The sequence below is a fragment of the Streptomyces sp. NPDC058052 genome, assembly GCF_042885515.1.
Taxonomy (GTDB): Bacteria; Actinomycetota; Actinomycetes; order Streptomycetales; family Streptomycetaceae; genus Streptomyces.
In genome coordinates this window covers 1-106,923 of record NZ_JBHVRX010000001.1, presented here as the reverse complement: position 1 = coordinate 106,923, position 106,923 = coordinate 1, and the positions used below count along the sequence as shown (strand labels likewise).

The window sequence follows — 106,923 nt, the reverse complement described above, 5'->3', positions numbered from 1 at the left end:
GCATCTTCTGGGAGACCAAGAAGGCTTAACCCGGCCTTCCTCCCTCTGCTGCTCCGCAGCAGGTCAGGGTGCAAATGAAGCGGCCCGCCCGGTCACCCCGAGGCGGGCCGCTCCTGATTTCAAGATCCATTGGGAGAGGTTTGGGAGATGAGGTAGGGAGGCGCTACCCCGACCGGCGGTGAGCCCAGTCGGCGCCGACTTCCTCGCCAGCCGTCTGCGACGCCAGCCACAGCTTCTGCAACCCCTTGGCGATCGCGAGTTCCATCTCTGCCGAGGTGTGCGAGTACGTCCCCTCCACACCCTTGAGCTTGTGCCCCATCCGCTCCTCGACCGCAACCCGCGGGTGCCCCTGCCCGTCGAGCCACACCTTGTGCCCGTGACGGGTGCCGTGCGGAACCATCTCCTCCAGCCCCTTCACGGCTGGCAGTGCCGTCTGCGCGGGCCGGCCGCGCCTCGACGGCTCCTCGTCCCGACCGTTGATCATCGGACCCCAGAAGCGCCCGTAGAACTGATCGTCCACCCGCAACGGCTTCCCTCGCTGCGAGGGGAACACCAGCACGTCGTGTGCCGTCGAGGCGAGCGTCTCCGCCAGCAGGTCGGCGAGGAACGGCGGCAGGATCAGGGTCCGGTAGCTGGAGTACTTCGGCGGAACGAGGGTGAACCCCTTCGGTAGCAGCAGCTTGCGGCCCACCCTGAGACGGGCTTCGATGGCCACGTCGTTCAGGTCAGCGATGTCCTTGGCGCGCTTCGGGTCGGCCAGTCTCAGCTCGGCGATCGACTCGCAGGACTCCCCCTTGGCTACCTCGTGCTTGGCGTGGGTCGACAGCCACTGCCCCTGCCACTGGACGCGCAGGTGCCGGCCGTACTCCAGGCCGAGGAGGCGGAGCTGGTCGCGGCGGAGGCCCGCCACCTCGCCCATCCGTAGGCCCGTGTAGGCCATCGTCAGGATCATGACGCGCCACTGGTCGCCCCGAAGGGACCGGGCGTTCTCCGCCGCGAGGAAGGCTTGCCGCGGGGTGGGCCAGACGTACGTGTCCTCGGCATCGACTGGCGCGTGCCGGCCTCGGCGCTTCTTGGCCTTGCTCGGCATGGGGTTGAAGGGGATGAGGCGCTCATCGACGGCGTCGTCAAGGAGCATGCGCATAACGCCTTCGATGCCGTTGACGTAGTTCTTGCTGTGCCGGTCGGCAAGCTTGTTGCGCCAGGACTTGTAGCCGATGGCCGTGATGTCGCCGAGGGGGGTGTCTTCCCATTGGGGAAGGATGACGGCGTTCAGGCGGCTGAGGTAGGTGCGGTTGCTGGTCTCGGCGACGTCCATCACCTTGGCCCATTCCTCGGCCCACGAGCCGAGGGTCTGCCGTCCGTCTTTGGGGTTGACGAAGACCTTCCGTTTGACGTCGGTCTCCTGTGCCCGGCCGTGGTCGAGTGCGTCTTGCTTCGTCTCGAAGCCGCTCTCGGAGTCGTATCGGCCGTCCGGTAGTTGGTACCGGACTCGCCAGGTGTTGCCGCGCTTCTCCGCGTATGCCACTGCTCCGCCCTCCCGATGCGGACGGTGGCCGACAGGCACCCCTGACTGTCGATCACCTCATCGTGGACTGCTTACGCGGCTGGGCGGAGCGGGCAGCTCGGATGCTGGCACGCGTTGCAGTCTCCTCCTTGACGCCGGATCAGCTCCCGCACCTGCCGCCTGATGGTCGGGTCGGTGCGGACCCTGGGCGTCGCTACGCACACGATTTTCTCGCCGACCTTGCCAGCCATGGCAATGAACCCGGGCCCAGGGTCGTACGCGATGAACTCGTGCATGGGCCTCCCTTCGGTGCGCGATGGAACCCCAGAAACCTGAGCATCACACGCATCGCGTTCGACCGAAAGGCATATGCCGCAAGACCAAATCGAACCCACCGTAACGATGCCGTTACGGCGAAAGGGTTGTACCCCTAGGGGGTTGATTCTTCGTCGCTCGCCGGGATGACGCCTCGCTCGCGGAGCATGTCCACGATCCGCTGCTCCAACTCGGCCGTCTTCCCTGCCGGCGTCTCCGGGGTTACCGCGATGACGGCATCTCGGATGGCCTTGCGGGCGGTCTCGTCGACATTGAGGGCTGGGGCGAACCTAGCCCCGCCGGTCACGTCGCCGGCGAGTGGCGCTTCCGTGGCGCCTTCGAGGATGGCGTGGCATGCGCCAGGCGCCCAGCGGAACGCCTTCTCGATGGCGGCGTACGTGACGTCGCGTACGGGCTGCGCGTTCTCGACGCGCATGTACGTGGTGTGCGTGAGACCTGCCGCCTTCGCGGCGTCCACCTTGTGCCAACCGAGCTCGCGCCGTCGGTGAGCCACCAGGGTGGCGAGTCTCTGCCTGTCGGCAAGGTCGGGGGTTGCCATGCCTCGAATGATCCCAGGAACTTCTAGGCACCGCCAGGAACGGCTTTCAGCCTCTACGACTTCGTAACACCACCTTGAAGCTCTCATAAGGAAGCCGAGCAGGGTTCTAGCAACTCCTGCTAGTTACTGCCTGGTACTGCTAGAAGCTGCTAGCAACTCCTGCTAGCTTCTTCTCATGCAGGCACCCCGACCCACTTTCGAGGTGGACGGGGCGGTTATCCGGAAGATCCGCATGTCACGCGGCATCCCGACAGCCGACCTCGCCCGTCGCATCGGCATCAGTCGCAGCTACCTCACGCGGCTGGAAATCGGCGTACGTCGCCACATGCGGCCGCACACCTACGCGGCACTCCGCCAGGCGCTCGAACTTCCCACCACAGACACCCAGCTCCTCGCCGAAAGCGAGACCACACACCCGAGGTGACTCTCATGGCGCTCACCGCCGTACCCACCATCGAGGACTTCACCGACGTCACCGAGACCGCCCGGCGGCTCGGCATCGGTGCCCGCCGGCTCCGTGACGGCGTGAACCACATGGGCTTCCCCGCCCACCGCATGGGCCGCCGGCTGATGTTCAGCCCGGAGGACCGGGCGGAGATCGCGGCCATGCACCGCATCCCGGCACAGCCGAAGCGGCGCCGCCGTCTCGCGGCCTGACCCCCAGAAACAGAAACGGGGCCGCCGGACCGGGCCTGGTCCCTGCGACCCCTGAACCCCACTACAGAGGAGTGGAATCCATGAACCCCAACCCTACCCCGACGATCGGCCAGCAGGCCGAGGCGCTGCGTCTGGTGGCGCTGCTTGCTGCCGAAAACCCGCTGCTGCCCGCGCCGTACGTCGTGTTCCACACGTACTGGGCGACGAGCGTCACGTTCCAGGTCGACCACTGGGAGTTCGAGGCGTGGCGTGAGGCCCTCGGGTTCGACGTCGAAGGCGTGGAGCTGAAGTCGAACGGTGACTCGTGGCTGTCCGTGCAGGGGCTGGTCGTGCGGTCGGTGGACGGTCGCGACGTGGCGGCGACGATCAAGTTGGCGGGGTGCGGTCTGCCCGCGCTGTCGGAGCGTCCGGCGGACGAGCTGCTGGAGCGTGCCGCGTGAGCGCCCGTGAGGAGCGGCTGGTTACGGCCGACAACCTGTGGAAGATCGACGCCTGGCTGGACGCCGTGGACGTGTACGCGAAGCCGCACTTCGACTACGTGAACAGCCAGCTGGTGAACACCGGCATCAAGTTCGGGAACGGTCCGACGCGGATGACGGCGTTCATCGGGGACACGATCGTGCGCCACGAGAACGGCTCGCACACGGTCCTCTCGGCGAAGGACGCGGCGGAGCTGGACAGGCTGCGGGCCCGGGTCGCCGAGCTGGAGCAGTCGTTGGAGCGGCGTACCTCGCTGCTGCGCGACGTACAGAAGATCGCCCGGAAGCGGACGAACGAGTCTCAGGGGCGGCGCGAGTACGGCGCCAAGCTGAAGGCAAGGAACGCCGAGCTGGAGGCCGCTGCCGCGCTGGTCGCCAAGTTCTGCGCCGACCGGGCCAGCTACATCACCAGCATCCTCAACTGCCACCCGGACAACGCGCACGACTACAACCGGTGGCAGGGCCACGCGGAGTCCCGCCGTCAGCTGTCGGAGGCCCTCGGCCTGCCGGTGGGCTGGCCCGCCGAGGACAAGCTGCCGCCGGTTCCGCAGCAGCGTCAGCAGGAGGACCCGCACGACGGTCCGCTCGCCAGCCGGTACGCCGTCCCCCACGACCTGCCGGCCATCCCCCACCAGACCACCGGCCGCTGCCCGGACTGCAAGGGCACGTTCGAGGACTGCACCTGCGGAGGTGCCGCGTGAGTGACGAACCGCAGTGCCCCGAGGCCCTGTTCAACCCGGTGACCGGCTCGCTCCGTCGGTGTGTCCTCGGAGCCCACGCGGGCTTCGACCTGACCGCCTTGCATCAGACCGAGAACGGCACCCAGTGGCGTGTCTGCACCGAGCCGAAGGAGGGACCCGAATGGGCACCCCCGTTCTGACCCCGCCGGAGATGCGGGACGGTGTGCCGGCTGAGGTGTACCACGCGGACCGTTCGTCGATCTCGTCGTCTGGTCTGCGTGCGCTTCTCGACCCGTCGTGCCCGGCGCAGTTCAAGTACGACCGGGACCAGCCGCCGGCGCCGAAGAAGATGTTCGATCTGGGGCACGCCGCGCACAAGCTGGTGCTCGGTGAGGGCCCGGACCTGGAGGTCGTCGAGGGCGCCCGCTGGGACACGAACGTGGCGAAGGCCAAGGTCCGTGAGATCCGTGCCCGCGGCGCGGTCCCGCTGAAGCAGGCGGAGTTCGATCAGGTCACCGGGATGGCGGAGGCGCTGCGGGCTCACCCCCACGCGGGCCCGCTGCTGAAGTCCGGTACCGGCTTGGCCGAGCAGTCCCTGTACTGGACGGACCCGGGCACCGGTGTGCGGTGCCGGGTCCGGCCGGACTGGATGAAGCAGCTGCCCGGCCTGATCCTCGCCGTCGACTACAAGTCGTGCGCCGACGCCTTGCCGGCGGCGGTGTCCCGGGCGATCCGCGACCGGGCGTACCACCAGCAGGACGCGTTCTACGTGGACGGCATCACCGCCGTCCTCGCCCCCGAGCAGGTCCGCTTCGTCTTCGTGTTCCAGTCGAAGACCGCCCCCTACCTGATCACCGTGCGGGAACTCCACCAGCAGGACCGCGACATCGGCCGCGCCCGCAACGAGAAGGCCCTGCGCATCTACGCCGAGTGCGAGTCCACCGGCTTCTGGCCCGACTGGACCGGGCCCACCACCGAAATCCCGCAGATCGGCATGCCCTCCTGGGACACCGTCCGCCAGGCCGAGGAGTACCTGAAGTGACCGAACTCGCCACCCGCGAGGCCGCGCCCGTCGCGGTCCCCGCCAACCAGACCGTCGACTCCTCGCTGGAGAAGTGGGCCCGCGAAGCGGCCGCCATCTCCGGCATCGCCCAGGCCATCGCCAGCACCACCCTCGCCGGCGCCTACCGCGGGAAGCGCGACGAGATCGTCGCCGTCATCCTCGCCGGGCACGAGCTCGGGTTGCAGCCGATGACGTCGCTGAAATCCATCGACGTCATCCAGGGGCAGCCCGCGCTCCGCGCTCACGCCATGCGCGGCATCGTTCAGGCCCAGGGGCACGAGGTCGAGCTGGTCGAGTCGACCGACACGTACTGCAAGATGCGCGGCCGCCGGCGAGGCGCCGAGGCGTGGCAGTACACGGAGTGGGACATCCCCCGCGCCCAGCGGCTGGGGCTCCTCGGCAAGGACCAGTGGAAGAAGCAGCCGAAGACGATGCTCGTGGCCCGCGCGACGGGCGAGCTGTGCCGGCTGATCGCCTCCGATGCGCTGCACGGCATGCCGTACGTCGCGGAGGAGCTGGAGGGCACCGTGCACGCGGAGGTCGTCCCGCCGCAGGCGCCGCTCAGCATCGCCGCGGTGACCGGTCCGGCCACGCTGCCGGTCGCCCCGGCGCCGGCGGAGGCCGAGTACGCGGTGACCCGCGAGGACACCGACGACACGGTGTGGGAGGACGTCGAGGGTTCGACGGACTGGCCCGAGACCGCGCAGCCCGGCGGCGGTGAGTGATGCGTCTCCCCTTCATCTCCCGCCGCGCCTTCAACGACCTCTGCCTGGCCCACTCCCTGCTCCGGGCCGACCTCGTCAAGGAGCAGTCCGCTCGGCGGGTAGCTGAGGCCAGGGCCGAGGCCCTCGACCGGCGCCTGTACGAGATGCAGCTGGCGACCGAGCTCCACGACCAGCAGCTGCACGCGAAGGGAGAGTCGTGACCGACCTCCAGCCGTGCGGAACGAACGCCGCCTACCACCGCCACCGCGCCTACAACGAGGTCCCCTGCAACGACTGCAAGGCGGCGCACGCTGCCGACCAGCTCGCCCGCAACCAGCGCCGTGCGGCCGATCCGGCGCTGGCCGACATCGCCGGTCACGGAAAGGCGTCGACCTACCAGAACTACTACTGCCGCTGCGAGCTGTGCCGACGTGCCGGGGCAGAGAAGAACCGCATCTTCCGGAACAGGAGGACCGCGCAGTGACCACCGAGTCTCCCGTGGCGGGGCTGACCACCCGCCCCGCCACGGGCACCACCACCGAAGGCCACGGGTCGCCCACCTGGGTCTTCACCAAGAAGTGCCGCTGTGAGATCTGCCGCGCCGCGAAGAACGCCTACCAGCGGCAGGTCTACCGGCTCCGCGGCTACGGCACCTGGCAGCCGTACATCGACGCAACCCCGACGTACCGGCACCTCAACGCGCTGCACGACGCCGGCATCTCCTACAGCCAGATCGCCGAGCAGTCGGGCCTGCACGACGGGCACGTCCGACAGATCGCGTCCGGCCAGTCGAAGCAGGTCCGCCGGGAAACGGAGGCTACTGTCCTCGCGCTCACGGTCGAGGGCATGCAGCGGAAGGTCCTGCCGGTCACGGGCAGCGCGCGTCGTCTCCAGGCGCTCGTCGCGATCGGATGGCCGTTCACGACCCTGGCCACGTACATCGGCCAGAACCCGCGGGGCATCTCCCGGATCAACTACCAGCCGTACATCTTCCGGTCGACGGCTGACGCGATCGTCGCCACCTATGCGCAGCTGAGGGACGAGACGCCCGAGGACCATGGGGTCTCGCTGGTGGGTGCGCAGAAGTCCCGGGCTCTGGCTCGGCGTCGCGGCTGGCCGGATCCGGTGTGGTGGGAGGACTACGGCCACATCGACGACCCGGAGTTCGACCCCGCGGCGGCCGAGCAGGGCCTGTCCCGCAACGAGCTGGGCGACCTGCGGCGGGAGGAGATCGCGCACCTCGGCTCGTACGGGCTGAGCGACGACGTGATCGGCGCCCGGGTCGGTCTGTCCGCCAAGCACGTCCGCGAGGTTCTCCGCGAGCTGCGGACCGGCGAGCGCCGGGACAGGGGGGCGGCCGCGTGATCCCTCTCCTGCCGCTGGAGATCGTCGACGGCGCCGTGTGCGCGCAGACCGACCCGGAGTCCTTCTTCCCGGAGAAGGGCGGCTCGACGAAGGCGTCGAAGAGCGTGTGCTTCGTGTGCCCGGTGCGGGTCGAGTGCCTGGCCTGGGCGTTGGAGCACGACGAGCGGCACGGCGTGTGGGGCGGCCTGTCCGAGCGTGAACGCCGCCGCCTCCGCAAGCCGGCCGCCGTCGAGGAGCCCGAGCCCGTCCCGCAGCCGAAGCCGAAGCCGGTGTCGCGTGGGCCGGTGGAGTGCGGGACGCGCCGTGGCTACCACCGGCACCGGTCGAAGGGCGAGCCCGCCTGTGACCCGTGCCGCCACGCGAACGCGGCCGCGGACCGCCGGCTCCGCACCACCGGCTCCACCCTCCCCGCCGCCTGACCACCCGCCCGGGGCCGTCGCGCCCCGGGCCCGAACCACCCACCCCGCACTCTAGGAAGAAGCCGCACATGCCGTGGGTCCGCCTCGACGACCGCTTCCCGTCGCACCGGAAGGTCGCGCTGCTGTCCGACCGGGCCTTCCGCCTGTACGTGTCCGCTCTCTGCTGGTCCTCCGAGAACCTGACCGAGGGCCGGATCCTGGAGAAGGAACTCCCCCTCATCACCCGGGTCCGCGGGATCAAGACGGTCGCTGCCGAGCTGGAGGCGGCCGGCCTGTGGGACCGGGCCGAGGTGGGGTGGGTGATCCACGACTACCTGGAGTACAACCCCGGCCGGGCGAAGGTGAAGGCCGAGCGGGAGGCGAACGCCGCCCGGCAGCAGGCGTGGCGGGACCGGAAGAAGGCGGAGCGCGAGGCGAAGCGTAACGGCAACCGTAACGGCGTTACGCCCCCCTCGGATTCCGCCCCGGATGACGCGACGGACGCACGACGGCGACACGACGGCGACACGAACGCGCAGCGAACCGACGCCGAGAATCAGTCATCGTCGCAGGTCAGCGGGATTCGTAACGGCGTTAGTAACGGCGCCCCGTCCCGTCCCGTCCTTCCTTCTCCTTCGGAGAAGGAGAAGGAAGACGTTAGTAAGACAGACGGCCCACCCCCCGGCGCCTCCATCGCACACATCGGAGACCGCCCGCGGATCCCCGCCAGCTGCGAACCCCTCGTCACCGCCCTCCAGGCCGCCAACCTCTTCGTCGGCTGGGAACTCACCAGCAGCGAATGGCTCCTCATCGAGGCCCTCATCCGCCGCTGCGGCCTGCCGGCGCTCGTCACCTCCGCCAACGCCAGCTGGCAAGGAGCCCGGACACCTCCCCGCTCCGGCCGCTACTTCCTTCCCGCCTGGCGCCAACTCCCCGACGCCGCACCCGCGGGCACCCCCGTCCCCTCGCTGGCACCCGTCCACCAGCTCAACGGCACCGACGCCAAGGCGGCCGGCTGGCTCGCCATCGACGCCAAGTACGCCAACGACCTCTAGGACCACACGTGAACGTCTCCGAAGCGGCCAGGCTCCTGGCCATCTGCTGCGGGTTCGACAACCGGCAGCCCTCCGAACTCGCCGCCCAGGCATGGGCCGCCGCACTCCACGACGTGCCCCTCGACCAGGACGCCAAGGACGCCGTCGTCCGCTACTACTCGACCACCCCGAAGAACCCCGAGACCCGGCTGTGGATCATGCCGCACCACGTCCGGGACCTCCGCGCGAAGATCCGGGCCGAGCGTCTGGAGAACTTCGCCTACGAGGGCGACCCCGACGAGACCCCGCTCGAGTACCTCGCCCGCTACCGCGGCCAGCTCGAGGCCGTCGCCTCCGGTGCCGTACCCGCCCCGTCGACCGCGCCGATGCTGGAGGGCGGTCCGCACCCCGTTCTCGCCGAACTCATCAGCGGCGCCGTGCCAGCCGTAAACGCCGACGGCGGCCCCGAGCCCCGCCCGACCGTCGAACGCCGCGCCACGGGCCCCCTGGGCGTCATCTGCCCCGACTGCGCCGCCGCCATCGGCCGCCCCTGCAAGTCGGCCTGGCGCCGCAAGCCCCGACAGCCGCACCCCGCCCGCAAGAGGGCCGCCGCCGGCGAACCCATCCGCCTCACCGACCAGGCCGAGATCGACGCCCGCCGCCACCTCTCCGCCAACCGCCTCGACCCCATCACCGAGGAGTCCTGATGCCCATCCGCCCGGAGAACCGCAACCGGTACCCCGCCAACTGGCCGGAGATCAGCCTCACGATCCGCACCGAGCGCGCCGCCGGACAGTGCGAGTGCCTCGGCGAGTGCGGGCGAGGCACCCACCCCGGCCGCTGCCCCAACCAGAACGGCGGCACGGCGTACGGCACCGGTTCCCGGGTCGTGCTCACCGTCGCCCACCTCGACCACACCCCGGAGAACTGCGACCCGGCCAACCTCCGCGCCATGTGCCAGGGCTGCCACCTCCACTACGACCGCGACCACCACCGGCAGACCGCCGCCGCTACCCGCCGCGCTGCCCGTGAGGCCGCCGGACAGATGGCCCTGGAGCAGCCGTGACCGACATCGACGTCCGCGACATCGCAGCCCTCCGCGCCCAAGGCAGCCTCGGCGAGTTCCTCCGCCACACCCGCGAGCAGGAGGCCATCGCCAACACCCAGCGGAAGCGCCTCGCCTACCGGCACCCCGACCTCGTCGACCAGCTCCGCCTCATCGGCCAGGACCCGTGGAACGGACGCATCCCCCCCGCCGAATGGGGCGGCGCCATCAACACCAGCCCCATCCGCGCCCAACTCCTCGCCATCGTGGTCGAGGCCGAGAAGCGCACCAGCCAGCAGCAGGCCGCCGCGTGACCCCGGCCCAGCGCCTCGCCGGCGCCCGCGCCCACCTCGACCAGGCACCCGCCACCCACGTCCCCGGCCAACTCCTCCTCGACGAAGCCATCCCCGACGGCACCTTCGGCGGCCCCCACAACCCCGCCCCGTCCCCGCGGCCACCCCTCCGCCCCTGGACCCCCCAGGAGCAGAACGAGCACCGCCGCGCCCTCCTCGAAGCCCTCGACGGCTGGGACTGGCACGACGACTACGCCGAAGCCCGCCGCACCCGCGAACGCGACCGCCGACGCAAGACCGCCTGACACGCACACGGTCCCGCTCGCAGGCAGCGCGAGCGGGACCGCCCCCAGCATCCCACCAACCACCAGGAGCAGCACATGCCCATCACGCCCACGTACCGCGTCCAGTGCGACGTCTGCTTCGGCCACATGGACGGCGAGTACGACACCCGCGAGGACGCCCAGGACGCCCGCAAGGACCTCGGCTGGGACGACCCCAACGGCGGCACCGCCTGCCCCGAGCACAACACCCGCCCCTCCGCCTGACCCTCTGTCGTCGGGCCGTCCTCCGGGACGACCCCCACCACCAGGAGCCCACCGTGACCTTCGAGATCCGCGACTACTACGGCGACCACCTCACCGCCCGCCCCACCGCCATCGCCCAGCAGGCAGGTGAGCCGCCCCTTCCCGCCGTCGGCATCCAGGTCGAGAACGGCATCACCCTGTACCTGCCCACCAGCCGCGTGGAGGAGGTGGTGGCCGGGATCCGGGACGCCGCCCGCACCGCCGCCCGCCAGACCACCCCGCACGCCTGCGACAACTGCGCCGGCATCGACCCGGCGTCCTGCCTCACCAACCCGGACCGCGCCGCCCGCCAGACCACCGGACAGGACGACACCGGGGCAGCGTTCACCACCGTGCCCCTGTCCGGGTTCCAGCCCGGCCGCATGACCATGACCGCCCCCGCTGTCGGGCAGCCGGCCGAAGCACACGACACCGAGCAGTTGGTGCCCGTCGGCTGGTGGTGCTGGCGCGGCAACGACCACGGCCACCTCGCCGACACGGCCTGCCGCAGCGACAACGTCCCCATCCACGTTCCCGCCGAATGGGCCGACGAGATGCGGGCCGTCATCCAGCACCTCACCGACGACCACGACCCCGGCGACGACTGCACGTGGGTCACCCCCGAGGAGCAGGACGCCGAGACCCTGGCCGCAGCCGACACCGTGGAGGACCAGCGATGACCCAGCCCACCCCCGCCCCACTCGGCACCCGCCGCACCACCTGGGCCACCGCCACCGAACTCCAGCAAGCCGCCGACACCCTCCGCACCGCTGCCCCCAGCCTCGAAGGGCCCCTCGCCGGCCTCGCTGACCCCGTCGCGAACTGGCTCGACGAAACCGCCAACGCCCTCGCCTGGCTCGCCCCCTTCCGCGAGCACGAGCCCGGCCACCGCATGTGGCAGACCGCCACCAACGTCGCCCGCGCCATCAACGGGAGCCAGCCGTGACCCAGCCCCACGCCGTCCGCCGACAGCGCGCCACCGACCGCGCCAACCGCCATACCACCCTCCGCACCCTCCTCGACCGCCTCGACCGCCTCACCCCCGCCGACGCCGACCGCCTCCGAGACTGCGTCCTCACCGACCTCGCCGAAGCCGAGGACCTGCGCCGCACCATCAGCGGACAGACCCGAACCGTGGAGGAGATGAACGGACGCATCGCCGCAGCCGACCAAGCGATCCGCGAAGTCGAGCAGGAACGGGACGCCGCACGCGCCGACCTCGACCAGGTGCGCGCCGACGCCCAACTGCTCCTCGACAACGGCGCCAAAGCCATCAACGAACAGAACTGGGCACGACACCACGCCGAGGAACGCGCCAAGAAGGCCGAGGCCGCCATCGCACGCGTCCGCGCCGAGTGCGACCGAATCGAGTCCGCCGTCAACGACAACCCCACCAACGGCGACCTCATCGGCGGATACCTCGCCTGCCTCCGCCACATCCGCGCCGCCCTCGACAGCACCACCTGACCCGGACACCCCCCCCAGGCCGCCCCACCACCCGGGGCGGCCCGCACCAAGGAGCACCGTGACCACCACCCGCGCAGCCCTCCACCTCCTCGGCCTCCGCTGGGACGACCTCACCGACAGCCTCGGCGCCCCCACCAGCCGCACCTGGTACGGCACCGGCATCCGCAACCACCTCGCCGACACCCGCGACCCCGACACCACCACCACACCCACCCCCATCCGACAGGCCGGCGACAAACCCGTCGGCCCCCGCCCCATCCCCATCCGCCTCGACATCCACGAGACGATGCTGGCCATCACCCACGACATGAGGGACTGCGCCGACCTCATCGCCTCCCGCATCCAGATCGCCCCCCTAATCGCCAACCCCCACGGACTCGTCCTCTCCCCACGCAAAGCCGCCCGCCGAAAGGACCGAGCCGCGCACGACGCCGCCGACCCCCGCCGCTGGCCCATCGGCGCCGCCCTCCCCCTCGAATCCGCCCTCAACTGGCTCACCGCCCGCGTCAACGCCCTCCCCGGACCCTTCCGACTCCTCGCCGACACCGACCACCACGACATCCGCGCCAGCGTCCGCACAGCCCTCTGGCGCGCTGAACAAGCCCTCGACCGAGGGGAACACACCGCCCTCCCCCTCGCCCGCCCCTGCCCCCACTGCGGCGGCCAGGTCACCCTCCGCGGCCCCCGCGCCTCATGCGCCGGCTGCCACACCCAGTGGACCGACCGACCCGCCATCGCCGCCTGACCTGCGCGCTTCGGAGCGCCCCGAAGCGTCCGGGCACGCAGAAGCCCCCGCCGAACATCCGGACGGGGGCTTCGTGCTACTCGGAGGCCGGTGGGTCTGTGTCCTCGGCGAGGATCTGCCGAACGCGCCCGAAGCTGATGTCCAGCTCCTTCGCAATCTGCCGGTACGTCATGCCCCCGTCGTGCATCTCCCGCACGGCCTGCTGCCGCTCACGCCGGACCCGCTCCTGCACGGAGTTGAGCATCTCCGTGAGCCGTCTCGCCCGAACCGCCGGCGGCTGCCCCGCGGCGATGGCGTCGATCGCGTCGAGCACGCGCTGCACCTCCTCTGCCTCGTCCTCCATGCCGTCCCTCCGGTGTGTCGGGAGGCGGATCTACGTAGCCGTCTTGTGTAGTGAGCCTACACGCGTGTAGCGTGACTACACAACGGCCCGGAGCCCACCTCCAGCCGTACGCAAACGGCCCCGACCGGAGTTCGCAGCTCCACAGGCCGGGGCCAGCTATCCCACCTGACCAACCAGGAGAGACAGCTATGGCACACCGTACCCACCCCACCCAGCCCGATGAAGCCCTGCGCCAGGTCCACGCCCAGGCCCTCCACAACGTGGTCGGCTCGATCGCCGTCCTCATCGCCGACTACCTCACCGAGATCCGGCCGACGGACCGCATCGTCGAGGCGTCCCGACGGCACCTCGCCGCCTCCTACGCCGCCGACCGCGCCGGCCACGACCCCGAGCACGCCACCGAGGTTGTCGGGGCGCTCCTGCGGCTGCTCCCCTCCCCGCGGCTCACGGAGACGAGGGGCGAGTACGCCCTCCGGCTCCGCGCGATCGTCGGAAGGACGCACGTCTGATGGACACCCCCCGCTACGAGCCGGCGCCCGAGCCCGACCGCACCCCGCGGCCGAACCCCATCGTCGACGCCCCGGCCACCCACGCCGCATGCGCCCGCGACTACGACCAGGCCGCAGCCGTCCGCGACACCATGAGCAAGCAGGAGCACACCCGATGAGCCCCCGCACCCGCACCCGTACCGACTGGGTCCTCCGCGGCGCACTCGCCTGCACCCTCATCGGCACCGCCCACGCCGAGTACACCCTCGCCGTCGCCACCGGAGTGCACCCCTGGGTCGCCGCCTGCGTACCCGGCGCACTCGACCTCTACGTCATCCGCGCACTCCAGGTCCGCCGAGACGTCTTCCTCGCCGTACTCGTCATGTGCGCCGTCAACGTCGCCAGCCACCTCGTCACCGCCGGCGTACTCGCCGTCGACTGGGCCCTCATCTCCGCCGTAGGTGCACTCGCACCCCTCGTCCTGTGGCGAGTGCACGCCCTCTGGCACACCCGCACCCGCAAGGAACTCCTCTGGGACGTTCCCGCGGGCACCAGGGACCTGATCGAGGCCGGGCAGAACGCACCCGCACCCGCCGAGGTGCACCCGGCGCCTGTCGACCCCCCGCCGCCCGCACCTGAGGTCGAGAAGTGCACCCACGGCTGGCCCGTCGACTGGCACTGCACCGAGTGCACCCCCGAGCCCCCCGCCGAAGTCGCACCCGTACCCGCCCCGCCCACCACGAGTGCACTCGCACCCGAGACCGAGCCCGCACCCGAGACCACACCCGCGGACACCGAGGACGACGACTCAGACGCCGAGTTCATGGACGCCGCCCGCACCCACTGGGACGACGTCACCGCCAAGACCGGTGCACCCCCGAGTGCGCGCTCCATCAAGGCCGCACTCGCCATCGGCCAGACCCGAGCCGGACGCATCCGCACCCGCCTCCTCAACGAGAACAAGAAGGTGCACCCGTGATCTGGGCAACCCGTGGCGCCATCGTCGTCGGTCTCGCCGTCCTCGCCTGGTACCTCATCAAGCGCTGGTGGCCCGGCCTCAAGCCCCTCCAGGCCAACCCCGTCCAGCACGCCGGCCGCCTCCTCCCCTTCCTCGCCGGATGGGCCTACGGCGCCCTCGGAGTCCTCGCCGTCGGCGGACTCATCGGCTGGGCCTTCGACGGCATGCTGTGGATCACCAACTGGCTCGGCGACATCGCCCTCGTCCTCGGCGTCGACGGCGAAGCCGGCATCTCCTCCCGCGGCACCTACCTGCCCCTCACCGCCGACGGCGCCGGACTCATGGTCATCCTCACCGTCGCGTTCATCGCCGCCATCAAGGCCACCAAGAGCGGACCCGACCTCAAACTGGGCACCTGGTGCGGCCTGTCCCTCGGCACCTCGTCCAGCATCGCGGGACTCGCCGCCGTCCCCCTCGCCCAGGCCACCAACGCCTCCGGGCAGGTCCTGTTCGGGTGGATCGGATGACCGCGGCCCCTGAGCCCGTCGAGCAGCCCGCGGGGGAGCCGTCCGGCGCCTCCCGGGCCGCCGGCGGCTGCGTGGTCGCCCTCGGCATCGGTGCGGCCCTCGGCGTCGTCTACGCCTACCCGGACGTCGGCGTGTACACCGCGGGGCTCGTCACCGCCGCCGGAGTCCGCAAGGCGCGCGGCTGGGTCGCCAAGCGCCGCCGGGACGCCCCCGACGACGTCGAGCCCGAGCTGGAGCCAGTCGACATCGTGGCCGTTCTCCAGGCCCTCGGTGAGGGCGGGAACGGTGTCCTCCTCACCGCCCTCCGCGAGGCCGCGGAACTCCCCGACACCAAGACCGTTCGCCACCTCCTCGACGAGGCCGGCATCCGGGTTCGCGCGGGAGTCCGCACCCCCGCCGGCAACGGACCCGGCGTACACGCGGACGACATCCCGCCCCCCTCCCCCACCACTTCCAGCCCCTCTCAGGACCGTTGTTCTTGCAGCTCAGGGGCCGCCAACGCCAACACCAACAACGACCGTGTGGACATCGTCCAGGACCCCGACAACCCCCACCACTGGCTCGTAAAGGAGCGCGTCTGATGGCACTACGCAAGCCCAAGGTCGAGCCGTCCGACCCGCGACTGAAGGGCCACGAGACGACCTACAGCAGCAGCCGCGGAGGCTGGGTCAAGCCCCCGCAGAAGCCCACGCCCGGCACGCCGAAGGAGCGATGATGGAGCGCATGGACGACCTCGTGCAGTTCCTCCTCGCCCGCCTCGACGAAGACGAACGGGACGCCAAGGCCCGGCGCGGCATCTTCCCCTCACCGAGCGTGCAGGACGACGGCTACGTCTGGCTGCACATCCGCCCGGGCGGCAACGCCGTGATCACGCGGTACCCCCGGCCCGTCGAGGGCTACGACGACATGGCGAAGCTGCGGAACTGGGCCGACACCGAACACGGGTGGACCCAGGAGCGGGTGCTGGCCGAGGTCGAAGCCAAACGGCAGATCCTGGAGCTGCACACCGAAGGCTCCAGTCTCTTCTGCGCACACTGCGAGCACGAACCACCGTGTCCGACGCTGCGCCTCCTCGCCCTGCCGTACGCCGACCACCCGAACTACCGCGACACGTGGCGGCCATGACACCCCGTTGCCAGTCCCCGGTCGTACCGTAGGACCATCAGTGCACGCTGCTGCTCGAAGAGAAGCCCCGCCGACGTGGAACCCCGGCGGGGCTTCTTCGCGCCCACGTTGCATAGACGAGACGTCTCGTCTACAGTCACAGGCAGTTCCGGCATGCCCGGAAGCTGGCAGAGGGTGCATGGGGCAGTGCGCGAGTGGCCCCGGTCGATCCCCCCGACGACCGGGGCCACAACCACGTCACAGAACGAACACAGCCCCCACACACAGACGCCAAGCCCGGCAGGCTGACCCGATGCGCATCAAGCCCATCACCATCACCGCCGTAACCCTCCTCACCCTCACCGCATGCGGCAACGACAAACCCGCGACCCCGGCGCCGGCCAGCCCGACCGTCAGCAAGACCAGCGTGAGCCCCGAGCCCACCCCCAGCACCCCGAGCTCCACCCCGACCGACACGACCTACACGATCGGCGAGACCGCCAAGGTCACCATCGAGGACGTCAAGTTCACCGTCGCCGCCCTCAGCTACACCCAGCCGGTCAAGGGTCCCCAGCCGCCCGACCCCGCCACCCAGGGTGGCAACGTGTGGGCCACCGTCGAGGCGAAGGTGTGCAGCGAGGCCGGCAGGACCCTGACCGTCACCCAGTTCCCCTGGTCCCTCGCTTACGCCGACGGCACCGTCGTCAAGGTCACTGGCAGCAGCGGCGGCGACATGCCGAAGCCGGAGTTCCCTATGGACCAGCCCGTGAAGAACGGCCGGTGTGTCAAGGGCAAGATCTCGTTCCCGGTCATGAACGACCAGCGGCCGGCCTACGTCGTCTACGCCCCCGAGACACTGGCCGCAACCCCCATCGAGTGGGCAATCCCGAAGTAGCACTGGAGGCGCCCGTGGCCAGCAACCCCCGCAACGGGCGCCCCTACCGCCGCCTCGTAGCCGCCCAGAAAGCCAAGGGCTTCCCCTGCGCACGCTGCGGCGGCTACATCAACCCGGCGCTCGACCCGCGGTCGCCCTGGTCATTCACCCTCGACCACATCGTCCCCCTCAGCCGCGGCGGCAGCCTCCTCGACCCCGCCAACGCCCGCTCGATGCACCGCCGGTGCAACAGCGCCAGGGGCAACCGCACGGCCACCACAGCGCCACTCAGAGCCTCACGGAGGTGGTGAGCGTGGCTTTCCTCACCCGTCGGCTGACCGGCCGCTGCGAGACTCACGACAGGCCGTCACAACCCCGCATCCGCGACCTGGAACAGCAGTTCGACATCGAGCCCAGCGCCACCCCGGACAACTTCGTGGAGGCGTACAGCAACCCGGACCTCATCGACTGCGGCCACCACTGGTGCCAGCAACGGAGGTGACGTGGCCACCACGGACGCACACCTCGCCGTTGCCCTCTGGCTCATCACAGCAGCAGCCGGCATCAGCCTCGCGCTCGGTAACGGGACCGCGATCAACGGAGTGGTGGGCGCCGGCATCCCCGCCCTCGCCGCCTCAGCCGCAGCGATCCAGAGCCACCGCCAACGGAGGTGACGCCGTGCTGTACGTCGTCACCGGCCCACCAGCCGCAGGGAAGAGCAGCTGGATCCAGGCCCACGCCACCGCACGTGACATCGTCATTGACCTCGACCTCATCACCCGCGCACTCACCGGCCCCGGCGCACCAGCCTGGAACCACGAACCCATCGCCCAACGCGTCGCCCAGCGCGCCCGGTACGCAGCCATCGACGAGGCATGCCAGCACCTGGACAAGGTGGACGTCTACCTCATCCACACACTCCCCAGCGCCAAGTGGATGGCCCGCTACCGCCGCCTGGAGGCACAGGTAGTAGCAGTCGACCCAGGCGAACAGATCGTCATGCAGCGGATCGAAGCAATGCGGTCACCAGAGATGAAGGCCGTCGCGACCAAGTGGTACCGGCAGCGAGCCCGCCTCCCCCGGCCAGCCATGCCCCAGGCATCCCGCGACTGGTAACCCAACGCCACCATCACCCCACCCCCAGACACCTCACCCGTAGTCACATAGCGCCACGAACCAGGGCATCCAAGCCCCGATCAGGCAGCGCCGATACGGGCCGACCCGGGGAGGTGGGTCAAAAATCCAGCCCAGGGGCGGGCGACCCAAAAGCTCTCGTCGCCCGGTTTTTTACACGGGGCCTATCGCTAATCACCCCGGTCCTACCTTCCGGGTAAATAGCGACTCTCTGTAACCGTCACTTTGAGTCACACCCGGGGGTGATCATGACGACCAACGTCGAAGCGACCCAAGCCGAGATCGATCAACTCCGCGTCGGCGACTTGGCCCCTGGCCTGGCGCGACTCGCTCTCTCGCTTGCTGCGGCGGTTGACAACCCGGGCAACGTGACCGCTCAGTCGAACGCCGCGCGGGAGCTACGCACCGTACTGGAGGGGCTGCGAAAGCTGGCCCCGGTCGCCGAGTCGAAGGACTGGGTCGACGAGCTGGCTGCGAGGAAGCAGCAGCAGAGGGAGGGCGGCCTTGTCCGTGCTCGCCGAGCCTGAGCTGCGGGGCGTCCAGACGCCTCGCCTGCACGTCGCACCGCCCGTCTTCGCGTCGTCGGCGGCCCAGGAGGCCGTAGAGCTGGCGGCAGAAGCGGGCCTGGAGCTGTTCCCGTGGCAGCAGCACGTCCTCGACGTCGGCATGCGCGAGCGCGCCGACGGTCAGTGGGCGGCGTTCGAGGTCGCGGTGAACGTCCCTCGCCAGAACGGCAAGGGCGGGGTGATCGAAGCCAGGGAGCTGGCCGGGCTGTTCCTGCTGGGCGAGCGGCTGATTATCCACTCGGCGCACGAGTTCAAGACGTCCCGGGTCGCGTTCGAACGGATCCGCTCTCTCATCCTTGGGCACCCTGACCTGCGGAAACGTGTCAAGCGGGTGTTGAGCAACACGACCGAGACGTCCATCGAGCTGGTCACTGGGCAGAAGCTGGCGTTCCTGGCCCGCTCCGGCGGCAGTGGCCGCGGCTTTACCGGGGACTGCAACATCCTCGACGAAGACATGATCCTCGGCGACGACGCCATGGGCGCGCTCATGCCGACCATGTCGGCGGTCCCGAACCCTCAGCTCTGGTACCTGGGCAGCGCCGGCATCGGTGCCCCGTCCGTTCAGCTGGGCCGCCTCAGACGCCGCGCGCTGGCCGCCAGAGAGGCCGGCGTGCCGGACCCCAGCTTGGCGTACTTCGAGTGGTCGGTGGACCCGCACGCGGACGAGTGCCGGCCTGACTGTACGGAGCACGACAGCCCTGATGACCCCGCGGCGTGGGCGAAGGCGAACCCTTCCCTGGGCTACCTGATCAGCGGCGAGTTCGTCCGCAACGAGCGGGCGTCGCTCGGCACCTCCGGGATCTTCGAGCGGGAGCGGCTCGGCGTGGGTGACTACCCGAGCGACGAGGCGGACACCTGGCAGGTCATCGGCGAGGACGCGTGGCGGTCCCTGGCAGACCCGAAGTCGCAGCCTGAGGGCGAACTGTCCATGGCGATCGACGCGACCCCTGAGCGGGACCAGGCAGCCATTGCCGTAGCGGGCTCGTGGCGGGGCGGTACGCACGTCGAGGTCATCGCGCACCAGCCCGGTATGGGCTGGGTCGTGGAGAAGGCCAGGAGCCTGCACGAGCGGCACAAGCCGCGGTGCTGGGTGGTGGACGCAGGCGGCCCGGCCGGGTCTCTGATCCAGGATCTGGCCGACGAACTGGGCGTGGAGATCGTGCAGCCCAAGCCGCGGCAGATCGCTGACGCTACCGGGCAGTTCTACGACGCGGTCATCGAGCAGGGCGTGAGCCACCTGGACCAGCCGCCGCTCGCTGTGGCCCTGGCAGGGGCGCAGAAGCGGCCTCTGGGGGATGCGTGGGCTTGGGCTCGCCGCGGGGTGGGTGTGGACATCTCTCCGCTGGTGGCGGTGACGCTGGCCCGTTGGGGGCTCGGGGCTGAGGTCGAGGACGAGAGGGCGCCGATCCTGTGGTGAGACTGCTGTGGGCCGTCGAGGTCCTGTTTGTGCTGGTGGCCCTGGTGGGGGTCGCCATGGTGCATGTGCCGGCCGCGCTGATGCTGGCTGGGGTGCTCGGTGTGGTGGCCGTCGAACGGGCGCAGAACGAGCGGGAGAAGGGCGGTGATGGCGGGTGAGTCTCTTCGGTCTCTTCCGTCAGCAGCGGTCCCTGGAGAACCCGACGGTGCCGCTGACGGACTCGTCGCTGCTGGAGTGGATGGGTGGTCAGCCGACTCAGGCCGGGGTGTCGGTGTCGGAGACGTCAGCACTGCACATGCCGGCGGTGTGGCGGTCGGTGGCGGTGATTGCTGGTGTGTCGGCGGCGCTGCCGCTGCATACGTACCGGACGGGCACGAAGGACAAGGTCGACTCGGCCCTGTTGGCGGATCCGCATCCGGAGCTGACGCCGCTGGAGCTGTGGCGGTTGACGTATGTACACCGCGTGCTGTGGGGCAACGGGTACGTGCAGAAGCTGCGGGCGCCGTCTGGTCAGGTGAAGGAGCTGTGGGCGGTCTCTCCGGACCGGGTGCAGGTGGGCCGAGAGAAGCCGTCTGAGGGGAACCCATCGGGCAAGTGGTTCTGGGTGACGGACGACTGGGGCAAGGTCTGGCGGCTGAGCCCCCGGGACATCATGCACATCCCCGGGCTCGGCTACGACGGCCTGACGGGCTGCTCGCCGGTCCGGGCCGCGGCCCAGGGCATCGGCCTGGCGCAGGCGGCGGAGACGGGCGCTGCGCGGCTCTTCGGGGCTGGGAACCTGGTGTCGGGCGTGCTGCAGACCGAGCAGCGGCTGACGCAGGAGCAGGCACAGGCGCTGAAGTCGCGCTGGCAGGCGAAGATGTCCGGGATCCAGAACAGCCACAACGTGGCCGTGCTGGACGCCGGCGCCTCGTTCCAGCCGGTGACGATGCCGCTGAAGGACTCCCAGTTCCTGGAGTCCCGCGAGTTCCAGGTCGCCGAGGTGGCCAGGATGTTCGGTGTCCCCCTCTTCCTGCTGATGGAGTCGAGCAAGTCCACATCGTGGGGAACCGGCCTGGAGCAGCAGGCGCAGGGCTGGGTCACGTTCGACCTGGGCCCGACCTGGATCTCGCCGACCGAGCAGCGGATCACGAAGGAGCTGCTGCCCACCGGGGAGTACGCGCACTACGCCCTGCAGGGCCTGATGCGCGGCGACAGCGCGGCCAGGGCCACGTTCTACCGGGCGATGCGGGACATCGGCGCTTTCAACGCGAACGACATCCGGGCGCTCGAAGACCTGCCGCCGATTGGGCCCGAGGGCGACATCTACCTGCAGCCGACGTACATGGCCCCGCTCGGGGTCAACCCGCTGGCCGACGACGGTGGCGCTCCTGCTGCTGCTCGTGCTGCGGCTCTCATGGCTGAGGCGCAGCGGCTGCTGGCTGAGGCTGCCGATCAGGAAGGGAGGGGCGAGGATGCCCACGAAGACCATGGTCGGGGCTGAGCGGCGACGCCTGTCCCTGACCGATGCCGGCCTCACTGTCCGCGCTGACGACGACGGGGGCGGCGCCCGGTTCGCCGGGTACGCCTCCGTCTTCAACTCGCGGACGGCGATCGGGAACCCGCTGCGGTGGGGCTTCTACGAGGAGATCGCCCCGGGCGCCTTCTCGAAGACCCTGTCCGAGGGTGACGCGCGGATGCTGATCGACCACGACTCGTACTACGTGGTGTCGCGGTCGTCAGCCGGAACGCTGTCCCTGTCGGAGGACGAGCGCGGCCTCGCGGTCGACTCGGCCCTCGACACGGAACTGTCGTACGTGCGGGACCTGAAGGCGAACCTGCGGAACGGCAACGTCACCGGCATGTCGTTCGGGTTCTACGTCATCAAGGACGAGTGGAACTCCGAGACCATCGAGGTCGAAGGCGCCGACCCGGTCGACGTGGACGTCCGGGTGATCCGCGAGGTCCGCCTCATCGAGGTGTCCGCCGTCACCTTCCCCGCCTACCCCGAGACCGAGGCCGAGCTGAAGGCCGTAGCCCGCGCCCTCGACCACCGCGGCGACCCCGCCGCCGTCGAGGCCCGCGCCCGCTTCCGGCCCGAGCTGCTCGACCTCGTGCACATCGACCGCGAGCCGGGGGAACCCACTCGCGCCCAGGCGGACCCTGCTGAGCCGGCCGTGTCCACTCAGCGCCCTGGTCTGCCGATCTCGATGCGCATGAACGCGCTGGCCGCCCGCTACGGGCTCCCGCGCTAGCAACACCTACCAATCCCTGTCAGCCCCTACGCGGGGCTGTCTGGCGTGCCGTGAAAGGACACACCGCCATGAGCACTCTGCTCACCCGCGCGCTGGAGCAGCGCGCTAACACCTGGTCCCAGATGCAGGAGATCCGGGCCACCGCCGAGCGCGAGAACCGCGACCTGACCGCCGAGGAGCGGCAGGCGTGGGACCGCGCCGAGGCCGACCTCACCGCGGCGTCCGAGGACGTCGAGCGCATGGAGCGCATGGCCCGCCTCGACACCGTCCAGCGCGACCAGCTCGTCGTCGCCGACGGGCCCCCGGCCGAGGACCGCAGCAACGCGGACCCGGAGGCGGCTTACCGCGGCGCGTTCGGCCAGTACGTGCGCGGCGGCATGAGCGGCCTCGACAACGAGCAGCGGCAGCTGCTCATGTCCAACATGTCCGAGGTCCGCGCCCAGGCCACCTCCCCCGGCAGCGCCGGCGGCTACTTCATCCCGACCGACACGCTCCAGCGGATCACCGAGACGATGAAGGCGTACGGCGGCATCCTCGGCCTCGCCAACGTCCTCAACACCACGTCCGGCAACCCGCTGAACTGGCCGTCGAACGACGACACCGCGAACGTCGGCGCGATCCTCGCGGAGAACTCGCAGATCACCGAGCAGGACCTCACCCTGGGGCAGAAGACCCTCGGCGCGTTCACCTACACCTCGAAGCTCGTCCGCGTCTCTCTGCAGCTGCTGCAGGACTCCGCGTTCGACATCGACACGTGGCTGCCGCGCAAGCTCGGTGAGCGGATCGGCCGGGCGGTCGCCGCGCACCTCGCCACCGGCGTCGGCACGACCCAGCCCGAGGGCCTGTTCACCAACGCGACCGCGGGCAAGACCGGCACGACCGGTCAGACCACGTCGATCATCTACGACGACCTGATCGACCTGATCCACTCCGTCGACCCGGCCTACCGCCAGTCGCCGTCCACCCGGTTCGTCATGTCGGACTCGGCGCTGAAGATGGTCCGCAAGCTGAAGGACGGCAACAGCCTGCCGCTGTGGCAGCCGTCCACGCAGATCGGCGTCCCCGACACCCTCCTCGGCTACGGCGTCACCGTGGACAACGGGGTGCCCGTCCCGGCGGCCAACGCCAAGTCGATCGGCTTCGGCGACGTGAACGCCGCCTACGTCGTGCGGCAGGTCTCCGGCGGCCAGCTCATGCGGCTGGAGGAGCGGTACGCCGACTACCTGCAGGTCGGCTTCTTCGGCTTCATGCGTCTGGACGCGAAGCCGGATGACACCAGCGCGTTCCGCGTCTACGCCCACTCGGCGACCTGATCCCTACCCATCCTGCCGCGGTCCCCGAGAAGGGGTCCGCGGCCTGTTGAGAGGAGGCGCCGGTGGCGCGCATCCGAGTACTGCAGCCCGTCGCCGGCGTCGACTTCTCGTGGGCCCCGGGCGACGTGGTGGACCTCGACGACGAGGCGGCAGCGGCGTGGGCGGACGGTGTCCGCGCCGAGGCCGTGGAGGAGTCGGAGACCACGGCGGCCCGGTCCCGGCGGGGCGGTCGGGCGCCGAAGGCCGAGACCCGGTAGGAGGTGGGCTGTGGCCCTGCTGACGCTGGCTGAGGCCAAGGCCCAGCTGAGCATCACGACGACGACCAGCGACACAGAGCTGGAGGCGTACATCGAGGCGATCACCTCGGCGATCGAGGGCATCGTCGGCCCGGTCGAGAACCGCACGGTCATCGAGTTGGTCGAGGCCCGCGGGCCGACGATGACGCTGCTGCAGGCGCCGGTCGTCTCGCTCACCAGCTTCGTGCCGGTCCGGGACGGCGGGACGGCGCTCGACGTGGCCGGCCTGTACCTGTACGGGGCGATCGGCGAGGTGCGGCGGAAGAACGGCAGCTCGTTCTGCGGCGGGCCCTGGACAGCCACGTACACGGCCGGCCGGGGCACGGTCCCCGCCACCATCAACCTCGCGGCGCGGATCTTCCTGCAGCACCTATGGCGCACCCAGTACGGGTCAGCCCGTGGCGCTGCATCGTCGGCAGACGACTACGACGTGAACGAGCCAGTCATCGGTTACGGCTACGCGGTCCCGAACCGCGTGCTGGAACTGCTGGAGTCGTTCAAGAGCGGCCCGGGGGTGGCGTGATGGTGACTTCCCGGGTCCCGGCCGCGGTCGCGGCTCTCCTCGACATTCTGCGCGCGGCGCCGTCCCTCGCCGAGGTGCACATCGAGGACGGCCCGACCGCGGTCAACCACACCGACCTCGATCGGATCTACGTCGGCTGGCAGCCGAACGCGGATGCTGCGGTCGCGTTGCAGCAGGACTTCAACGCGGCGGGCGCCAGGACGCGGGACGAGTCCTTCACCATCGCCTGCTACGTCGAGTCCCGGTCGGGCGATACCGACATGGCGGCGCGGCGTGAGCGGGCCTTCGAGATCGTCGCCGTGGTCGAGGACGCGCTGCGGGCCACGAATGCGGCGCCGACAGCGCCCACCCTGAACGGCACCGTTCTGTGGGCCCATCTCACTGCGGGTGACCTGTACCAGCAGCAGAGCGCTAACGGGGCCGTGGTGGGTCTGGACTTCCAGGTCTCTTGCTTCGCCCGTCTCAACTAACCCTAGGAGTACAGCGATGGCGCGTGTGCGCTTCATCGGCAGCGAGCCGGTCCACGTGCCGGAGCTCGGTGGCCGTGAGATCCAGCCGGATCAGGTGGTGGAGGTTCCGGACGACAGGTTCGAGGGCTACGTCTGCCAGACGAAGTGGGAGCCGGTCGAGGAGCCCGGCTCGAAGAAGATCGCGGCCAAGTCCGCAGTGAAGGAGGCGTGACATGGCGATCGGTTCTGGTCTCGGCGCTCAGATCGGTATCGCGGCTGAGGTGACCTACGGCACCTACGTGGCGCCGACGACGTTCCCGGAGTTCACGAAGCACTCGCTGGCGCTGAAGAAGACGACCGCGCAGAGCCAGGGCATCGCGGCCAACCGGCTCATGGCGCTGTCGTCGCGGCGTGTGGTGACGCAGCGGGAGGTGTCCGGCTCCATCGACCTGGAGGTCGCCAACAAGGGCATGGGGCTCCTGCTGCAGGCCCTGATGGGGACGACGGTGACGCCGGTCCAGCAGGGTGTGACGACGGCGTACCTGCAGACCCACACCCTGGCCGACACCTGGGGCAAGTCCCTGTCGATCCAGGCCGGCATCCCGATGACGACCGGCGTCGTCACGGACAAGTCGTTCACCGGCTGCAAGGTGATCTCGGCGGAGTTCTCGTGCGAGGTCGGCGGCATGCTGACGTCGACGTACGAGATCGACGGTCGGGACTGCTCTGAGGCTCAACCCCTGGCGGTCGCGTCCTACACGCCCGCGGCCCCGTTCCACTTCGGGCAGATGGGCCTGAAGACGGGCGCGTTCGGTGCTGAGACGGCCCTCGATGGCGTCCGCAAGGTCACCGTGAAGGTGGAGCGCCCGCAGGCCGTGGACCGCTTCTACGCGAACCAGTCCGCCCTGAAGTCGCAGCCGATCTCGAACGATCTGGTGAAGGTGACCGGGTCGCTGGAGATGGACTACGTCGCGACCACGGTCGACGACCTCCACACCACCGACGGGGCGACCAGCCTGGTGTGGGAGTTCATCGGTCCGAACATCGCGTCGACGTACGACGAGACGTTCCGTCTCACGCTGCCCGCGATCAAGGTGGACGACGCGCCACCGACCGTCGACGGATACGCCGTGGTCCGGCCCACCTTCAACTTCCAGGCCCTGTACGACGGCACCAACCCGGTGGCCATCGAGTACATGAGCACCGATAGCTCTCTCTGAGCGCGGCAAGGGTCCGTATAGCGACCTGTAGCGGAGGTACACCATGGCCGTCGGCAACGTGCAGATCACGGGAACCGGTCAGCTCATCGACCTGTCCCGCCGCCTGCGCGCGGCCGGCGGCCCGCGGCTCCGCAACAACTTCGCCCGCCGGATCCGTCGGGCGGCTGAGCCGATGCATGCGGACCTGCAGTCGGCGATCCGCAACGTGAACATCACCTCGCCCGGACGGGGGCAGGGGAAGCGGGGCGGCCCGTCGCCGACGACTCGTCCGCTTCGGGCGACGATCGCGGAGGCCATCCGCATCAGCGTCCGTACCGGCGCCAACCCTGGCGCCCGAGTGTGGGTCGACAAGTCTCTGTTGCCGTCTGACCTGCGGAGCATGGCCTCCGCGATCAACGAGGGTCGGATCCGTCACCCGGTCTACGGGAACCGGCGCCGCTGGGCCACCCAGTGGGCGTCTCCGCCGTGGTGGGACACCACGGTTCGCAGGCACACCCCCCGGATGCGTGCCGAGGTCGAGAGGGTCCTCGGTGACGTACGCCGCACCATCACCTAGGAGTACCAGTGATCATCGTCCACACCCCGAGTGACGGCCCGGTCGAGCACTTCGACATCAAGACGATCCGCGCCGGCGAGGCCACGAAGATCACCGGCATGCTGGCGGAGAAGGCGTCGTGGCCGCAGGTGAAGCAGCTGCTGAGCGACGACCATCCGGACGCCATGCGGGTGGTCGCTTTCGTCATCAAGTGCCGGAACGAGCCGGGCCTGCGGATCGCCGACTTCGACCCGCTCGTCGCGGAGCTCGGTGTGCGCTTCGACCGCGAGGAGACCGACGCCTGGGGGGAGACCGCCGCCCACTTCGCGGCGGTCTTCGAGGGGCCGGAGGAACAGCTGCGGGCTGAACTGTCCCTGATCCTCGACCTGGCCGCCGATCAGGACTACGCGCGCGAGGTCATCGACCGGGTCGTCGCGGGAAAATTCCCGCCCGTCCTCGACGAGTCGAGTTCCGGAAGTCCCGGGTCGACGACCGCACCGTTGGTGAGCTCCGAGCCCAGTACCTCGGACTCTTCGCCCACCTCCTCCACATCGATGGAGTCCGTCTCGACGACCTGATGGTCGAGGACTTCCTGGCCTACGTGATGTGGATCGAGCAGCACCTGGCCCAGCAGCAAAGTGGAGGAACCGATGGCGTCTGAGCGGCTGACCTTCACCCTCGATGGCCGGGATGACCTGTCCCGGGTCCTCGGTCACGCTGGGGAGTCGGCGCAGCGTCTGCAGCGCACCATGGAGGACGCTGCGGACGGGTCGGGGCAGGCGATCCTCACCCTGACCCGGGACGCCGACGGCCGGCTGCGCGACATGGAGGGCCGTTTCGTCTCTGCCGGGGACGCTGCGGCCCTCATGGGCACTCGGGTGGAGGAGGGCGCCCGGTCGGTGACGACGTGGGCGGACGCCGCGGACCGAGCTGGCAAGGCCGGCGAGGAGCTGAAGAAGTCCCTGTTGACGCTGGCGCCGGCCGTCCTGCCGATGGCTGCGTCGATCGCTCCTCTCGCCGCATCCGCCCTGGCTGCTGGTGCTGGCATCGGCGTCTTCGGCCTGGCCGTGAAGAAGCAGATCACGGCCATGGGCGAGGCCGTGACGGCGGAGCAGAAGTACAACGACGCCGTCGAGGCGTCTGGGCGCCGGTCGGCTGAGGCCGTCAAGGCCCAGATGGCCTACGCGAAGCAGATGGCCCAGCTGCCGCCGGCTACCCGCGAGGCCGCGGCGGCGCTGTCGGTGATGAAGGACAGCTACGCGGACTGGTCGGACTCGCTCGCGAAGGACACGACCGGCCCGTTGGTCAAGGGCATGGCCACCCTGCAGGGCATCTTCCCCAAGCTCACGCCTACGGTGAAGGGTGCGGCTGAGCAGCTGGACCGCCTCATGACCCTGGCGGCCGGCGGTGTTGCGTCGCCCGGGTTCGACGGGTTCATGGACAAGGTCGACCGCTGGTCGACGGGTGCGCTGACCCGCGCCACGGACGGGCTGATCAGGCTGCTCCGTACCGCCGAGGGCGGCCAGGTCAGCGGTGGGCTGGCCGAGTTCATGGCGTTCGCCCGCGAGCAGGGGCCTGCCGTGTCCGCGACGCTCCAGGACGTCGGCCGTGCGCTGCTGCACATCCTCGACGCTGGCGCCGAGGTCGGTGTCGGCATGCTGTCTGTGGTCCAGGCGCTCGCACAGCTGGTGGCCGCGGTGCCGCCGGAGCTCATCACGACGCTGCTGCAGCTGGCTATCGCGATCCGGGCTGTGACTCTTGCGGCTGCTGGTGCTGCTGCGGCGCGGGCGGCGGTGGCTGCGCTGGGGACGTCGCTGGTGGCGATGCGGGTGGCGGCTGCTGCGGCGCCGGGTCCGTTGGCTGCTGCGGGTGCGGCGATCATGACGCTGTCGCGGACGGCGCGTCTGGCGCTGCTCGGTACTGGTATCGGTGTCCTGGCGCTGGTGATCGGCGAGATCGCGTCGGCGGGCGAAGAGGCGCCGATCGACGTCGACAAGATGACCAGCTCGCTGGCCAAGCTCGGCGACACGGGCAAGCTGACCGGCACCGCGCTCCAGGAGTTCGGCGCCGGCTTCGGCGACCTGGGCAAGACGATCGGGCAGGTCATCGACCCGTCGGTCATGGAGTCCGTCGACAACTGGCTCGCGGACCTGCCTGGCGGGCTGTTCAACGCGGGTGAGGCGACCGAGAAGTTCACGGCGCAGTCGGATGCGATCGACAAGAGCCTCGCGTCCCTCGTCAGCGGCGGCAAGGCGGACCTCGCGGCGGCGGCGCTCAAGCGGATGCTCGACAGCATGGACGCCGAGAAGGCGGCCAAGCTTCGCAGCAGTCTCGATGAGTACGACGACGCCCTCGGAAACGCCGCGTTCGAGGCGAAACTTGCAGCGGATGCGCAGGGGCTTTTCGGGGCTCAGGCTCAGGCGACGCAGGCAAAGCTGGATGAGCAGAAGGCTTCGGCCGATGGGCTGCGGCAGGCGATCTTTGCCCTCAACGAGGTCAACCGGGCCGCCAGTGGCGCGATGTCCGGCTTCGAGGCCAGCATCGACGCGGCGTCCAAGGCCGCATCTGACAACGGGCGGAGCCTGAAGGTCGTCAATGGCGAGCTTGATCTTGGAAGCGAGAAGGCCCGTGACAACGAGGCTGCGCTCCGAGACCTGGCAGCAAAAACGGAGGCAGCGGCTGCCGCAGCCTTGGAGCAGGGCAAGTCTCAGGGGCACGCCAACGGCATCCTGGACCGTGGTCATGGTGAGCTTGTCAAGGTCGCTATGCAGATGGGCCTCAACCGGGAGGAAGCCCGCCGACTGGCTGATCAGATCCTGAAGACCCCCGACAAAACGGCCAAGCTCAAGGGGAACATCGAGGACCTCGAAGCGAAGCTGAGCAGCGCAAAGACTCAGCTCGGCAAGGTCCCCGATGGGCGGAAGGCCAAGGTTCGGGCTGACATCTCCCAGCTTGAGGGCCAGCTGTCTGCGGCGCGGATGAAGTTGGACGCCCTCGACGGGAAAGTGTCCACGACCTACGTCCGTACCGTCTTCTCTTCCGACCGCGTCGTCTCCCCTGAGGGCCACAACGGTCCGGGCGGGTTCCCGAAGTACGCCCGCGGCACGGACAGCGCCGAGTCTGGCTGGGCGCTGGTGGGCGAGGAGGGCCCCGAGCTCGTCAGGATGAAGGGCGGCGAGCAGGTCTTCGACCATGTGACGTCGAAGAAGATGGCCCGCTCGATGTCCGACTTCCCGGGGCTGGTGCTCGGTCGGCAGGTCGGGGCTGGTCTGGCGTCGGGGATGCTGCAGTCCGTCGGCGACATCGGCGGTGCGGCCCGGCTGATGGCGGCCGGCGTGGATACCGGGATTCGGGCCGAGCTGGAGATCGCCTCTCCGTCGCGGAAGACCCGGCGTTCGGGGCGCGAGGCCGGGCGTGGCGTGGTCAAGGGTCTCGACGACATGAAGCCGAAGCTGGCGCAGAACGTCAAGGCCCTGATGGACGACCTCAAGGCTGGCATCGTCCGCGGCCTGACTGGCTCCCGGTCGCAGATCCAGGCCACCGCGGCTGATCTCAACAAGGACATCTGGAAAGCCTTCTCGGGGCAGCGGACCAACAGGGACTCCGACCTGGTCCGCTTCGTCAACCGGGAGCACGACAAGCTCCAGAAGAAGGCGGCGGAGCGGGACAAGCTGCGGGCACGGCTGTCATCGGCGCAGGACCTGCTGAAGAACCGGGTGGACGAGCAGGCCCGGTTCCGGGCGGACCTCAAGTCGAGGGCGCAGGATTCGGCGTCGCTGTCGAGTCTCGGCCTGGAGCGGCAGGAGGTGACGGCAGGCACGATCCGCGGCGGACTGCAGGCCAAGCTGGGCCAGCTGCGGCAGTTCAACGGCTACATCAATCGGCTGGCGAAGCGCGGGCTCCACAAGTCACTGTTGCGGCAGATCCTGGCGATGGGGCCGGAGGCTGGTCTGCCGTATGCGGCAGCTCTACTCGGCATGACGAACCAGGACTTCTCGCAGGTCAACAGCATGCAGAAGCAGATTGACACGGAGTCTGAAAGCCTTGCTCGGGCTGGGGCTAAGACGATGTACGACGCCGGCGTGCAGAGCGCGCTGGGCCTGGTCGAGGGGCTGAAGAGCCAGCAGAAGCGGGTCGAGGACCAGATGGTTGTGATCGCCAAGGGCATGGAGAAGGCGATCAAGAAGGCCCTCGGCATCAACTCGCCTTCCCGTGTCGGCTGGGCTGTCGGCGCCAACTTCGGCCAGTCCAACGCCGGTGGCGTGCTGTCAACCCTGCCGGTTGTCGGCCGCGCGGTGGATGCGGTCGCGGAGCGGATGGCGGGGATCCGGCCGATACCTGGGCGGCCGGTCGCCGGGGTCGGCGCCGGGCCGACGGCTGCGGCGCCCATCATCGCGAACATCACGATCACCGATGCCATGGACCCCGTGCGGGTCGGTCAGGAGGTTCACCGGGTGCTGCTCAAGCTGAAGCGGACGAACGGGATCAACGTCGAGCTGGGGGTGGCATGACCAGGCTGACGGTTCAGGCGGGGTTCGGGTATGCGGCGACTGACGGCTTCGACATCGTGTGGACGGACCTCACGCCGTGGGTCAAGGTCGCGGGTGGTGGGAAGGTGTCCATCACCCGCGGTGCGTCGGACGAGCGGGCGGAGACGCAGACCGGGACGCTGTCCCTGCAGCTGACGAACGCGGACGGGCGTTTCACGCCGGGGTCGGCAGCCTCGCCGTACTACCCGAACGTCCGCCGCAACACCCCGATCCGGGTGCTGAGCACCGTCCTCGGCGGGATCAACTACCTGTCCGATCCGGGGTTCACGGTGAACGACAACGGCTGGGACGGCATCGACGGGGACGAGCCGGACCTGGTCATGCTGGACACGACGCACGTCCGTTCCGGCACCTACGCCATGCGGCTCGGCTGGCGGCCGGCCGGGACGGGCGGGGTGATGGCGTGTCCGCTGTACGGGCTGAGCATCGGCGTCCCGTACACGGCGAGCGTCTACGTGTGGGTGCCGGCCGGTGACCCGGCGGTCCGCCTGGACGTGGACGGGGCGACGGTCGGCGCCGCGTCCACCCTCACCGACCAGTGGCAGCGGATCTCCGTCACGTGGACGACCACGTCGGCGTCGCACGTGCTGCGGTTCACGACGACCACGACGTCGCCGGTGGTGGGCGACACGGTGTGGATGGACGAGGCGCAGGTCGAGGAGGGCTCCACGCCGACGGCCTGGTCGTCGACTCCGGCAACCCATCACCCTCGGTTCTTCGGGGTGGTCGGGTCCTGGCCGATGTCGTGGGAGGGCCTGCACTCCACGGTGCAGATCACGGCGAGCGACATGCTCAAGTGGCCGAGCAGGCGGCCGGCGCTGGGGCCGATGCTGGTGGAGGAGATCCAGGGCGATGAGGCCCAGCTCTACTACCCGCTGTCCGAGCCGGAGACCAGCGTCTCGGGCGGGGACCAGTCGGGCCTGTCCCGGCCGTCACTCGTCATCCGCCAGTCCGGCGCCGGCGGGACGCTGACGTTCGGCACAGGGACGGGCCCGCCGTCGGACGAACTGCCGACGCCAACGTTCACCCCGGCATCGGCCGGGGCAGGCAAGTCACTGCAGTGCCTGATCGCACCGTTGCTGACAGCCTCCGGATCCAGCGGACCCCCCATCCCCGGCGACCTGGTGCTGGAGTGCTGGTTCTCCACCAGCACGGCGGGCCGCTGCATCATGCAGTGGTCGTCAGGCGGCGGCGCCGCCTTCGAGAACGGCATCAGGTTCCTGCTGGACTCAGCCACCGGCCGGCTGCAGGTCGTCGAGTACATCTCCGGCGGCTCGTCCACCACGACTGTCACGGCGACCACCCCGAACCTGGCCGACGGGCAGCCGCATCACCTGGTGTGGGACGAGGCTGGACACGACATCTGGGTCGACGGCGTCCAGTACGCGGTCGGCACCGGCATCTGGCAGGACCGGCTGATCCTCACCGTGGGATCGACGGCCGGCGATCCGGCCTACCCGGGCACCAACGGCGGCCTGCACTGGTCGGGCACCATCAGCCACGTCGCTGCCTACGTCCGTCTCGGCGGCTGGCCGGCGGTCTCCGAGATCGTCGAGCACTACGCCGCGGGCATGACCGGGCACGCAGGCGAGTCGTCGTGGATCCGCATGTACCGGCTCGGCGGGTACGCCCGGATACCCGAGGTCCTCCCGCAGGGCCTGTTCTCGGCGGTCGCGTCTCAGGGGACACTCGGGTCGTCGCCGCTGTCGCACATGCGGGACGTCGAGCGGACCGAGGACGGCAGGCTCTTCGCCTCGCGGGAGTCCGCCAGCCTGATCTTCCAGTCCCGCACGGTCCGCTACAACCCGACGTCTCTGGTGACCCTGGAGTATGCCGACCTGGAGACGCCGGGCGTGGAGTTCTCGGCGGACGATCAAAAGCAGATCAACCTGGTCACGGCCAGCCGCCCGGGCGGGGCGACGCAGCGTATCCAGGACCCGGCGTCGATCGCCCGGGACGGCATCTACGAACAGCAGCTCGACGTCCTCAAGACCAGCGACGAGCAGGTCGTGGACGCAGCCACGTGGCTGGTCCTCAGGTACGCCGATCCGCAGCCGGAGATGCGGCAACTGCCCGTCGAGGCATCCACCCTGTCGGTCGCCGCCTATCGGGCGCTCCTCACAGCGGACATCTCCAGCGTCATCACGGTGACGGGGCTGCCTGACCAGGCGCCGTCGCCGACGGTGACCGCGATGGTCGAGGGCTACACCGAGCGGATCAGCGAGAACCAGCACGTCCTCGACTTCCACACCTCGCGGGCGGACGTGTCCAGCGTGTGGGTCCTCGACGACCCCACCTACTCGGTCCTCGGCACCACCACCCGCCTCGCCTACTGAGAGGACTCCCATGGGAGTGATCACCAGGGCGGAGGACTTCTACCTTCCCCCGCCCCATCTGTCCCCGGACGCCTGGTCTCTCGTACCCCCGGCGATGCGGGTGGTCCGCTGGTGGGAGGAACGACACCAGCGCCGCATCCCCGTCGAGGACGGGATCCTCATCGGCCAGCCTCTGTACGCCCGCATCAACCACGGCCGCTGGGTCGCCGACTGCACCTGTCTGTCCGCCCAGTTCGTGACGCCGGCCGACCCGCGCATGTGGTGCGTGGAGTGCGGCACCGGCTGGTGGCAGGTCGCCTTCCCTGCCGACGTCGACGCGGTCGAGCAGCAGTTCACGAACCTGCCGCTCGACCAGCGGAACTGGTGGGCGTCCGAAGACCCCACCGACCCGGCCCGCCCCACCCTGGAGGTCTGATGGCTCTGGCAGTTCCCCGCACGTGGGTTGTCGGCGAGACGGTGACCGCGGCGTACATGAACGCGGAGATCCGTAACCAGTGGAACGACATGATCGCCGCGTGGACCCCGTACACGCCAACCTGGACCGGAAGCACTGGAAACCCGGTGCTCGGCAACGGCACGATCTACGGCCGGTCCAAGTCGGTCGGCAAGAAGGTCACCGCCGTCATCGAGCTGGTCATGGGCACCACGACGACGTTCGGCAGCGGCTACTGGCAGCTCTCCTTGCCGTCTACCGCCGCCAACCCGGCCGGGACCAGCGGCCAGTTCGCCTACCTCGGCGTCGCACGGGCTCACTCGGCGACCACCTGGTACACCGGCGTCGCCGCCATCACGAAGAACGGGGCCACCCTCAAGATCCATGAGGACAGCGCTGCCGCTGAGTGGTCGGCGACCCGGCCGCACGCCTGGGTCGGCGCCTCCACCAACTATCTACACGTCCAGGTGGACTACGAAGCCGCCTGACCCTGCCCAACCCTGCCGCCCCGCGCCGTCTGGCCCGGGGTTTCGTCATGTCTGGAGGCCCCATGGCCAAGACCGGCCCTCAGCGCTACCCCGGCGCGTCCACCGCCTACTGGTGGGGTGACAAGTACGAGGGCGCCGCGATGGAGATCAACGCCGTCGTCTGGCACACCACCGAGGGCACCACCCTCCCCACCTACGGCGCTGGCGCGAGCGCCCCGACGCTGACCGCGGTCCCCGACTTCGCCGCGAAGAAGCTCCGCTGGTATCAGCACTTCGACCTGGAGCAGTCCGCCCGTGCGCTCGTCGACCGGGCCGGCGGCATCACGACCAACCGGAACAACCTCGCGCAGGTCGAGCTCGTCGGCACGTGCGACCCGGCCACCCACAGGCAGTGGACGGCCGCCGGGCGCCAGCACATCTACTGGCCCGAGGCCCCCGAGTGGGCGCTGCGGGAGGTCGCCGCGTTCGTCCGCTGGCTCCACCAGGAGCACGGCGTGCCGATGACGTCGACCGTGACGTGGCGTGCCTACCCGGGGAGCTACGGGCAGTCCGCGCCGCAGCGGCTCAGCGCCGAAGCCTTCAACCGCTACACCGGGCACCTCGGCCACCAGCACGTCCCGGAGGGCAACGACCACGGCGATCCCGGCAACTTCGACATGGCGCGCGTGCTGCGGTACGCCGCCGGAACCCCTGAGGAGGAGCCCGTCATGGCTGGCCTGTCCAAGGACGACGTGACCCGTGTCGCGCTGCGGATCCTGGAGTACCGCAACCCTAAGGCTGACGAGGCCAGCACGAAGGCGGGCCGCCGGATCCCCGACTTCTACGGCTACGTCACCCAGACGTTCACCACCGTCCGCGGGATCGCCGCCGACGTCAAGAAGATCCTCGCCATCCTCAACGAGAAGAGCTGACCATGAACCGTCTCATCCTCGACACCCTCGAGCGGACCATCGGCACCTACGCCGTGACCTTCCTCGGCCTGCTCCTCGCGGACGGCTTCGACCTCACCGACGTCGGCGCGCTGCGGGCGGCAGCGATCGCCTCGGTGCCGGCGGCGCTGTCCGTGGTGAAGGCCGCGGTCGGCTCGCTGATCGGTGACCAGTCCACCGTCGGGTGGGTGCCCCGGGTCCGCCCGTGACACCGACTGAATCGGGGCAAGTGGCGTTGGAGCTCGAGCGGATGCGGGGCATCCTCGAGACCGGGTTCGCTCGAGTCGATGGGTCGCTGGCCCTGCTGGTGCAGCGGTCGGACCAGACCGACCGGGCGCTGATCCAGCACGGCGACGACCTCAAGTCGCTCGAGAAGCGGGTTGACGCCCTCGAGGCGGACGGCAAGGCGGCGGCTACGCACGGGCCGCGGCTGGCGGCGGTGGAGAAGGTGGCCTGGACCGCGGTTGGTGTGGGGCTGCTCGCGGTCCCGGCGGGTGGATGGCTGGTGTCCATCCTGGTGAAGTAGCCCTGATCACTTTGCGGACAGCCGCAAAGTGATCACGTTCGCGGTACCGCGCAAGTGACGCCCCCTCCTTCGGGAGGGGGCGGCTTCGTCGTGTCCGGGGTCAGTCGTTGAGAGGCTCGGCGCGGTGGGCTGCGGCGATGTCGTCGATGCGGCGGGCGAGGTCGAAGTCGGCTGCGGTCAGGCGGTGGCCGGCGTCGTGGGTGGTGATGCCGAACCGGACCCGCCCCCATCGGAGGTCGATGTCGGCGTGGTGGCTGATGAGCCGTTCGATGTCGGCGACGTGCACAATCATGGCGACGCCGCCGTGATAGCGGATGCCGTAGCTGCGGGTGATCTCGTCACCGTCGCGGCGCCACCCGGGCAGGCTGGCGAGCGCCTCCTCGATCTCGGCCTCCGACAGTGGCGTCTTCTCGTCCGACATCAGGTCCCCTCCGTGACGGGCGCCAGGGCCTCGGCCAGGTCCCGGCCTACCGGCGCATCGTGCCACGGCCGCATCGCCCGCTCCAGCGAGACCAGCTCCCGCCGCATGCGCGCGGACCGCGTCTCGACGGCGATGTCCACGACCTCGCGGGCGATCTCTACCGCCTGCTCCGGCTCCCGCGCGGTGGCCGCGGCGGTGGCGTGGCGGGCCATGTAGACCCCGCGGTCCCGGCGGGCGGTCGAGGGAACGACGGTGAGGACCTGCTCCCACAGGCTGCTTGCTTCGGTGCCGAGGCCGAGCCGGCCATAGCAGGTGGCGCGCTGCACCTCCAGGTAGCCGGGGGTACGGCGGCAGGCGTTGCCCCAGGGGAGGTCGTCGTCGACTCGGGGCAGGAGTTGGTCGGCGGCGTCGATGAGCCGGTCGACCTCGGCGCGGTCGCGCAAGAGGCTGGCGCCGTGGGCCTGCTGCTGCATGGCCATGATCCGCACCTTCGGCACGACCGCGGCCGGCTCATCGAGGGCGGCCTCGCACAGGTCGACGACGCCGGCCCCATCGCCGAGGTCGGTGCGGACCTGCGCCGAGTTGACCATGGCGTAGCCGATGAGGTGCGGGTCGCGGGCCCGGAGCGCTATCTCCTGGGTAATGCCCCGCCAGAACGCCGCGGCCGAGAGGTCGCCGGCGTCTTGGTAGAGCCAGCCGACGAGCGCGGCGTAGGCGGCGCCGACGCGGAGCAGGCCGCGGCGGGTCTCCCCGGTCGCGGAGCGGGTCAGCTTGTCGATGAGCTGGTACTGGGGGCCGAGGGTACCGATGAGGTCGTGGGGGCCGAGGAGCATGTCGGCCCGGTAGTGGCCCTCCAACTGGGCCTGGAAGTAGTCGACCAACTGCGGGTCGACCTGCTGTGGGGCGAGCGGCCCGGGGACGAGCGCGGGCGCGGTGACGGCGAGAAGCTGCGTGGTCTGCACGGTGGTCTCTTCGTGGTGCTCGGGCCGGATCCAGCCCGGCGGGGCGGTGAAGCCGAGATCCTCCGGCCACCGGCCGAGCGCGTCATGGAGGACGAGTGCGGTCTCCTCGGACGGCCAGCCCGGGCGCAGCCCCTCCCACCGGCGCCACGTGCGCGCGGACACGGTGAAGTGCGGGTCATCGAGCAGGGTCTGCCCGTGGGCTTGGAGCGCGCCAGCCGCGGCTTCAGCTGATCTCCAGCCGACGCGGAGCCTCGCGGCGCGGAGGGCGTCGTTGCGGCTCATGCCGCCAGTGTGGGGTGTCATCGCGGTCCCTCAGGGCCGTGGCCGCGACGTGGCCATGCGTGGCCACTCGATGGCCTATCAGTGCAGATGGGTGCCCACACATCATCGACCCATAGCCACTGGGGTGTGCGGCGAACTGCGGAAATGCCCCCTGACAGAGGGAGGCGAGATGAGCGGACCGACCTGCATCTACTGCCCGGCCGCGGCAGACCGGTGCATCCGGTCCCACCGTGGCGAGGACGGCGAGGTGACCCACGTCTACGCCTGCCGCGACTGCGCCGACAGCAGGGGGATACGGCCCTTGTACGTGATCATCTCCGAGCCGGCCCCGGGGCAGCGATGACGCTCCGGCCGGAGTGCCAGTTCGGGGTGCACTTCGCCTGCCGCATCGGAGAAGTGCGGACCTCCTACGGGGACCTCATCCGCCCGGCCCGCCGCTGTGACTGCCCCTGCCACAAGGAGACGACCGATGAGAACGTGCCAGCGATGCGACCAGCTGATCGTCGGCGAGGCTGAGGAGGTAGTCCCGGACTCTGCGTCCGGCGCCCGGCCCACCCTGTGGCGGCACAAGCAGCTCACCGAGTGCGAGCAGGCGCAGTGGGACGACCGGGGCACTCACTTCCGCAGCAGCCTCCGCCCCTGATCTCCTGCCCGCGGACGTGCACGGCGGCCGGCCGCGGGCAGGCTCATCGCACGAGGTCGGCAAGGTCGACGTTGAGCGCGGCTGCGATCTGTAGCAGGTCGCCGTACCGCGGGTCACTCTCGCCGGCCTCAATACGTTGGTACGTCCTGCGGTCGATATTGGTCATCTCCACGACGACTTCCTGCGTGTGCCCTCGGTTCATCCGGAGGTCGCGGATGCGCCGGCCGAGGATGCGGCGCTGGTCGCGGACCCATTCCGGTTGATCGTGAGGCACTCGACAACGCTGTGACCTGCGTGGTCCCATGTCAGCGTCAGCAGTGGCGCATTTTTGGATCTTGATACGGGCACCCTAAGACGGCCGTCCGTTCGCCGAGCACCCCCGGCGGGCGGGCGGCCTCTCCGTTTCCCGAGCTGGCCCCACGAGGGATGGGAGACGGAATGGGAGATGATCAAGAGGAGTCGATGCGCGACCCTGCCAACTCCTGCTAGTTACTGCTAGATACGGATAGGACTGCGTCGCAGGTCAGCGCCATATGTACAGGTCAGCATCCGGCGCCCGACCTACCCCAACAGATCGACCGCATCTTCTGGGAGACCAAGAAGGCCTGACCTTCGCCCTCCCCTCGAAGGGGCCCCTGCCGTCACGAGCGGCGGGGGCCCCTTCGTCGTGTCGGGGGGCCGGCCGGGGTCCGGGGTTGCGTCTCCCGTCGGGGGAGAGTGGAGGGTGGGGGCATGGACGGAGACGGGCTGTGGTCGATCGGGGAGTTGTCCCGGCGGACGGGGGTGTCGGTGAAGACGATCCGGTACTACTCCGAGCGCGGGATCGTGGTGCCGGCGGGGCGCACCCCCGGCGGGTACCGGCGGTACGGGGCGGAGGCCGCCGAGCGGGTGGCCCTGGTGCGGACCCTGCGGGAGCTGGGGGTGGGGCTGGACGTGGTGCGGCGGGTGGTCGAGCGGGAGGCGTCGCTGGCCGACGTCGCCGCCCGGCACGCGGCCGCGCTGGAGGCGCGGATCGGGGTGCTGCGGATGCGGCGGGCCGTGCTGGCGGTCGTGGCACGGGGCGGGGCGGACGTGGCGGACGCGGAGCGCCTGCACGGCCTGGTCCGGCTGTCGGAGGAGGAGCGGCTGCGGCTGGTCGAGGAGTTCCTGGACGGGGTCTTCGGCGGGCAGGGGGGTGACCGGGGGCCGCTCGGGGCCGCGCGGCGCTCGCTCGCGCCCGAACTGCCCGCGGACGCCACGGAGGAGCAGCTGGAGGCGTGGGTGGAGCTGCTGGAGCTGGCGGCGGACGAGGGGTTCCGGGAGGCGATGCGGCGGAGCGCCGAGGAGTACGCGGGCGACGGGGGCGGGGTGCCCCGGCCGGACGCCGTCGCGGTCGTGCGGGAGCGCGCGGGGGCCGCCCTGGCCGCCGGGATCGCGCCCGGGGCGCCGGAGGCCGGGCCCGTCGTCGCGGCCTGTCTGGAGGCGGGCGGGCCGGAAGGCGGGGCGGCGCTGCTGCGGCGGCTCGTGACGGCGAACGTTCCCAGCCGGGACCGGTACGGCCTGCTGCTCGCGCGCGTCAACGGATGGCCCGCGCCGGAACCCCTCGCGCCCGCGCTCGACTGGGCGGTGGAGGCGCTGCGGCTAAGGACGGTCCCCGAGTAGGCACGGGCCCGCCGTCCCGCCGGCGCGGAGCCAGGCCCGGTAGGGGGCCGAGCGGTGGGCGGCCTCGCGGTAGGCGTCGACGAGGTCGGCGTGGAGCGGGTCGAGCGGGGTGCCGGGGCGGGCGCAGAGCAGGAGGCGGACGGCGAGCGGGTCGCCGCGCAGGGGGCGGACGGCCAGGTCCTCGCGGGGTACCGAGGTCGGCTGGCAGGGGGCGACGGCCTCGCCGAGCGCGATGAGCGAGGCGGCCGTGTGGTAGTCGCCGTGGAGGAGCGGCGGGTCGATGCCGGCCGCCGTCAGCACCCGGCGCAGGCCGTCCCACTCGCCGTCCACGCTGGGGTCGACCATCCAGCGGTCCCCGGCGAGGTCCGCGAGGTCCACCACGGAGCGCGCGGCGGCCGGGTGGGCGGGGGCCAGCGAGACGAACTGCGGCTCGCGGGAGACCAGGACGCGCCGGACGAGGCCCTCGGGGACGCGGAGGGGGCAGCCCTCCACCTCGTGGACGAAGGCCACGTCGAGCCGGCCGCCCGCGACCTCCCGCAGCAGCGCGTGGGCGGAGACGTCGACGCGCAGACCGACGTCGGTGCCGGGGAACCGTTCCCGCAGCCGCCGCAGCCAGCCCGGCAGCGCCCGGCTGGCGGTGGAGCCGACGCGCAGCTCGGGTCCTTCGGCGCGGGACGCCTCCGCGAGGGTCTCGGTGACGAGCGCGGCCATGTCGGCGACGAGCGGGCGGGCGCGGCTGAGCACGGAGCGGCCGAGCGGGGTGGGGCGGCAGCCGGTACGGCCCCGGGAGAAGAGCTCGGCTCCGAGCGCGTTCTCGATGCGGCGCAGCTGGGTGGTCAACGAGGGCTGGCTCATGCCCAGTTGCCGCGCGGCCTTGTGCAGGCTGCCGGCGTCCGCGATGGCGCAGAGCGCGCGCAGGTGTCTCACCTCCAGCTCCATGGAAGCGAGCGTAGGGCGGGGTTCCGGTCCCGCACCAGACGTCCGGATCCCCCCAACTGCCATGAAACCAGCGCTGATTGAGCATCGAATCCGGTGGTGATGCGCCCGCGCTATCGGGGTTTGACATCCTTCCCCGCGGCCTCCGGCGCCCCGAGACTCTCTCCCGACCCCGATCAGGAGGAGCCCCCCATGCGACACCCCAAGGTCCTCACCCGTACCCTCACCGCCGCCCTCGGCCTCGGCCTCGCGGTCTCCCTCGGCGCCGCCGCCCCGGCCGGCGCCGCGCCCGACACCCGCCAGGCCCAGGCGGTCCCCTCGTACGCCGCCTACGCGGGTTCCGCGGAGGAGGCGAAGGCCAACAAGGCGTTCTTCGACGCCGTCATGCGGTCGGTGGCGAAGAAGCGGGCGGCGGACCCGACCGCCGCCGCGGCCGTCACGGTCGTCTACAGCGCGTCCAGTGCCCCCAGCTTCCGCACCCAGATCGCCCGTTCCACGCAGATATGGAACAGCTCGGTGGTCAACGTGCGGCTCGTCGAGGGCAGCAACCCGGACTTCCGCTACTACGAGGGGAACGACTCCCGCGGCTCGTACGCGAGCACCGACGGGCACGGCGGCGGCTACATCTTCCTCGACTACCGGCAGAACCAGCAGTACGACTCGACCCGGGTGACGGCCCACGAGACCGGGCACGTGCTCGGGCTGCCGGACCACTACAGCGGTCCGTGCAGCGAGTTGATGTCGGGCGGCGGCCCCGGCACGTCCTGCCGGAACGCCACCCCGAACGCCCAGGAGCGGTCCCGCGTCGACCAGTTGTGGCGCTACGGGCTCGCTTCCGCCTTCAAGGGCTGACCGGCCCCGAGGAGCCGGTCAGCACGGCGGCGGCGCCCCCTCCCCGGGGCGCCGTCGTCAGACGGCCGACAGGAGCCGTCGGCCGAAACCGGCGCCTTCGGGGAGCTGGCCGCGCAGCCGGGCCAGCGCCGCCTCGAAGTCGCCGCCGGCGACCACCGCCTCGAAGGCGGTGCCGCCGTAGTGCAGGGTCAGGCTGAGGTCGGCGCGCTCGCCCAGGGTGAGCAGGCAGCTGAGCGTGGCCTGTTGGGCGGTGCCGTCGGTGACGACGGGGAGCGGCAGGTCCCACTCCAGCACGCAGCCGGTGAGGGCCTCCCCGCCCTCGCCGGCGGCGGTGAGCGCGGCGAAGCTCGCGCCCGTGTACTCGATTCCCCTGACGCGGACGGTGACGTGCCCGCCGTCGGCCGTGATGACGATCGCTTCCGCACCACGGCGGTCCCGGTACCAACCGGTCCAGACTTCTGTCGACTCCGATGACATGCGCGGACTGTAGCGGTATGACCGGCTCCGGCGCGCGGCCGGTCACCCTGTGGCCGGACTTCTCCCGTTCTCGCCGTTCTTGCCGGTGACCTGCGTGGTAGTGGCTTCCGTGCCGTCCGCGCCCGGCTCCCCGGTGAGCGCGCAGCCGGGGGTGCGGCAGGGCTGCGCCTGCCACTCCGGCACCCAGGCCCCGAGGACCTTGTGCCGGGTCGCGACGGTGGCGAGGGGGCGTCCGCAGGCCGGACAGAGCGGCACGGCCAGCGGGTCCCTCAGCGTGCGGGGCGTCTCGTCACCCATGCCTCCAGCGTAGGCCGCCCCGCGGCGGCCCGCCCGCTACCGCTTCCTGGTGTACGTGCGGACCAGCACCCCGTTGCCGAAGGCGCGGACGGCACCCAGCTCGAAGTCGCGGGGCGCGAAGCCGGCGCCGAACATCGGCATGCCGGAGCCGTACACCTGCGGGTAGGTCTTGATGACCAGCTCGTCGATCTCCTCGATGAGCTCGCCGGCGACGGTGGAGCCGCCGCAGAGCCAGATGTCGAGTCCGCCGTCCTCGGCCTTGAGCTCCCGGACCCGGCCGACGAGGTCGTCGGCGATCAGCTCGACGTTCGGGTCGGGCGACTCGGCGAGCGAGCGGGTGGCGACGAACTCGCGGAGGTGGGCGTACGGGCTGGTGACGCCGACGTCCAGGCCGACGCGGTACGAGCCGAGGCCCTGGATCACGGTGTCGAAGCGGCGGTTCGGGGCGTCGGGCTCGACGCCGACGACCGGGCGCGCCGGGGCGGCGATGGTCTCCGGGTACTCGGTCGTGAGGAACTCCAGGAACTCGCCCGTGACATAGGCGTAGGTGGAGGTGGCGTCGCCCTTCGGGTCGCCGATGAAGCCGTCGATGGTGCAGGCGACGAAGTAGGTGAGCTTGCGCAAACCGGGTCCTGTTCTGTTCGGGGCGTGACCGCGAGCGCGACCACGACAGACATAGTGCTTCATCTGTAGTGGTCGCGCAACCCCGAACGGCGCCCGATGTCAGCGGGTCCTGCGGGTCACGAACTCCGCGAGCGCCAGCAGGTCCCCGGCCGCCGCGAGGTCCGGCACCGCACGCGCCAGGTGCTCGACGGCCCGGCCCATCCGGTCGGCCGCCTGGGCCTGCGCCCAGTCCCGGCCGCCGGCCCGCTCCACGGCGTCGGCCGCGGCCCGCACCGCCCGCTCGTCCAGGACGTCACGGGAGTACAGCTCGGCCAGCTCCTCGCCGGCGGGGGTGCCGGAGGTGAGCGCCGCGACGACGGGCAGCGACTTCTTGCGGGCGACCAGGTCGGCGCCGGCCGGCTTGCCGGTGCGCTCCGGGTCGCCCCAGATCCCGATGAGGTCGTCGATCAGCTGGAAGGCCAGGCCGGCCTCGCGGCCGAAGGAGTCGAGCGCCGCGACCTCCTCCTCCCCCGCGCCCGCGTAGAGCGCGCCGAGGGCGCAGGAACAGCCCAGCAGCGCGCCGGTCTTGGCGGTGGCCATGGCGAGGCACTCGTCGAGGGAGACCTCCCGGGGGCCGCGCGACTCGAAGGCGCAGTCCGCCTGCTGCCCGGCGCAGAGCTCGATGACGCAGGCGGCGAGGCGCGCGGTGGCCGCGGCGGAAGCGGGGTGCGGGTCCTCGGCGAGCAGCCGCAGCGCGAGCGCGTTCATGGCGTCGCCGGCCATCAGCGCGTCGGGGATGCCGAAGACCGTCCAGGCGGTGGGCCGGTGACGGCGGGTCGGGTCCTCGTCGACGATGTCGTCGTGGAGGAGGGTGAAGTTGTGGGCCAGCTCGACGGCGGCGGCCGCCTTCACGGCCCGGGCCTCCTCGGCGCCCAGCGCGCGGGCGGCGGCGAGCACCAGGGCGGGGCGGATCGCCTTCCCGGCCTGGCCGGCGACGGGGGTGCCGTCGGCGTCCTCCCAGCCGAAGTGGTACATCGCCACACGGCGTATCGAGCCGGGCAGGGTGTCGACGGTGGAGCGGATCTGGGGGTCCACGGCGGTCCTCGTCCGGTCGAGGAGCGCCACGGCGCCCGGCCCGTCGGTGACGGGATCCGCGGTCGTGAGCGTCACGGTCGTGATCGTCCTTCTTCGTGGCGGACCGCGCGGCGGGCGCGCGGCCGGTGGGGCGGTGGGCGGTGGAGGGCGGGGCCCCGGCCCGGCAGCCGGGGGCCGGCCGGGCCGGGGGTGGGGCCCCGGCCCGGCCGGGGCTCAGCGCCGGCGGCTGATCTCGACGTTCTCCAGGACGCCGAGCGCGTCGGGCACGAGGACCGCAGCGGAGTAGTACGTGGTGACCAGGTAGGAGATGATCGCCTGCTCGTCGATGCCCATGAAGCGGACCGAGAGGCCGGGCTCCACCTCGTCCGGGAGGCCGGTCTGGTGCAGGCCGATGACCCCCTGGTCGGACTCGCCGGTGCGCATGCAGATGATCGAGCTGGTGCCGGCGGCGGTCACCGGGATCTTGTCGCAGGGGAAGATCGGGACCCCGCGCCAGGTCGGGACCCGGGTGCCGGCCACGTCGATCGTCTCCGGCACCAGACCCCGCCGGTTGAGCTCGCGGCCGATGGCGGCGATGGCCCTCGGGTGGGCGAGGAAGAGCTTGGAGTCCCGGCGGCGGGAGAGCAGCTCGTCGAGGTCGTCGGGGCCGGGGACGCCGTCGTGCGGCTGGATCCGCTGCCCGTAGTCGCAGTTGGCGAGGAGGCCGAACTCCTTGTGGTTGACGAGCTCGTGCTCCTGGCGCTCGCGCAGCGCCTCGACCGTGAGCCGCAGCTGGTGCTCGGTCTGGTTCATCGGGTGGTTGTAGAGGTCCGCCACGCGCGTGTGGACCTTGAGGACGGTCTGGGCGAGGCTCAGCTCGTACTCGCGGGGGGCGGCCTCGTAGTCCACGAAGGTGTGCGGGACGACGGCCTCGCCGACATGGCCGGCGGAGACGTCGATGGCGGCCTCGCCGTAGCTGTTGGTGGACCGCTCCGGGCGGCCGGCGACCCCGGCGAGGTGGGAGGCGAGCGAGCCGGCGCGGGCGGCCAGCGCGGTCACGTCGGCGCGGGTGAGCTCCAGGACCGTGCAGGCGGTGGCGGCACGGGCGGTCCACTCCCAGGCGGCGTCCTCGGAGAGGAGGGCGCCCTCCCCGAAGTAGGCGCCGTCGGCGAGGACGCCCAGCACCGACTCGTCGCCGTACGGGCCCTCGCCGACCTGCTCGACGCGGCCGTGCGCGAGGAGGAGGACGCGGTCGGCGGGGGCTCCGGCGACCGCGATGATCTCGCCGGCGGCGACCTCGCGCTGGGCGCAGCGGGCCGCGAGCTCGCCGAGGACCTCCTCGTCCTCGTATCCGCGCAGGGCCGGCAGCTCGCCCAGCTCGGCGGGGATCACGGCGACCCGCTCGCCGGTCTGGACGAAGGTGACGCGGCCGTCGCCCACGGAGTGGCTGAGCCGCCGGTTGACCCGGTAGGCACCGCCCTTCGTCTCGACCCAGGGCAGCGACCGCAGCAGCCAGCGGGAGGAGATCTCCTGCATCTGCGGGGCCGACTTGGTGGTCGAGGCGAGGTTGCGCGCGGCGGCGGTGCCGAGACTCTGCTGCGGGGCCTGCCGCTCCGCGAGGACCTCGTCGCCAACCGAACCAACGGACATGGAACTCCCTCTCGTACGTCTGGCTTGCGACAGGAAGCCTTTCAGCACGGAGCGTGGCCGCGCCATTACACATTCGGGTGGGACTGTTCGGTGATCTTCGGGGCATGTCGGCCGATTTCCCGTCGGACGGCGGACGGCTCGACCCGGCCGGAGTGTCCGGATCGGCTCGCACACGGTCCGAACGGATGGCAGCGGAGGCACTGACTCCGGTACTCCGGAGGTTCGGTCCGTACCGTTGGAAGGAGCACGCCATGGCGGTTCCGCTGTCCGCGAGCAGGATCCTCGGCGCACTGCGCGGCGAGGGCCTGTCGGTCGTCGAGGTCGGCGACTGGTCCACCCACAACAGGAACCACAAGGGCCCCTGGGGGCCGGTGCACGGGGTGATGATCCATCACACCGTCACCCGGGGCACCGCGCACACCGTCCGCATCTGCCGGGACGGGTACGCGGGGCTGCCGGGCCCGCTCTGCCACGGCGTGATCGCCAAGGACGGCACCGTCCACCTGGTCGGCCACGGGCGGGCCAACCACGCGGGGCTCGGCGACGACGAGGTGCTGCGGGCGGTGATCGCGGAACGGCGCCTGCCGCCGGACGACGAGGCCACCACCGACGGCAACCGGCACTTCTACGGCTTCGAGTGCGAGAACCTCGGCGACGGCGAGGACCCCTGGCCCAAGGTGCAGCTGGAGGCGATCGCCAAGGCGTCGGCGGCGCTCTGCCGGGCGCACGGCTGGACCCACCGCTCGGTGATCGGGCACCGGGAGTGGCAGCCCGGGAAGGTGGACCCGCGCGGCTTCACCATGGCGTCGATGCGCGAGCGGATCGCCGACCTGCTGCGCTGAGCGCGGCGCACGCGCGCGTGGCGGCGCGGACGGCGCCGACGGCCGACGCGACCGGGATCGGCGCCGCCCCCGCACGCGTGGCGGGGGCTCCGGTCCCGGCCGCGTCCGCCGCCCGCGAGAATGGCCGGGTGGACACGTACGACCTCTCCGCCCTGCGGCCCCGGCTCCCCTCGCCCCTGGAGCCGGTGGAGGACGAGCGGTTCACCCGGCGCGGGCTGACGCTGCTGCTCAAGCGGGACGACCTCATCCATCCCGACCTGCCCGGCAACAAGTGGCGCAAGCTCGCGCTCAACCTGCGCGCGGCCGCCGGCCGGCCGGTGCTGACCTTCGGCGGCGCGTACTCCAACCACCTGCGGGCCACCGCCGCCGCCGGCCGGCTGCTCGGCTTCCCGACGACCGGCGTGGTGCGCGGCGACGAGCTGGCGGGGCGGCCGCTGAACCCCTCGCTGGCGCGGTGCGCGGCGGACGGGATGCGGCTGGAGTTCGTGGACCGCTCCACGTACCGGGCCAAGCACGAGCCGGAGGTGCTCGCGGCTCTCCTCGGCCGGGCCCCGGAGGGCTCCTACGTGGTCCCCGAGGGCGGCAGCAACGCGCTCGCGGTGGAGGGGTGCCGGGCGCTCGGGCGGGAGCTGTCCGGGCACGCCGACGTGGCCGCGGTGGCGTGCGGCACGGGCGGCACCCTGGCGGGTCTCGCGGCCGGCTTCGACGGCAGGTCGCTGGGGGTGCCGGTGCTGAGGGGCGGGTTCCTCGGCGGTGAGGTGCGGGCCCTCCAGGAGGCCGCCTTCGGCGGGCCTCGCGGCGACTGGTGGCTGGACGAGCGGTTCCACTGCGGCGGCTACGGCCGTTCGACCCCGGCGCTCGACGCGTTCGCACAGGACTTCGGGGCGCGGCATGGACTCGCCATCGAGCGACTGTATGTCGCCAAAATGCTCCTCGCACTGGTGTCCCTGGCCGAGGAGGACGCCTTCCCGCCGGGGACCAGGATCGCCGCCGTGATCACCGGGTCGGAGGGCGGTCAGGCCGTCTCCTCGCGGTAGGCGGCGGCCTCCTCCAGGTCGAGGCGGCGCAGCAGGCTGCGCATCATCTCGTCGTCGATCCGGCGCTCGTCGCGCAGCCGGACGAAGACCTCGCGCTCGGCCTCGATCATCTCCCGCGAGAGGCGGCGGTAGGTGTCGTCGGCGGTCTCGCCGGTGAGGTCGTTGACCGCGCCGAGGCGCTCCCAGACGCTGTTGCGGCGGCGCTCCAGGACCGTGCGGAGCCGGTCGGCGAGGGGGCCGGGCAGGGTGTTGCGTTCGTCGGCGAGGAGTTCGTCGAGGCGGGCCTCGGCGGCCCGGGACGCCTCGCTCTGGGCCTGCGCCTCGGCGAGGGTCTCCTGGTAGCGGTCGCGGCCGGGGAGCTTCAGGGCCCGGATGAGCGGGGGCAGGGTGAGGCCCTGGACGACGAGGGTGCCGATGACGGTGGTGAAGGTGAGGAAGAGGACGAGGTTGCGGGCGGGGAACTCGACGCCGTCGGTGACGACGGGGATGGAGAAGGCGATGGCGAGGGAGACCACCCCGCGCATGCCGGCCCAGCCGACGACGAGGGGCGCCTTCCAGTCCACCCCCGGTTCGCGCTCCCGGACGCGGGCGGAGAGCCAGCGGGGCAGGAAGGTGGCCGGGAAGACCCAGACGAAGCGGACCACGACGACGAAGACGAAGACCCCGAAGGCGTACCAGAGGGCCTCCCCGATGCCGTACTGGCCGAGCCCCTGCACGACATAGGGCAGCTGGAGGCCGATGAGGGCGAAGACGGCGGACTCCAGGACGAAGGCGACCATCTTCCACACCGCCTCCTCCTGGAGCCGGGTGGCGAAGTCGACCTTCCACGCCTTGTGCCCGAGGAAGAGGCCGACCACGACGACGGCCAGCACCCCGGAGGCGTGGACCTCCTCGGCCGCCGCGTAGGCGATGAAGGGGATGAGGAGGGAGAGGGTGTTCTGGAGCAGGGGTTCGGTGAGCCGGGTCCGCAGCCAGTGGATGGGCACCATCAGGAGCAGGCCGACGCCGACGCCTCCGACGGCGGCGAGGGCGAACTCGCCGAGGCCGCCGGCCCAGCTGATGCCCTCGCCGACGGCGGCGGCGAGGGCGACCTTGTAGGCGGTGATCGCGGTGGCGTCGTTCACCAGGGACTCGCCCTGGAGGATCGTGGTGATCCGGTGGGGCAGGCCGAGGCGGCGGGCGATGGCGGTGGCGGCCACCGCGTCCGGCGGGGCGATCACGGCGCCGAGGACGAGGGCGGCGGTGAGCGGCAGGTCGGGGACGAGGACGTACGCGAGCCAGCCGACGGCCACGGTGGCGAAGAGGACGTAGCCGACGGAGAGCAGCGCGACGGGCCGGATGTTGGCTCGCAGGTCCAGGTAGGAGGACTCGACGGCGGCCGTGTAGAGCAGCGGCGGCAGGATCAGCGGCAGCACGATGTGCGGGTCGAGGGTGTAGTCGGGGACCCCGGGGGCGTACGAGGCGGCCAGGCCGACCGCGACGAGGAGGAGCGGCGCCGGTACCGGCGTGCGGCGGGCGAGCCCCGCCACCGCCGCGCTCGCCGCCACCAGTGCCACCAGCCGCAGTGCGTCCATGCCACCCCTCCACCCTTCCGTCTCGCCGCTCGCCTCGTCCGCCCGGTCCGGCCGGTCCGCGACGTACCCTGGCCATCATGATCGAGTGCCCTCACGTAGCGGAAATGCCGCGCCCCGAGCCGGTCCCGCTCCACCGGACCTGCCCCGAGTGTCTGGCCGACGGGACCAACCCGGTCCAGCTCCGGCTCTGCCTGACCTGCGGGCACGTGGGCTGCTGCGACTCCTCGCAGGGGCGGCACGCCACCGGCCATTTCGGCGCGACCGGGCACCCGGTGATGCGGACCTTCGAGCCGGGCGAGGCGTGGCGCTGGTGCTTCGTGGACGAGGCGCTGGTCTGAGGCGACGCGGTCCGTCGGGGGCGGGGCGGTTCGAGGGGCGGGCCGCTGGGTACGTCACCCCTCCGCCGGTCGCCGCTTTTTTGGCCCCCGCACACCCCTGGCCACGTTCCGCACCCATGGGCCTACCATGAGTGACGGACCGGGATCGGGGGCCCGTGGGCTTGCGGCGACACGGCAGGATGGATCGCGATAGCGTCACGGCGGACCGCGCAGCCCCTGCGTGACCGCCCGGTCCGGGGGCCTTCCCCCGGGCCCCGAATGAGCTTGTGCCACCTTGGAGGTGAGGGTGTCCCAGATCGCAGGCGAGCCCGGGACCCAGGACTTCGTGGAAGTCCGGCTGCCCGCTGCGGGTGCCTATCTGTCCGTGCTGCGTACGGCCACGGCCGGCCTCGCGGCGCGCTTGGACTTCACCCTCGACGAGATCGAGGACTTGCGGATCGCGGTGGACGAGGCGTGCGCGATCCTGCTCCAGCAGGCGGTGCCCGGCTCGGTCCTGAGCTGCGTCTTCCGGCTGGTGGACGACTCCCTCGACGTGACCGTGTCCGCGCCGACCACGGACGGCCGGGCTCCCGAGCGGGACACCTTCGCCTGGACGGTGCTGTCGGCGCTGGCCGGGAAGGTGGAGTCCACGGTCGCGGAGGACAACACGGTCTCGATCAGCCTGTACAAACAGCGCGGCGCGGGGCCAGGCCCGGCGTGAGGAGCGGGGACGCGACGGCCGGCATCCCTGGGCAGCAGGCACGGCCGCATGAGGTCGCTACGGAGCAGCAGGCGGACCAGATGAGCGAGCACGAGCAGCAGCACGACGAGGCTCCCCCGGCACCGGTCCCGGCCCCGGACGGGAGCGCGGGCACCGCTGTGGCACCGCCCGCCGAGACCCCGGCGGGCGACGCCGAGGCGGACGACGGCGAGGCGGGCGAGGCCGCGGACGCGGTGGACGGCGAGGGCGCGGACGCGGGCGTCCGTCACCCGCAGGACCGCAGCGGCGCCCGCGCGCTCTTCGTGGAGCTGCGGTCGCTGCCGGAGGGCTCCCCGGAGAAGGCCGAGCTGCGCAACCGGCTGGTCCGGATGCACCTGCCGCTGGTGGAGCACCTGGCGCGGCGCTTCCGCAATCGCGGCGAGCCGCTGGACGACCTGACCCAGGTGGCGACGATCGGCCTGATCAAGTCGGTCGACCGGTTCGACCCGGAGCGGGGCGTGGAGTTCTCCACGTACGCGACGCCGACGGTGGTCGGCGAGATCAAGCGGCACTTCCGCGACAAGGGCTGGGCGGTCCGGGTGCCGCGCCGGCTCCAGGAGCTGCGCCTGTCGCTGACGACGGCGACGGCGGAGCTGTCGCAGCAGCACGGACGGTCACCGACCGTGCACGAGCTGGCCGAGCGGCTCGGGATCTCCGAGGAGGAGGTCCTGGAGGGCCTGGAGTCGGCCAACGCCTACTCGACGCTCTCGCTGGACGTGCCGGACACGGACGACGAGTCGCCGGCCGTCGCGGACACGCTGGGCGCGGAGGACGAGGCCCTGGAGGGGGTCGAGTACCGGGAGTCGCTCAAGCCGCTCCTGGAGGACCTGCCGCCGCGGGAGAAGCGGATCCTGCTGCTCCGGTTCTTCGGGAACATGACCCAGTCGCAGATCGCGCAGGAGGTCGGCATCTCACAGATGCACGTCTCCCGGCTGCTCGCCAGGACCCTGGCGCAGCTCCGGGAGAAGCTCCTCGTGGAGGAGTGAGGTCAGCTCTCCTGGCCGGGGCGCCGGATGCCGAGCGCCTCGGTCGTGGCCGGGTTGACCAGGAGGACGAGCCCGGTCACGGCGAGCACGGCGAGGACGATCCCGTACGGGATCACGCCCTCGGACTGGAGCATCTGCCAGGCGACCGGCAGGGCGAGGATCTGGGTGATCACGGCCGGGCCGCGGCTCCAGGACCGCATCCCCCACAGCCCGCGGGCGGCGGCGAGCGGGATCAGGCCGAGTGCGAGCAGCGTCACACCACCGGTCACCCCGCCGGTGAGATCCCCGCCACCGTCGGCCAGCGTCCGCACCAGCAGGTAGGCGCCTCCGGCGAGGAGTCCGAGGGCCTCGACGAGGGCCACGCCCGCGGCGGCGGCCAGGCGGGCGGGGCGGGGGGTCTGCTCCGTACTGCTCATGAAGGGCAGCGTAACGGGGGCGGCCGGGGCGCCGGGTCCGGGACCCGGGACGGGGGTCCCGGCGGAGGTGTCCGGGGATCGGGCGGGAGTGGGATCGGTACCGCCGGGTAGGTACGCTGGCGGACATGCGCGCACTTCTCGTGGTCAACCCGGCAGCCACCACCACCAGTGCCCGCACCCGTGACGTGCTGATCCACGCGCTGGCGAGCGAGATGAAGCTGGAGGCCGTCAGCACCGAGTACCGGGGTCACGCGCGCGACCTCGGCCGGAGGGCGGCCGAGTCGGGGGAGATCGACCTGGTCGTGGCCCTCGGCGGCGACGGCACCGTGAACGAGGTCGTGAACGGGCTGCTGCACGGCGGGCCCGATCCGGACCGGCTGCCGGGCCTGGCGGTCGTGCCGGGCGGTTCGACCAATGTCTTCGCCCGCGCGCTGGGGCTGCCGAACGACGCCGTGGAGGCGACCGGCGCCCTGCTGGACGCGCTGCGGCAGCGGAGCGCCCGGACGGTGAGCCTCGGGCTCGCGTCGGGGACGCCGGGCACCCCGGACGAGGAGGTGCCGGCCCGCTGGTTCACCTTCTGCGCCGGGCTCGGGTTCGACGCCAGCGTGATCGGCCGGGTCGAACAGCAGCGCGAGCGGGGGAAGCGGTCCACGCACGCGCTCTATCTGCGCCAGGTGTTCCGCCAGTTCCTGGAGGAACCGAACCGGCGGCACGGGACGATCACCCTGGAGCGGCCCGGCGCCGAGCCGGTGGAGGACCTGGTCCTCTCCATAATCTGCAACACCTCCCCCTGGACCTACCTGGGCAATCGCCCGGTGTACGCGTCCCCGGAGGCGTCCTTCGAGACCGCGCTCGACGTGCTCGGACTGAGCCGGCTGTCGACCCCGGCGGTGGCCCGGTACGCCACCCAGCTGCTCACTTCGACCCCCGAACGGGGGCCTCGCGGCAAGCACGCCACGACTCTGCACGACCTGACCGACTTCACCTTGCATTCGAAGGTGCCCCTCCCTCTCCAGATGGACGGAGACCACCTCGGACTGCGTACGAGCGTGACGTTCACAGGCGTACGCCGTGCACTGCGTGTGATTGTGTGAGTGGAAGGGCCGAAAGTCCTTGCACTCGAACGTTTAGGCGCGCATCCACCCCTTAGAAGTACGGCTGTGACCTAGCCGACACCGAGGAATCAAAAAAAACTTTCCGGAAGGGGTTGTATCCGCTGCCGAGGTTTGCGAGTCTCTTCTTGGCGATCGGGACGGCCCGCAAGACCGGCCTCCACTGAGAGCCAGAACCCCTCCTCAAACCTAGGACCACACCGGTTCATCCGGCAGTCGGCCCTTCACTTGTTGAGGGATTCGTGAAAGCGTTCACATTCACAAGCAACTTGCACGTAATAACCAAGAGAGGTAGCAGCCATGGACTGGCGTCACAACGCCGTTTGTCGTGAGGAAGACCCCGAGCTGTTCTTCCCCATCGGCAACACCGGTCCTGCGCTGCTGCAGATCGAGGAAGCCAAGGCCGTCTGCCGCCGCTGCCCCGTCATGGAGCAGTGCCTGCAGTGGGCGCTCGAGTCCGGCCAGGACTCCGGCGTCTGGGGTGGCCTCAGCGAGGACGAGCGCCGCGCGATGAAGCGCCGCGCCGCCCGCAACCGGGCGCGCAACGCCAGCGCCTGAGCCACCTGCACAGCCTGAGGCACGCGGCGCGTACACCGCGTACGCATTCACCGCCCCCGAGCCGCAGCGCGCAGAAGTAAGCAGTACCCCACAGCATTCGAGCCCCGGACCGATCATCTCGGTCCGGGGCTCGCTGCTGTGCGTCACCACCCGGGGGGTGGTGACGGGGCGTCACTTCTGCGGGCGCACCGGGATGTCCAGGACCACCTTGGTGCCGCGCTCGCTGCCGGGCCGCATGTCGAAGGTGCCGCCCAACTCCCCCTCCACCAGGGTCCGTACGATCTGGAGGCCGAGGTTGCCGGCCTTCTGCGGGTCGAAGCCCTCGGGCAGGCCGCGGCCGTCGTCCCGGACGGTGATGAGGAGCCGGGCGTCGGGGCGGGGCTCGCCGCGGACCGCGCTGACCTCGACCGTGCCGTGCTCGCCGGGGGCGAAGGCGTGCTCCAGGGCGTTCTGCAGGATCTCGGTGAGGACCATGGAGAGCGGGGTGGCGACCTCCGCGTCCAGGATGCCGAAGCGGCCGTTGCGCCGGCAGGTGACCTTGCCCGGGGAGATCTCGGCGACCATGGCGATCACCCGGTCGGCGATCTCGTCGAACTCGACCCGCTCGTCCAGGTTCTGGGACAGCGTCTCATGGACGATGGCGATCGAACCCACGCGCCGGACCGCCTCGTTGAGCGCCTCGCGCCCGCGGTCGGAGTCCATCCGGCGGGCCTGGAGCCGCAACAGGGCCGCCACCGTCTGGAGGTTGTTCTTCACCCGGTGGTGGATCTCCCGGATGGTGGCGTCCTTGGTGATCAACTCGCGCTCGCGGCGGCGCAGTTCGGTGACGTCCCGGAGCAGGACCAGGGAGCCGATCCGGGTGCCCTTGGGCTTGAGCGGGATGGCCCGCAGCTGGATGACCCCGCCGCTGCCCTCCACCTCGAAGTTCCGGGGGGCGTAGCCGGAGGCGAGGGTGACCAGCGCCTCGTCGACCGGGCCCCGGGAGGGCGCCAGTTCGGCGGTGATCTGGCCGAGGTGCTGGCCGACCAGGTCGGCGGCGAGGCCGAGCCGGTGGTACGCGGAGAGGGCGTTGGGCGAGGCGTACTGGACCATGCCGTCGGCGTCCAGGCGGACCAGGCCGTCGCCGGCCCGCGGCAGCGAGTCCATGTCGGACTGCTCCCCGGGGTAGGGGAAGGAGCCGGCCGCGATCATCTGGGCGAGGTCGGAGGCCGACTGGAGGTAGGTGAGCTCCAGCCGGGAGGGGGTGCGGACGGTCAGCAGATTGGTGTTGCGGGCGATCACGCCGAGGACGCGGCCCTCGCGCCGCACGGGGATCGACTCGACCCGGACCGGGACCTCCTCGCGCCACTCGGGGTCGCCCTCGCGGACGATCCGGCCCTCGTCGAGGGCGGCGTCCAGGAGCGGGCGGCGGCCGCGCGGGACGAGGTGGCCGACCATGTCGTCCTGGTAGGAGGTGGGGCCGGTGTTCGGCCGCATCTGGGCGACGGAGACGTACCGGGTGCCGTCGAGGGTGGGGACCCACAGGACGAGGTCGGCGAAGGAGAGGTCGGAGAGCAGCTGCCACTCCGACACCAGCAGGTGGAGCCACTCCAGGTCGGAGTCGCTCAGGGCGGTGTGCTGGCGGACGAGGTCGTTCATGGAGGGCACGGTGCGAGCGTACCCGCGGAATTAACGGCTGGTGAACCTGGCTCTTCCGGGCCGCGTGTTGGAGGATGGGCCCGGAAACACCGCGTTCAGGTGGATGGACAGACAAGAATGGTCTAGTCCACAATGAACGCATCGAACTCCACACAGCCTCCATCCTCCCCGCACAGGAGGATGGACGAGGTACCCGGCGCTCTCTGCCCTGACTGCGCCGAGACCTCCCTTCACGGCCGAGGGTCCGCACACCCCCGGCCGGGCACACCCGGGCTGCGGTGCCGGGCGGGTTGAGGGTCCCGCCAGGCGCCGCGGCCCGCGGTCGTTCCCGGAGGCCGGCCCGGGCCGGTGCTCCCCTCCAGGACGTTCCGCCCTCCGCTCCTCCGCGCCGGTCCGCGATCCACTCCGGGCCCGCCCCGGGCCGGCGCTCCTCCCCGGGCCGGCGCTCCTCCCGGGCCGGTGCTCCTCCCGGGCGGCGCGCGGGGCTCCCGTGATCAGGCCGGGGGCCAGGCGAGCATCGCCGCCTCCGCCACCGCCGCCAGCTCCTCGGCCGTCGCCCCGTCACGGGCCTGCTGGGACATGCCCTGGAGCACGGCTCCGCCGAGGCGGGCCAGCACGCGGGCGTCGGTGGCGGCGGGCAGCTCGCCGGACTCCACGTCCTGGCGGATCCGGTCCTCGATGGCGGCCAGATTGGCGTTCCGCCGGGCGCGCAGGGCCTCCTCCACCTCCGGGGTGGAACAGTTGACCGCCGCCGAGATCACCAGGCAGCCGCGCGGGTGGCCGGGCTCCGTGTAATGGAGGGCGGCCTCGCGGAGCATCCGCGCGACACCGGCGCGGGCCGTCGGCTCCTCCGCGAAGGCGCGGGAGCCGAAGGCGCCGTGCGAGAGCGCGTACTCCGCCACGACCTCCTCGAAGAGCGTCCGCTTGTCGCCGAAGGCCGCGTAGAGGCTCGGGGCGCTGATGCCCATGACCCGGGTCAGGTCGGAGACGGAGGTGGTCTCGTAGCCCCGCTCCCAGAAGGCCATCGTCGCCTGCTCCAGGGCCGTGGGCCGGTCGAAGGAGCGGGGACGCCCGCGCTGTTTCGTCGCCATGGGGTGAATTCTATAGCGCGCGTTACGGATCGTGGGGTACGGTCTTTCTGTAGCGACCACTAGGAAATGAGGGGGCGGCGTCATGGGCGTGCTCACGGGGAAGACGGCACTGGTCACGGGCGCGAGCCGGGGCATCGGACGCGGGATCGCCGAGCGGCTGGGCCGGGACGGCGCGCGGGTCGCGGTGCACTACGGGGCGAACGAGGCGGCGGCGAAGGAGACGGTCGCGGCGATCGAGGCGGCGGGCGGCGAGGCGTTCGCGATCGGCCAGGAGCTGGGGGTGCCGGGGGACGCGGCGGCGCTGTGGGCGGCCTTCGACGCGCGGGCGGACGGGCTGGACATCCTGGTGAACAACGCCGGCATCGGCGCCGCGCGCCCCTTCGAGGCGATCAGCGAGGAGGAGTTCGAGCGGGTCTTCGCGGTGAACACGAAGGCGCCGTTCTTCCTCGCGCGGCTGGGGGCGGAGCGCCTGCGGGACGGCGGCCGGATCGTCAACGTGTCGACCGGGTTGAGCCGGACGGCGCTCATGCCGGACCTGATCGCCTACTCGATGTCGAAGGCGGCCCTGGACGTCTTCACCCGCGACCTGTCGAAGCTGCTGGGCCGGCGCGGGATCACGGTCAACTCGGTGGCGCCCGGGATCGTGGACACGGACATCAACGCCGGATGGCTGCGCGGCAGCGAGGAGGCGTGGGCCGGGGCGGCGGCGCACTCGGCGCTGGGCGGGGTCGGGAGCACGGCGGACATAGCCGACGTGGTGGCCTTCCTCGCCTCGGACGACGCCCGCTGGGTGACGGGGGCCTGGATCGACGCCACGGGGGGCTCGCTGACCTGAGCGGAGGAGGGCCGGGCGGACCCGAGTGGCTGGTGGGGCGGGGGCGGCCGACGATGGAGAGGGGCCGGGAGGCGCGGGCCGTCCGGGGGGCGGAACGGCATGAGGAGACGGGCCTCACTCTGCTAGATTTGGACTTTGATTGGTCTATACCACATGGCCCCTCCCCAGCCCCTCACCAGATCGGCAGGCACAGCGTGGAAGTTGTCATCGTCAAGGACGCCAAGGCGGGCGGCGAGCTCATCGCGGACGGCATCGCCGGCCTCCTGCGCCGCAAGCCCGACGCGCTGCTCGGCGTGGCCACCGGTTCGACCCCGATCCCCATCTACGACGCCCTGATCGCCCAGGTCCGGGCCGGCTCCGTGGACGCCTCCCGGGCGCGCATCGCCCAGCTGGACGAGTACGTCGGCCTGCCCGCCGGGCACCCGGAGTCGTACCGCTCGACCGTCCTGCGCCAGGTCGTGGAGCCGCTCGGCCTCCCCGAGGACCACTTCATGGGCCCCGACGGCTCCGCCGAGGACGTCCAGGCGGCCTGCGAGGCGTACGACCAGGCGCTGGTCGACGCCGGCGGCGTGGACCTCCAGATCCTCGGCATCGGCACCGACGGGCACATCGGCTTCAACGAGCCGTGCTCCTCGCTCGCCTCCCGCACCCGGATCAAGACGCTCACCGAGCAGACCCGGGTGGACAACGCCCGCTTCTTCGACGATGACATCGAGCAGGTCCCGCACCACGTCATCACCCAGGGCATCGGCACCATCCTGGAGGCCCGCCACCTGGTGCTGCTGGCCACCGGCGAGGGCAAGGCCGAGGCCGTCGCGCAGACCGTCGAGGGCCCCGTCGCCGCGCTCGTGCCCGCCTCCGCGCTCCAGCTGCACCCGCACGCCACCGTGGTCGTGGACGAGGCCGCCGCCTCCAAGCTGAAGCTCGCGGACTACTTCCGCCACACCTACGCGAACAAGCCCGCCTGGCAGGGCATCTGATCCCTGACGCCCCGTCCCGGGCGTCCGGTCCCCGCGGGGAACGACGGAAGGGGCCCGGCACCTGATCCCAGGTGCCGGGCCCCTTCCGTCGTTCCCGCCGGCGTCAGACGCCGGTGCCGACCACGGCCTCCGCCGCGGCGCGGCCGCAGACCCGGGCGGCGCCGTGGGTCGCGATGTGCAGGGCCCCGCGGGGCTCCGCCTCGTTGAGGCCCATCTCGACGACCACGGTGTCCGGGCGGACGGCCACCAGACCGTCCAGGGCCGCGGTCATCCACGGGTGCCGGTGGAGGTCGCGGACGACCGCGACGACCCGCCGCTCCCCCGCCGCCGCGAGCACGGAGTCGACCGTGTCCTCGGCCCCGAAGGAACCGGACCCGGTGCCCGGCAGCAGCCGGTCCAGCTCGGCGGCGACGCCCCACGGGGTCTCGTCGCCGACCGCGAAGTTGGCGACCGGGGTGAACGAGGCGACGAACGGCGCGCTGGACACCGGGGTGTAGAGCTCCGCGCCCTTGGTGATCCGCAGGGCCCGGCGGGCCGCCACGAGTCCGATGTCGGCGCCGGGCGCGGTCCCCTCCTGCACTGCCGCGCCCGGCACCGATCCAGCCCCCCTCGCCCGGTGCGCCTGGGTCCAGGCCGCCAGGGCGCGCACGCGCGCCGCGGCGTCGGCCAGCCGCTCCTCGGGCAGTTCACCGGTCCGTACCGCGTCGACGAGCGCGTCGCGCAGCCGCAGTACGGTGTCCTCGTCGCACAGCCCGCCGCCGACGCAGATGGCGTCGGCGCCCGCGGCGATGGCGAGGACGGATCCGCGCTCGATGCCGTACGTCGCCGCGACGGCCTGCATCTCCATGCCGTCGGTGACGATCAGACCGTCGAAGCCCAGCTCCTGGCGGAGCAGACCGGTGAGGATCTGCGGGCTCAGGGTGGCCGGACGGTCGGTGTCGAGCGCGGAGAGCAGGATATGCGCGCTCATGACTGCTTTGGTACCCGCGGCGATGGCCGCGCGGAAAGGCACCAGCTCACGGGCGTGCAGTGTGGCGAGGTCCACATCGATCCGGGGCAGCGCGTCGTGCGAGTCGACGTTGGTGTCGCCGTGTCCGGGGAAGTGCTTGGTGCAGGCCGCGACCCCGACGCCCTGGAGGCCGTCGACGTACGCCACGGTGTGCCGGGCGACCAGGTCCGGGTCCGGTCCGAAGGAGCGGACGCCGATGACCGGGTTCTCGGCGTTGGAGTTCACGTCGGCCGAGGGGGCCCAGTTGAGGTCGATCCCGCAGGCGACGAGCCGGCGGCCGAGCTCGCGGGCGACGGCCCGGGTCAGCTCGACGTCGTCGACCCGGCCCAGGGCGTAGTTGCCCGGGAAGGACGAGCCCTCGTTGACCTCCAGGCGGGTGACGTCGCCGCCCTCCTCGTCGATGGCGACGAGGACGTCGTCCCGCTCCGCGCGGAGCTGGGCGGTGAGGCGGGCGAGCTGCTCGGGGCTGACGACGTTCCGGCCGAAGAGGCCGACGGACGACAGGCCCTCGCCGATCCGGCGGAGCAGCCAGTCGGGGGCGGTGGTGCCGACGAAGCCGGGCTGGAGCACCGTGAGCGCGTCACGGGTCAGGGTGTCCGAGCCGTGTACGAGTGTGGTCATGGGGGCCGCTATCCCTTCACCGCGCCGGCGGTCATGCCGCCGACGGCCTTGCGCTGGAGGAAGAGGAACACGATGAGCACCGGCAGGGCGAAGAGCGTGGAGGCGGCCATGGTGGCGCCCCAGTCGTCGCCGAACGCGGTCTGGAACTGGGTGAGCCAGAGCGTCAGGGTCTGGTTCGTCTTGTCCTTGTTGAGCACGAGGACCATGGCGAACTCGTTCCAGGCCGTGATGAAGCCGAAGAGCGAGGTGGACATCAGGCCCGGGGCCAGCAGCGGGAAGATGACCTTGCGGAACGCCTGGCCGCGGGTGCAGCCGTCGATCTGCGCGGCCTCCTCCAGCTCGACCGGGACGGCGGCGATGAAGCCGCGCAGGGTCCAGATGGTGAAGGGCAGGACCATCACGAAGTAGATCGCGGTGAGCAGCGGGATGCTGTTCAGCATGTCGTTGTCGCGGGCGATCATGTACATCGCGATGACCATGACCTCCCAGGGGGCCATCTGGGCCATCATCACGATGAGGACGATGCCCTTGCGGCCCTTGAACTTCATGCGGGCGATCGCGAAGCTCGCGGCGAGGGCGACGAGCAGGGCCAGGAGGACGGCGCCGACCGTGACGATCAGGCTGTTGGTGACGTACGTCCAGAACAGGTCGACGCCGGTGGCCGTCGAGTAGTTCTCGAAGGTCGGGGTGAAGAAGAAGACCGGGTCCTTGGAGAGGATCTCGCTCTGCGGCTTCAGCGAGGACGAGAACATCCAGTAGACCGGGAAGACGAAGATCACGGCCAGGACGAGCGCGGCGGCGTTCTTCGCGACGGCGCCGACGGTCAGCGGCTTGCGGGTGCGCAGCTTCTGCGGAGCCGGCGCCTGGGGGGTCTGTGCGGTGGTGCTCACTGCTCGTCCTCCTGCTTCAGGATCAGGCGGAAGTAGAAGGACATGGCCACGAGGAGCATCACGATGGTGAGGATCGAGATGGCCGCCGCGACGCCGTAGTGCTGCTGGCTCATGCCTTCGATGTAGGCGAAGACGGGGAGGGTCTCGGTGGCGCGGTCGGGGCCGCCCTGGTTCATGGCGTAGACCTGGGTGAACGCCTTGAAGACCCAGATGATCTCCAGGAAGGTGGTGATCATGAAGAAGGGCTTGAGGTTCGGGAAGACCACGGACCAGAAGGTCCGCCAGCCGTTCGCGCCGTCCATGCGGGCCGCCTCGTACAGCTCGGTGCCCACGGTGGTGAGGCCGGCGTACATGTTGAGGGCGACGAAGGGGACGGAGCCCCAGACGACGAGGGCCGTGATGATCACGAAGGTGGAGAAGCCGGTCTCGAACCAGTTGTGCTGGTCGTAGCCGGAGAAGCCGAGCGTGCGCATCAGCCAGTTGGCGACGCCGAACTGCTCGTCGAAGAGCCACTGGAAGACCGTGACGGAGGCGACGATCGGCATGGCCCAGGCGAAGGCGAGCGCGAGGGAGAGCACGAGCCGCATCTTCTTGCCGAGGCGGTTGAGCAGGAGGCCGATGCCGGTGCCGATCGCCATGATCAGCGCCACGTTGGCCGCGGTGAAGGCGACCGAGCGGAGGACGACGGTCCAGAACTCGGAGTTCCCCAGCAGCTCCGTGTAGTTGTCGAAGCCGACCCAGGGGGTCTCGCGGCGGATCAGCTCACGCCGGTTGACCGACTGGAAGGAGAGGATCAGGTTGCTGATCAGGGGGTAGAGCAGCAGCACCGCCATGGACAGCAGGGCGGGCGTGACGAGCAGGTACGGCAGTAGCCCACCAGGCAGCGAACGTCTGCCGCGCGAGGGCTGAAGGGCTTCCTTCGCGCCGGAAGGGGGTGGCGGAGTCTGCGACTTCCCTGCCGCCCTCCCGGGCGCGTCCTGGGAACCGGCGGTCGCCGTCCCCTGGGAGTCCACGGTCATGGTCTTCTTCCTCGCGGTTCTGGGGCTCCCGCGCCCACCGGGGCGCGGCCCGGGGGAGCGGGCCGCATTCACTGCAACGCCCAGGTGGCGTGGGCGGGGGGCGCCCGCCCCCCCCCCCGGGGGGAGGGCGCGGGGGCCGCCAGGGTGTGGCTGAATGGGGAAGTGGGCCCCGGCGGGGCGGGGCCCCCCCCCCCCCGGGGGGCGGGGGGGGGGGGGGGCCCCCCCCCCCCCCCCCCCCCCCGGGGGGGGGGGGGGGGCCCCCCCCCCCCCGCCACCGGGGTGGGATTACTGCTGGTTGATGCGCTCGGCGATGACCTTGTCGGCCTCTTCGCCGGCCTTCTGCGCGTCCTCGCCCTTCAGGACCTTGGTCATGTAGCCCTTGATCGGGTTGGGCTCGGTCTCGACGTTGGCCCAGCCGCCGGTGATCGGGGTGATGCGACCGACCTCGGCGACCTTCACCATCGCCTCGGCGAAGGAGCCGGCCTCAGGGGTGACCTGCGCGGAGGTGTCGACGGGGATGATGCCGCCCTTGTTGGCGGTGCCGTACGACTCCAGCTGCTTCTTGTTGGTGACGAAGGCCAGCCACTCCTTCGCGAGCTCCTGGTTCTTGGAGCGCTCGGCGACGGCGAGGTTCGAGCCGCCGAAGAAGACGGAGCCCGGCTTGTCGGCCGTCTTGCCCGGGATCGGGAAGTAGCCGAAGTCGGCCTTCTTGCCGGCCTTCTCGATGGCCGCGATCGCGCCGCCGGCCTCCCAGCCGAGACCGATCCAGGAGGAGACGCCGCCCTTGGGCACGACGTCCACGGACTGCTGCGGGGTGGCCTCGTCCTTGTCCTTCGGAGCGGTCGAGAAGGACTGCAGCTCCTTGTAGAAGTTCATGGCGGCGGCGGCCTGCGGGGTGGCCAGGCCACCCTTCCACTTGTCGCCGTCCTTGACCGCGAGCTCGCCGCCCTCGTCCCACAGGAAGCCGGCGAGGACGTACCAGCTCTGGCCCGGGAGGTAGATGGGCTGCGACTTGGCGTCGGCGGCCTTGAGCTTCTTCAGGCCGTCGATCCACTCGGTGCGGGTCTTCGGCGGGGTGACGCCGGCCTTCTTGTACGCGGCCTTGTCGTAGATCACGACGCGGCTGGCGGCCCACCACGGAGCGGCGTAGAGCTTGCCGTCCAGCTCGGCCGAGGGCAGCATGCCCTTGCTCCAGTTGTTGTAGCCGAGCTTCTCCTTGTCGCCGGAGAGGTCGGCGAGACCGCCGGTGACGGCGTAACCCGTGGTCTGGGTGTTGCCGAGCTCCAGGACGTCCGGGGGGGTGTCCTCGGAGAGGGCCGTGGTGACCTTGGTCTGGATGTCGGTCCACTGCTGGACCTCGACCTTGACCTTGACGCCGGGGTGGGCGGCCTCGAACTCCTTGTTGACTCCGTCGATCCACTCCTTGGGAGCGGAACCGTCCATCACCCAGACGGTGAGCGACTTGTTGCCGCCCTCGGCCTTGTCCTTCGTGTCACCGCTGTCGGAACCGCCACACGCAGCGACCGAGACCATCATGCCCGCGACGCCGATCGCCGCGATGAGCTTGCGCTTCACGCCACCCTCCTCAGGGATGCCTGCAACCCCTGCCCACCGCGCGAAGACATACGTCAGGTAGTGCTCGTGGGGCTGGGACCTGGTCTTTAATGGTTTAGACCAGTACCCGGAGCTTGGCCTAGACCTTTGGGGGTGTCAAGGGTGTATAAGAAGGGCAGTCGCGTCCGTTATCGGACCGACACCTGAGGGAGGCCGACGACCCGTGACCGGTCCGTGCCACCATGTGAGCCGCGACAGACGGAGGAGCCGGTGACGGCAGCAGCACAGTCGGGAAGGCAGGCCATGGCCACGGAGGCGGGCAGTACGGAGACAGAGGGCGGGCCGGCGACCCGCACCGCGCGCGTGCCCAAGTACTACCGGCTGAAAAGGCACCTCCTCGACATGACGGAGACCCTTCCGCCCGGTACCCCGGTGCCGCCCGAGCGGACGCTCGCGGCCGAGTTCGACACCTCGCGCACCACCGTGCGCCAGGCCCTCCAGGAACTCGTCGTCGAGGGCCGGCTCGAACGCATCCAGGGCAAGGGCACCTTCGTGGCGAAGCCGAAGGTCTCCCAGTCGCTCCAGCTCACCTCGTACACCGAGGACATGCGCGCCCAGGGACTCGAACCCACCTCGCAGCTCCTCGACATCGGCTACGTGACCGCCGACGACACCCTCGCCGGGCTGCTCGACATCACGGCCGGCGGCCGGGTGCTCCGCATCGAGCGCCTCCGGCTGGCGAACGGCGAGCCGATGGCGATCGAGACCACCCACCTCTCGGCCAAGCGCTTCCCCGCGCTGCGCCGTTCGCTCGTCAAGTACACCTCGCTCTACACCGCCCTCGCCGAGGTCTACGACGTGCACCTCGCCGAGGCCGAGGAGACCATCGAGACCTCGCTCGCGACCCCGCGCGAGGCCGGACTGCTCGGCACCGACGTCGGCCTGCCGATGCTGATGCTCTCCCGTCACTCCCTGGACGCCCAGGGCGAGCCGGTGGAGTGGGTGCGCTCGGTCTACCGCGGCGACCGCTACAAGTTCGTCGCGCGCCTCCAGCGCCCCAACGGCTGAAAATCGATCTGAACCCGTACCCCGGCGCATCCGTGTGATGTGTCGGGGTACGTCTGTTCCCGGGCCGCGGCACCCACGCCGAGACCCGCCCGATACACGTCCGTTATCCGGACCAGGGTTCCCAGGGACTGGACGGTCCCCTAAATTTCCACGGCATCAGCCGGTGATCAGCGAGGGGACCACTTCACCATGTCAGAAGCCGCAACCGGGAAACAACCGGTCATCACACCGCTCAGGGTCGTCATCGGGCTCTGTCTGGCGGCCCCGTTCGTGGCGATGCTCTGGGTGGGTTCGTACGCGAAGGTCGAACCCCTCGTCATCGGCATCCCGTTCTTCTACTGGTACCAGATGCTCTGGGTGCTGGTGTCGACCGTGCTCACGATGGTCGCGTACAAGCTGTGGCAGCGCGACCAGCGCGCCCGCAAGGGAGGTGACGCGCGATGAAGGACGGCGTGAACGGCGTGGCGCTCGCCGTGTTCATCTTCTTCTTCCTGGCCGTCACGGTCATGGGCTTCCTCGCCTCCAAGTGGCGCAAGGCCGAGAACGAGAACAGCCTCGACGAATGGGGCCTCGGCGGCCGCTCGTTCGGCACCTGGGTCACCTGGTTCCTGCTCGGCGGCGACCTGTACACCGCGTACACCTTCGTCGCCGTCCCGGCCGCCATCTACGCGGCGGGCGCGGCCGGCTTCTTCGCCGTGCCGTACACGATCCTGGTCTACCCGCTGATCTTCACCTTCCTGCCGCGGCTCTGGTCCGTCTCGCACAAGCACGGCTACGTGACCACCTCGGACTTCGTCCGCGGCCGCTTCGGCTCCAAGGGCCTGTCGCTGGCGGTGGCGCTCACCGGCATCCTCGCCACCATGCCGTACATCGCGCTCCAGCTCGTCGGCATCCAGGCCGTCCTGGACGTGATGGGCGTCGGCGGCGGCGAGAACACCCACTGGTTCATCAAGGACCTGCCGCTGCTCATCGCCTTCGGCGTCCTCGCGGCGTACACCTACTCCTCGGGTCTGCGCGCCCCGGCGCTCATCGCCTTCGTCAAGGACACCCTGATCTACATCGTCATCGCGGTGGCGATCATCTACATCCCGATCAAGCTCGGCGGCTTCGACGAGATCTTCGCCAAGGCCGGTGAGGCGTACGCGACGATCAACCCGGCGACCGAGAAGCCGCGCGGCGCCCTGGTGCCCGGCGAGGCCAGCCAGTGGACGTACGCGACGCTCGCGCTCGGCTCGGCGCTCGCGCTCTTCATGTACCCGCACTCGATCACCGCGACCCTGTCGTCCCGGAGCCGCGAGGTCATCCGCCGCAACACCACGATCCTGCCGCTGTACTCGCTGATGCTGGGCCTGCTCGCGCTGCTCGGCTTCATGGCGATCGCCGCCGGGGTGAAGGTGGCCAACGGCCAGCTCGCCATCCCGCAGCTCTTCGAGAACATGTTCCCGGACTGGTTCGCGGGCGTCGCGTTCGCCGCGATCGGCATCGGCGCGCTCGTCCCCGCCGCGATCATGTCGATCGCCGCGGCCAACCTCTTCACCCGCAACATCTACAAGGACTTCATCAAGAAGGACGCCACCCCGGAGCAGGAGACCAAGGTCTCCAAGCTGGTCTCGCTCCTGGTCAAGGTCGGCGCGCTCGCCTTCGTCCTCACCATGGACAAGACCGTCGCGATCAACTTCCAGCTGCTCGGCGGCATCTGGATCCTGCAGACCTTCCCGGCCCTGGTCGGCGGTCTCTTCACCCGCTGGTTCCACCGCTGGGCGCTGATCGCCGGCTGGGCCGTCGGCATGATCTACGGCACCGCCGCCGCGTACGGCGTCGCCAGCCCGACCCAGAAGCACTTCGGCGGTTCCTCGGCGGAGATCCCGGGCATCGGCGAGATCGGCTACATCGGCCTCACCGCCTTCGTCCTCAACGTCCTGGTCACGGTCGTCCTCACCTTCGTCCTCAAGGCCCTCAAGGCCCCCGAGGGCGTCGACGAGACCTCCCCCTCGGACTACACGGCCGACGCCGGCGACACCGGGGTCAGCACCGAGCTCCCGAAGGTCGGGGCCGGCACCCACTGAGCCGCCGCACCCTACGGCGAGGGCCCGGGGAGGCGGAAATCCCCGGGCCCTCGCCGTGTCCACCCGGCAGACTGCACCGCATGGACTTCACGATCAGGGCCGTACGGCCCGAGGAGTACGAGGAACTCGGCGAGATCACCGCGCGGGCCTACCTCGACGACGGGCACCTCACCTTCGGCGAGGACGACGACTATCTGCCGTTGATGAAGGACGTGGCCCGGCGGGCCGTCGAGGCGGAGGTACTGGTCGCCGTCGACGGCGACGGGACCCTCCTCGGCGGGGTGACCTTCACGACCGGCGGCGGGGAGTGGGCGGACATCGCCGTCCCCGGCGAGGCCGAGTTCCGGCTGCTGGCCGTCGCCCGCGCCGCCCGCGGCCGCGGGGTCGGCGAGGCGCTCGTCCGGGCGTGCGTCGAACGCGCCCGCGCCCTCGACGGCTGCGACCGGCTGGTGCTCTCCACCCAGGACCGGATGGCCGAGGCCCACCGGATCTACCGGCGGATCGGCTTCGCGCGGCGGCCCGAACGGGACTGGAGCCCGGTGCCCGGCCTGTCGCCGCTGCTGGCCTTCTCCCTGGACACCTGAGCGGCGGGACACAACATGTGGGGGGTGCCGAGATCGGCGCCCCCCACATGTATGCTCATCCTCGCTGTCGTCGCAGGGGAATCCGGTGCGAATCCGGAACTGTCCCGCAACGGTGTGCTTCGTGCGCTTTCGCACGGAGTGAGTCCGAACACCTGTCGGCAGTGCGCCCGGTCCGTCCGTTCCGGGTGCCGACGACGTCCGGGCCTCGCGGAATGGGCCGGTGGACGCGGGCGCATCCGCGCGTACGGGTGCCCGTCCGCGCCTCCCCCGCCGTGGCCCCGGGCCGAGCGAGGGAGAGCCCCCACGTGACCATCGCGCCTGCGGGTCCGTCAGCCACCGAGGCCGCCGCGATCGAGAGCGACGGCCCCGGGACCGTACTGCTGCGGACCCTGACCGACCTCACCGCCGACCTCACCGACACCGACCCCGGCCGGGTCGCCGCCGCCGCGCTGCGCGGCCGGCACGCCGGTTCGGACGAGGCGGAGCTGCGCGAACTGGCCACCGAGGCGGCCGCCGGTCTCATCTCCGAGGACCCCGCCTACTCCCGGCTCGCCGCCCGCCTGCTGACGCTGACGATCGCCGAGGAGGCGGCCGGCCAGGGCGCGGTCTCCTTCTCCGCCTCGGTCGCCACCGGTCACCGCGAGGGCCTGATCGCCGACCGCACCGCCGCCTTCGCGGCCCTGCACGCGGACCGCCTGGACGCGCTGATCGACCCGGCCGGCGACGACCGCTTCGGCTACTTCGGCCTGCGGACGCTCTACTCCCGCTACCTGCTGCGCCACCCGATCACCCGCAAGGTGATCGAGACCCCGCAGCACTTCATGCTCCGGGTCGCGGCCGGCCTCGCCGAGGACGACTCGGCCCGCGCCCTCGACGAGGTGGCGGCGCTCTACGGGCTGATGAGCCGCCTCGACTACCTGCCCTCCTCCCCCACGCTCTTCAACTCCGGCACCCGCCACCCGCAGATGTCCTCCTGCTACCTGCTCGACTCCCCGCAGGACGAGCTGGACTCGATCTACGACCGCTACCACCAGGTCGCGCGCCTGTCGAAGCACGCGGGCGGCATCGGCCTGTCGTACTCCCGGATCCGCTCGCGCGGTTCGCTGATCCGCGGCACCAACGGGCACTCCAACGGCATCGTGCCGTTCCTGAAGACCCTGGACGCCTCGGTCGCCGCCGTGAACCAGGGCGGCCGCCGCAAGGGCGCCGCCGCCGTCTACCTGGAGACCTGGCACGCGGACATCGAGGAGTTCCTGGAGCTCCGCGACAACACCGGCGAGGACGCCCGCCGCACCCACAACCTGAACCTCGCCCACTGGATCCCGGACGAGTTCATGCGCCGGGTGAACGCCGACGCCGAGTGGTCGCTCTTCTCCCCCGCCGACGTGCCCGAGCTGGTCGACCTGTGGGGCGAGGAGTTCGACGCCGCCTACCGCGCGGCCGAGGCCAAGGGCCTGGCCCGCCGGACCATGCCGGCCCGCGACCTGTACGGCCGGATGATGCGGACCCTGGCGCAGACCGGCAACGGCTGGATGACCTTCAAGGACGCCTCCAACCGGACCGCCAACCAGACCGCCGAGCCCGGCTCCGTGGTCCACTCCTCGAACCTCTGCACCGAGATCATCGAGGTCACCGACGACGGCGAGACGGCCGTCTGCAACCTCGGCTCGGTCAACCTCGGCGCCTTCGTCACCGGCGGCGACATCGACTGGGAGCGTCTCGACGCGACCGTCCGCACCGCGGTCACCTTCCTCGACCGGGTCGTCGACATCAACTTCTACCCGACCGAGCAGGCCGGGAACTCCAACGCCCGCTGGCGGCCGGTCGGTCTGGGCGCGATGGGCCTCCAGGACGTCTTCTTCAAGCTGCGGCTGCCGTTCGACTCCGCCGAGGCCCGCGCGCTCTCCACCCGCATCGCCGAGCGGATCATGCTCGCCGCGTACGAGGCGTCCGCCGACCTCGCCGAGCGCAGCGGCCCGCTCCCCGCCTGGGAGAAGACCCGCGCCGCCCGCGGCGTGCTGCACCCCGACCACTACGACGTGGAGCTGAACTGGCCGGAGCGCTGGGCCGCGCTGCGCGAGCGGATCGCCGCCGTCGGCATGCGCAACAGCCTGCTCCTCGCCATCGCGCCGACCGCGACGATCGCCTCGATCGCCGGCGTCTACGAGTGCATCGAGCCGCAGGTCTCCAACCTGTTCAAGCGCGAGACGCTCTCCGGCGAGTTCCTCCAGGTCAACTCGTACCTCGTCGACGAGCTGAAGCGGCTCGGCGTCTGGGACGCGCAGACCCGCGAGGCGCTGCGCGACGCCAACGGCTCGGTGGCCGGCTTCACCTGGGTCCCGGCCGAGGTGCGCGAGCTGTACCGCACGGCGTGGGAGATCCCGCAGCGCGGCCTGATCGACATGGCGGCGGCCCGGACCCCGTTCCTGGACCAGTCGCAGTCGCTGAACCTGTTCATGGAGACGCCGACGATCGGCAAGCTGTCGTCGATGTACGCGTACGCCTGGAAGCAGGGCCTGAAGACGACGTACTACCTGCGTTCCCGCCCGGCGACCCGGATCGCCCGCGCGGCCCAGGCGTCGGCGACGGCCGCCGCCCCCATCCCCGTGCAGCAGGCCGCCGACCCCGACGCGGTCGCCTGCTCCCTGGAGAACCCCGAGTCCTGCGAGGCATGCCAGTGATGAGCACCACCGAGAACAAGAACCTGCTGGACCCGGGCTTCGAGCTGACCCTGCGTCCGATGCGCTACCCGGACTTCTACGAGCGGTACCGGGACGCCATCAAGAACACCTGGACCGTGGAGGAGGTCGACCTCCACTCGGACGTCGCCGACCTCGCCAAGCTCACCCCCGGCGAGCAGCACATGATCGGCCGGCTGGTCGCGTTCTTCGCGACGGGCGACTCGATCGTGGCGAACAACCTGGTCCTGACGCTGTACAAGCACATCAACTCCCCCGAGGCGCGGCTGTACCTGAGCCGTCAGCTCTTCGAGGAGGCGGTGCACGTCCAGTTCTACCTGACGCTGCTCGACACCTACCTGCCCGACCCGGACGACCGCGCGGCGGCCTTCGCGGCGGTCGAGAACATCCCCTCCATCCGCGAGAAGGCGCAGTTCTGCTTCCGCTGGATGGACTCGGTCGAGAAGATCGAGCGGCTGGAGACGGCGGCCGACCGCCGCCGCTTCCTGCTGAACCTGATCTGCTTCGCCGCCTGCATCGAGGGCCTGTTCTTCTACGGGGCCTTCGCCTACGTGTACTGGTTCCGCTCCCGCGGCCTGCTGCACGGCCTGGCGACCGGCACCAACTGGGTGTTCCGCGACGAGACCATGCACATGAACTTCGCCTTCGAGGTCGTGGACACGGTCCGCAAGGAGGAGCCGGAGCTCTTCGACGCCGCACTCCAGCAGCAGGTCACGGACATGCTGCGGGAGGCGGTCGAGGCGGAGCTCCAGTTCGGCCGCGACCTGTGCGGCGACGGCCTGCCCGGCATGAACACCGAGTCGATGCGCGAGTACCTCCAGTGCGTCGCCGACCAGCGCCTGGTCCGCCTCGGCTTCCCCCCGGTGTTCGGCTCCGAGAACCCGTTCGCGTTCATGGAGCTCCAGGGCGTCCAGGAACTGACCAACTTCTTCGAGCGCCGCCCGTCCGCCTACCAGGTGGCGGTCGAGGGCACGGTCGACCTGGACGAGGACTTCTGACCTCCGGATGTGAAGGTTTCCCGCCGGGGAGCGGCGACCGGCCTAGAGTCGATCTTGTAACGCGTCACCACTCCCCAGGGGGAAACACCTTGACCCGCAAGACCCGCGCCCTCGCGACCGCCGTCCTCACGCTCCTGATCGTCGGCGGCACCGCCGCCACCGCCTCCGCGGGGGACATGAGCTGGCAGTCCGTGCCCGTCACCGTCCTCGGCGACATGAGCTGGCAGTAGGACGTACGGCGAAGGGCCCCGCACCGGCACGGTGCGGGGCCCTTCGTCATGGGCGCGCCGGGTCAGTCGTTGGCGACGACCGGGTAGCGCGGGGTGCCCTCTTCCATCTGGCGCAGCGCGTCCTTGCGGTCGCGCTTGGAGAGCTTGTCGATGTACAGGAAGCCGTACAGGTGGTCCGTCTCGTGCTGGAGGCAGCGGGCGAAGTAGCCCGTGCCGCGGACCTTGATGGGGTTGCCGTGCAGGTCCTGGCCGTGGACCTCGGCGAAGTCCGGGCGGGCCAGCGCCGCGTAGGCGGTGGGGACCGAGAGGCAGCCCTCGTTGGAGTCGTCGAGGTGGCGGCGGTCGGCCGGGAGCTCCTGGAGCACCGGGTTGATCACGTGGCCGGTGTGCCGGACGCCCTCGTCGTCGGGGCAGTCGTAGACGAAGACCTTGAGGCCGACGCCGATCTGGTTGGCGGCGAGGCCGACGCCCTCCGCCGTCTTCTGGCTGGCGAACATGTCGTCGACCAGGGCCGCGAGCTCGGGCCCGAACTCGGTGACGTCCTTGCACTCGTGGTGCAGCACCGGATTGCCGACGACCGTGATCGGGCGGGAGGTGCCCCGCTCGCGGTGGGCGAGCTCGCGCTCCTCGCACTCCTCCGTGTCCACGATGTAGCCGTCGTCGTCCAGGGCGTAGCCCGTGAAGGTCTGCTCGCCCGTCTCCTGCTGCGCCATGTGCCGCCGCGCCTTCCTGAAAACCCGATTCCGTCGGGGACAGCCTACGGGCCCCGGGGGCGGGGCTCAGCAGACCTCTTCGAGATCGCGCCACTCGCGGCTGTCCGGGCTGTCGGCGACCCAGCCGTCGAGGAGCCCGCGCACCAGGTTCGCCGGGGCGGCGATGCCGCACTCGCGCTCGGGGACCCACAGCTCGCCGGGCGAGCGGTGGCCGAGCGGTCCGGGGTGGCCGGGCTCGCTGTGGTCGTGCGGGTCGACGTGGTCGCCCTCGCCCTCGGCGCTGGGCATGGTCGATTCCGAGCAGGCCCGGCAGAGGAGCCGTACCGACGAGGACCAGTCCTCGGCGGCGAAGCCCGCCTCGGCGGCGAGCTGCTCCAGGGCGTCCCGGTCGGCCTCGGTGGCGGCCTCCAGGAGGACGACCCAGGTGGGGACCGGGGAGGGCGCCCACAGCTCGATCTCGTCGAAGACCGGGAAGGAGGGCCCGGCGGTGGTGGTCCGCTCGCCGTTCGGGACGCCGTCGTGGAGGACGACCTCGCCCCAGCGGCGGCCGGAGGACGGCAGCGGGATGGAGAGGACCTCGATGCGGGCCGGGTCGAGCCGGCGCCCCCACACCACCTCGGCCTCACCCTCCGGCGAGAGCCGTACGGCGGCGCTGCCGAGCTCCATCCCGGCGGGCTCGCCGGTGGCGGAGGAGGCTCCGGGGACCTTCAGTCCGTACGCCTGCCAGGCGCGGCGGGCCAGCGGCCAGTCCTGGAGGGCGGTGGCGGCGATGCCCACGTTCCACCAGTCGGGGGCGCCGGTCTCCTTGTCGAGCAGGGCCACGGCCCGCAGTCCCGCGGCGCGGGCCTGCTCCCAGTCGTGCCGGAACTTGTGGAGCAGCGCCAGGTTGAACCAGGACTCGGAGAGCCAGGGCTCCAGATCGGCCGCCCGCGTGAGCAGCGCGCCCGCGTCCTCGTACCGTCCGTCACCGATCAGCGTGAACGCGCGGTCGGTGGCCTGCCGCCACGAGGCGGAGGGCCGATGCCGTACCTTCCCGAAGATCCTCACGATTCCCGCCTGCCCGGTCGCTTCACCCTCTTGTTCGCATCCAACCATGCCGGGTCGGACGCGCGCTCATTACCCATGGGTTACCCCGTGGGGACGGAGGTCACCCCAGGGGTCGTGCCGCGGGCCAGGACCCTGGCCAGGCAGGCGACGACCTCGGGGTGGTAGTCGCGGGCGGTGCCGAGCCGGAGCAGCTCCAGGGCCTCCAGGGCGGCGGCCGCGCCCTCCCCCGCCAGGTCGTCGTAGGCGTTCACGGCGCGGACGATCCGGGCGGCCCGCGGCTGCTCGCGGTACGGGTCGGCCTGCCGCTCCACGATCCGGGCGACGGCCGCGGGGACGCCGGTCATCCGGACCACCTCGCCGCCGAGGAGGGCGATCCGCCGCTGGTCCTCGGCGGGCAGGAGCGCGGTGGCACCGCCGGCGACGGGGTCCACGAGGGAGAGCTGGCCGATGTCGTGCATGAGGGCGGCGTACTCCAGGACGGTCAGCTCGGTGCCGCCGAGGCCCAGCTCGCGGCCGACGGCGGTGGAGAGGGCGGCGACCCGGCGGGCGTGGCCGGGCGGGGTGCAGCCGGCGATCTCGGTCGCCCGGGCGAGGGACGCGATGGTCTGCCGGTTGACGGTGCGGACGGCGGCGTACCGCCGGAAGGAGACCTGGGTGAGCAGCAGCGGCACGGCGAGGACGGGCAGGGCCCAGAGTCCGGCGGCGGCGACGCCGAGGGCCATGACGACGCCGGTGGCGCAGACGGCGGAGCCGATGCCGAGGAGGGCGCGCAGTTCGTCGCGGAGGAGGGGGCCGTACGGGTAAGCGGTGCGGGCGCGGAGCAGCAGGGCGGCGAGGACGGCGTCGCAGAGGCCGGTCAGGCCGAGGACGAGGAGGAGGAAGAGGGCGTGGGCGGCGCCGAGGCCGATTCCGCCGGTGACGGCGCCGGAGTTGTAGAGCGGCTGGAAGCAGAGGGCGGCGAAGCCGACGGTGAGGACCCGGCGGGCGAGGTGGTCGGGGGCGGGGCCCCGGCCGCGGGCGATGTGGGGCACGATCCCGGCGAGTCCGCCGGCGCAGACGACGGCCACGGTCTGGAGGACGCCATGGGTCGTGGCGGCTCCGGCGTCGTCGCCGAGCAGGGCGTAGGCGAGGGCTCCGGCGGCGGCGAGCGGGGCGGGTTCGCGCTCCCCGGGGTGGGCGCCCCAGCGGGCCAGCTCGCCGAGGGCGATGAGGGTGCCGAAGGCGAGGGCGTTGCCCGGTTCGGCGACGCCGCGCCAGAGGGTGTCGCCGAGGCCGGCCAGGGCGAGGAGGAGAGCGGCGGTGTGGACGGCGCGGACGGTGGGGGTCCCCGGTCTCATGCGGGCTCCTCGGTCCTGGCGGGGAGCGGGCCGGGGGTGCGGGGCGCGGGGACCTGGCCGCCGGCTTCGTCGGCGGTGACGGCGGTCCGCCAGCCGTGGCGGGCGAGGGCGCGGGCGAGGGCGGCGACCATCCGGGGGTCGAACTGGCTGCCGGCGCACCGTTCCAGTTCGGCGAGGGCGGTGGCGACGGGCCGGGCGCGGCTGTAGGAGCGGGTGGAGGTCATGGCGTCGAAGGCGTCGGCGACGGCGACGACCCGGGCGCATTCGGGGATCTCCTCGCCGCGCAGTCCGTAGGGGTAGCCGCTGCCGTCGATCCGTTCGTGGTGGTGGAGGACGGCGTCGCGGGCCTCGCCGAGGAAGCCGATGCCGCGGACCATCTCGTGGCCGTACTCGGGGTGGAGTTCGATGATCCGGCGCTCCTCGGGGGTGAGCGGGCCGTCCTTGCGGAGGACCCGGGTGGGGACGCCGAGCTTGCCGACGTCGTGGAGGATGCCGGCGAACCGGACGGTGTCGAGCCGGTCGCCGTCCATGCCGAGTTCACGGGCGATCAGGACGGAGGCGTGGCCGACGCGTTCGCTGTGGCCGCGGGTGTAGCTGTCCTTGATGTCGACGGCCTGGACGAGGGCCCGGATGGTGGACTGGTGGGCGGCGCGCTCGTGGTGGTACTGGGCGAAGACCCAGCAGGAGATGTACATGGGGAGCATCACCAGGAGGGCGGCGGCGGGTCCGTGGGGGCTGCGCCAGAGGACGCCCATCATGAGTCCGGCGAGGCCGTGGACCAGGTGGGGGGCGAGGGCCCGGCCGAGGAGTCCGCGCCAGGCGGCGCGGAGCGGGAGCCCGTCGGCGGTGGCGCGGATGCCGCCGTCGAGGGCGGTGAGGACGAGGCAGAAGACGAGGGAGGCCGCGAGGGCGGGGAGGGCCGCGTGGGGCAGCACGGGGCCGCCGGGGCCGGAGCCGAGGGCGGCGGGGGCGCCGAGGGCGGTGGCGGTGTGGGCGGCGGCCCAGGCGGCGAGGGCGGTGGCGGAGGCGCGCCAGGCGCGGCGCCAGCCGGCGGGGGGTTCCTCGACGCGGGCCAGGAGGCCGCCGGGGAGGGCGGCGAGCGCGGCGGCGGCGGGGGGCAGCAGCAGGGCGGCGGCGAGGAGGACCGGGAAGAAGGAGCCGGTGCCCATGGGGACGGAGCCGCCGAGGGCCCGGCCGAGGAGGCGGCAGCGGGCGGGCAGCTCGCAGAGCGCGTACAGGGCGGCGAGGAGTCCGGCCGTCGCCCAGGGGGTGGGCGACGGCGGGAGGAGCGCGGGCAGGGCGCACGCTCCGGCGCCGAGGGCGGCGCAGACGATGTACGCGCGGGCCGTTCGCGGGAGGGGCTTCACGACCGTCACGCGGTCACGCTAGCGAGGACGGCGGCCGCGGAAGGCGGGCCGCCGTCGATTCCTACCATCGGGTGATACAAGCTGACGGATGCGCGGTCCGGACGGGTCCGGGTCCCGCGCGTCCGCGGGTCACTCCTGGGCGGCGGCCGGGGTCTGCGGGGCCGGGCTCTCAGGGGCGGTGGCGTCCTGCTCGGGCACCAGGTGGCCGGCGCGGATCAGGTCGATCCGGCCCATCACCTTGGCCCGCAGGTCGGTGGGCACGTCGTCGCTGCCGCAGCAGCGCTTCACGAGCTTCTTCACGGCCTGCTCCAGGCCGTACTTCTCCAGGCACGGGGAGCACTCCTCGAAGTGCACCTCGAACTTGGTGCAGTCGCTGTCGGGCATCTCACGGTCGAGGAACTCGTAGAGATGGTCCAGGACTTCCGAGCAATCCGTCTCGTGCGGGTCTCCGCAGCTCATGAGTCCGCGCCTTTCAGATCCTTGGACGACTCTCCGGCGCCGGCGGGGACGAGGCCGCGCTCGCGGGCGTAGTCCTCGAGCATGCCGCGGAGCTGGCGGCGGCCCCGGTGCAGGCGGGACATCACCGTACCGATGGGGGTCCCCATGATGTCGGCGATCTCCTTGTAGGCAAAGCCCTCGACATCGGCGAGGTAGACCGCGATGCGGAACTCCTCGGGGATCGCCTGGAGCGCTTCCTTCACGTCCGAGTCGGGGAGGTGGTCGAGCGCCTGCGACTCGGCGGAGCGCAGGCCGGTCGACATGTGCGACTCGGCGCGGGCGAGCTGCCAGTCCTCGATCTCCTCGGCGGCGCTGCGCTGGGGCTCACGCTGCTTCTTGCGGTACGAGTTGATGAAGGTGTTGGTGAGGATGCGGTACAGCCACGCCTTGAGGTTGGTGCCCTCGCGGAACTGGTGGAAGGAGCCGTACGCCTTCGCGTAGGTCTCCTGCACCAGGTCCTCGGCGTCCGCGGGGTTGCGCGTCATCCGCAGCGCGGCCGAGTACATCTGGTCGAGGTAGCCGAGGGCGTCCCGCTCGAAGCGCGCGTTGCGCTCCTCGGTCGTCTCCTCGGGGCCGTCGTCGGTCCCTGTGTCGGTCCCAGTGACCGGACCCACCTCCTCCAGCGCGGTGACGGGGCCGGTGCCGGACCCGCTCGTCTCGGAGGATAGACGAGGAACGGCTCCGCCCGCCGCCCGAATCGGGGCGGCCTTGGGTGCGGGCAGCACGGTCCAGTCGAGCTCCGCGGACCTGACCCGCTCCGGGCAGATGGTCGAACCCATGCGACGGACTCCCTCTCTCGCTTCTCACACCGACGCTCTCCACAACAGTGGCTCCGGCCCCGGCATTCCCGGGCCCCGGGCGGGTCTCAGCGCAGCCCGTCGAGCCAGTCGCCGACGGCCTCGACGATCCGTCCGACGGTCGCGTCCTGGTCGACGGGGGCCCGCTTGGGGACGGCGAAGCCGTGGTCGCCGTACGGGATCCCGACGAGCTCGTACGCCGTCCCGTCGCCGCTCACCGCCCTTCCGCCGGCGTCGTCCCCCTCGACGCCCGGGAACTCCTCCGGCCGGCCGAAGGGGTCGTTGCCGCCCTGGACGACGAGGGTGGGCAGGCCGGTGGAGAGGAGTTCGGCGGCGCGGGAGCTCTCCGGCTTCCCCGGCGGGTGGAGCGGGAAGCTCAGGGCGAGGACGGCGGCGGCGCCGAGCTCCGCGCCGGTCCGGCAGGCCACCCGGGCGCCCGCGCTGCGGCCGCCCGCGACGACCGGGAGGCCGGGCGCGGCGAGCGCCGGCCAGAGGCCGCGCCAGCCGGTGTCGAGCGTCCTGGGCGCGGGCGCGACCTTCTTCCCCGCGACCCGCCAGGGCTGTTCGACCAGGGCGACGGTGACGCCCCGGGCGGGCAGGGCGGCGGCGAGTGCGGCAAGGTCGCGGGCCTCGATTCCGCCGCCGGCGCCGTGGCCGAGGGCGAGGACGCGGCGGGCCTCCGGGGCGGTGTGCCAGGTGATGCGCGCCTCACCGGCGCCGGTGGAAACGGTCTCGATCTTCGTCACGTCCCCATCCTGCCGCCCGGGGCGGTGCCGGGAGGCGTTCAGAACAGCGTGCCGACCTCCGGGCCCGCCAGTTCGGTGAGGAGTTCGGGGCCGTTGTTGCGGACGTTGCTGACGGCGGTGGCGACCGGGTAGGCCCGCATCAGGCCCCGCGGCGGCGGGGCGAGCAGGGCGCGCAGTTCGTCGAGGCCGGTGGTGGCCGGGTCGAGCCAGGCGTCCCAGTGGTCCTCGGTGAGCATCAGCGGCATGCGGGGGTGGATCTCGGCGAGCGTGCCGGGGCCCTCGGCGGGCGCCACGCCGAGCGGGCCGGTCTCGGCCTCGGTGGTGATCACGGAGCAGGTGGCCCACCAGGCGCCCGGGTGCTCGGGCGGCAGCGCGGGGTCGCGCCAGAACTCGTAGAGGCCGGCCATGGCGAAGACGGAGCCGTCCGCCGGGGTCACGAAGTACGGCTGCTTCCGGGGCCGCTTCTTCTTCCCCTCGACCTCCAGGTCGCGCTCGGAGGCGCCGGTCACCCACTCGTAATAGCCGTCGGCGGGCAGGATGCAGCGGCGGGCCTGGAAGGCGCGCTTGAAGGAGGGCTTCTCGTGCACGGTCTCGGCCCGGGCGTTGATCATCCGGGCGGCGCCCTCCGGCGACTTCGACCAGGACGGGACCAGTCCCCATCGCAGGGCGCGCAGCTGGCGAACCGGACGGCGCGTCCGCGCGTCCTTCAGAGGGCGTTCGAGGACCGCGTGGACCTCCTTCGTGGGGGCCACGTTCCAGTCCTGGTCCAGGGTCTCCTCCGGCTCCCACTTCTCGATCCCGAAGAGGTCCACGAGGTCCTCGGGCCGCCGGCTCGCCGCATAACGTCCGCACATACGTGCCACACTGCCACGATCCCCGAGCCCGAGAGGAGCGGACCGAAGGATGGACCTCTTCAGCCCGCAGGCCGCCCCGGACGAGTGGCTGGTGATCGCCACCGGTGTCGCCGCGCTCGCCGTCACCGTGCCCCGCCGGCTCTGGCTGCTCGCGCGCAACGCGATCACCATCGCCCACGAGGGCGGCCACGCCCTGGTCGCGCTCGTCTGCCGCCGCCGCCTGGAGGCGATCCGGCTGCACTCCGACACCAGCGGCGTCACCGTCACCCGGGGCCGCCCCACCGGTCTCGGCGTCGTCCTCACCCTGGCCGCCGGCTACACGGCGGCCCCGCTGCTGGGCCTCGGCGGGGCCGCGCTGCTCGGCGCCGGCCGGGTCGCCGTACTGCTGTGGCTGGCGACCGCGCTGCTGCTCGCCGTGCTGGTGATGGTCCGCAACGCGTACGGGGTCTTCTCCGTCGTCCTCACCGGGGCGCTCTTCGTCCTGGTGTCCTGGCTGGCGCCCCCGGAGGTGCAGGCGGCCTTCGCGTACGCGGTGGTGTGGTTCCTGCTCCTCGGCGGGGTGCGGCCGGCCTTCGAGCTCCAGGCGAAGCGCCGGCACGGCGGCGCTCCCGACTCGGACGCCGACCAGCTCTCCCGGCTCACCCATGTGCCCGCGGGGGTGTGGCTGGCCTTCTTCCACACGGTGTCCCTCTGCTGCCTGATCGGCGGCGCCACCTGGCTTCTGGGCTTCTGACACCCCCGTACAGTGAGGGCATGACCGCAGCTTCCCCCGCGCACCCCGATCCGTCGCAGCCCGCAGCCCCCGCGGGCCCGGACCTCTGGCCCGCCCCGTACGCGAGCGGCCCCGTCGACGCGACCGTGACCGTGCCGGGCTCGAAGTCGGTCACCAACCGCGCCCTCGTCCTGGCCGCGCTCGCCGCCGAGCCGGGCTGGGTGCGCCGCCCCCTGCGCTCCCGCGACACCCTCCTGATGGCCGAGGGCCTGCGCACCCTGGGAGTGAGGATCGAGGAGACGGTGTCGTCCAGCTCCTCCGGCCCGGGAGGCCCGGGCGGCTCCGGCGAGGCGTGGCGGGTCATCCCCGCCCCGCCGCGCGGCCCCGCCGCGGTCGACGTCGGCAACGCCGGCACCGTCATGCGCTTCCTGCCGCCGGTCGCCGCGCTCGCCGACGGCCCGGTCCGCTTCGACGGCGACCCCCGCTCCCACGAGCGCCCGCTGCACGGTGTGATCGACGCGCTGCGCGCGCTCGGCGCCCGGATCGACGACGAGGGCCGCGGCGCCCTCCCGATGACCGTGCACGGCTCCGGCGGCCTGGACGGCGGCGTCGTCGAGATCGACGCCTCCTCGTCCTCCCAGTTCGTCAGCGCCCTGCTGCTCTCCGGCGCCCGCTTCAACCAGGGCGTGGAGGTCCGGCACGTGGGCGGCCGGCTGCCGTCGATGCCGCACATCCGGATGACCGTGGACATGCTCCGCGCGGTGGGCGCCAAGGTCGACGAGCCGGAGCACGGCGGCGAGCCGGACGTGTGGCGGGTCGCCCCGTCGGCGCTGCGCGGCCGGGACCTGGTCGTCGAGCCGGACCTGTCGAACGCGCAGCCGTTCCTGGCGGCCGCGCTGGTCACCGGCGGCCGGGTGACGGTCCCGGACTGGCCGGCCCGCACCACCCAGCCGGGCGACGAGCTGCGCCGGATCTTCACCGAGATGGGTGGTGTCTGCGAGCTCACCGACGCCGGTCTCACCTTCACCGGCACCGGCCGGATCCACGGCATCGACGTGGACCTGGGCGAGGTCGGCGAGCTGACCCCCGGCATCGCGGCGGTCGCCGCCCTCGCGGACTCCCCCTCCACCCTGCGCGGGGTGGCGCACCTGCGGCTCCACGAGACCGACCGGCTGGCGGCGCTGACCAAGGAGATCAACGGCCTCGGCGGCGACGTCACCGAGACCGAGGACGGTCTGCGCATCCGCCCGCGCCCGCTGCGCGGCGGCGTCTTCCACACGTACCACGACCACCGGATGGCGACCGCGGGCGCGATCATCGGCCTCGCCGTGCCGGGCGTGGAGATCGAGGACGTGGCGACGACCGCCAAGACCTTGCCGGACTTCCCGGGGATGTGGACCGAAATGCTCGGAGCCTGAACCATGCGGCGCTACGGCAAGCACACCGACGAGGACGACATCCGCCAGCGGCCCAACCGCAAGGGCACCCGGCCGCGGACCACCATCCGGCCCAAGCACGAGGACGCCGTCGAGGGCATGGTCCTCACCGTGGACCGCGGCAGGCTGACCTGCCTGGTCGAGGACCGGACCGTGATGGCGATGAAGGCCCGCGAGCTGGGCCGCAAGGCGGCCGTGGTCGGCGACCGGGTCTCCCTGGTGGGCGACCTGTCCGGCGAGAAGGACACGCTGGCCCGGATCGTGCGGATCGGCGAGCGGGACTCGCTGCTCCGCCGCACGGCCGACGACGACGACCCGTACGAGCGGGTGGTCGTGGCCAACGCCGACCAGCTCGCGATCGTCACCGCGCTCGCCGACCCCGAGCCGCGCCCCCGGCTGATCGACCGCTGCCTGGTCGCCGCCTACGACGGCGGCCTGGAGCCCTTCCTGGTGCTGACCAAGTCGGACCTGGCGCCGCCGGAGAAGCTGCTGGAGCTCTACGGCGACCTGGACATCCCCTTCGTGGTGGTGAACCGGGAGGAGCTGTACGACGGCGGCGCCGCGGACCGGGTGCGGGAGTACCTGGACGGCCGGGTGACGGCCTTCGTCGGGCACTCCGGCGTCGGCAAGACGACGCTGGTGAACGCGCTGGTGCCGGAGGAGAGGCGCCGGATCACCGGCCATGTGAACGCGGTGACGGGACGCGGCCGGCACACCACGACCTCGGCGCTCGCGCTGCCGCTGGACGTGGTGGACGGCTGGGTCATCGACACGCCGGGCGTGCGCTCCTTCGGTCTGCACCACGTCGATCCGTCCCGGGTCATCCACGCCTTCCCCGACCTGGAGCCGGGCACGGAGAACTGCCCGCGCGCGTGCAGCCACGACGAGCCCGAGTGCGCCCTGGACGCGTGGGTGGCGGAGGGGCACGCCGATCCGGCGCGGCTGTTCTCGCTGCGGCGGCTGCTCGCCACCCGGGAGCGCCGCGAGGGCGACTGAGCCGTCCCGGGGGCGGAGCGGTGTTTACTCCGCCCCCCAGACCGGTAAGGACATAACCGCACAAGTGCGGATGATCCGACCGGGCGGGAGGCGGGAACGATGGCGTGGCTGCTGGTGGTGGTCGCCGGGCTCCTGGAGACGGGGTTCGCCGTCTGCCTGAAGCTCTCGCACGGATTCACCCGGCTGTGGCCGACGATCGCCTTCGCCTGCTTCGCCCTCGGCAGCTTCGGGCTGCTGACCCTCGCCCTGAAGAAGCTCGACGTGGGCCCGGCGTACGCGGTGTGGACGGGGATCGGAGCGGCCGGCACCGCCATCTACGGCATGGTGTTCCTGGGCGACGTGGTCTCCACGCTCAAGATCGTCTCGATCAGTTTCGTCATCGTGGGGGTCGTCGGCCTCCAGCTGTCCGGCTCCGCGCACTGACCCTCCGGCGGCAGGGCCGGGGCGACCACGTGGCTGACGGCGAGCCGCAGGGCCAGCTCGCAGCCGGCCGCCCACCGCTCCCCCGCGCAGAGCGCGGTCGTCGCGAGGAGTTCCCCCGGCGCCGGCGGCCCGGCGTCGGCCCTCCGCTGCGCGGGTACGGGGGCGGGGCGGGCGCCCGGCCGGGCCGGACGGGGCCGGGGCAGGCCCTCGGTCCAGGCGCCGGTGAGCAGCGAGCGCAGTATCGGCCGGTCGCCGGCGCGGACGACGGTCCACTCGGCGACGGCGGCGAGGGCGCGGGCGGGCGGCTGGGGCGTGTCGAGCAGCCGGCGCACCCCGTCGAGGTAGGCGTCGGCCTCGTGGCGGACGAGGGCGCGGGCCAGCCCCTCCTTGCTGCCGAACTCGTTGTAGAGGGTCTGGCGGGAGACCCGGGCGGCGACGGCGAGGTCGGCCATCCGCACGGCGGACCAGGAGTGGCGCGCCAGAGCGGCGAGGGCGGCGGCGAGAAGGGCCTCGCGGGCGGTCGGCATGGGCGGCTCCGGGCCGGACGGTGGGCCCCCCAGGGTCGGCAGAGGCGTCGGCCCTGTCAAGGGCGCGGCGGCCGGGCGCCGTCCCTGGACGGTCCACCGGCCCTCCGGCGCGCGGCGCTAGAGTGCCGGACATGGCCGATTACCACGATGACCTGCGTCTTGCCCATGCCCTCGCGGATGCCGCCGACGCGGCCACCATGGCCCGCTTCCAGGCCCTGGACCTGAAGGTCGAGACGAAGCCGGACATGACCCCGGTGAGCGAGGCGGACCGGGCCGCCGAGGAGCTGATCCGCGCGGGGCTCCAGAAGGAGCGGCCCGAGGACGCGATCCTGGGCGAGGAGTACGGCGTGGAGGGCACCGGCCCGCGCCGCTGGGTGATCGACCCGATCGACGGCACCAAGAACTACGTGCGCGGGGTGCCGGTGTGGGCGACCCTGATCGCGCTGATGGAGGAGGGCGAGGACGGCTTCCAGCCGGTGGTCGGCGTGGTGTCGGCGCCGGCGCTGGGCCGCCGCTGGTGGGCGGCGAAGGGCCTGGGCGCCTTCACCGGCACCGGCCCGGAGTCGGGGACCCGGATCGGTGTGTCCCAGGTGGCCTCGCTGGCCGACGCGTCCTTCGCGTACTCCTCGCTGAGCGGCTGGGAGGAGCGGGGCCGGCTGGACGCGTTCCTGGACCTCACGCGCGCGTGCTGGCGGACCCGGGCGTACGGCGACTTCTGGCCGTACATGATGGTCGCCGAGGGCACCGTGGACCTGTGCGCGGAGCCGGAGCTGTCGCTGTGGGACATGGCGGCGGTGGCGGTCGTGGTGCAGGAGGCCGGCGGCTCGTACACCGGCCTGGACGGACGGCCCGGCCCGCACAGCGGCAACGCGGCGGCCTCGAACGGGCTGCTCCACGAGGCGCTGCTGGGGCACCTGGGGCACTAGGAACCGGAAGGGCCCCGCCCCGGTCCGGGCGCGCCCCTGACCGGTCCGGGGCGCGCCCCCGGCCGCCCCCGGGCGCGCCTCGCGCGCCCCCTTGTCGGGCCCGTTCTCCGGTGCGACTCTGAGAGCCCCCCACTTGTGCATTTGTGAACCGCCTCACGCGGGCGGTTCGCCGAGGAGGTGGCTCCATCCATGCTCGTCCGTGACGCCATGAGCACGGTGGTCCTCACCGTCGGACCCGCCCACACCCTCCGTCAGGCCGCCCGGCTGATGTCCGCCCGCCGGGTCGGCGCGGCCGTCGTCCTCGACGGCGACTCCGGGATCGGCATCCTCACCGAGCGCGACATCCTGAACTCCCTGGGACGCGGCGAGGACCCGGACCACGAGACGGCCGGCTCCCACACCACCCACGAGGTCGTCTTCGCCGCGCCCGGCTGGACGCTGGAGGAGGCGGCCGAGGCGATGACCAGGGGCGGCTTCCGCCATCTGGTCGTCCTGGACCATCTCGGGCCGGTCGGCATGGTCTCGGTCCGCGACATCATCCGCTGCTGGCTCCCGGCCCACAGCGTGGCCGACTGACCCCGCCCCTCCCCCACCTGGGTCCACGGGGTGGAAGCCCGCTCCGCCCCGTTTCCGCCCGCTGTTACCCTGGCCCTCATGAGCGACCTGTTGGAACGACTGCGCGGACGCGGCTGGCGGATGACCGCGCAGCGCCGTGTCGTCGCCGAGGTCCTCGACGGCGACCACGTGCATCTCACCGCGGACGAGGTGCACGCCCGCGCCGTCGAGCGCCTGCCCGAGATCTCCCGCGCGACCGTCTACAACACGCTGGGCGAGATGGTCACGCTCGGTGAGGTCATCGAGGTCGCCACCGACGGCCGCGCCAAGCGGTACGACCCCAACGCCCACCGGCCGCACCAGCACCTGGTCTGCGCCGGCTGCGGCGCGATCCGGGACGTCCACCCGGCGGGCGACCCGCTGCGGGACCTGCCGGACGCGGAGCGCTTCGGCTTCACGATCTCGAACGTCGAGGTCACGTACCGGGGCCTCTGCCCGAACTGCGCGACCGCGTAGCCGACCGCGGCGGAGTCACCACCGAAGGGCGTCCCGGAAGGGGCGCCCTTCCCCGTACGCCCTTCGCCCTCGGCCCTTCGCGTTTCCCGCCCGGGGGAACGCCGAAGGCCCGGATCGTCTGGGACGATCCGGGCCTTCGGGCTACTGAGTAGCGGGGACAGGATTTGAACCTGCGACCTCTGGGTTATGAGCCCAGCGAGCTACCGAGCTGCTCCACCCCGCGTCGGTGAACCCAACCTTACGGGACGCGTGTGACAGGAGCAAATCGCTTTACGCCGTCAGCTCCTGGTGGAGCGCCTCGCTGAGCCGCGCCGCCCGCTCGGCGACCTCGGCCGGGCCGAGCTCCACGGCGCGGGCGCACCACTTGCGGCCCTCGGACAGCTCGCCCCGGCGGGCGGCGAGCAGCGCGAGCCGGAGCGCCGCGCGGCCGTGCCCGGCCCGGGCGGCGCGGGTCCACCAGAGGGCGGCCTCGCGCTCGCTGCCCTCGCGGGCGAGGAGCAGTCCGAGGTTGAAGGCGCCGTTGCGGCTGCCGGCCTCGGCGGCCTCCCGGTACCAGCGGGCGGCCCCGGTGAGGTCGCCGCGCCCGGCGGCGAGCATGCCGACCCGCACCTGGGCGCGCCGGTGGCCCTGCTGGGCGGCCCGCTCGTACCACTCCTCGCACTCGGTCTTCTGGTCCACGGGGGCGCCGAGGACCACGGGTCCGGGGTCGGGGCGGCGGGCGTCGAGGACGGTGGCCAGCCGGAAGGCGGCCTCGGCGCTGCCGCCGCCGGCGGCGCAGCGCAGGTGCCGCTCGGCGGTCTGCTCGTCGCCGTCGCGCAGGGCGGCGATGCCGACCTGGAGGGCGGCCTCGGTGTGCCCGGCGGCGGCGGCCCGCTCGTACCAGACGAGCGCGGCGCGGTCGTCGTCACGGCCCGCGTGGATGATGCCGAGGTTGAAGGCCGCGTCCACGGACCCGGCCTCGGCCGCCTTGGAGAACCACGGCTCGGCGCCGCCCGCGTCGCCGGCCTGGAGGAGCAGCACGGCGAGCGCGTTGGCGGCCTCGCGGTGGCCGGCGTAGGCCGCGCGGCGGTACCACTGCTCGGCCTGCGGGAGGCGGTCCTGGGCGGCACAGAGCAGCCCCAGGTTGTAGGCGCCGTTGACGTCGCCGGCGTCCATGGCGGCGCGGTACCAGCGCTCGGCGGTCTGCTGCTCGCCCCGGGCGGCGTGCAGGGCGCCGAGGGCGTTGGCCGCGTTGCCGTCGCCGTCCTGCGCGGCGCGCAGCCACCAGACGGCGGCGCTCTCCTCGTCGCCGGCGTCGCGCAGCAGGAAGCCGAGGGCGCAGGCGGCCTTGGCCTCGCCCTCCTTGGCGGAGCTGAGGTACCAGCGTCCGGCCTCCTTCAGTTCGCCGCGCTGTTCCAGGATGGCTCCGAGGTGCAGGGCGGCCCGCCGGTGTCCCCGGGCGGCCGCCTGCCGGAACCACTGCTCGGCCTCGCCGAGCGGCCCGGCACCGGCGGTCTCCCCGGCCCGCGGCGGGGCGGCCTCCGGGCGCGGGACGGCGACGGCGGGCGCGCGGTCGCCGTTCCGGAGGGTGTCGGCCGCGCGGAGGCGGCCGGCGGTGTCGTACGCGTGGCCCGCGCGGCCGGCGGAGGCGGCGGGGCCGTAGGCGTGCGGGCCGCGGAGGGTCTCGGTGGCGCGCCGCTCCAGGGCGACGGCGAGCCGGTAGGCGGCCTCGCGGTGGCCCTGTTCGGCGGCGGCGCGCAGCCACCGCTCGGCGCCGACGTCGCTGCGGTGCTCCAGGAGGTCGGCGAGGGCGTAGGCGCCCAGCGCGTGGCCCTGCTCGGCGGCCTGGCGGAGCCAGTACTCGGCGGCGGGCTCGTCGCCGCGCTCGCGGTGGTGGCGGCCCAGCGCGTGCGCGGCGGGCGCGGAGCCGGCGACGGCGGCGACCCGCCACCAGCCGGCCGCCTCGTCGGGGTAGCCGCGCTGGTGGAGCAGGACGCCGAGGTTGTTGGCGGCGGCGCGGTCGCCCTCGGCGGTGGCGCCGCGCAGGAAGGGCTCGGCGGCGTCGAGGTCGCCGCGGCGCAGCAGGAGGGCGCCGAGGGCGCTCATCGCGTCGGTGTCGCCGCGCTCGGCGGCCTTGCGGTGCCGGCCCTCGGTCTCGGCCTCGGTCTCGGCCTCGGTGTCGGGTCCGGCGTCCGGGAGGGTCCCGGTCCTGGCGGCGGTGTCGACGACCGCATCGACGGCCGGAACTGCCTCGATGATCTCGTCCGCGGCATCTCTGGCGTGCCGCTGCACAAACCGCCCTGTCTCCAACAGAGTTGCCCTGTCCCCCATAAATACCATCGTCGCACCACCCGCAACCCGCGCACACCCGGTATACCGCAGCCCGTGAGGTCACCTCAGCGTTTTGTCGACATGCCCACAGAGAGACAAGTCAAACACGAGACGCCTCAACTCGCCCCTTCCGTACCGCTCTTCGGCACCCCCCGTCACCCCGACACGCGACGAGGGCCCGGATCCTTATGGATCCGAGCCCTCGTGTCAGTAGCGGGGACAGGATTTGAACCTGCGACCTCTGGGTTATGAGCCCAGCGAGCTACCGAGCTGCTCCACCCCGCGTCGATGAAGTAACACTATCACGACGCGGGGTGAATCCCGCAGGTCAGCTGCCGGAGCCCTCCTGGGGCTTGATCTTCGCCCCGGCCTCGGCGGCCTTCTCGAGGGCGTCCTGGAGGTCCTCCTGGGCCTTGCCGTAGGCCGCCCAGTCGCCCTTCGCGAGGGCCGCCTCGCCCGCGTCGTACGCCTTCTGGGCGTCCGCGATGGCCGCCTTCAGCGCCGCGTCCGCCGAGGCCGGCGGCTGCGGGGTGGTCGGCGGCTGCTCGGTGCCCGGCGGCGTGGTCGGCGGGGTCGCGCCCTCCACCCCGAAGACCGCGTTGAGGGCGTCCGTGAGGTTGTTCTCGAACACCGTGGTGTCCTTGGTGGTGTCGCCGTCCGGCTGGTCGGCGTCCACGTACGACACCGCGACCTTCTTCAGGAGCGGGTAGAGCGCGTTCCGTCCCTGGGCGTAGACCGGCTCCACGTAGAGGAACCCGCCGTCGAGCGGCACGGTGAGCAGGTTGCCGTACTGGATGTCCGAGTCGGCGCCCTTCATGTCGCGGACGAAGGTGGCCACGTCGGGCAGACCGTTGAGCTTGCTCTGCACCTGCGCCGGTCCTGGCACGTCCTCGGTGACCCGCAGCAGTCTCAGCCGGCCGTACTCCTTGCTGGTGGCGTCGGCGTCGACCGCCATGAAGCCGCCCAGGTTGGGCCGCCCGTTGGGGGTGAACGTCGTGGTCAGCGAGAAGCGCTGCTCCGTGTCCCCGGGCATCTTCATGCTCAGGTAGTACGGCGGCACGGCCACGTTGTCCTTGTTGGTCGGGTCGTCCGGCACCTGCCAGGCGTCCGAGCCGCTGTAGAACTGGGCCGGGTCGGTGACGTGGTAGCGGGTCAGCAGCTCGCGCTGGACCTTGAACATGTCCTGCGGGTAGCGCAGGTGCTCCAGGAGGTCCGCCTTGATGTCCGCCTTGGCCTTCACCGTGCCGGGGAACGCCTTCATCCAGGTCTTGAGGACCGGGTCCTCGGTGTCCCACTGGTAGAGGTTGACCGTGCCGTCGTACGCGTCGACGGTGGCCTTCACCGAGTTGCGGATGTAGTTGACCTGGTTCTGCTGGGCGACGACCGCGCGCTGCTGGTTGCCGACGGTCAGCGAGTCGGCCGTGGTGTCGCCGAGCGTGGTCCGCGAGGCGTACGGGTAGCCGTTGCTGGTCGTGTAGGCGTCGACGATCCACTGGATCCGTCCGTCGACGACGGCCGGGTAGGCGTCGCCGTCGATCGTCAGCCAGGGGGCGACGGCCTCGACGCGCTGCTTGGGCGTGCGGTTGTACAGGATCCGCGACCCGTCGCCGATGGCTCCGGAGTAGAGGATCTGCGGCTCGCTGAAGGCCACCGCGTACGCGGCGCGGTTGAAGGCGTTCTCCAGGCTGACGCCGCTCTTGCCGCCGTAGCTGGTGGTCTTCTCGCCGTTCTCCTCGTAGTCCAGCTCCTTCTGGGGGCCGCCCACGATCGAGTACTGGTCGGTCTTCTCGCCGTAGTAGATCCGCTGCTCGTACTTCCCGAGCTCACCGGTGGTCGGGAGGCCCGACTCGGTGAAGACCGGGGAGCCGTTGGCGTCGGTCTGGGTGCCGCGGGCCATGATGGCGCCGTAGCCGTGGGTGTAGGTGAAGTGGTCGTTGATCCAGTTCCGCTTCGGGATGCCGCGGATGTTCAGCTCGCGCAGACCGATGACGACGTCCTGGCCCTTGTAGCGGTCCACGTCGAGCGTCGTCGGGAACTGGTAGTACTTCCGCTTCTGCTCCAGCTGCTGGAAGGTCGGCGAGACGATGTTCGGGTCGAGGACGCGGTAGGCGGCCGCCGAGTCGGCGTCCGTCCGCAGCTTCTGCTTGTCCTTGACCGTCGACTTGCCCGAGTAGTTCTCCAGCTTGGTCTCGTCGATCGCGTACGCCTTGCGGGTCGCGTCGATGTTCTGCTGGATGTACGGGGCTTCCTTGGCCTGCTCGTTCGGCTGGACCTGGAACTTCTGCACGATCGCCGGGTACAGGCCGCCGATCAGCACCGCGGAGAGCACCATCAGGCCGAAGCCGATGACCGGCAGCTGCCAGGTGCGGCGCCACAGGGTGGCGAAGAAGAGCACGGCGCAGATGACGGCGATGCAGAAGAGGATCGTCTTCGCGGGCAGGTAGGCGTTGGCGTCGACGTACCGCAGGCCCGTCCAGTTGCCGGTGGCCTTGAAGTCGCTGGACTTCACCGCCAGGCCGTACCGGTCGAGCCAGTAGGCCACGGCCTTCAGCGCGACGAAGACACCGAGGAGCACCGAGAGGTGGCCGGTGGCGGCGGCGGTGGCGCGGGCACCGGGGCTGGTGACGCGCAGACCGCCGTAGAGGTAGTGCGTGATCGCCGCGGCGATCAGGGAGAGCACCACGGCCGCGAAGCCGAACGCCAGCAGGAACCGGTACCAGGGCAGGTCGAAGGCGTAGAACGAGACGTCCTTGCCGAACTGGGAGTCCTTCTCGCCGAAGTCGACACCGTTGACCCACATCAGCCAGGTGCGCCACTGACCGGAGGCGGAGGCACCGGCGATCAGGCCCACCAGGGCGGTGACCGCGAGCAGCACCCACTTCTTGAAGGGGGCGACGCCCATCCGGTACCGGTCGAGGCTCTGCTGCTCCAGCGACATCGCGCTGAGCGGCGGCCGCAGCCGGTACGCCAGCCAGATGTTGAGGCCGACGGCCAGGCCCATGAGCAGGCCGAAGACCGCGAACAGCCCGATCTTGGTCCACAGGGTGGTGGTGAACACGGACGAGTAGTGGACCGAGCGGTACCAGAGCCAGTCCGTCCAGAACCCGGCGAACATCACGAACGCCATGGCCAGGACGGCCAGCACGCCCAGTGTCATCAGCAGGGTGCGGGCCCGCCGGGACGGCCGGCCGACTCTGATCCTTGGCCCGGACGGGCCTCCGCCACGGTCAGGCATCTGGAAAGCCAACGTGCGCCCCTCGGTGTTGATGCGTCGGAAAGCGGGCCCCGCGATCGTAGAGCCCACAGATGCAACTTACTGACGCTTTACCTAGTTCCCGTCTCCGGGGGAAGAGGAGGCAGGATATTGGTCATGTCCAACCTTTCCCCCTCGGGCCCGCCGATGGCCTCCAGTCCCCTCACCCGCGCGGTGCTCGAGATCGACGAGTACGCCTCGGGTCTCGGCTGGGACCGGCCCGCCCGCCTCTTCGCCCTCGTCGACACCGCCCGCCTGCGGGCCCAGGCGCCCTCCCTGAAGCTCGGCGAGGACGCCACCGCCTACACCCCCATCGAGCAGGAGGAGATCCCCAAGGGCAAGCCGCTGGACGAGTTCCTCGGCACGATCGCCTGGCCCGACGGGGTCGCCGGCTGCGCCCTGACCGTGGAGCGGCTGATGCTGCCGCCGTCGGCGGAGGCCCAGGTCCCCAAGGACCTCAGCGGCGCCGCCCTCAACAAGTGGGTCGCCCGGCACCCGGACCGCCAGGAGGTCCGGATGACGGTCGCCGTGCTGAGGAGCGGGGCCCGGGAGGCCGCGATCCGGCTGCGCGAGAAGGACTCGCCGACCGAGGTGCTGACCGGCCCCGACCTGGTGCCGGGGCTCGCCGACGCACTGGCCGCGACCTTCGAGGGCTAGGCGAGCCCGGCACGATCCGAAAGAGACGGGCTGAGCCCGCACGGCCGCGGGACCCCGCCGGGGTCCCGCACCGGCCTCAGCTCTTCGAGCAGCTCGGCAGGCCCGCCGTGTCGCCCTTGCGGAGCTTCTCCAGGGACCGCGTCGCGTCGTCGATGGTGTCGACCTTGATCAGGGTGAGCCCGTCGGGGGTGTCGCCGGCGGCGGTGGCGCAGTTGTCGGCCGGGGTGAGGAAGTACTCGGCGCCCGCGTCCCGCGCGCCGACCAGCTTCATCTGGATGCCGCCGATCGGCCCGACCTTGCCGTCGTCGTCGATGGTGCCGGTGCCCGCGACGAATTTGCCGCCGGTCAGGCTCTCCGGGGTCAGCTTGTCGACGATGCCGAGGGCGAACATCAGGCCGGCGCTGGGGCCGCCGACGTCGGCCAGCTTGATGTCGATGGTGAACGGGAAGACGTGGTCGGTGCCGGCCTGGATGCCGACGATCGCCCGGTCGCCCTCCTCGGACTTCACGGTGGTGATGACCACCTTCCGGGTGACGGTGGCCTCCTTGTGCGCCTTCTCGGCGGCCGCCGCCTCCTTGGCCGGGACGACGGTGAACTCGACCTTGTCGCCCGGCTTCCGCTTGGTCACCTGCGCGGCGACGTCCGCCGGCTTCGTGACCGCCACCCCGTCGACGGCCTTGATCACGTCACCGGCGTGGAGGGTGCCCTCCGCCGGGGAGTCCTTCACCACGGAGGCGACGACGACCCGGGTGGTGAAGGGGATGCCGAGCTCGTCGAGGGCGGCCACCTTGGCGCTCTCCTGCGACTGGCTGAACTCCTCCGCGTTCTCCTGGCTCGACTCCTCCTCCGTCTTCCCGTCCGGGTAGAGGGTGTCGTGCGGCACGACCACGTTGTCGTGCGCGAGCCAGCCGTAGACCGCCTCGACGGCGTTCATCTTGTAGTCCGCGCTGGTGACCCTGACCGTGGTCATGTTGAGGTGGCCGTCGGTCGGGTAGGTCTTGCGGCCGGAGATCTGGAGGACCGGCTCGCCGCGGGCCTCGCCCAGCGTGTTGACCGTGGGGCCGGGGCTCATCTCCGAGTACGGCACCGGGATCAGGACGCCGGCGATCAGCAGGCAGATCAGGACCAGGGTGGAGGCGAGCATCGTCGCGGTGCGGCGTGGCATGGAACGACAGTACGGGACTCGCCTGTGCGCGCACCCCTGGGGCGGGCCGTACGGGACGCGGCCGGCGGGGCGGACCGGAAGGCCGTCAGGACTCCGCGGGGGCCGGTTCGTGGACCGGATGGAGCGGAGCGGGGCCGGGGGCGGCGGTCGGGTGGGAACGCTCCATGGCGTCCCTGAAACGGGCGTAGCCGGCGAGCTCGGCCACGTCACCTATGGTCTTGTTCCTCTGGACCCAGCTTCCCCATATCGCCGCGCCGACGACTGCGAAAAGCGGAATCAGCAACCAGGCCAGCGCTGCCATCCCGACCTCCCATCCCCAGTGAGTTGATCAGCAGATTATTCATCTGTGCCAACAACGCTCGTGCCTGGGGGCCGGTTACGCAAATCGGGCGTTCGGCTACGCCGTGTCGGCGCGCCTTCTTGCGGTCTCGGGGCGGACGCTCAGCAGGCCCCCACCCTCCCCCGGACTCCGTCCGGGGGACCCCCAGTCTCGGGGCGGACGCTCAGCAGGCCCCCACCCACTCCTCGGTGCCGTCCGAGAAGGTCTGGTGCTTCCAGATGGGGACCTCGTGCTTGAGGTCGTCGATCAGCTTGCGGCACGCCTCGAACGCCTCGCCGCGGTGCGGGCAGGAGACGGCCACGACGACCGCCAGGTCGCCCACCGCGAGGTCGCCGACGCGGTGGACGGCGGCCAGGGCGCGGACCGGGTAGTTCGCCACGACCTTCTCCGCGACCCGGCGCAGCTCCGCCTCGGCGCTCGGGTGGCAGGAGTAGCCCAGCGCGTCGACGTCGGCGCCGCCGTCGTGGTTGCGCACGGTGCCGACGAAGAGGGTCGTCCCCCCCGCGGCGGCGTCGCCGACGGCCCGGAAGACCTCGTCGACCGAGAGCGGGGTGTCGCGGATGGCGAGCAGCTTGATCGGGTCGTCCGCGGCCTGCTCACCGGGGTGGTCGTGCGTCGTGGTCATGCCGTCCATGGTGCCGCACGCCGCCGGCATCCCGGAATAGCGCTTTCGACCGGTGGACCGGGACCCTCCGTAGGAGGGTCCTACAGGCCGCGCCGCTTGCGCATCTGCCGCACCAGGGCCGCGGTGCCCAGGAGGGCCACCGTGGCACCGGCCGCGCCCGCCGCCGTCGCGTCCTTGCGGCCCAGCCGGCGGCCCGCGACCGTGTGCCGGCCCTGGACCTCCTCCAGGAGCGCCGCGAGGACCTCCTCGTTGGTCCACCGCGGCCGCCAGCCCGCGTCGTGGAGCCGGCCGACGCTGACCACCCAGGGGTGCATGGTGTAGGCGAGGTCGCCGGCCGGGGACGGGGTGAGGCCGATCCGGTGCAGCCGGGCCGCGGCGCCGAGGGCGACCGCGGAGGGCAGCTCCATGCGGCGGATCCCCGACAGCTCCTCGACCTCCTCCTGCTCCAGCCAGCCCTCGCAGCCGACCGCGAACTCGCCGTCGACCTTCTCCAGCGCCGCGTACTCCAGAGCGCTGACGAGGTCCTCGACGTGGCAGAACTGCCAGGTGGGGCGGGAGCCGGCGACGACCAGGAGGCGGGGCGACTCGAAGTAGCGGGTCAGCGCCGTGTCCGTACCGCCGACGAGGACGGCCGGGCGGACCACGGTCACGTTGAGGCCGGGGTGGGCGCGGGAGCCGCGGCGGCCGAGCCGCTCGATCTCCAGCAGGTCGCCGACGCCGGTGGCCTCGGCGGTGGCCCGCAGCTCGGCGTCCTCGGAGAGCGGGATGTCGTTGTCGGGCAGGGCGCCGTAGACCATCGTCGAGGTGCACAGGACGACCCGGTGGACGCCGGCCGCCGCGGCGGCCGTGAGGACGGTCTGCGTGCCGCGCACGTTGTAGGCCGTCCGGGCGGCGGAATCCGACTCCAGGTCGAGGTCGACGGCGAGGTGCACGACGACGTCGGCTCCGCGCAGCTTCTCCGCGATGGCCGGATCCCGCACGTCGAGGACATGCCAGGTGGCCTCCGCCACCTCGCCTCGCCGCTCGTCGATGGCGACGACCTGCCGGATCTCCTCCGAATCGGCAAGACGCCTGGTCAGCAGGGCGCCGACACCGGTGGCGGCGCCGGTGACCGCGACGACGGGGCCGCGCACGGCGGACCGGGTTGAGTGGTTTCGCGCTCCGCGAACCTGCGGATCTGGGGAACTCACCGACCGACTCCAGTGGTTGTCTTCAGTACGTACGGGGATGACGCGTACGTACCAGGTGGCGTCCATCCTGCCGCAGGGCACGGCCCGGCGGAGACTTGAGCCCATATCCGACCCGGATGTCTACGCTGGTGTTGTGCAGCGGGCAGTCGCCACCGGCAGAAGCCGGTGGCCCTAGGAGCCGAGGAAACCTGTGAGTGACACCCCATTCGGATTCGGCCTTCCGCCGGAGGAGCCGGAGGACGGCGACGAAGGCAAGAAGAAGGACCCCGCCGGAGGTGGCCAGGGGTCCGGCGGCCAGGGCGGCGGCAATCCGTTCGGGGCGAACCCGTTCGGATTCGGCGGTCTCCCCGGCATGGGCGGCGGCCAGGGCGGCGCGGACAATCCGTTCGCCGCGATGTTCGGGTCGATGAACCCGAACGATCTGGGCGCGGCCTTCCAGCAGCTCGGGCAGATGCTCAGCTACGAGGGCGGTCCCGTGAACTGGGACATGGCCAAGCAGATCGCCCGCCAGGTGGTCGCCCAGGGCACCGCCGACGGCGTCAAGGACGCCAGCGTGGGCCCGGCCGAGAAGTCCGCGGTCGAGGAGGCGGTCCGCCTCGCCGACCTCTGGCTCGACCAGGTCACCTCGCTGCCCTCCGGGGCCAACACGGCGGTGGCGTGGAGCCGCGCGGAGTGGGTCGAGGCGACCCTCCCGGCGTGGAAGGAGCTGGTGGACCCGGTCGCCGAGCGGGTCGGCACGGCCATGGGCGACGTGCTGCCGCAGGAGATGCAGGCCATGGCCGGCCCGCTGATCGGCATGATGCGGTCGATGGGCGGCGCCATGTTCGGCCAGCAGATCGGGCAGGCCATCGGCGCGCTCGCGGGCGAGGTCGTCGGCTCGACCGACGTCGGCCTGCCGCTCGGCCCGGCCGGCCGGGCCGCGCTGCTGCCGCTGAACGTGGAGTCGTTCGGCAAGGACCTGAGCGTGCCCTTCGACGAGGTGCGGCTCTACCTGGCCCTGCGCGAGGCCGCCCACCAGCGTCTCTTCGCCCACGTGCCGTGGCTGCGGGCGCACCTCTTCGGTGCCGTCGAGAGCTACGCGCGCGGGATCAAGGTCGACACCTCGAAGCTGGAGGAGGCCGTCTCCCAGCTCGACCCGACCCACCCGGAGCAGCTCCAGGAGGCGCTCCAGTCCGGCATGTTCCAGCCGCAGGACACGCCCGAGCAGAAGGCGTCCCTGGCGCGGCTCGAAACGGCGCTCGCGCTGGTCGAGGGCTGGGTGGACGCGGTGGTCCACGAGGCCGCCAAGTCCCGGCTGACCTCGGCGGACGCGCTGCGCGAGACGCTGCGCCGGCGCCGTGCCACCGGTGGCCCGGCCGAGCAGACCTTCGCCACCCTGATCGGTCTGGAGCTGCGCCCGCGCCGGCTGCGGGACGCCTCCCGCCTGTGGGCCTCGCTCACCGACGCGCGCGGTGTCGACGGGCGCGACGGCCTGTGGGAGCACCCCGACATGCTGCCGACGGCGACCGACCTCGACGACCCGGACGGCTTCGTCCACCGCGAGCAGATGGACTTCTCCGAGCTGGACAAGATGCTCGGCGAGGCGGCCCGGGGCGACGCGCCCGAGGACGGGGACGACGAGAAGTGAGTCTGCACGACGACGCGGTCCTCGTCCTCAAGGAGTACGAGGACCAGCCGGAGCTGCGCGACCTGTACCTGGAGCACCTGGCGGCGCATCCGGACGGCATGTACAAGCCGTGCGGGGCCGGTCACCTCACCAGCAGCGCGCTGGTGATCGACCCCTCGCGCGGGCGGGTGCTGCTCACCCTCCACAAGAAGCTGGGCATGTGGCTGCAGATGGGCGGCCACTGCGAGGAGGGCGATCCGACGGTCGAGGCGGCGGCGCTGCGGGAGGCCGCGGAGGAGTCGGGCGTCGCGGGTCTGACGCTGCTGCTGGGCGGCCCGGTGCGGCTCGACCGGCATTCGATCCCGGCGCCGTGCCACTGGCACCTCGACGTGCAGTACGCGGCGCTCGCCCCGGCGGACGGGGTGGAGCGGATCAGCGAGGAGTCGCTGGACCTCCGGTGGTTCGCGTACGACGAGGTGGCCTCGGTCGCGGACACCTCGGTGGTGCGGCTGCTGGAGGGCACGCTGGCCCGCCTGTGAGGTGACGGCGCACGCGCGAAAGGGCGGCCGCCCCGGTTCCGACCGGGGCGGCCGCCCTTCGCGTGCGGTGGCGCGGGCTCAGTTCCAGGCGTTGTTCTGGTTCTGGCCGTGGGCGCCCTGCTGGCCGACGCCGAACTGGGCGGCGACGCCCTGCCCGATCGCCGCGTTCTGCGGGGGCATGACCTCGCTGGGCTGGACGAGGGCGAAGCCCTGCCCGAGGAAGCTGAGCTCCCAGCCCTCGCCGGTGGAGCCGCGGCGGCTGCGGACGCTGCTGTTGTGCGTCTGGGCCTGCATCTGGACCCGCAGCGAGGTGGACCAGGCGACGATCGCGTCCGCGTCGGCGCTGACGTACTTCTCCGGGGTGACCTGGAGCATCAGCGGCTGCCCCGAGGTCATGAGGGCGACCTTGCCGCGGCCGGTGATGTTGAGCTGGTACTTGCCGGTGCCGGAGACCCCGTACTGGCTGTCGACCGCGATGACCTCGGTGTGGAGGCTGGTGTCGAGCGCGAGCACGTAGGAGCTGTCCACGGTGAGGCCCTCCTGCTCGACCTCCACGACGTGGATGTACTGGGCGAGGTTGGCGAAGTAGACCGTGCCCTGGCCGGAGCAGCGCATCAGGTCGAGGCCCTCGCCGGTGCGGGCGCGGGCCTGCCGCTGGCTGGAGCTCTGGTACTCGCCGTCGAAGTCGACGAGCCCCTGGTAGGCGACCATGGCGCCCTTGCGGGCGAGGATGTCGTCGTGGCCGGTGAGGCTGACCCGCAGCAGCTGCGGGTTCTGGATGACGTACCGCTCCTGGCTCTGCTGCTCGGCGTGGTTGAAAAGCGGGCTCTGCATGATGTTCTCGCTCCCCCTCAGCCCCGGACCCGCAGGCGGTCGCTGCTGTCCTCGCTGGGCTGTACGACGACGATGCCCTGGCCCGAGAAGGCCATCTGGTATGCCTCGCCGCTGCCCCGCCCGATGAGGGAGGACGCCTTGAAGCTGCGCTTGCCCTTGACCTTGAGCGCCGGCGACCAGGCGACGAGCGCGTCGGGGTCGACGTACGTCTCGTCCTCGCCGCGGCCGCAGTCGACGACGATCGGGGTGCCGCGCGAGGTGAGCGCGACCCAGCCGGTGCCGGCGATCTCCACGTTGAACAGGCCCTGGCCGGCGAACTTGGCGAGGCCCTTCACGCGCTCGACGCCCCACTGGAGGTGCGCGTCGAAGGCGAGGAGGTTGCTGCCGTTGACGGAGATCGAGTCGTTCTGGAGGTTGATCACGACGACGTCGGCGCCGTAGTCGGCGAGGTAGAGCAGGCCGTCGCCGGTGCACTTCATGATCGGCGTGCCTTCGCCGGTGGCCCATTCCTTGGCGACCTGGCGGACGGCGGGCGGGTTGGGCTCGTAGCTGATGAAGCCCTCGTAGGCGACCATCGAGCCGGCCCGTGCGTAGAGGTCCTGGCCGGAGGCCATGGCGACCTTGAGCATGGTGCGGCCGTGGTTCTCCATGCGGGCCGCGATGGGGGTCGGGGCGAAGCCCGCGAGCTGCTGGTTCATGGTGTCGGGCTCCCTCAGACCTCGTACGGCTGGACGACGATGAAGTTGCCGGGAGCGCCCCGGAACTGGAGGTTCACGGTCTCCCCGCTGTGGCCGGGGAAGGCGTTGCGCCGGAGCCGGACCTGGCTGGAGAGAATGACCTGTGAGGCGGCGGACCAGGCGACGACCGCGTTGCAGTCGGCGAAGGTCGTCGGCGTGACGGGCAGGACCACGGGGACGCCGTGGGTCTTGACGATCACGGTGCCGGAGCCCTGGAACTGCATGGTGAACAGCGCGCCGCCGGGGATGCCGTGGCCCTCGACGCGGCGGACCTCGTACTGGAGCGTCTCGTCGAACGCGAGCACGTTCTCCGCGGAGACGCAGATGGCGTCGCCCTGGAGCTCGATCGGGTGCAGATGGGCACCGTTCTCGGCGAGGAAGACCTGGCCGCGGCCGGTGCAGCGCATGAGCTGCATCTCCTGGCCGGTGGCGTTGCCGACGATCCGGCCGGCGAAGCCCGCGCCCTTGTAGGAGAAGTCCACCTTGCCCTGGTACATGACCATGGAGCCCTGGCGGGCCAGGACGGGCGTGCCGCCCATGGCGAGGTCCACCCGCATGAGCTGCTGGTTCTGCGGGGTCCAGCGGGCGCCGGTCGCGGTCTCCTTGAACGGGGCGAGCGCGGCGGCGAGCCCGGCGCCGCCCGCGGGCGCGCCCTGCGGCACCCCCTGCGGCGGCATGCCCGGAGGCATGCCGGGCTGCTGGCCGTACGGGGCCGGCTGGCCGTAGCCGGGCTGCTGGCCGTACGGCGGCGGGGTCTGGCCGTAGGGGACACCGGGCGGCGGGGTCTGTCCGGGCACCTGGCCGTAGGGGGCCTGCGGCGGCTGCCCGTACGGACCGGGGGCGCCGGGCGCGGGGGCGGGCGGCGGCACCGGGGCGGGGGCCAGCGGCGCGACCATCGTCGGCTGGGTGTGCACCGGCTGCGGGGCGGGCGGCGGGGTCGGCGGCTGGGCGCCGTAGCCGGGCTGCGGGGTGCCGTAGCCGGGTGCGGGGGCCGGGGCGGCGGGGGCGCCGAACGCCGGCGGAGCCGCGGCCGGGGCGGGAGCGCCGAAGGCCGGCGCGGCCTGCTGGGGGGCGGCGGGCGGCTGGGCCGCGGGCTGCTCCTCCTCCATGACCTCTCCGCCGAAGTTCCGCAGCAGCGCTTCCAGGCCGCCGTCGAAGCCCTGGCCGACGGCGGCGAACCGCCACACGTCCTTCAGGTAGAAGTCGCCCAGCATGACCGCGCGCTCGGTGGAGAACTCGGCACCCGTGAAGGCGTACCGGGCGACCTCCTCGCCGCCGGCGACGATCCGGATCCAGCCGGGGCCGACCTGCGACATCTGGCCGTCGCCGTCGATCGTGGCGGTGAAGGAGAGCTTGTGGATCTGCGGGGGGATCCGGTCGAGGGTGACGCGGAAGGACTCGGTGTCGCCGGACTGCGCGCCGAGCAGCTGGATGGACTCCTCGGGCGACTTCGGCTGGTTGAAGAAGACGAAGTAGCGGTCGTCCGAGAGCCGCTCGTCGGCGTCGAGCCCGAAGCAGCTGATGTCGAAGGTGAGCCCGGGCGCCGCGATCTGCACGCCCACGTACAGATCGGTACCCGCGGTCAGATCACTGATCTTGGCCTTGTGGCCGCGTTGGAATTCCCTGGCCATGCGTAACGACCGTCCCCCATCCCGATGGCGAATGACTCGCGTCAGGCTAACCGCTGGGAACGACATTGAGACAGGGCGGGTCGGTTCCGGTACGGAATCGGTAAATCGGACCTCAGGCCGCCGGGTCCCCCTCCGGAGGGTGCGGGAGGCGGCCGGCGGCGGCCACTCCTTCGAGGTAGCCGCGGGCCCGCTCGGTCCTCGGGTACGCCTCCAGGAGGCGCCAGAAACCGGGGCCGTGGCCGGGCACGAGGAGGTGGGCGAGCTCGTGCAGGAGCACGTAGTCGACGACGTACTCGGGCATCCCCTGGAGGCGGTGGGAGAGCCGGATGGAGCCCTCGGCGGGGGTGCAGGAGCCCCAGCGGCTGTTCTGGTTGGTGACCCAGCGCACCGAGTCGGGGCGGGCCTTCCCGTCGAGGTACCGGCCGGAGAGGCGGCCGGCCCGTTCGGCCAGCTCGGTGTCGCCGCGGGTGGCGCGGCGTTCCTTGTCCTTCTCCTTCGCGGCGAGCTTCTCCAGCATCACCCCGACCCAGCGGCGCTCCTCGGCCTCCGACATCCGGGCCGGGATGAGGACGATCGTGCGGTCCCCCTCGCGGTACGCGGAGACGGATCGGGTGCGGCGGGCGCTCCTGCGGATCTCGACTGGCACGCCCTCGACGGTACCCGGCGCGCACAAAGGAATCCCCTTCGTATGACCTATATGACTTTCGGGCGGGCCTGTGGACAACTTTGGGCGCCGTTCCGCGCCGGAGGGCAGCCTGGTCCGGGAAGAGGACGCGGAGCGGGACGGGGGCGGGGATGCATCCGATGGTGAAGCCGGCGCTGCGCCGGGCGTGGCGGAGTCTGACGTGTGTGCAGTACGGGGTGGCGCCGGCGCACGCGGTGGTGCTGGACCCGGTGGACGCGGCGACGGGCCGGCTCCTCGGGCTGATGGACGGGACGCGCGGCACCGCGCTGCTGCGCGGGGAGGCGGCGGGCCTCGGGCTGCCGGAGGGGCGGCTCGACGCGCTGCTCGCCCGGCTCGCGTCGGCGGGGCTGCTCGTGGAGGCCGGGGCCGGGCGTCCGGGGCGGGCGGGCCCCGAGGCGGGGGCGGTGGACACGGCGCTGGACCCGCTGCGGGCGGATCTGGCCGCGCTGTCGGTGGTGTGCCCGGAGCCGGACCGGGCACTGCGGACCCTGGCGGCCCGGCGGGAGCGGCGGGTGCGGGTGCGGGGCGCCGGACGGGTGGGCGGCACGGTGGCGGCGCTGCTCGCCGCGGCGGGCGTCGGGACGGTGGAGGTGGTGGACGGCGGCCGGGTGGAGCCGTGGGAGACGGCGCCGGGCGGACTGCCCGCCGAGGCGGTCGGCGAGCGGCGGGTGGCGGCGGCGCGGCGGCTCGTGGGGCGCTGGGCCCGCGGACCGGTGGCCGCGCGGCGGGCGGGCCGGCGGACCGGAGGGGGTGACGGGGACGGCGGGGTGCCGGTGTCGCTCGTGCTGGTGACGCCCCGGGACGGGCTGGGGGTGCTGGTGCCGGACCCGGTGGCGGCCGAGCCGTGGATGACGGCGGGGGTCCCCCACCTGTACGCGGGGGTGCTGGAGGCGACCGGACTGGTGGGTCCGCTGGTGCTGCCGGGCGGGACGGCGTGCGCCCGGTGCCTCCAGGAGGAGGCGACGGACCGGGACCCGGCGTGGCCGCGGCTCCTGGCGCAGTGGCGTTCGGGGGCGCCGCATCCGCTGCCGGCCTGCGACGTGGCGCTGGCGGCGGCGGTGGCCGGGCTCGCCGCGGCGCACGCGCTGGCCTTCCTCGACGGGGAGCTTCCGGCGAGCACGGGGACCCGCTGGGAGGCCGCGGCGCCGACGCTGGCGTGGCGGTCCCAGCGGCTGGTGCCGCACCCGGCCTGTCCCTGCGGCGCCGCGCGCGGCAGGGTGGGGGTGGGCGTCTCGGCAGCCGGGGAGGCTCGGTCCACAATGGCGGGGCGCAGCCCTGCGCGGCACGACAGTCTGGGAATTGGAGGGGCGCATGTCTGATCTTCCCCGGAAGGCGGTCACCCGGACCGCCAAGTTGGCCGCGTTGCCGCTGGGCTTCGCGGGCCGCGCGACCTGGGGCCTGGGCAAGCGGATCGGCGGCAAGTCCGCCGAGTTCGTCGCCCGGGAGCTCCAGGAGCGCACGGCGGAGCAGCTGTTCAAGGTGCTCGGGGAACTCAAGGGCGGGGCCATGAAGTTCGGCCAGGCGCTGTCGGTCTTCGAGTCGGCGCTGCCGGAGGAGATCGCCGGGCCGTACCGGGCGGCGCTGACGAAGCTTCAGGAGGCGGCGCCGCCGATGCCGGTGCGGACGGTGCACGGGGTCCTGGAGGAGCGGCTCGGGGCGGAATGGCGGGAGCTGTTCCTGGAGTTCGAGGACAAGCCGGCGGCGGCCGCGTCGATCGGGCAGGTGCACCGGGCGGTCTGGCACGACGGGCGCGAGGTCGCGGTCAAGGTGCAGTACCCGGGCGCCGGGGAGGCCCTGCTGTCGGACCTGGCGCAGCTGAGCCGGTTCGCCCGGCTCCTCGGGCCGCTGGTGCCGGGGATCGAGGTGAAGCCGCTCATCACGGAGCTGCGGGAGCGGGTGACGGAGGAGCTGGACTACGCCCTGGAGGCGCGGGCGCAGCGGGAGCACGCCGAGGTCTTCGCGGACGATCCGGACGTGGTGGTGCCGGCGGTGGTGCACCAGGCGGAGCAGGTGCTGGTGACGGAGTGGATGGACGGGATCCCGCTGGCGGAGGTGATCGCGGACGGCAGCCAGGAGCAGCGGGACCGGGCCGGGCAGCTGCTGGCCCGGTTCCTCTTCTCCGGGCCGGCCCGGACGGGGCTGCTGCACGCCGATCCGCACCCGGGGAACTTCCGGCTGCTGCCGGCCGGCGGCGACGGCGACGGCGACGGCGACGGGGCGGAGGATCCCGCGGGCTGGCGGCTCGGGGTGCTGGACTTCGGCACCGTGGACCGGCTGCCCGGCGGGCTTCCGGAGACGATCGGGACCTGTCTGAGGATGACGCTGGACGGCGAGGCGGAGCAGGTGTACGCGCTGCTGCGGGAGGAGGGCTTCGTGAAGGAGTCGGTGGCCCTCGACCCGGACGAGGTCCTGGAGTACCTGCTGCCGATCATCGAGCCGGCGGAGGCGGAGTCCTTCGTCTTCACCCGGGGCTGGATGCGGACGCAGGCGGCCCGGATCGCCGATCCGCGCTCCCCCGCGCACCAGCTGGGGCGGCAGCTGAACCTGCCGCCGTCGTACCTGCTGATCCACCGGGTGACGCTCTCGACGATCGGGGTGCTCTGCCAGCTCAACGCGTCGGTCCGGCTGCGGGACGAGCTGTCCGCCTGGCTGCCCGGCTTCGACCCGGCGGCCTGAGGGCTCACCACCAGGAGGAGTCGAGGCGGCCCTCGATGGCCCGGATGTTGGCCCGGGCGCACTCCTCGCAGAAGTACTCGCGGCGGCCGTTCTCGACGGAACAGGTCCAGGTGATCGGGAGGGTGTCGGCGGTCCTGCCGCAGCGTGCGCAGGCCACGGGCTCCTCCGCGGCGCGGGGCTCGTTCATCCTCGTGACGATAGCCCGGCGGGGCGGCCGCGGCGGGGCAACGCACCGCGGGGGCCGGTCCGTTCGGACCGGCCCCCGCGGGGACGCCTGGTGGGGCGTCAGTGCATGACGGCCATGGCCAGCGCGCGGCGGGCGCGCAGCGAGACGCGCTCGGCGCGGCGCTGCATGCGCCGGGCGGCGATCAGGCGCACGGCCTGACGTTCCGCGTCGGCCTCACGCTGTCGCTCGTGCATATGGGCACGGGCCAGGGCTTCTGGGATGAGTTGCATGTCACGGGTCCTGTTCTGACGCAGCGCGGGGGCGCCGGTGGTGGAGAAGTCGGGGGTAGCGGAGCGGATGGGCTCGGTGGCGGGCGTGGTCATCGGGGCCTGCTTCTGGGGATCGTGCGTGAGGGGGTGGTCGATCGTTCCGGTACGCCTGGGGGCCTTGTGGGGTGCCTCCCAGGTGACGGCGGTCATGCCGCGACCGGGTTCTTGCGCGGACGGCCACGGGGCCGCTTGCGGGCGACGACCACGCCCTGGACGAAGAGCTCGCCGCCCCAGACACCCCAGGGCTCACGGCGCTCCTTGGCACCGGCGAGACAGGCCGCGACCAGCGGGCAGGTCTTGCAGAGGGACTTCGCGTACTCGACGTCGGCCGGGGACTCGGCGAAGAAGACCTCCGGGTCGTAGGCACGGCAGGGGACGGGGACGCCGAGGTTCTCGATGGCGTCGTCGAGCGCGGTGAGCGATGTCAGGGGGGTCAAGGCGTGGTCCTCCGTGAGGCCGGACGGGGGGATCGTTTCGGAAGGCGGTACGGACGGGGCGTGCGCTTCGAGTTGCACGGGTGTCTTTCCTCGTCTGGTCGTTCCGGCCGGTGGGCCGGGTCTTCGGCTGGTACCGGGTTGCTTGTCCCGAGGCCCCTTCGTTCCGTCGCCCCCGTTCGGGGACAAACAGAAGGGCCGCGGATCCCGGGTGGGGTTCCGCGGCCCTGAAGGCGCCGGCCTGATCAGGTCAGGCTGGATCACTCCAGGGTTCGAGCCCACGGAAGGCCCACATCGTGTGGTGCTGCGTCGTCTGCTGCTTGCCGGCACCGGCCGCCGCGAAGCCATAGGCCGTGATTCCGGCCTTGCCCTCTTCAGCCACCCGTGCCTTGGTCGGTCGCTCATCGCGCTCGATGAGGGCCACGCCGCGACCGGACAGACCGGTGACGGGCAGACCACTGCCAAGGAGCGCAAAGGCGGAGAGGCCGAGCGAGCAGGCGGAGACGACCGAGCGATCGGTCATTTTGGCGGTGCTGACGACGGTGCTGACGTTGCTGCTGATGACGTTGATGTTGCTGATCACTGGAATCGCCTCCTCTCGGCGTCTCGGAGAGCTCGGGTGCGAGCCGGGCTCTCGATGTTTATTTGGACAAGTACAGCACGAGACAGGGCTTCATAAGAAGCCGCTGTTGCGTGGTTAAGAACCTATGGGGCTTGACGGGGCGGGCGCAAACTATTTTTCCCACGAGTTTCGATCAGACGTCCTCCGCGCTCGCGGCACCCTCTTCATCCGGGTCCTCACCTGCGCAGATGGCGAGGACGTCGGCTCCGAACCGGTCCAGCTTCCGGGCGCCGACCCCGGCGATCACGGCGAGCTCGCCGCCGGAGCCGGGGACGCGCTCGGCGATCGCCATGAGCGTCTTGTCGGTGAACACGCAATAGGCCGGCTGGCCGAGCTCGTGGGCCCGGACGGCCCGCCAGTCGCGCAGCCGCTCGTACAGGCCCTCGTCCATGTCGGAGGGGCAGTCCTCGCAGCGGAGCAGCTTCATCGCGCCGGCCTCGGTGAGGGTGGTGCCGCAGACCCGGCAGCGGACGGGGCCGCGCGGACGGCGGCGGGCGCCCTCGCCGGAGGGGCCGGAGCCGCCCCGCTCGATGCCGCCGGCGGCGGCGCCGTGGCCGGTGCCCCGGCTGCCGGAGCCGGGGCGGAGCCCCTTGAGGAAGCGGCTGGGGACGCGGCCGGGGCGGCCGCCCGGGGAGCGGGAGAGCGCCCAGGAGAGCGTGAGGTGGACGCGGGCGCGGGTGACGCCCACGTAGAGCAGCCGGCGCTCCTCCTCGACCTGCGCGTCCGTCTTCGCGTAGGTGATCGGCAGCATGCCGTCGGTGAGACCGACCAGGAAGACGGCGTCCCACTCCAGGCCCTTGGCGGCGTGCAGCGAGGCGAGGGTGACGCCCTGGACGGTGGGGGCGTGCTGGGCGGCGGCCCGCTCGTCCAGCTCGGCGACCAGGTCGGAGAGGGTGGCGCCGGGGCGCGCGGCGGCGAAGTCGTCGGCGAGCCGGGCGAGCGCGGCGAGCGACTCCCAGCGGTCCCGGACCGCGCCGGAACCGGCCGGCGGCCGGCTGCTCCAGCCGTGGCCGGAAAGCACCGCCCGCACCTGGGCCGGCAGGTCCTCGGCGCCGTCGAGGAGCGCGTCGTTCGCCCCGAAGCGGGCCGCGCCGCGCAGGGCCGCGCCCGCCTCCCGTACCTCCTGGCGCTCGAAGAAGCGCTCGGCGCCGCGCAGCTGGTAGGGGACGCCGGCGTCGGCGAGGGCCTGCTCGTAGACCTCCGACTGGGCGTTGATCCGGTAGAGGACGGCGATCTCGCCGGCCGGGACGCCGGAGGCGATCAGGTCGCGGACCCGGCGGGCGGTGCCCTCGGCCTCGGCGGGCTCGTCGCCGTACTCGGTGTAGACCGGCTCGGGGCCGCGCTCGCGCTGCGAGACCAGCTCCAGGCGGGCGTCGGCGGCCCGGCCGCGGGCCTGGTCGAGGAGGCCGTTGGCGAGGTGGACGACCTGGGGCGTGGAGCGGTAGTCGCGGACCAGCTTGACCACGGTCGCGTGCGGATGGCGGCCGCGGAAGTCCAGCAGGTGGTCGGGGGTGGCGCCGGTGAAGGAGTAGATCGTCTGGCTGGCGTCCCCGACCACGCAGAGGCTGTCCCGCTCCCCCAGCCACAGCTCCAGGAGGCGCTGCTGGAGCGGGGAGACGTCCTGGTACTCGTCGACGACGAAGTGCTGGTACTGGCGGCGGATCTGCTCGGCGATGTCGAGCCGGTCCTGGAGGATGCCGACGGTGAGCAGCAGCACGTCCTCGAAGTCGATCACCGAGCGCTCGCCCTTGAGCTGCTCGTACATCGCGTAGAGCTGGCCGATCTCGGCCGGGTCCCGGGGGGCGTCGCGCCGGGAGCGGGCGACCGCCGCCGGGTAGTCGGCGGGGACGGTCTGGGTGACCTTGGCCCATTCGATCTCCGCCGTGACGTCCCGCAGCTCGTTCCGGTCGAGCCGGACGCGGCAGCGGGCCGCGGCCTCGGCGACCAGCTGCGCCTTGCGCTCCACGAGCCGGGGCAGCGGGCCACCGATCGCTTTCGGCCAGAAGAACTGGAGCTGGCGGAGGGCCGCCGAGTGGAAGGTGCGGGCCTGGACGCCGCCCGCGCCGAGCTGCCGGAGCCGGCCGCGCATCTCGCCCGCGGCGCGGTTGGTGAAGGTGACGGCGAGCACGCTGGAGGGCGGCAGCACGCCTGCCCGGACCCCGTAGGCGATCCGGTGGGTGATCGCCCGGGTCTTGCCCGTGCCGGCGCCCGCGAGGACGCACACCGGGCCGTGCAGGGCCGTGGCGACCTCGCGCTGCTCCGGGTCGAGCCCGTCGAGCACCGCGTCGGCGGTCTCCGGGACCCGCGGGAAGAGAGGGGAGTGCGTTGCTGCTGTCACTCCGCCATGCTGCCAGGTCGGGCGGGGTCGGTGCGGCGCGTCGTCCACAGGCCGGGGGTCGTGGTCGTACCGTCGCATGATCGTCCCGGCCGCGGGGGGCGGGGAGCGGCGCAGCTCACCCGGGGTGCGGGAATGGACGGCCGGGTGGCGTACGTTCTCCCTTCGGCACCGACCCCCGAACCAAGAGGAGCGCCTGGCGATGCAGGGCACTGTGACGATGTACAGCACCGAGTGGTGCGGCTACTGCCGCCGGCTGAAGGGCCAGATGGACCGCGAGGGCATCGCGTACACCGAGGTCAACATCGAGCTGGACCCCGCGTCGGCCGAGTTCGTGGAGAAGGCCAACGGCGGCAACCAGACCGTCCCGACCGTCCTCTTCCCTGACGGCTCGACGCTGACGAACCCGTCGCTGGCCCAGGTCAAGCAGAAGCTCGGCGCCTGACCGCCCGGCCCGTACGTGCGAGGAGCCCCCGCCGGACCGTTCCGGCGGGGGC

General features: G+C 71.8%; 129 protein-coding genes, 2 tRNA genes, 1 pseudogene and 1 riboswitch (1 of these 133 only partly in view). Of the genes and pseudogenes, 86 read left to right on the top strand and 46 right to left on the bottom strand.

Annotated features, from left to right (window positions below; all coding sequences use genetic code 11):
• Positions 1–29 carry the 3' portion of a superoxide dismutase, Ni gene (gene sodN / locus ACFVU3_RS00660; protein ID WP_030207400.1) on the top strand. The gene continues 367 nt to the left of window position 1, outside the view, so the window shows 29 of its 396 coding nt (coding positions 368–396); its start codon lies beyond the left edge, outside the window; the stop codon is at positions 27–29.
• Positions 30–163: 134 nt separating this feature from the next.
• Here sodN and ACFVU3_RS00655 read toward each other — a convergent pair whose 3' ends face one another.
• Positions 164–1,528, bottom strand: coding sequence for a tyrosine-type recombinase/integrase (locus tag ACFVU3_RS00655; protein ID WP_390062445.1), 1,365 nt, complete (start codon positions 1,526–1,528; stop codon positions 164–166).
• Positions 1,529–1,937: 409 nt separating this feature from the next.
• Positions 1,938–2,381, bottom strand: a complete 444-nt coding sequence (locus ACFVU3_RS00650) for a hypothetical protein (RefSeq protein WP_390062443.1) — start codon at positions 2,379–2,381, stop codon at positions 1,938–1,940.
• 175 nt (positions 2,382–2,556) lie between these two features.
• On the opposite strand from ACFVU3_RS00650, the gene ACFVU3_RS00645 reads away from it, so the two are divergent.
• From ACFVU3_RS00645 to ACFVU3_RS00545, 21 genes and pseudogenes are all read left to right on the top strand, one after another.
• Positions 2,557–2,805: a helix-turn-helix domain-containing protein gene (locus tag ACFVU3_RS00645; protein ID WP_390062441.1), complete on the top strand. Its 249-nt coding sequence runs from the start codon at positions 2,557–2,559 to the stop codon at positions 2,803–2,805.
• Positions 2,806–2,810: 5 nt separating this feature from the next.
• On the top strand, positions 2,811–3,038 hold the full coding sequence (locus ACFVU3_RS00640; protein WP_390062440.1) for a hypothetical protein: 228 nt from the start codon (positions 2,811–2,813) through the stop codon (positions 3,036–3,038).
• An 80-nt stretch (positions 3,039–3,118) separates the two neighbouring features.
• On the top strand, positions 3,119–3,478 hold the full coding sequence (locus ACFVU3_RS00635; RefSeq protein WP_390062438.1) for a hypothetical protein: 360 nt from the start codon (positions 3,119–3,121) through the stop codon (positions 3,476–3,478).
• Positions 3,475–4,218, top strand: coding sequence for a hypothetical protein (locus ACFVU3_RS00630; RefSeq protein ID WP_390062436.1), 744 nt, complete (start codon positions 3,475–3,477; stop codon positions 4,216–4,218). Before ACFVU3_RS00635 ends, ACFVU3_RS00630 begins: the two co-directional genes overlap by 4 nt.
• On the top strand, positions 4,215–4,397 hold the full coding sequence (locus ACFVU3_RS00625) for a hypothetical protein (RefSeq protein ID WP_390062434.1): 183 nt from the start codon (positions 4,215–4,217) through the stop codon (positions 4,395–4,397). The genes ACFVU3_RS00630 and ACFVU3_RS00625 overlap by 4 nt, the downstream gene beginning before the upstream one ends.
• A complete protein-coding gene (locus ACFVU3_RS00620; protein WP_390062432.1) occupies positions 4,379–5,239 on the top strand; it encodes a PD-(D/E)XK nuclease-like domain-containing protein in 861 nt (286 codons plus the stop codon). Before ACFVU3_RS00625 ends, ACFVU3_RS00620 begins: the two co-directional genes overlap by 19 nt.
• The gene (locus tag ACFVU3_RS00615; protein ID WP_390062431.1) at positions 5,236–5,985 is read left to right on the top strand and encodes a hypothetical protein; all 750 of its coding nucleotides are present in this window, start codon (positions 5,236–5,238) and stop codon (positions 5,983–5,985) included. The genes ACFVU3_RS00620 and ACFVU3_RS00615 overlap by 4 nt, the downstream gene beginning before the upstream one ends.
• Complete coding sequence (locus ACFVU3_RS00610) at positions 5,985–6,185, top strand: hypothetical protein (RefSeq protein WP_390062429.1); 201 nt, start codon at positions 5,985–5,987, stop codon at positions 6,183–6,185. The genes ACFVU3_RS00615 and ACFVU3_RS00610 overlap by 1 nt, the downstream gene beginning before the upstream one ends.
• Entirely contained in the window at positions 6,182–6,448 is a 267-nt protein-coding gene (locus ACFVU3_RS00605; RefSeq protein ID WP_390062428.1) for a hypothetical protein, read from the top strand. The genes ACFVU3_RS00610 and ACFVU3_RS00605 overlap by 4 nt, the downstream gene beginning before the upstream one ends.
• A complete protein-coding gene (locus ACFVU3_RS00600; RefSeq protein ID WP_390062426.1) occupies positions 6,445–7,329 on the top strand; it encodes a hypothetical protein in 885 nt (294 codons plus the stop codon). Before ACFVU3_RS00605 ends, ACFVU3_RS00600 begins: the two co-directional genes overlap by 4 nt.
• A pseudogene (locus ACFVU3_RS00595) lies at positions 7,326–7,553 on the top strand (WhiB family transcriptional regulator); the annotation flags it as partial. The gene ACFVU3_RS00600 and the pseudogene ACFVU3_RS00595, both read left to right, overlap by 4 nt.
• Positions 7,554–7,816: 263 nt before the next feature.
• The gene (locus ACFVU3_RS00590) at positions 7,817–8,782 is read left to right on the top strand and encodes a hypothetical protein (RefSeq protein WP_390062424.1); all 966 of its coding nucleotides are present in this window, start codon (positions 7,817–7,819) and stop codon (positions 8,780–8,782) included.
• An 8-nt stretch (positions 8,783–8,790) separates the two neighbouring features.
• Complete coding sequence (locus ACFVU3_RS00585) at positions 8,791–9,468, top strand: hypothetical protein (protein WP_390062422.1); 678 nt, start codon at positions 8,791–8,793, stop codon at positions 9,466–9,468.
• Positions 9,468–9,827 (top strand): hypothetical protein, encoded by a 360-nt coding sequence (locus ACFVU3_RS00580; RefSeq protein WP_390062420.1) that lies wholly within the window; start codon positions 9,468–9,470, stop codon positions 9,825–9,827. Before ACFVU3_RS00585 ends, ACFVU3_RS00580 begins: the two co-directional genes overlap by 1 nt.
• The gene (locus tag ACFVU3_RS00575) at positions 9,824–10,120 is read left to right on the top strand and encodes a hypothetical protein (RefSeq protein ID WP_390062418.1); all 297 of its coding nucleotides are present in this window, start codon (positions 9,824–9,826) and stop codon (positions 10,118–10,120) included. Before ACFVU3_RS00580 ends, ACFVU3_RS00575 begins: the two co-directional genes overlap by 4 nt.
• Entirely contained in the window at positions 10,117–10,404 is a 288-nt protein-coding gene (locus ACFVU3_RS00570; protein WP_390062417.1) for a hypothetical protein, read from the top strand. Before ACFVU3_RS00575 ends, ACFVU3_RS00570 begins: the two co-directional genes overlap by 4 nt.
• A gap of 75 nt (positions 10,405–10,479) precedes the next feature.
• On the top strand, positions 10,480–10,647 hold the full coding sequence (locus ACFVU3_RS00565; protein WP_390062416.1) for a hypothetical protein: 168 nt from the start codon (positions 10,480–10,482) through the stop codon (positions 10,645–10,647).
• 53 nt (positions 10,648–10,700) lie between these two features.
• Entirely contained in the window at positions 10,701–11,345 is a 645-nt protein-coding gene (locus ACFVU3_RS00560; RefSeq protein WP_390062415.1) for a hypothetical protein, read from the top strand.
• The gene (locus ACFVU3_RS00555) at positions 11,342–11,611 is read left to right on the top strand and encodes a hypothetical protein (protein WP_390062413.1); all 270 of its coding nucleotides are present in this window, start codon (positions 11,342–11,344) and stop codon (positions 11,609–11,611) included. The genes ACFVU3_RS00560 and ACFVU3_RS00555 overlap by 4 nt, the downstream gene beginning before the upstream one ends.
• Complete coding sequence (locus ACFVU3_RS00550) at positions 11,608–12,132, top strand: hypothetical protein (RefSeq protein WP_390062412.1); 525 nt, start codon at positions 11,608–11,610, stop codon at positions 12,130–12,132. The genes ACFVU3_RS00555 and ACFVU3_RS00550 overlap by 4 nt, the downstream gene beginning before the upstream one ends.
• A 58-nt stretch (positions 12,133–12,190) precedes the next feature.
• Positions 12,191–12,877 (top strand): hypothetical protein, encoded by a 687-nt coding sequence (locus ACFVU3_RS00545; protein WP_390062410.1) that lies wholly within the window; start codon positions 12,191–12,193, stop codon positions 12,875–12,877.
• Positions 12,878–12,953: 76 nt separating this feature from the next.
• On the opposite strand, the gene ACFVU3_RS00540 is transcribed toward ACFVU3_RS00545, so the two are convergent.
• Positions 12,954–13,220 carry a helix-turn-helix domain-containing protein gene (locus ACFVU3_RS00540; RefSeq protein ID WP_390062408.1) on the bottom strand — a complete coding sequence of 89 codons (267 nt, stop codon included), beginning with the start codon at positions 13,218–13,220 and terminating at the stop codon, positions 12,954–12,956.
• 188 nt (positions 13,221–13,408) lie between these two features.
• Here ACFVU3_RS00540 and ACFVU3_RS00535 point away from each other — a divergent pair, with 188 nt between their 5' ends.
• The 31 genes from ACFVU3_RS00535 to ACFVU3_RS00385 all read left to right on the top strand — a co-directional run bounded on the left by ACFVU3_RS00535 (position 13,409) and on the right by ACFVU3_RS00385 (position 36,120).
• Positions 13,409–13,729 carry a hypothetical protein gene (locus tag ACFVU3_RS00535; RefSeq protein ID WP_390062406.1) on the top strand — a complete coding sequence of 107 codons (321 nt, stop codon included), beginning with the start codon at positions 13,409–13,411 and terminating at the stop codon, positions 13,727–13,729.
• On the top strand, positions 13,729–13,887 hold the full coding sequence (locus ACFVU3_RS00530) for a hypothetical protein (RefSeq protein WP_390062404.1): 159 nt from the start codon (positions 13,729–13,731) through the stop codon (positions 13,885–13,887). The genes ACFVU3_RS00535 and ACFVU3_RS00530 overlap by 1 nt, the downstream gene beginning before the upstream one ends.
• A complete protein-coding gene (locus tag ACFVU3_RS00525) occupies positions 13,884–14,687 on the top strand; it encodes a hypothetical protein (RefSeq protein WP_390062402.1) in 804 nt (267 codons plus the stop codon). The genes ACFVU3_RS00530 and ACFVU3_RS00525 overlap by 4 nt, the downstream gene beginning before the upstream one ends.
• Entirely contained in the window at positions 14,684–15,193 is a 510-nt protein-coding gene (locus ACFVU3_RS00520) for a hypothetical protein (protein WP_390062400.1), read from the top strand. Before ACFVU3_RS00525 ends, ACFVU3_RS00520 begins: the two co-directional genes overlap by 4 nt.
• On the top strand, positions 15,190–15,774 hold the full coding sequence (locus ACFVU3_RS00515) for a hypothetical protein (RefSeq protein WP_390062398.1): 585 nt from the start codon (positions 15,190–15,192) through the stop codon (positions 15,772–15,774). The genes ACFVU3_RS00520 and ACFVU3_RS00515 overlap by 4 nt, the downstream gene beginning before the upstream one ends.
• Complete coding sequence (locus ACFVU3_RS00510) at positions 15,774–15,908, top strand: hypothetical protein (protein WP_390062396.1); 135 nt, start codon at positions 15,774–15,776, stop codon at positions 15,906–15,908. Before ACFVU3_RS00515 ends, ACFVU3_RS00510 begins: the two co-directional genes overlap by 1 nt.
• An 8-nt stretch (positions 15,909–15,916) precedes the next feature.
• A complete protein-coding gene (locus ACFVU3_RS00505) occupies positions 15,917–16,318 on the top strand; it encodes a DUF6221 family protein (protein WP_390062394.1) in 402 nt (133 codons plus the stop codon).
• A gap of 292 nt (positions 16,319–16,610) precedes the next feature.
• Positions 16,611–17,192: a DUF4352 domain-containing protein gene (locus tag ACFVU3_RS00500; RefSeq protein ID WP_390062393.1), complete on the top strand. Its 582-nt coding sequence runs from the start codon at positions 16,611–16,613 to the stop codon at positions 17,190–17,192.
• Between the two features lie 14 nt (positions 17,193–17,206).
• On the top strand, positions 17,207–17,482 hold the full coding sequence (locus ACFVU3_RS00495; RefSeq protein WP_390062391.1) for an HNH endonuclease signature motif containing protein: 276 nt from the start codon (positions 17,207–17,209) through the stop codon (positions 17,480–17,482).
• A 2-nt stretch (positions 17,483–17,484) separates the two neighbouring features.
• Positions 17,485–17,673 carry a hypothetical protein gene (locus ACFVU3_RS00490; protein ID WP_390062389.1) on the top strand — a complete coding sequence of 63 codons (189 nt, stop codon included), beginning with the start codon at positions 17,485–17,487 and terminating at the stop codon, positions 17,671–17,673.
• Between the two features lie 176 nt (positions 17,674–17,849).
• Entirely contained in the window at positions 17,850–18,287 is a 438-nt protein-coding gene (locus ACFVU3_RS00485) for an AAA family ATPase (protein WP_390062387.1), read from the top strand.
• Between the two features lie 266 nt (positions 18,288–18,553).
• Positions 18,554–18,832 carry a hypothetical protein gene (locus ACFVU3_RS00480; protein ID WP_390062385.1) on the top strand — a complete coding sequence of 93 codons (279 nt, stop codon included), beginning with the start codon at positions 18,554–18,556 and terminating at the stop codon, positions 18,830–18,832.
• On the top strand, positions 18,816–20,288 hold the full coding sequence (locus tag ACFVU3_RS00475; protein WP_390062991.1) for a terminase: 1,473 nt from the start codon (positions 18,816–18,818) through the stop codon (positions 20,286–20,288). Before ACFVU3_RS00480 ends, ACFVU3_RS00475 begins: the two co-directional genes overlap by 17 nt.
• Positions 20,285–20,446: a hypothetical protein gene (locus tag ACFVU3_RS00470; RefSeq protein WP_390062383.1), complete on the top strand. Its 162-nt coding sequence runs from the start codon at positions 20,285–20,287 to the stop codon at positions 20,444–20,446. Before ACFVU3_RS00475 ends, ACFVU3_RS00470 begins: the two co-directional genes overlap by 4 nt.
• Entirely contained in the window at positions 20,443–21,771 is a 1,329-nt protein-coding gene (locus ACFVU3_RS00465) for a phage portal protein (protein WP_390062382.1), read from the top strand. Before ACFVU3_RS00470 ends, ACFVU3_RS00465 begins: the two co-directional genes overlap by 4 nt.
• Entirely contained in the window at positions 21,743–22,522 is a 780-nt protein-coding gene (locus ACFVU3_RS00460; protein WP_390062380.1) for an HK97 family phage prohead protease, read from the top strand. Before ACFVU3_RS00465 ends, ACFVU3_RS00460 begins: the two co-directional genes overlap by 29 nt.
• A gap of 68 nt (positions 22,523–22,590) precedes the next feature.
• Complete coding sequence (locus ACFVU3_RS00455; RefSeq protein ID WP_390062379.1) at positions 22,591–23,835, top strand: phage major capsid protein; 1,245 nt, start codon at positions 22,591–22,593, stop codon at positions 23,833–23,835.
• A gap of 62 nt (positions 23,836–23,897) precedes the next feature.
• Complete coding sequence (locus tag ACFVU3_RS00450; protein ID WP_390062377.1) at positions 23,898–24,092, top strand: hypothetical protein; 195 nt, start codon at positions 23,898–23,900, stop codon at positions 24,090–24,092.
• A gap of 10 nt (positions 24,093–24,102) precedes the next feature.
• Positions 24,103–24,654 carry a head-tail connector protein gene (locus ACFVU3_RS00445; RefSeq protein ID WP_390062375.1) on the top strand — a complete coding sequence of 184 codons (552 nt, stop codon included), beginning with the start codon at positions 24,103–24,105 and terminating at the stop codon, positions 24,652–24,654.
• On the top strand, positions 24,654–25,124 hold the full coding sequence (locus ACFVU3_RS00440; protein ID WP_390062989.1) for a hypothetical protein: 471 nt from the start codon (positions 24,654–24,656) through the stop codon (positions 25,122–25,124). Before ACFVU3_RS00445 ends, ACFVU3_RS00440 begins: the two co-directional genes overlap by 1 nt.
• A gap of 16 nt (positions 25,125–25,140) precedes the next feature.
• A complete protein-coding gene (locus tag ACFVU3_RS00435; RefSeq protein ID WP_390062374.1) occupies positions 25,141–25,335 on the top strand; it encodes a hypothetical protein in 195 nt (64 codons plus the stop codon).
• Position 25,336: 1 nt separating this feature from the next.
• On the top strand, positions 25,337–26,323 hold the full coding sequence (locus ACFVU3_RS00430) for a phage tail tube protein (protein WP_390062372.1): 987 nt from the start codon (positions 25,337–25,339) through the stop codon (positions 26,321–26,323).
• A 43-nt stretch (positions 26,324–26,366) separates the two neighbouring features.
• Positions 26,367–26,879 (top strand): hypothetical protein, encoded by a 513-nt coding sequence (locus tag ACFVU3_RS00425; RefSeq protein ID WP_390062371.1) that lies wholly within the window; start codon positions 26,367–26,369, stop codon positions 26,877–26,879.
• Between the two features lie 8 nt (positions 26,880–26,887).
• Positions 26,888–27,436: a hypothetical protein gene (locus tag ACFVU3_RS00420; protein WP_390062369.1), complete on the top strand. Its 549-nt coding sequence runs from the start codon at positions 26,888–26,890 to the stop codon at positions 27,434–27,436.
• A gap of 72 nt (positions 27,437–27,508) precedes the next feature.
• On the top strand, positions 27,509–31,369 hold the full coding sequence (locus ACFVU3_RS00415) for a hypothetical protein (protein WP_390062367.1): 3,861 nt from the start codon (positions 27,509–27,511) through the stop codon (positions 31,367–31,369).
• Complete coding sequence (locus ACFVU3_RS00410; RefSeq protein WP_390062366.1) at positions 31,366–33,744, top strand: hypothetical protein; 2,379 nt, start codon at positions 31,366–31,368, stop codon at positions 33,742–33,744. The genes ACFVU3_RS00415 and ACFVU3_RS00410 overlap by 4 nt, the downstream gene beginning before the upstream one ends.
• A gap of 10 nt (positions 33,745–33,754) precedes the next feature.
• Entirely contained in the window at positions 33,755–34,159 is a 405-nt protein-coding gene (locus ACFVU3_RS00405; RefSeq protein WP_390062364.1) for a hypothetical protein, read from the top strand.
• Entirely contained in the window at positions 34,159–34,665 is a 507-nt protein-coding gene (locus ACFVU3_RS00400; protein ID WP_390062362.1) for a hypothetical protein, read from the top strand. Before ACFVU3_RS00405 ends, ACFVU3_RS00400 begins: the two co-directional genes overlap by 1 nt.
• Positions 34,666–34,727: 62 nt before the next feature.
• The gene (locus ACFVU3_RS00395) at positions 34,728–35,576 is read left to right on the top strand and encodes a hypothetical protein (protein ID WP_390062360.1); all 849 of its coding nucleotides are present in this window, start codon (positions 34,728–34,730) and stop codon (positions 35,574–35,576) included.
• A gap of 2 nt (positions 35,577–35,578) precedes the next feature.
• Entirely contained in the window at positions 35,579–35,803 is a 225-nt protein-coding gene (locus tag ACFVU3_RS00390) for a holin (RefSeq protein ID WP_390062359.1), read from the top strand.
• Positions 35,804–35,844: 41 nt separating this feature from the next.
• A complete protein-coding gene (locus ACFVU3_RS00385; protein ID WP_390062987.1) occupies positions 35,845–36,120 on the top strand; it encodes a hypothetical protein in 276 nt (91 codons plus the stop codon).
• Between the two features lie 100 nt (positions 36,121–36,220).
• Here the strand turns inward: ACFVU3_RS00385 and ACFVU3_RS00380 are convergent, their stop codons facing one another.
• Positions 36,221–36,541 carry a 4a-hydroxytetrahydrobiopterin dehydratase gene (locus ACFVU3_RS00380; protein WP_390062358.1) on the bottom strand — a complete coding sequence of 107 codons (321 nt, stop codon included), beginning with the start codon at positions 36,539–36,541 and terminating at the stop codon, positions 36,221–36,223.
• Positions 36,541–37,785, bottom strand: a complete 1,245-nt coding sequence (locus tag ACFVU3_RS00375; RefSeq protein WP_390062357.1) for a Twin-arginine translocation pathway signal — start codon at positions 37,783–37,785, stop codon at positions 36,541–36,543. Before ACFVU3_RS00375 ends, ACFVU3_RS00380 begins: the two co-directional genes overlap by 1 nt.
• A gap of 169 nt (positions 37,786–37,954) precedes the next feature.
• Between ACFVU3_RS00375 and ACFVU3_RS00370 the strand changes: the two genes are divergently transcribed.
• Together ACFVU3_RS00370 and ACFVU3_RS00365 are read left to right on the top strand one after the other, a co-directional pair.
• Positions 37,955–38,128 carry a hypothetical protein gene (locus tag ACFVU3_RS00370; protein WP_390062355.1) on the top strand — a complete coding sequence of 58 codons (174 nt, stop codon included), beginning with the start codon at positions 37,955–37,957 and terminating at the stop codon, positions 38,126–38,128.
• Between the two features lie 126 nt (positions 38,129–38,254).
• The gene (locus tag ACFVU3_RS00365; protein ID WP_390062353.1) at positions 38,255–38,428 is read left to right on the top strand and encodes a hypothetical protein; all 174 of its coding nucleotides are present in this window, start codon (positions 38,255–38,257) and stop codon (positions 38,426–38,428) included.
• A gap of 43 nt (positions 38,429–38,471) precedes the next feature.
• Here the strand turns inward: ACFVU3_RS00365 and ACFVU3_RS00360 are convergent, their stop codons facing one another.
• Positions 38,472–38,702: a helix-turn-helix domain-containing protein gene (locus ACFVU3_RS00360; RefSeq protein ID WP_390062351.1), complete on the bottom strand. Its 231-nt coding sequence runs from the start codon at positions 38,700–38,702 to the stop codon at positions 38,472–38,474.
• Positions 38,703–39,160: 458 nt separating this feature from the next.
• On the opposite strand from ACFVU3_RS00360, the gene ACFVU3_RS00355 reads away from it, so the two are divergent.
• Positions 39,161–40,069 (top strand): MerR family transcriptional regulator, encoded by a 909-nt coding sequence (locus ACFVU3_RS00355; RefSeq protein ID WP_390062350.1) that lies wholly within the window; start codon positions 39,161–39,163, stop codon positions 40,067–40,069.
• Here the strand turns inward: ACFVU3_RS00355 and ACFVU3_RS00350 are convergent.
• Entirely contained in the window at positions 40,049–41,008 is a 960-nt protein-coding gene (locus tag ACFVU3_RS00350) for a LysR family transcriptional regulator (RefSeq protein ID WP_390062348.1), read from the bottom strand. The genes ACFVU3_RS00355 and ACFVU3_RS00350 overlap by 21 nt on opposite strands.
• 189 nt (positions 41,009–41,197) lie before the next feature.
• On the opposite strand from ACFVU3_RS00350, the gene snpA reads away from it, so the two are divergent.
• Positions 41,198–41,857, top strand: coding sequence for a snapalysin (gene snpA / locus ACFVU3_RS00345; protein ID WP_390062347.1), 660 nt, complete (start codon positions 41,198–41,200; stop codon positions 41,855–41,857).
• Positions 41,858–41,914: 57 nt separating this feature from the next.
• Here snpA and ACFVU3_RS00340 read toward each other — a convergent pair whose 3' ends face one another.
• The 5 genes from ACFVU3_RS00340 to ACFVU3_RS00320 all read right to left on the bottom strand — a co-directional run bounded on the left by ACFVU3_RS00340 (position 41,915) and on the right by ACFVU3_RS00320 (position 45,958).
• A complete protein-coding gene (locus tag ACFVU3_RS00340) occupies positions 41,915–42,334 on the bottom strand; it encodes a DUF6304 family protein (protein WP_390062346.1) in 420 nt (139 codons plus the stop codon).
• Between the two features lie 42 nt (positions 42,335–42,376).
• On the bottom strand, positions 42,377–42,631 hold the full coding sequence (locus ACFVU3_RS00335; protein ID WP_390062345.1) for a hypothetical protein: 255 nt from the start codon (positions 42,629–42,631) through the stop codon (positions 42,377–42,379).
• Between the two features lie 36 nt (positions 42,632–42,667).
• Positions 42,668–43,255, bottom strand: coding sequence for a dihydrofolate reductase family protein (locus ACFVU3_RS00330; RefSeq protein ID WP_390062343.1), 588 nt, complete (start codon positions 43,253–43,255; stop codon positions 42,668–42,670).
• 99 nt (positions 43,256–43,354) lie between these two features.
• Positions 43,355–44,404 carry a family 2 encapsulin nanocompartment cargo protein polyprenyl transferase gene (locus tag ACFVU3_RS00325; RefSeq protein WP_390062342.1) on the bottom strand — a complete coding sequence of 350 codons (1,050 nt, stop codon included), beginning with the start codon at positions 44,402–44,404 and terminating at the stop codon, positions 43,355–43,357.
• Positions 44,405–44,542: 138 nt separating this feature from the next.
• Positions 44,543–45,958: a family 2B encapsulin nanocompartment shell protein gene (locus ACFVU3_RS00320; protein ID WP_390062340.1), complete on the bottom strand. Its 1,416-nt coding sequence runs from the start codon at positions 45,956–45,958 to the stop codon at positions 44,543–44,545.
• Positions 45,959–46,209: 251 nt separating this feature from the next.
• Between ACFVU3_RS00320 and ACFVU3_RS00315 the strand changes: the two genes are divergently transcribed.
• On the top strand, positions 46,210–46,800 hold the full coding sequence (locus ACFVU3_RS00315) for an N-acetylmuramoyl-L-alanine amidase (RefSeq protein WP_390062338.1): 591 nt from the start codon (positions 46,210–46,212) through the stop codon (positions 46,798–46,800).
• Positions 46,801–46,928: 128 nt separating this feature from the next.
• Positions 46,929–47,837 carry a 1-aminocyclopropane-1-carboxylate deaminase/D-cysteine desulfhydrase gene (locus ACFVU3_RS00310; RefSeq protein WP_390062336.1) on the top strand — a complete coding sequence of 303 codons (909 nt, stop codon included), beginning with the start codon at positions 46,929–46,931 and terminating at the stop codon, positions 47,835–47,837.
• Here ACFVU3_RS00310 and ACFVU3_RS00305 read toward each other — a convergent pair.
• Positions 47,816–49,411 carry a Na+/H+ antiporter gene (locus ACFVU3_RS00305; protein WP_390062334.1) on the bottom strand — a complete coding sequence of 532 codons (1,596 nt, stop codon included), beginning with the start codon at positions 49,409–49,411 and terminating at the stop codon, positions 47,816–47,818. The two genes, ACFVU3_RS00310 and ACFVU3_RS00305, sit on opposite strands and share 22 nt — an antisense overlap.
• Before the next feature lie 77 nt (positions 49,412–49,488).
• Between ACFVU3_RS00305 and ACFVU3_RS00300 the strand changes: the two genes are divergently transcribed.
• From ACFVU3_RS00300 to ACFVU3_RS00290, 3 genes are all read left to right on the top strand, one after another.
• The gene (locus ACFVU3_RS00300) at positions 49,489–49,749 is read left to right on the top strand and encodes a UBP-type zinc finger domain-containing protein (RefSeq protein WP_390062333.1); all 261 of its coding nucleotides are present in this window, start codon (positions 49,489–49,491) and stop codon (positions 49,747–49,749) included.
• A 286-nt stretch (positions 49,750–50,035) separates the two neighbouring features.
• On the top strand, positions 50,036–50,449 hold the full coding sequence (locus ACFVU3_RS00295; RefSeq protein ID WP_150231590.1) for an anti-sigma regulatory factor: 414 nt from the start codon (positions 50,036–50,038) through the stop codon (positions 50,447–50,449).
• The gene (locus tag ACFVU3_RS00290; protein ID WP_390062330.1) at positions 50,446–51,474 is read left to right on the top strand and encodes an RNA polymerase sigma factor SigF; all 1,029 of its coding nucleotides are present in this window, start codon (positions 50,446–50,448) and stop codon (positions 51,472–51,474) included. Before ACFVU3_RS00295 ends, ACFVU3_RS00290 begins: the two co-directional genes overlap by 4 nt.
• Positions 51,475–51,476: 2 nt before the next feature.
• On the opposite strand, the gene ACFVU3_RS00285 is transcribed toward ACFVU3_RS00290, so the two are convergent.
• A complete protein-coding gene (locus ACFVU3_RS00285; RefSeq protein WP_390062329.1) occupies positions 51,477–51,890 on the bottom strand; it encodes a hypothetical protein in 414 nt (137 codons plus the stop codon).
• A 125-nt stretch (positions 51,891–52,015) separates the two neighbouring features.
• On the opposite strand from ACFVU3_RS00285, the gene ACFVU3_RS00280 reads away from it, so the two are divergent.
• Positions 52,016–52,984, top strand: a complete 969-nt coding sequence (locus ACFVU3_RS00280; protein ID WP_390062327.1) for a diacylglycerol/lipid kinase family protein — start codon at positions 52,016–52,018, stop codon at positions 52,982–52,984.
• A gap of 318 nt (positions 52,985–53,302) precedes the next feature.
• Positions 53,303–53,560, top strand: a complete 258-nt coding sequence (locus ACFVU3_RS00275) for a WhiB family transcriptional regulator (RefSeq protein ID WP_003953983.1) — start codon at positions 53,303–53,305, stop codon at positions 53,558–53,560.
• A gap of 171 nt (positions 53,561–53,731) precedes the next feature.
• Here the strand turns inward: ACFVU3_RS00275 and ACFVU3_RS00270 are convergent, their stop codons facing one another.
• Positions 53,732–55,198, bottom strand: coding sequence for a sensor histidine kinase (locus tag ACFVU3_RS00270; protein WP_390062985.1), 1,467 nt, complete (start codon positions 55,196–55,198; stop codon positions 53,732–53,734).
• Positions 55,199–55,692: 494 nt separating this feature from the next.
• Positions 55,693–56,289, bottom strand: a complete 597-nt coding sequence (locus ACFVU3_RS00265; protein ID WP_390062325.1) for a TetR/AcrR family transcriptional regulator — start codon at positions 56,287–56,289, stop codon at positions 55,693–55,695.
• 82 nt (positions 56,290–56,371) lie between these two features.
• On the opposite strand from ACFVU3_RS00265, the gene ACFVU3_RS00260 reads away from it, so the two are divergent.
• The gene (locus ACFVU3_RS00260) at positions 56,372–57,124 is read left to right on the top strand and encodes an SDR family oxidoreductase (protein ID WP_390062323.1); all 753 of its coding nucleotides are present in this window, start codon (positions 56,372–56,374) and stop codon (positions 57,122–57,124) included.
• A 194-nt stretch (positions 57,125–57,318) separates the two neighbouring features.
• Positions 57,319–58,104 carry a glucosamine-6-phosphate deaminase gene (nagB, locus tag ACFVU3_RS00255; protein WP_390062321.1) on the top strand — a complete coding sequence of 262 codons (786 nt, stop codon included), beginning with the start codon at positions 57,319–57,321 and terminating at the stop codon, positions 58,102–58,104.
• A 103-nt stretch (positions 58,105–58,207) separates the two neighbouring features.
• Here the strand turns inward: nagB and ACFVU3_RS00250 are convergent, their stop codons facing one another.
• The 4 genes from ACFVU3_RS00250 to ACFVU3_RS00235 form a co-directional block, all read right to left on the bottom strand.
• Positions 58,208–59,734 (bottom strand): glycoside hydrolase family 3 protein, encoded by a 1,527-nt coding sequence (locus ACFVU3_RS00250; RefSeq protein WP_390062319.1) that lies wholly within the window; start codon positions 59,732–59,734, stop codon positions 58,208–58,210.
• Between the two features lie 8 nt (positions 59,735–59,742).
• Positions 59,743–60,579, bottom strand: a complete 837-nt coding sequence (locus ACFVU3_RS00245; protein ID WP_390062983.1) for a carbohydrate ABC transporter permease — start codon at positions 60,577–60,579, stop codon at positions 59,743–59,745.
• 41 nt (positions 60,580–60,620) lie between these two features.
• Positions 60,621–61,643: a sugar ABC transporter permease gene (locus tag ACFVU3_RS00240; RefSeq protein ID WP_351105976.1), complete on the bottom strand. Its 1,023-nt coding sequence runs from the start codon at positions 61,641–61,643 to the stop codon at positions 60,621–60,623.
• 285 nt (positions 61,644–61,928) lie between these two features.
• On the bottom strand, positions 61,929–63,218 hold the full coding sequence (locus ACFVU3_RS00235) for an extracellular solute-binding protein (RefSeq protein ID WP_390062317.1): 1,290 nt from the start codon (positions 63,216–63,218) through the stop codon (positions 61,929–61,931).
• A 282-nt stretch (positions 63,219–63,500) separates the two neighbouring features.
• Here ACFVU3_RS00235 and ACFVU3_RS00230 point away from each other — a divergent pair, with 282 nt between their 5' ends.
• The 7 genes from ACFVU3_RS00230 to ACFVU3_RS00200 all read left to right on the top strand — a co-directional run bounded on the left by ACFVU3_RS00230 (position 63,501) and on the right by ACFVU3_RS00200 (position 70,842).
• Positions 63,501–64,265 (top strand): GntR family transcriptional regulator, encoded by a 765-nt coding sequence (locus tag ACFVU3_RS00230; protein ID WP_043224989.1) that lies wholly within the window; start codon positions 63,501–63,503, stop codon positions 64,263–64,265.
• A 189-nt stretch (positions 64,266–64,454) separates the two neighbouring features.
• Positions 64,455–64,709, top strand: coding sequence for a DUF3311 domain-containing protein (locus ACFVU3_RS00225; protein ID WP_390062315.1), 255 nt, complete (start codon positions 64,455–64,457; stop codon positions 64,707–64,709).
• Positions 64,706–66,331 (top strand): monocarboxylate uptake permease MctP, encoded by a 1,626-nt coding sequence (gene mctP / locus ACFVU3_RS00220; protein ID WP_390062314.1) that lies wholly within the window; start codon positions 64,706–64,708, stop codon positions 66,329–66,331. Before ACFVU3_RS00225 ends, mctP begins: the two co-directional genes overlap by 4 nt.
• Before the next feature lie 80 nt (positions 66,332–66,411).
• A complete protein-coding gene (locus tag ACFVU3_RS00215; RefSeq protein WP_390062312.1) occupies positions 66,412–66,915 on the top strand; it encodes a GNAT family N-acetyltransferase in 504 nt (167 codons plus the stop codon).
• Between the two features lie 76 nt (positions 66,916–66,991).
• Positions 66,992–67,068: riboswitch (cobalamin riboswitch) on the top strand.
• Between the two features lie 152 nt (positions 67,069–67,220).
• Entirely contained in the window at positions 67,221–69,596 is a 2,376-nt protein-coding gene (locus tag ACFVU3_RS00210; protein ID WP_390062310.1) for a ribonucleoside-diphosphate reductase subunit alpha, read from the top strand.
• On the top strand, positions 69,596–70,612 hold the full coding sequence (locus ACFVU3_RS00205; RefSeq protein ID WP_390062308.1) for a ribonucleotide-diphosphate reductase subunit beta: 1,017 nt from the start codon (positions 69,596–69,598) through the stop codon (positions 70,610–70,612). Before ACFVU3_RS00210 ends, ACFVU3_RS00205 begins: the two co-directional genes overlap by 1 nt.
• 89 nt (positions 70,613–70,701) lie before the next feature.
• Positions 70,702–70,842, top strand: a complete 141-nt coding sequence (locus ACFVU3_RS00200; protein ID WP_390062307.1) for a hypothetical protein — start codon at positions 70,702–70,704, stop codon at positions 70,840–70,842.
• Positions 70,843–70,904: 62 nt separating this feature from the next.
• Here ACFVU3_RS00200 and def read toward each other — a convergent pair whose 3' ends face one another.
• The 8 genes from def to ACFVU3_RS00160 all read right to left on the bottom strand — a co-directional run bounded on the left by def (position 70,905) and on the right by ACFVU3_RS00160 (position 78,201).
• Complete coding sequence (def, locus tag ACFVU3_RS00195) at positions 70,905–71,555, bottom strand: peptide deformylase (protein WP_390062306.1); 651 nt, start codon at positions 71,553–71,555, stop codon at positions 70,905–70,907.
• Positions 71,556–71,621: 66 nt separating this feature from the next.
• A complete protein-coding gene (locus ACFVU3_RS00190; RefSeq protein WP_390062305.1) occupies positions 71,622–72,602 on the bottom strand; it encodes a tetratricopeptide repeat protein in 981 nt (326 codons plus the stop codon).
• Between the two features lie 80 nt (positions 72,603–72,682).
• Positions 72,683–73,939, bottom strand: coding sequence for an HD-GYP domain-containing protein (locus ACFVU3_RS00185; RefSeq protein WP_390062304.1), 1,257 nt, complete (start codon positions 73,937–73,939; stop codon positions 72,683–72,685).
• A complete protein-coding gene (locus ACFVU3_RS00180) occupies positions 73,936–75,306 on the bottom strand; it encodes an HD-GYP domain-containing protein (RefSeq protein WP_390062981.1) in 1,371 nt (456 codons plus the stop codon). The genes ACFVU3_RS00185 and ACFVU3_RS00180 overlap by 4 nt, the downstream gene beginning before the upstream one ends.
• A gap of 129 nt (positions 75,307–75,435) precedes the next feature.
• On the bottom strand, positions 75,436–75,765 hold the full coding sequence (rsrA, locus tag ACFVU3_RS00175; protein WP_390062303.1) for a mycothiol system anti-sigma-R factor: 330 nt from the start codon (positions 75,763–75,765) through the stop codon (positions 75,436–75,438).
• Positions 75,762–76,418: a sigma-70 family RNA polymerase sigma factor gene (locus ACFVU3_RS00170; protein ID WP_030492724.1), complete on the bottom strand. Its 657-nt coding sequence runs from the start codon at positions 76,416–76,418 to the stop codon at positions 75,762–75,764. Before ACFVU3_RS00170 ends, rsrA begins: the two co-directional genes overlap by 4 nt.
• 251 nt (positions 76,419–76,669) lie before the next feature.
• Positions 76,670–77,347 (bottom strand): alpha/beta family hydrolase, encoded by a 678-nt coding sequence (locus ACFVU3_RS00165; RefSeq protein ID WP_390062302.1) that lies wholly within the window; start codon positions 77,345–77,347, stop codon positions 76,670–76,672.
• A gap of 38 nt (positions 77,348–77,385) precedes the next feature.
• A complete protein-coding gene (locus ACFVU3_RS00160; protein WP_390062301.1) occupies positions 77,386–78,201 on the bottom strand; it encodes an SOS response-associated peptidase in 816 nt (271 codons plus the stop codon).
• A 49-nt stretch (positions 78,202–78,250) separates the two neighbouring features.
• Here ACFVU3_RS00160 and ACFVU3_RS00155 point away from each other — a divergent pair, with 49 nt between their 5' ends.
• The 4 genes from ACFVU3_RS00155 to ACFVU3_RS00140 all read left to right on the top strand — a co-directional run bounded on the left by ACFVU3_RS00155 (position 78,251) and on the right by ACFVU3_RS00140 (position 81,768).
• Positions 78,251–78,934: a M50 family metallopeptidase gene (locus ACFVU3_RS00155; protein WP_390062300.1), complete on the top strand. Its 684-nt coding sequence runs from the start codon at positions 78,251–78,253 to the stop codon at positions 78,932–78,934.
• A gap of 20 nt (positions 78,935–78,954) precedes the next feature.
• On the top strand, positions 78,955–80,331 hold the full coding sequence (gene aroA, locus ACFVU3_RS00150; protein WP_390062298.1) for a 3-phosphoshikimate 1-carboxyvinyltransferase: 1,377 nt from the start codon (positions 78,955–78,957) through the stop codon (positions 80,329–80,331).
• 3 nt (positions 80,332–80,334) lie between these two features.
• Positions 80,335–81,345: a ribosome small subunit-dependent GTPase A gene (gene rsgA, locus ACFVU3_RS00145; protein ID WP_390062296.1), complete on the top strand. Its 1,011-nt coding sequence runs from the start codon at positions 80,335–80,337 to the stop codon at positions 81,343–81,345.
• A 99-nt stretch (positions 81,346–81,444) separates the two neighbouring features.
• Positions 81,445–81,768, top strand: coding sequence for a DMT family transporter (locus tag ACFVU3_RS00140; protein ID WP_390062295.1), 324 nt, complete (start codon positions 81,445–81,447; stop codon positions 81,766–81,768).
• Here ACFVU3_RS00140 and ACFVU3_RS00135 read toward each other — a convergent pair.
• The gene (locus tag ACFVU3_RS00135) at positions 81,660–82,295 is read right to left on the bottom strand and encodes a TetR/AcrR family transcriptional regulator (protein ID WP_390062293.1); all 636 of its coding nucleotides are present in this window, start codon (positions 82,293–82,295) and stop codon (positions 81,660–81,662) included. The two genes, ACFVU3_RS00140 and ACFVU3_RS00135, sit on opposite strands and share 109 nt — an antisense overlap.
• A gap of 131 nt (positions 82,296–82,426) precedes the next feature.
• Between ACFVU3_RS00135 and hisN the strand changes: the two genes are divergently transcribed.
• From hisN to ACFVU3_RS00120, 3 genes are all read left to right on the top strand, one after another.
• Positions 82,427–83,221 (top strand): histidinol-phosphatase, encoded by a 795-nt coding sequence (hisN, locus tag ACFVU3_RS00130; protein ID WP_390062291.1) that lies wholly within the window; start codon positions 82,427–82,429, stop codon positions 83,219–83,221.
• Positions 83,222–83,410: 189 nt separating this feature from the next.
• Entirely contained in the window at positions 83,411–83,797 is a 387-nt protein-coding gene (locus tag ACFVU3_RS00125; RefSeq protein WP_390062289.1) for a cyclic nucleotide-binding/CBS domain-containing protein, read from the top strand.
• 78 nt (positions 83,798–83,875) lie between these two features.
• On the top strand, positions 83,876–84,292 hold the full coding sequence (locus ACFVU3_RS00120; RefSeq protein WP_390062287.1) for a Fur family transcriptional regulator: 417 nt from the start codon (positions 83,876–83,878) through the stop codon (positions 84,290–84,292).
• 149 nt (positions 84,293–84,441) lie between these two features.
• Here ACFVU3_RS00120 and ACFVU3_RS00115 read toward each other — a convergent pair.
• The 4 genes from ACFVU3_RS00115 to ACFVU3_RS00100 form a co-directional block, all read right to left on the bottom strand.
• Positions 84,442–84,515: transfer RNA gene (locus ACFVU3_RS00115), tRNA-Met, on the bottom strand.
• A gap of 47 nt (positions 84,516–84,562) precedes the next feature.
• On the bottom strand, positions 84,563–86,611 hold the full coding sequence (locus ACFVU3_RS00110; RefSeq protein ID WP_390062285.1) for a sel1 repeat family protein: 2,049 nt from the start codon (positions 86,609–86,611) through the stop codon (positions 84,563–84,565).
• 202 nt (positions 86,612–86,813) lie between these two features.
• Positions 86,814–86,887 (bottom strand) — tRNA-Met (locus tag ACFVU3_RS00105).
• A 43-nt stretch (positions 86,888–86,930) separates the two neighbouring features.
• Positions 86,931–89,837 carry a UPF0182 family protein gene (locus ACFVU3_RS00100; protein ID WP_390062284.1) on the bottom strand — a complete coding sequence of 969 codons (2,907 nt, stop codon included), beginning with the start codon at positions 89,835–89,837 and terminating at the stop codon, positions 86,931–86,933.
• Between the two features lie 135 nt (positions 89,838–89,972).
• Here ACFVU3_RS00100 and ACFVU3_RS00095 point away from each other — a divergent pair, with 135 nt between their 5' ends.
• Positions 89,973–90,512, top strand: a complete 540-nt coding sequence (locus ACFVU3_RS00095; protein ID WP_390062283.1) for a PPA1309 family protein — start codon at positions 89,973–89,975, stop codon at positions 90,510–90,512.
• A 76-nt stretch (positions 90,513–90,588) separates the two neighbouring features.
• On the opposite strand, the gene ACFVU3_RS00090 is transcribed toward ACFVU3_RS00095, so the two are convergent.
• From ACFVU3_RS00090 to ACFVU3_RS00075, 4 genes are all read right to left on the bottom strand, one after another.
• The gene (locus tag ACFVU3_RS00090) at positions 90,589–91,677 is read right to left on the bottom strand and encodes a PDZ domain-containing protein (RefSeq protein WP_390062282.1); all 1,089 of its coding nucleotides are present in this window, start codon (positions 91,675–91,677) and stop codon (positions 90,589–90,591) included.
• 85 nt (positions 91,678–91,762) lie between these two features.
• Positions 91,763–91,978, bottom strand: a complete 216-nt coding sequence (locus ACFVU3_RS00085) for a hypothetical protein (RefSeq protein ID WP_390062280.1) — start codon at positions 91,976–91,978, stop codon at positions 91,763–91,765.
• A gap of 202 nt (positions 91,979–92,180) precedes the next feature.
• On the bottom strand, positions 92,181–92,642 hold the full coding sequence (locus tag ACFVU3_RS00080; protein WP_390062279.1) for a molybdenum cofactor biosynthesis protein MoaE: 462 nt from the start codon (positions 92,640–92,642) through the stop codon (positions 92,181–92,183).
• Between the two features lie 80 nt (positions 92,643–92,722).
• Positions 92,723–93,832, bottom strand: a complete 1,110-nt coding sequence (locus tag ACFVU3_RS00075) for an SDR family oxidoreductase (RefSeq protein WP_390062277.1) — start codon at positions 93,830–93,832, stop codon at positions 92,723–92,725.
• Positions 93,833–94,022: 190 nt separating this feature from the next.
• Here ACFVU3_RS00075 and ACFVU3_RS00070 point away from each other — a divergent pair, with 190 nt between their 5' ends.
• Entirely contained in the window at positions 94,023–95,459 is a 1,437-nt protein-coding gene (locus ACFVU3_RS00070) for a zinc-dependent metalloprotease (RefSeq protein ID WP_390062276.1), read from the top strand.
• On the top strand, positions 95,456–95,977 hold the full coding sequence (locus ACFVU3_RS00065; RefSeq protein WP_390062275.1) for an NUDIX hydrolase: 522 nt from the start codon (positions 95,456–95,458) through the stop codon (positions 95,975–95,977). Before ACFVU3_RS00070 ends, ACFVU3_RS00065 begins: the two co-directional genes overlap by 4 nt.
• A gap of 78 nt (positions 95,978–96,055) precedes the next feature.
• Here ACFVU3_RS00065 and ACFVU3_RS00060 read toward each other — a convergent pair whose 3' ends face one another.
• The 4 genes from ACFVU3_RS00060 to ACFVU3_RS00045 all read right to left on the bottom strand — a co-directional run bounded on the left by ACFVU3_RS00060 (position 96,056) and on the right by ACFVU3_RS00045 (position 99,825).
• Positions 96,056–96,811: an AIM24 family protein gene (locus tag ACFVU3_RS00060; protein ID WP_390062274.1), complete on the bottom strand. Its 756-nt coding sequence runs from the start codon at positions 96,809–96,811 to the stop codon at positions 96,056–96,058.
• Positions 96,812–96,828: 17 nt separating this feature from the next.
• Positions 96,829–97,509, bottom strand: coding sequence for an AIM24 family protein (locus tag ACFVU3_RS00055; RefSeq protein ID WP_390062272.1), 681 nt, complete (start codon positions 97,507–97,509; stop codon positions 96,829–96,831).
• Positions 97,510–97,523: 14 nt separating this feature from the next.
• A complete protein-coding gene (locus tag ACFVU3_RS00050) occupies positions 97,524–99,179 on the bottom strand; it encodes a TerD family protein (protein ID WP_390062271.1) in 1,656 nt (551 codons plus the stop codon).
• Between the two features lie 112 nt (positions 99,180–99,291).
• Positions 99,292–99,825, bottom strand: a complete 534-nt coding sequence (locus tag ACFVU3_RS00045) for a M48 family metallopeptidase (protein WP_390062269.1) — start codon at positions 99,823–99,825, stop codon at positions 99,292–99,294.
• Between the two features lie 149 nt (positions 99,826–99,974).
• On the opposite strand from ACFVU3_RS00045, the gene ACFVU3_RS00040 reads away from it, so the two are divergent.
• Together ACFVU3_RS00040 and ACFVU3_RS00035 are read left to right on the top strand one after the other, a co-directional pair.
• Positions 99,975–101,183 (top strand): TOMM precursor leader peptide-binding protein, encoded by a 1,209-nt coding sequence (locus tag ACFVU3_RS00040; RefSeq protein ID WP_390062267.1) that lies wholly within the window; start codon positions 99,975–99,977, stop codon positions 101,181–101,183.
• Entirely contained in the window at positions 101,176–102,540 is a 1,365-nt protein-coding gene (locus ACFVU3_RS00035) for an ABC1 kinase family protein (protein ID WP_390062265.1), read from the top strand. Before ACFVU3_RS00040 ends, ACFVU3_RS00035 begins: the two co-directional genes overlap by 8 nt.
• Before the next feature lie 4 nt (positions 102,541–102,544).
• On the opposite strand, the gene ACFVU3_RS00030 is transcribed toward ACFVU3_RS00035, so the two are convergent.
• The 5 genes from ACFVU3_RS00030 to ACFVU3_RS00010 all read right to left on the bottom strand — a co-directional run bounded on the left by ACFVU3_RS00030 (position 102,545) and on the right by ACFVU3_RS00010 (position 106,429).
• Positions 102,545–102,727: a hypothetical protein gene (locus tag ACFVU3_RS00030; RefSeq protein ID WP_390062264.1), complete on the bottom strand. Its 183-nt coding sequence runs from the start codon at positions 102,725–102,727 to the stop codon at positions 102,545–102,547.
• A gap of 98 nt (positions 102,728–102,825) precedes the next feature.
• The gene (locus ACFVU3_RS00025; protein WP_390062262.1) at positions 102,826–103,185 is read right to left on the bottom strand and encodes a hypothetical protein; all 360 of its coding nucleotides are present in this window, start codon (positions 103,183–103,185) and stop codon (positions 102,826–102,828) included.
• On the bottom strand, positions 103,182–103,550 hold the full coding sequence (locus ACFVU3_RS00020) for a WhiB family transcriptional regulator (protein ID WP_031013886.1): 369 nt from the start codon (positions 103,548–103,550) through the stop codon (positions 103,182–103,184). Before ACFVU3_RS00020 ends, ACFVU3_RS00025 begins: the two co-directional genes overlap by 4 nt.
• Positions 103,551–103,719: 169 nt before the next feature.
• A complete protein-coding gene (locus ACFVU3_RS00015) occupies positions 103,720–104,052 on the bottom strand; it encodes a hypothetical protein (RefSeq protein WP_390062261.1) in 333 nt (110 codons plus the stop codon).
• Between the two features lie 172 nt (positions 104,053–104,224).
• Positions 104,225–106,429, bottom strand: a complete 2,205-nt coding sequence (locus ACFVU3_RS00010; RefSeq protein WP_390062260.1) for an ATP-dependent DNA helicase UvrD2 — start codon at positions 106,427–106,429, stop codon at positions 104,225–104,227.
• Between the two features lie 199 nt (positions 106,430–106,628).
• On the opposite strand from ACFVU3_RS00010, the gene ACFVU3_RS00005 reads away from it, so the two are divergent.
• The gene (locus ACFVU3_RS00005; protein ID WP_390062259.1) at positions 106,629–106,871 is read left to right on the top strand and encodes a mycoredoxin; all 243 of its coding nucleotides are present in this window, start codon (positions 106,629–106,631) and stop codon (positions 106,869–106,871) included.
• The last annotated feature ends 52 nt before the right edge of the window (positions 106,872–106,923 follow it).

What these genes read in the sequence shown, in the direction of transcription:
- ACFVU3_RS00650 (WP_390062443.1), bottom strand. Translation starts at nt 2,381, where the DNA reads ATGGCAACCCCCGACCTTGCCGACAGGCAGAGACTCGCCACCCTGGTG.
- ACFVU3_RS00645 (WP_390062441.1), top strand. Translation starts at nt 2,557, where the DNA reads ATGCAGGCACCCCGACCCACTTTCGAGGTGGACGGGGCGGTTATCCGG.
- ACFVU3_RS00640 (WP_390062440.1), top strand. Translation starts at nt 2,811, where the DNA reads ATGGCGCTCACCGCCGTACCCACCATCGAGGACTTCACCGACGTCACC.
- ACFVU3_RS00635 (WP_390062438.1), top strand. Translation starts at nt 3,119, where the DNA reads ATGAACCCCAACCCTACCCCGACGATCGGCCAGCAGGCCGAGGCGCTG.
- ACFVU3_RS00620 (WP_390062432.1), top strand. Translation starts at nt 4,379, where the DNA reads ATGGGCACCCCCGTTCTGACCCCGCCGGAGATGCGGGACGGTGTGCCG.
- ACFVU3_RS00610 (WP_390062429.1), top strand. Translation starts at nt 5,985, where the DNA reads ATGCGTCTCCCCTTCATCTCCCGCCGCGCCTTCAACGACCTCTGCCTG.
- ACFVU3_RS00590 (WP_390062424.1), top strand. Translation starts at nt 7,817, where the DNA reads ATGCCGTGGGTCCGCCTCGACGACCGCTTCCCGTCGCACCGGAAGGTC.
- ACFVU3_RS00580 (WP_390062420.1), top strand. Translation starts at nt 9,468, where the DNA reads ATGCCCATCCGCCCGGAGAACCGCAACCGGTACCCCGCCAACTGGCCG.
- ACFVU3_RS00565 (WP_390062416.1), top strand. Translation starts at nt 10,480, where the DNA reads ATGCCCATCACGCCCACGTACCGCGTCCAGTGCGACGTCTGCTTCGGC.
- ACFVU3_RS00555 (WP_390062413.1), top strand. Translation starts at nt 11,342, where the DNA reads ATGACCCAGCCCACCCCCGCCCCACTCGGCACCCGCCGCACCACCTGG.
- ACFVU3_RS00540 (WP_390062408.1), bottom strand. Translation starts at nt 13,220, where the DNA reads ATGGAGGACGAGGCAGAGGAGGTGCAGCGCGTGCTCGACGCGATCGAC.
- ACFVU3_RS00535 (WP_390062406.1), top strand. Translation starts at nt 13,409, where the DNA reads ATGGCACACCGTACCCACCCCACCCAGCCCGATGAAGCCCTGCGCCAG.
- ACFVU3_RS00530 (WP_390062404.1), top strand. Translation starts at nt 13,729, where the DNA reads ATGGACACCCCCCGCTACGAGCCGGCGCCCGAGCCCGACCGCACCCCG.
- ACFVU3_RS00525 (WP_390062402.1), top strand. Translation starts at nt 13,884, where the DNA reads ATGAGCCCCCGCACCCGCACCCGTACCGACTGGGTCCTCCGCGGCGCA.
- ACFVU3_RS00515 (WP_390062398.1), top strand. Translation starts at nt 15,190, where the DNA reads ATGACCGCGGCCCCTGAGCCCGTCGAGCAGCCCGCGGGGGAGCCGTCC.
- ACFVU3_RS00510 (WP_390062396.1), top strand. Translation starts at nt 15,774, where the DNA reads ATGGCACTACGCAAGCCCAAGGTCGAGCCGTCCGACCCGCGACTGAAG.
- ACFVU3_RS00505 (WP_390062394.1), top strand. Translation starts at nt 15,917, where the DNA reads ATGGACGACCTCGTGCAGTTCCTCCTCGCCCGCCTCGACGAAGACGAA.
- ACFVU3_RS00500 (WP_390062393.1), top strand. Translation starts at nt 16,611, where the DNA reads ATGCGCATCAAGCCCATCACCATCACCGCCGTAACCCTCCTCACCCTC.
- ACFVU3_RS00480 (WP_390062385.1), top strand. Translation starts at nt 18,554, where the DNA reads ATGACGACCAACGTCGAAGCGACCCAAGCCGAGATCGATCAACTCCGC.
- ACFVU3_RS00460 (WP_390062380.1), top strand. Translation starts at nt 21,743, where the DNA reads ATGCCCACGAAGACCATGGTCGGGGCTGAGCGGCGACGCCTGTCCCTG.
- ACFVU3_RS00455 (WP_390062379.1), top strand. Translation starts at nt 22,591, where the DNA reads ATGAGCACTCTGCTCACCCGCGCGCTGGAGCAGCGCGCTAACACCTGG.
- ACFVU3_RS00440 (WP_390062989.1), top strand. Translation starts at nt 24,654, where the DNA reads ATGGTGACTTCCCGGGTCCCGGCCGCGGTCGCGGCTCTCCTCGACATT.
- ACFVU3_RS00435 (WP_390062374.1), top strand. Translation starts at nt 25,141, where the DNA reads ATGGCGCGTGTGCGCTTCATCGGCAGCGAGCCGGTCCACGTGCCGGAG.
- ACFVU3_RS00430 (WP_390062372.1), top strand. Translation starts at nt 25,337, where the DNA reads ATGGCGATCGGTTCTGGTCTCGGCGCTCAGATCGGTATCGCGGCTGAG.
- ACFVU3_RS00425 (WP_390062371.1), top strand. Translation starts at nt 26,367, where the DNA reads ATGGCCGTCGGCAACGTGCAGATCACGGGAACCGGTCAGCTCATCGAC.
- ACFVU3_RS00415 (WP_390062367.1), top strand. Translation starts at nt 27,509, where the DNA reads ATGGCGTCTGAGCGGCTGACCTTCACCCTCGATGGCCGGGATGACCTG.
- ACFVU3_RS00410 (WP_390062366.1), top strand. Translation starts at nt 31,366, where the DNA reads ATGACCAGGCTGACGGTTCAGGCGGGGTTCGGGTATGCGGCGACTGAC.
- ACFVU3_RS00405 (WP_390062364.1), top strand. Translation starts at nt 33,755, where the DNA reads ATGGGAGTGATCACCAGGGCGGAGGACTTCTACCTTCCCCCGCCCCAT.
- ACFVU3_RS00400 (WP_390062362.1), top strand. Translation starts at nt 34,159, where the DNA reads ATGGCTCTGGCAGTTCCCCGCACGTGGGTTGTCGGCGAGACGGTGACC.
- ACFVU3_RS00395 (WP_390062360.1), top strand. Translation starts at nt 34,728, where the DNA reads ATGGCCAAGACCGGCCCTCAGCGCTACCCCGGCGCGTCCACCGCCTAC.
- ACFVU3_RS00390 (WP_390062359.1), top strand. Translation starts at nt 35,579, where the DNA reads ATGAACCGTCTCATCCTCGACACCCTCGAGCGGACCATCGGCACCTAC.
- ACFVU3_RS00385 (WP_390062987.1), top strand. Translation starts at nt 35,845, where the DNA reads ATGCGGGGCATCCTCGAGACCGGGTTCGCTCGAGTCGATGGGTCGCTG.
- ACFVU3_RS00380 (WP_390062358.1), bottom strand. Translation starts at nt 36,541, where the DNA reads ATGTCGGACGAGAAGACGCCACTGTCGGAGGCCGAGATCGAGGAGGCG.
- ACFVU3_RS00375 (WP_390062357.1), bottom strand. Translation starts at nt 37,785, where the DNA reads ATGAGCCGCAACGACGCCCTCCGCGCCGCGAGGCTCCGCGTCGGCTGG.
- ACFVU3_RS00370 (WP_390062355.1), top strand. Translation starts at nt 37,955, where the DNA reads ATGAGCGGACCGACCTGCATCTACTGCCCGGCCGCGGCAGACCGGTGC.
- ACFVU3_RS00365 (WP_390062353.1), top strand. Translation starts at nt 38,255, where the DNA reads ATGAGAACGTGCCAGCGATGCGACCAGCTGATCGTCGGCGAGGCTGAG.
- ACFVU3_RS00355 (WP_390062350.1), top strand. Translation starts at nt 39,161, where the DNA reads ATGGACGGAGACGGGCTGTGGTCGATCGGGGAGTTGTCCCGGCGGACG.
- ACFVU3_RS00350 (WP_390062348.1), bottom strand. Translation starts at nt 41,008, where the DNA reads ATGGAGCTGGAGGTGAGACACCTGCGCGCGCTCTGCGCCATCGCGGAC.
- snpA (WP_390062347.1), top strand. Translation starts at nt 41,198, where the DNA reads ATGCGACACCCCAAGGTCCTCACCCGTACCCTCACCGCCGCCCTCGGC.
- ACFVU3_RS00340 (WP_390062346.1), bottom strand. Translation starts at nt 42,334, where the DNA reads ATGTCATCGGAGTCGACAGAAGTCTGGACCGGTTGGTACCGGGACCGC.
- ACFVU3_RS00335 (WP_390062345.1), bottom strand. Translation starts at nt 42,631, where the DNA reads ATGGGTGACGAGACGCCCCGCACGCTGAGGGACCCGCTGGCCGTGCCG.
- ACFVU3_RS00320 (WP_390062340.1), bottom strand. Translation starts at nt 45,958, where the DNA reads ATGTCCGTTGGTTCGGTTGGCGACGAGGTCCTCGCGGAGCGGCAGGCC.
- ACFVU3_RS00315 (WP_390062338.1), top strand. Translation starts at nt 46,210, where the DNA reads ATGGCGGTTCCGCTGTCCGCGAGCAGGATCCTCGGCGCACTGCGCGGC.
- ACFVU3_RS00305 (WP_390062334.1), bottom strand. Translation starts at nt 49,411, where the DNA reads ATGGACGCACTGCGGCTGGTGGCACTGGTGGCGGCGAGCGCGGCGGTG.
- ACFVU3_RS00300 (WP_390062333.1), top strand. Translation starts at nt 49,489, where the DNA reads ATGATCGAGTGCCCTCACGTAGCGGAAATGCCGCGCCCCGAGCCGGTC.
- ACFVU3_RS00285 (WP_390062329.1), bottom strand. Translation starts at nt 51,890, where the DNA reads ATGAGCAGTACGGAGCAGACCCCCCGCCCCGCCCGCCTGGCCGCCGCC.
- ACFVU3_RS00280 (WP_390062327.1), top strand. Translation starts at nt 52,016, where the DNA reads ATGCGCGCACTTCTCGTGGTCAACCCGGCAGCCACCACCACCAGTGCC.
- ACFVU3_RS00275 (WP_003953983.1), top strand. Translation starts at nt 53,303, where the DNA reads ATGGACTGGCGTCACAACGCCGTTTGTCGTGAGGAAGACCCCGAGCTG.
- ACFVU3_RS00270 (WP_390062985.1), bottom strand. Translation starts at nt 55,198, where the DNA reads ATGAACGACCTCGTCCGCCAGCACACCGCCCTGAGCGACTCCGACCTG.
- ACFVU3_RS00265 (WP_390062325.1), bottom strand. Translation starts at nt 56,289, where the DNA reads ATGGCGACGAAACAGCGCGGGCGTCCCCGCTCCTTCGACCGGCCCACG.
- ACFVU3_RS00260 (WP_390062323.1), top strand. Translation starts at nt 56,372, where the DNA reads ATGGGCGTGCTCACGGGGAAGACGGCACTGGTCACGGGCGCGAGCCGG.
- ACFVU3_RS00250 (WP_390062319.1), bottom strand. Translation starts at nt 59,734, where the DNA reads ATGACCACACTCGTACACGGCTCGGACACCCTGACCCGTGACGCGCTC.
- ACFVU3_RS00240 (WP_351105976.1), bottom strand. Translation starts at nt 61,643, where the DNA reads ATGACCGTGGACTCCCAGGGGACGGCGACCGCCGGTTCCCAGGACGCG.
- ACFVU3_RS00230 (WP_043224989.1), top strand. Translation starts at nt 63,501, where the DNA reads ATGGCCACGGAGGCGGGCAGTACGGAGACAGAGGGCGGGCCGGCGACC.
- ACFVU3_RS00225 (WP_390062315.1), top strand. Translation starts at nt 64,455, where the DNA reads ATGTCAGAAGCCGCAACCGGGAAACAACCGGTCATCACACCGCTCAGG.
- mctP (WP_390062314.1), top strand. Translation starts at nt 64,706, where the DNA reads ATGAAGGACGGCGTGAACGGCGTGGCGCTCGCCGTGTTCATCTTCTTC.
- ACFVU3_RS00215 (WP_390062312.1), top strand. Translation starts at nt 66,412, where the DNA reads ATGGACTTCACGATCAGGGCCGTACGGCCCGAGGAGTACGAGGAACTC.
- ACFVU3_RS00205 (WP_390062308.1), top strand. Translation starts at nt 69,596, where the DNA reads ATGAGCACCACCGAGAACAAGAACCTGCTGGACCCGGGCTTCGAGCTG.
- def (WP_390062306.1), bottom strand. Translation starts at nt 71,555, where the DNA reads ATGGCGCAGCAGGAGACGGGCGAGCAGACCTTCACGGGCTACGCCCTG.
- ACFVU3_RS00185 (WP_390062304.1), bottom strand. Translation starts at nt 73,939, where the DNA reads ATGAGACCGGGGACCCCCACCGTCCGCGCCGTCCACACCGCCGCTCTC.
- rsrA (WP_390062303.1), bottom strand. Translation starts at nt 75,765, where the DNA reads ATGAGCTGCGGAGACCCGCACGAGACGGATTGCTCGGAAGTCCTGGAC.
- ACFVU3_RS00160 (WP_390062301.1), bottom strand. Translation starts at nt 78,201, where the DNA reads ATGTGCGGACGTTATGCGGCGAGCCGGCGGCCCGAGGACCTCGTGGAC.
- ACFVU3_RS00155 (WP_390062300.1), top strand. Translation starts at nt 78,251, where the DNA reads ATGGACCTCTTCAGCCCGCAGGCCGCCCCGGACGAGTGGCTGGTGATC.
- aroA (WP_390062298.1), top strand. Translation starts at nt 78,955, where the DNA reads ATGACCGCAGCTTCCCCCGCGCACCCCGATCCGTCGCAGCCCGCAGCC.
- rsgA (WP_390062296.1), top strand. Translation starts at nt 80,335, where the DNA reads ATGCGGCGCTACGGCAAGCACACCGACGAGGACGACATCCGCCAGCGG.
- ACFVU3_RS00140 (WP_390062295.1), top strand. Translation starts at nt 81,445, where the DNA reads ATGGCGTGGCTGCTGGTGGTGGTCGCCGGGCTCCTGGAGACGGGGTTC.
- ACFVU3_RS00135 (WP_390062293.1), bottom strand. Translation starts at nt 82,295, where the DNA reads ATGCCGACCGCCCGCGAGGCCCTTCTCGCCGCCGCCCTCGCCGCTCTG.
- hisN (WP_390062291.1), top strand. Translation starts at nt 82,427, where the DNA reads ATGGCCGATTACCACGATGACCTGCGTCTTGCCCATGCCCTCGCGGAT.
- ACFVU3_RS00125 (WP_390062289.1), top strand. Translation starts at nt 83,411, where the DNA reads ATGCTCGTCCGTGACGCCATGAGCACGGTGGTCCTCACCGTCGGACCC.
- ACFVU3_RS00120 (WP_390062287.1), top strand. Translation starts at nt 83,876, where the DNA reads ATGAGCGACCTGTTGGAACGACTGCGCGGACGCGGCTGGCGGATGACC.
- ACFVU3_RS00110 (WP_390062285.1), bottom strand. Translation starts at nt 86,611, where the DNA reads ATGGTATTTATGGGGGACAGGGCAACTCTGTTGGAGACAGGGCGGTTT.
- ACFVU3_RS00100 (WP_390062284.1), bottom strand. Translation starts at nt 89,837, where the DNA reads ATGCCTGACCGTGGCGGAGGCCCGTCCGGGCCAAGGATCAGAGTCGGC.
- ACFVU3_RS00095 (WP_390062283.1), top strand. Translation starts at nt 89,973, where the DNA reads ATGTCCAACCTTTCCCCCTCGGGCCCGCCGATGGCCTCCAGTCCCCTC.
- ACFVU3_RS00090 (WP_390062282.1), bottom strand. Translation starts at nt 91,677, where the DNA reads ATGCCACGCCGCACCGCGACGATGCTCGCCTCCACCCTGGTCCTGATC.
- ACFVU3_RS00085 (WP_390062280.1), bottom strand. Translation starts at nt 91,978, where the DNA reads ATGGCAGCGCTGGCCTGGTTGCTGATTCCGCTTTTCGCAGTCGTCGGC.
- ACFVU3_RS00080 (WP_390062279.1), bottom strand. Translation starts at nt 92,642, where the DNA reads ATGACCACGACGCACGACCACCCCGGTGAGCAGGCCGCGGACGACCCG.
- ACFVU3_RS00060 (WP_390062274.1), bottom strand. Translation starts at nt 96,811, where the DNA reads ATGCAGAGCCCGCTTTTCAACCACGCCGAGCAGCAGAGCCAGGAGCGG.
- ACFVU3_RS00055 (WP_390062272.1), bottom strand. Translation starts at nt 97,509, where the DNA reads ATGAACCAGCAGCTCGCGGGCTTCGCCCCGACCCCCATCGCGGCCCGC.
- ACFVU3_RS00050 (WP_390062271.1), bottom strand. Translation starts at nt 99,179, where the DNA reads ATGGCCAGGGAATTCCAACGCGGCCACAAGGCCAAGATCAGTGATCTG.
- ACFVU3_RS00040 (WP_390062267.1), top strand. Translation starts at nt 99,975, where the DNA reads ATGCATCCGATGGTGAAGCCGGCGCTGCGCCGGGCGTGGCGGAGTCTG.
- ACFVU3_RS00035 (WP_390062265.1), top strand. Translation starts at nt 101,176, where the DNA reads ATGTCTGATCTTCCCCGGAAGGCGGTCACCCGGACCGCCAAGTTGGCC.
- ACFVU3_RS00030 (WP_390062264.1), bottom strand. Translation starts at nt 102,727, where the DNA reads ATGAACGAGCCCCGCGCCGCGGAGGAGCCCGTGGCCTGCGCACGCTGC.
- ACFVU3_RS00025 (WP_390062262.1), bottom strand. Translation starts at nt 103,185, where the DNA reads ATGACCGCCGTCACCTGGGAGGCACCCCACAAGGCCCCCAGGCGTACC.
- ACFVU3_RS00005 (WP_390062259.1), top strand. Translation starts at nt 106,629, where the DNA reads ATGCAGGGCACTGTGACGATGTACAGCACCGAGTGGTGCGGCTACTGC.